This is a genomic window from Aminobacter sp. HY435 (genome assembly GCF_027568395.1).
Taxonomy (GTDB): Bacteria; Pseudomonadota; Alphaproteobacteria; order Rhizobiales; family Rhizobiaceae; genus Aminobacter.
In genome coordinates this window covers 1-112041 of record NZ_JANKZL010000014.1, presented here as the reverse complement: position 1 = coordinate 112041, position 112041 = coordinate 1, and the positions used below count along the sequence as shown (strand labels likewise).

112 protein-coding genes, 1 tRNA gene and 1 pseudogene (1 of these 114 only partly in view) are annotated in these 112041 nt (G+C 64.1%); 45 read left to right on the top strand and 69 right to left on the bottom strand.

What is annotated here, in order from left to right:
* The 8 genes from mepA to PCJ21_RS20260 all read left to right on the top strand — a co-directional run.
* A protein-coding gene (gene mepA, locus PCJ21_RS20295) for a penicillin-insensitive murein endopeptidase (protein WP_269933254.1) crosses the window boundary here: on the top strand, positions 1-315 show its final stretch. 780 nt of this gene lie to the left of the window's left edge; 315 of the gene's 1095 nt are visible here — the last part of the coding sequence; the start codon falls outside the window, past its left edge; the stop codon is at positions 313-315.
* 96 nt (positions 316-411) lie between these two features.
* On the top strand, positions 412-795 hold the full coding sequence (locus PCJ21_RS20290; RefSeq protein ID WP_269933253.1) for a methylglyoxal synthase: 384 nt from the start codon (positions 412-414) through the stop codon (positions 793-795).
* A 24-nt stretch (positions 796-819) separates the two neighbouring features.
* Positions 820-1842, top strand: a complete 1023-nt coding sequence (locus PCJ21_RS20285) for a glucokinase (RefSeq protein ID WP_269933252.1) — start codon at positions 820-822, stop codon at positions 1840-1842.
* A gap of 94 nt (positions 1843-1936) precedes the next feature.
* Positions 1937-3757 (top strand): ABC transporter ATP-binding protein, encoded by a 1821-nt coding sequence (locus tag PCJ21_RS20280; protein WP_269933251.1) that lies wholly within the window; start codon positions 1937-1939, stop codon positions 3755-3757.
* 20 nt (positions 3758-3777) lie between these two features.
* Positions 3778-4587: a 4-hydroxy-tetrahydrodipicolinate reductase gene (gene dapB / locus PCJ21_RS20275; protein WP_269933250.1), complete on the top strand. Its 810-nt coding sequence runs from the start codon at positions 3778-3780 to the stop codon at positions 4585-4587.
* A gap of 41 nt (positions 4588-4628) precedes the next feature.
* Positions 4629-5246 (top strand): 2,3-bisphosphoglycerate-dependent phosphoglycerate mutase, encoded by a 618-nt coding sequence (locus PCJ21_RS20270; RefSeq protein ID WP_269933249.1) that lies wholly within the window; start codon positions 4629-4631, stop codon positions 5244-5246.
* 249 nt (positions 5247-5495) lie between these two features.
* A tRNA-Leu gene (locus PCJ21_RS20265) sits at positions 5496-5580 on the top strand.
* A gap of 198 nt (positions 5581-5778) precedes the next feature.
* A complete protein-coding gene (locus PCJ21_RS20260) occupies positions 5779-6288 on the top strand; it encodes a YbjN domain-containing protein (RefSeq protein WP_269933248.1) in 510 nt (169 codons plus the stop codon).
* 238 nt (positions 6289-6526) lie between these two features.
* Here PCJ21_RS20260 and PCJ21_RS20255 read toward each other — a convergent pair whose 3' ends face one another.
* Complete coding sequence (locus tag PCJ21_RS20255; RefSeq protein ID WP_269933247.1) at positions 6527-6901, bottom strand: SPW repeat domain-containing protein; 375 nt, start codon at positions 6899-6901, stop codon at positions 6527-6529.
* Between the two features lie 209 nt (positions 6902-7110).
* Here PCJ21_RS20255 and PCJ21_RS20250 point away from each other — a divergent pair, with 209 nt between their 5' ends.
* On the top strand, positions 7111-8700 hold the full coding sequence (locus tag PCJ21_RS20250) for a hypothetical protein (RefSeq protein ID WP_269933246.1): 1590 nt from the start codon (positions 7111-7113) through the stop codon (positions 8698-8700).
* Here the strand turns inward: PCJ21_RS20250 and PCJ21_RS20245 are convergent.
* Complete coding sequence (locus PCJ21_RS20245; protein ID WP_269933245.1) at positions 8684-9580, bottom strand: glycosyltransferase family 2 protein; 897 nt, start codon at positions 9578-9580, stop codon at positions 8684-8686. The two genes, PCJ21_RS20250 and PCJ21_RS20245, sit on opposite strands and share 17 nt — an antisense overlap.
* A 77-nt stretch (positions 9581-9657) precedes the next feature.
* Positions 9658-9846, bottom strand: a complete 189-nt coding sequence (locus PCJ21_RS20240) for a hypothetical protein (RefSeq protein WP_269933244.1) — start codon at positions 9844-9846, stop codon at positions 9658-9660.
* Between the two features lie 305 nt (positions 9847-10151).
* Between PCJ21_RS20240 and PCJ21_RS20235 the strand changes: the two genes are divergently transcribed.
* Positions 10152-10511, top strand: a complete 360-nt coding sequence (locus PCJ21_RS20235) for a septal ring lytic transglycosylase RlpA family protein (RefSeq protein WP_269933243.1) — start codon at positions 10152-10154, stop codon at positions 10509-10511.
* A 40-nt stretch (positions 10512-10551) separates the two neighbouring features.
* On the opposite strand, the gene PCJ21_RS20230 is transcribed toward PCJ21_RS20235, so the two are convergent.
* From PCJ21_RS20230 to PCJ21_RS20205, 6 genes are all read right to left on the bottom strand, one after another.
* Positions 10552-11610 (bottom strand): D-alanine:D-lactate ligase-like protein, encoded by a 1059-nt coding sequence (locus tag PCJ21_RS20230; protein ID WP_269933242.1) that lies wholly within the window; start codon positions 11608-11610, stop codon positions 10552-10554.
* Between the two features lie 106 nt (positions 11611-11716).
* Entirely contained in the window at positions 11717-12586 is an 870-nt protein-coding gene (locus PCJ21_RS20225; RefSeq protein ID WP_269933241.1) for an SMP-30/gluconolactonase/LRE family protein, read from the bottom strand.
* Between the two features lies 1 nt (position 12587).
* Entirely contained in the window at positions 12588-13220 is a 633-nt protein-coding gene (locus tag PCJ21_RS20220; RefSeq protein ID WP_269933240.1) for a 2-dehydro-3-deoxy-6-phosphogalactonate aldolase, read from the bottom strand.
* Positions 13221-13231: 11 nt separating this feature from the next.
* Positions 13232-14164 (bottom strand): 2-dehydro-3-deoxygalactonokinase, encoded by a 933-nt coding sequence (locus PCJ21_RS20215; RefSeq protein WP_269933239.1) that lies wholly within the window; start codon positions 14162-14164, stop codon positions 13232-13234.
* Entirely contained in the window at positions 14161-14928 is a 768-nt protein-coding gene (locus tag PCJ21_RS20210) for an SDR family NAD(P)-dependent oxidoreductase (protein WP_269933238.1), read from the bottom strand. Before PCJ21_RS20210 ends, PCJ21_RS20215 begins: the two co-directional genes overlap by 4 nt.
* A gap of 158 nt (positions 14929-15086) precedes the next feature.
* Positions 15087-16430, bottom strand: coding sequence for a putative bifunctional diguanylate cyclase/phosphodiesterase (locus tag PCJ21_RS20205; RefSeq protein WP_269933237.1), 1344 nt, complete (start codon positions 16428-16430; stop codon positions 15087-15089).
* 300 nt (positions 16431-16730) lie between these two features.
* Here PCJ21_RS20205 and gshB point away from each other — a divergent pair, with 300 nt between their 5' ends.
* Positions 16731-17672: a glutathione synthase gene (gene gshB / locus PCJ21_RS20200; protein ID WP_269933236.1), complete on the top strand. Its 942-nt coding sequence runs from the start codon at positions 16731-16733 to the stop codon at positions 17670-17672.
* Positions 17673-17693: 21 nt separating this feature from the next.
* On the opposite strand, the gene cml is transcribed toward gshB, so the two are convergent.
* Positions 17694-18878, bottom strand: coding sequence for a CmlA/FloR family chloramphenicol efflux MFS transporter (gene cml, locus PCJ21_RS20195; protein WP_269933235.1), 1185 nt, complete (start codon positions 18876-18878; stop codon positions 17694-17696).
* A gap of 472 nt (positions 18879-19350) precedes the next feature.
* Here cml and PCJ21_RS20190 point away from each other — a divergent pair, with 472 nt between their 5' ends.
* Entirely contained in the window at positions 19351-20883 is a 1533-nt protein-coding gene (locus tag PCJ21_RS20190; RefSeq protein WP_269933234.1) for a YifB family Mg chelatase-like AAA ATPase, read from the top strand.
* A gap of 129 nt (positions 20884-21012) precedes the next feature.
* Here the strand turns inward: PCJ21_RS20190 and PCJ21_RS20185 are convergent, their stop codons facing one another.
* From PCJ21_RS20185 to dnaK, 8 genes are all read right to left on the bottom strand, one after another.
* A complete protein-coding gene (locus tag PCJ21_RS20185) occupies positions 21013-21642 on the bottom strand; it encodes a transglutaminase-like cysteine peptidase (protein WP_442866053.1) in 630 nt (209 codons plus the stop codon).
* 296 nt (positions 21643-21938) lie between these two features.
* On the bottom strand, positions 21939-23210 hold the full coding sequence (locus tag PCJ21_RS20180) for a polyhydroxyalkanoate depolymerase (protein WP_269933233.1): 1272 nt from the start codon (positions 23208-23210) through the stop codon (positions 21939-21941).
* A 289-nt stretch (positions 23211-23499) separates the two neighbouring features.
* Entirely contained in the window at positions 23500-23787 is a 288-nt protein-coding gene (locus tag PCJ21_RS20175) for a DUF1330 domain-containing protein (protein ID WP_269933232.1), read from the bottom strand.
* A gap of 30 nt (positions 23788-23817) precedes the next feature.
* The gene (gene pyrF / locus PCJ21_RS20170) at positions 23818-24516 is read right to left on the bottom strand and encodes an orotidine-5'-phosphate decarboxylase (protein ID WP_269933231.1); all 699 of its coding nucleotides are present in this window, start codon (positions 24514-24516) and stop codon (positions 23818-23820) included.
* Positions 24513-25109, bottom strand: coding sequence for an NADPH-dependent FMN reductase (locus tag PCJ21_RS20165; protein ID WP_269933230.1), 597 nt, complete (start codon positions 25107-25109; stop codon positions 24513-24515). Before PCJ21_RS20165 ends, pyrF begins: the two co-directional genes overlap by 4 nt.
* 87 nt (positions 25110-25196) lie before the next feature.
* Entirely contained in the window at positions 25197-25802 is a 606-nt protein-coding gene (gene pmtA, locus PCJ21_RS20160; protein ID WP_269933229.1) for a phospholipid N-methyltransferase PmtA, read from the bottom strand.
* 101 nt (positions 25803-25903) lie between these two features.
* On the bottom strand, positions 25904-27034 hold the full coding sequence (gene dnaJ, locus PCJ21_RS20155; protein ID WP_269933228.1) for a molecular chaperone DnaJ: 1131 nt from the start codon (positions 27032-27034) through the stop codon (positions 25904-25906).
* A gap of 196 nt (positions 27035-27230) precedes the next feature.
* On the bottom strand, positions 27231-29147 hold the full coding sequence (dnaK, locus tag PCJ21_RS20150; protein ID WP_269933227.1) for a molecular chaperone DnaK: 1917 nt from the start codon (positions 29145-29147) through the stop codon (positions 27231-27233).
* Between the two features lie 272 nt (positions 29148-29419).
* On the opposite strand from dnaK, the gene PCJ21_RS20145 reads away from it, so the two are divergent.
* The gene (locus PCJ21_RS20145; RefSeq protein WP_269933226.1) at positions 29420-30451 is read left to right on the top strand and encodes a zinc metalloprotease HtpX; all 1032 of its coding nucleotides are present in this window, start codon (positions 29420-29422) and stop codon (positions 30449-30451) included.
* Here PCJ21_RS20145 and PCJ21_RS20140 read toward each other — a convergent pair.
* The 11 genes from PCJ21_RS20140 to infC all read right to left on the bottom strand — a co-directional run bounded on the left by PCJ21_RS20140 (position 30426) and on the right by infC (position 39909).
* Positions 30426-31163, bottom strand: a complete 738-nt coding sequence (locus PCJ21_RS20140; protein WP_269933225.1) for a spermidine synthase — start codon at positions 31161-31163, stop codon at positions 30426-30428. The two genes, PCJ21_RS20145 and PCJ21_RS20140, sit on opposite strands and share 26 nt — an antisense overlap.
* A gap of 133 nt (positions 31164-31296) precedes the next feature.
* On the bottom strand, positions 31297-32286 hold the full coding sequence (locus PCJ21_RS20135) for a Gfo/Idh/MocA family protein (protein WP_269933224.1): 990 nt from the start codon (positions 32284-32286) through the stop codon (positions 31297-31299).
* A 90-nt stretch (positions 32287-32376) separates the two neighbouring features.
* Positions 32377-32955, bottom strand: a complete 579-nt coding sequence (locus PCJ21_RS20130) for a YceI family protein (protein ID WP_269933223.1) — start codon at positions 32953-32955, stop codon at positions 32377-32379.
* A gap of 69 nt (positions 32956-33024) precedes the next feature.
* Positions 33025-33603, bottom strand: coding sequence for a cytochrome b (locus PCJ21_RS20125; protein WP_269933222.1), 579 nt, complete (start codon positions 33601-33603; stop codon positions 33025-33027).
* A gap of 96 nt (positions 33604-33699) precedes the next feature.
* Complete coding sequence (pheT, locus tag PCJ21_RS20120) at positions 33700-36105, bottom strand: phenylalanine--tRNA ligase subunit beta (protein WP_269933221.1); 2406 nt, start codon at positions 36103-36105, stop codon at positions 33700-33702.
* On the bottom strand, positions 36102-36533 hold the full coding sequence (locus PCJ21_RS20115) for an ASCH domain-containing protein (RefSeq protein WP_269933220.1): 432 nt from the start codon (positions 36531-36533) through the stop codon (positions 36102-36104). Before PCJ21_RS20115 ends, pheT begins: the two co-directional genes overlap by 4 nt.
* Entirely contained in the window at positions 36530-37615 is a 1086-nt protein-coding gene (pheS, locus tag PCJ21_RS20110) for a phenylalanine--tRNA ligase subunit alpha (RefSeq protein WP_269933219.1), read from the bottom strand. Before pheS ends, PCJ21_RS20115 begins: the two co-directional genes overlap by 4 nt.
* A gap of 114 nt (positions 37616-37729) precedes the next feature.
* The gene (gene rplT / locus PCJ21_RS20105) at positions 37730-38131 is read right to left on the bottom strand and encodes a 50S ribosomal protein L20 (protein ID WP_109578360.1); all 402 of its coding nucleotides are present in this window, start codon (positions 38129-38131) and stop codon (positions 37730-37732) included.
* 37 nt (positions 38132-38168) lie between these two features.
* A complete protein-coding gene (rpmI, locus tag PCJ21_RS20100) occupies positions 38169-38372 on the bottom strand; it encodes a 50S ribosomal protein L35 (RefSeq protein ID WP_055981974.1) in 204 nt (67 codons plus the stop codon).
* 207 nt (positions 38373-38579) lie between these two features.
* Positions 38580-39206, bottom strand: a complete 627-nt coding sequence (locus tag PCJ21_RS20095) for a methyltransferase family protein (protein WP_269933218.1) — start codon at positions 39204-39206, stop codon at positions 38580-38582.
* Between the two features lie 166 nt (positions 39207-39372).
* Positions 39373-39909, bottom strand: a complete 537-nt coding sequence (gene infC / locus PCJ21_RS20090; protein WP_040457142.1) for a translation initiation factor IF-3 — start codon at positions 39907-39909, stop codon at positions 39373-39375.
* Positions 39910-40109: 200 nt separating this feature from the next.
* Here infC and PCJ21_RS20085 point away from each other — a divergent pair, with 200 nt between their 5' ends.
* The 9 genes from PCJ21_RS20085 to PCJ21_RS20045 all read left to right on the top strand — a co-directional run bounded on the left by PCJ21_RS20085 (position 40110) and on the right by PCJ21_RS20045 (position 48697).
* Positions 40110-40883 carry an alpha/beta hydrolase gene (locus PCJ21_RS20085; protein ID WP_269933217.1) on the top strand — a complete coding sequence of 258 codons (774 nt, stop codon included), beginning with the start codon at positions 40110-40112 and terminating at the stop codon, positions 40881-40883.
* Between the two features lie 4 nt (positions 40884-40887).
* On the top strand, positions 40888-42030 hold the full coding sequence (locus PCJ21_RS20080) for a benzoate/H(+) symporter BenE family transporter (protein WP_269933216.1): 1143 nt from the start codon (positions 40888-40890) through the stop codon (positions 42028-42030).
* Positions 42031-42148: 118 nt separating this feature from the next.
* A complete protein-coding gene (locus PCJ21_RS20075) occupies positions 42149-42586 on the top strand; it encodes a DUF2852 domain-containing protein (protein WP_269933215.1) in 438 nt (145 codons plus the stop codon).
* Positions 42587-42678: 92 nt separating this feature from the next.
* On the top strand, positions 42679-43437 hold the full coding sequence (locus tag PCJ21_RS20070) for a M48 family metallopeptidase (protein WP_269933214.1): 759 nt from the start codon (positions 42679-42681) through the stop codon (positions 43435-43437).
* A gap of 172 nt (positions 43438-43609) precedes the next feature.
* A complete protein-coding gene (locus PCJ21_RS20065) occupies positions 43610-44269 on the top strand; it encodes a phosphoribosylanthranilate isomerase (protein ID WP_269933213.1) in 660 nt (219 codons plus the stop codon).
* A 29-nt stretch (positions 44270-44298) separates the two neighbouring features.
* On the top strand, positions 44299-45519 hold the full coding sequence (gene trpB / locus PCJ21_RS20060; protein ID WP_269933212.1) for a tryptophan synthase subunit beta: 1221 nt from the start codon (positions 44299-44301) through the stop codon (positions 45517-45519).
* A gap of 2 nt (positions 45520-45521) precedes the next feature.
* Positions 45522-46361 carry a tryptophan synthase subunit alpha gene (gene trpA / locus PCJ21_RS20055; RefSeq protein ID WP_269933211.1) on the top strand — a complete coding sequence of 280 codons (840 nt, stop codon included), beginning with the start codon at positions 45522-45524 and terminating at the stop codon, positions 46359-46361.
* 39 nt (positions 46362-46400) lie between these two features.
* Complete coding sequence (gene accD, locus PCJ21_RS20050) at positions 46401-47324, top strand: acetyl-CoA carboxylase, carboxyltransferase subunit beta (protein WP_269933210.1); 924 nt, start codon at positions 46401-46403, stop codon at positions 47322-47324.
* A 41-nt stretch (positions 47325-47365) separates the two neighbouring features.
* Positions 47366-48697 carry a bifunctional folylpolyglutamate synthase/dihydrofolate synthase gene (locus PCJ21_RS20045; RefSeq protein WP_269933209.1) on the top strand — a complete coding sequence of 444 codons (1332 nt, stop codon included), beginning with the start codon at positions 47366-47368 and terminating at the stop codon, positions 48695-48697.
* Between the two features lie 76 nt (positions 48698-48773).
* Here PCJ21_RS20045 and trxA read toward each other — a convergent pair whose 3' ends face one another.
* The 12 genes from trxA to PCJ21_RS19985 all read right to left on the bottom strand — a co-directional run bounded on the left by trxA (position 48774) and on the right by PCJ21_RS19985 (position 66194).
* The gene (gene trxA / locus PCJ21_RS20040; RefSeq protein WP_269933208.1) at positions 48774-49097 is read right to left on the bottom strand and encodes a thioredoxin; all 324 of its coding nucleotides are present in this window, start codon (positions 49095-49097) and stop codon (positions 48774-48776) included.
* A gap of 75 nt (positions 49098-49172) precedes the next feature.
* Positions 49173-52709, bottom strand: a complete 3537-nt coding sequence (gene addA / locus PCJ21_RS20035) for a double-strand break repair helicase AddA (RefSeq protein WP_269933207.1) — start codon at positions 52707-52709, stop codon at positions 49173-49175.
* A complete protein-coding gene (gene addB / locus PCJ21_RS20030) occupies positions 52706-55828 on the bottom strand; it encodes a double-strand break repair protein AddB (protein ID WP_269933206.1) in 3123 nt (1040 codons plus the stop codon). Before addB ends, addA begins: the two co-directional genes overlap by 4 nt.
* A complete protein-coding gene (locus tag PCJ21_RS20025) occupies positions 55825-56529 on the bottom strand; it encodes a nucleotidyltransferase family protein (protein ID WP_269933300.1) in 705 nt (234 codons plus the stop codon). Before PCJ21_RS20025 ends, addB begins: the two co-directional genes overlap by 4 nt.
* 29 nt (positions 56530-56558) lie before the next feature.
* Positions 56559-58073: a tRNA (adenosine(37)-N6)-threonylcarbamoyltransferase complex ATPase subunit type 1 TsaE gene (gene tsaE, locus PCJ21_RS20020; RefSeq protein WP_269933205.1), complete on the bottom strand. Its 1515-nt coding sequence runs from the start codon at positions 58071-58073 to the stop codon at positions 56559-56561.
* A gap of 5 nt (positions 58074-58078) precedes the next feature.
* Positions 58079-60628, bottom strand: coding sequence for a PAS domain-containing sensor histidine kinase (locus tag PCJ21_RS20015; protein WP_269933204.1), 2550 nt, complete (start codon positions 60626-60628; stop codon positions 58079-58081).
* Positions 60629-60825: 197 nt separating this feature from the next.
* Entirely contained in the window at positions 60826-62226 is a 1401-nt protein-coding gene (gene ahcY / locus PCJ21_RS20010) for an adenosylhomocysteinase (protein WP_269933203.1), read from the bottom strand.
* A gap of 148 nt (positions 62227-62374) precedes the next feature.
* Positions 62375-62677: an HPr family phosphocarrier protein gene (locus PCJ21_RS20005; protein ID WP_269933202.1), complete on the bottom strand. Its 303-nt coding sequence runs from the start codon at positions 62675-62677 to the stop codon at positions 62375-62377.
* Complete coding sequence (locus PCJ21_RS20000) at positions 62674-63075, bottom strand: PTS sugar transporter subunit IIA (RefSeq protein WP_269933201.1); 402 nt, start codon at positions 63073-63075, stop codon at positions 62674-62676. The genes PCJ21_RS20005 and PCJ21_RS20000 overlap by 4 nt, the downstream gene beginning before the upstream one ends.
* A gap of 163 nt (positions 63076-63238) precedes the next feature.
* Complete coding sequence (locus PCJ21_RS19995) at positions 63239-63682, bottom strand: HPr kinase/phosphorylase (RefSeq protein ID WP_269933200.1); 444 nt, start codon at positions 63680-63682, stop codon at positions 63239-63241.
* Positions 63683-63685: 3 nt separating this feature from the next.
* Positions 63686-65470, bottom strand: a complete 1785-nt coding sequence (locus PCJ21_RS19990; protein ID WP_269933199.1) for a sensor histidine kinase — start codon at positions 65468-65470, stop codon at positions 63686-63688.
* Positions 65471-65492: 22 nt separating this feature from the next.
* Positions 65493-66194 (bottom strand): response regulator transcription factor, encoded by a 702-nt coding sequence (locus PCJ21_RS19985; RefSeq protein WP_269933198.1) that lies wholly within the window; start codon positions 66192-66194, stop codon positions 65493-65495.
* A gap of 360 nt (positions 66195-66554) precedes the next feature.
* On the opposite strand from PCJ21_RS19985, the gene PCJ21_RS19980 reads away from it, so the two are divergent.
* The 4 genes from PCJ21_RS19980 (at position 66555) to PCJ21_RS19965 (ending at position 70005) form a co-directional block, all read left to right on the top strand.
* A complete protein-coding gene (locus PCJ21_RS19980; RefSeq protein WP_269933197.1) occupies positions 66555-68165 on the top strand; it encodes a phosphoenolpyruvate carboxykinase in 1611 nt (536 codons plus the stop codon).
* 83 nt (positions 68166-68248) lie between these two features.
* Positions 68249-68686: an alternative ribosome rescue aminoacyl-tRNA hydrolase ArfB gene (gene arfB / locus PCJ21_RS19975; protein WP_269933196.1), complete on the top strand. Its 438-nt coding sequence runs from the start codon at positions 68249-68251 to the stop codon at positions 68684-68686.
* Positions 68687-68766: 80 nt separating this feature from the next.
* Positions 68767-69282, top strand: a complete 516-nt coding sequence (lysM, locus tag PCJ21_RS19970; RefSeq protein ID WP_269933195.1) for a peptidoglycan-binding protein LysM — start codon at positions 68767-68769, stop codon at positions 69280-69282.
* Positions 69283-69381: 99 nt separating this feature from the next.
* Positions 69382-70005, top strand: a complete 624-nt coding sequence (locus PCJ21_RS19965) for an alpha-ketoglutarate-dependent dioxygenase AlkB family protein (RefSeq protein WP_269933194.1) — start codon at positions 69382-69384, stop codon at positions 70003-70005.
* 21 nt (positions 70006-70026) lie between these two features.
* Here the strand turns inward: PCJ21_RS19965 and coaA are convergent, their stop codons facing one another.
* From coaA to hisB, 8 genes are read right to left on the bottom strand one after another with little or no spacing between them, the layout of a single operon-like run.
* Entirely contained in the window at positions 70027-70989 is a 963-nt protein-coding gene (gene coaA, locus PCJ21_RS19960; protein ID WP_269933193.1) for a type I pantothenate kinase, read from the bottom strand.
* A gap of 30 nt (positions 70990-71019) precedes the next feature.
* A complete protein-coding gene (locus PCJ21_RS19955) occupies positions 71020-71346 on the bottom strand; it encodes a phosphoribosyl-ATP diphosphatase (protein ID WP_269933192.1) in 327 nt (108 codons plus the stop codon).
* Positions 71347-71361: 15 nt separating this feature from the next.
* The gene (gene hisF, locus PCJ21_RS19950) at positions 71362-72147 is read right to left on the bottom strand and encodes an imidazole glycerol phosphate synthase subunit HisF (RefSeq protein WP_269933191.1); all 786 of its coding nucleotides are present in this window, start codon (positions 72145-72147) and stop codon (positions 71362-71364) included.
* On the bottom strand, positions 72144-72908 hold the full coding sequence (gene hisA / locus PCJ21_RS19945; RefSeq protein ID WP_269933190.1) for a 1-(5-phosphoribosyl)-5-[(5-phosphoribosylamino)methylideneamino]imidazole-4-carboxamide isomerase: 765 nt from the start codon (positions 72906-72908) through the stop codon (positions 72144-72146). The genes hisF and hisA overlap by 4 nt, the downstream gene beginning before the upstream one ends.
* Before the next feature lie 2 nt (positions 72909-72910).
* Entirely contained in the window at positions 72911-73204 is a 294-nt protein-coding gene (locus PCJ21_RS19940) for a DUF1330 domain-containing protein (protein ID WP_269933189.1), read from the bottom strand.
* Entirely contained in the window at positions 73201-73851 is a 651-nt protein-coding gene (gene hisH, locus PCJ21_RS19935; protein WP_269933188.1) for an imidazole glycerol phosphate synthase subunit HisH, read from the bottom strand. Before hisH ends, PCJ21_RS19940 begins: the two co-directional genes overlap by 4 nt.
* A 1-nt stretch (position 73852) precedes the next feature.
* A complete protein-coding gene (locus PCJ21_RS19930) occupies positions 73853-74332 on the bottom strand; it encodes a DUF2628 domain-containing protein (protein WP_269933187.1) in 480 nt (159 codons plus the stop codon).
* A gap of 2 nt (positions 74333-74334) precedes the next feature.
* The gene (hisB, locus tag PCJ21_RS19925; RefSeq protein ID WP_269933186.1) at positions 74335-74934 is read right to left on the bottom strand and encodes an imidazoleglycerol-phosphate dehydratase HisB; all 600 of its coding nucleotides are present in this window, start codon (positions 74932-74934) and stop codon (positions 74335-74337) included.
* Between the two features lie 191 nt (positions 74935-75125).
* Between hisB and hslV the strand changes: the two genes are divergently transcribed.
* The 6 genes from hslV (at position 75126) to PCJ21_RS19895 (ending at position 80317) form a co-directional block, all read left to right on the top strand.
* Positions 75126-75674 carry an ATP-dependent protease subunit HslV gene (gene hslV, locus PCJ21_RS19920; RefSeq protein WP_184768408.1) on the top strand — a complete coding sequence of 183 codons (549 nt, stop codon included), beginning with the start codon at positions 75126-75128 and terminating at the stop codon, positions 75672-75674.
* The gene (locus PCJ21_RS19915; RefSeq protein ID WP_269933185.1) at positions 75664-76179 is read left to right on the top strand and encodes a GNAT family N-acetyltransferase; all 516 of its coding nucleotides are present in this window, start codon (positions 75664-75666) and stop codon (positions 76177-76179) included. Before hslV ends, PCJ21_RS19915 begins: the two co-directional genes overlap by 11 nt.
* A gap of 1 nt (position 76180) precedes the next feature.
* Entirely contained in the window at positions 76181-76777 is a 597-nt protein-coding gene (locus PCJ21_RS19910) for a DUF2585 domain-containing protein (protein WP_269933184.1), read from the top strand.
* Entirely contained in the window at positions 76777-77847 is a 1071-nt protein-coding gene (locus PCJ21_RS19905; protein WP_269933183.1) for a hypothetical protein, read from the top strand. Before PCJ21_RS19910 ends, PCJ21_RS19905 begins: the two co-directional genes overlap by 1 nt.
* Positions 77848-77876: 29 nt before the next feature.
* On the top strand, positions 77877-79184 hold the full coding sequence (gene hslU, locus PCJ21_RS19900; protein WP_269933182.1) for an ATP-dependent protease ATPase subunit HslU: 1308 nt from the start codon (positions 77877-77879) through the stop codon (positions 79182-79184).
* A 173-nt stretch (positions 79185-79357) separates the two neighbouring features.
* Positions 79358-80317, top strand: a complete 960-nt coding sequence (locus tag PCJ21_RS19895) for a DUF1402 family protein (protein WP_269933181.1) — start codon at positions 79358-79360, stop codon at positions 80315-80317.
* Positions 80318-80379: 62 nt separating this feature from the next.
* Here PCJ21_RS19895 and PCJ21_RS19890 read toward each other — a convergent pair whose 3' ends face one another.
* From PCJ21_RS19890 to PCJ21_RS19875, 4 genes are read right to left on the bottom strand one after another with little or no spacing between them, the layout of a single operon-like run.
* Positions 80380-80754, bottom strand: coding sequence for a helix-turn-helix domain-containing protein (locus PCJ21_RS19890; RefSeq protein ID WP_269933180.1), 375 nt, complete (start codon positions 80752-80754; stop codon positions 80380-80382).
* Positions 80751-81299 carry a Smr/MutS family protein gene (locus PCJ21_RS19885; protein ID WP_269933179.1) on the bottom strand — a complete coding sequence of 183 codons (549 nt, stop codon included), beginning with the start codon at positions 81297-81299 and terminating at the stop codon, positions 80751-80753. The genes PCJ21_RS19890 and PCJ21_RS19885 overlap by 4 nt, the downstream gene beginning before the upstream one ends.
* The gene (mltA, locus tag PCJ21_RS19880) at positions 81296-82402 is read right to left on the bottom strand and encodes a murein transglycosylase A (protein WP_269933178.1); all 1107 of its coding nucleotides are present in this window, start codon (positions 82400-82402) and stop codon (positions 81296-81298) included. Before mltA ends, PCJ21_RS19885 begins: the two co-directional genes overlap by 4 nt.
* 22 nt (positions 82403-82424) lie before the next feature.
* Positions 82425-83132, bottom strand: coding sequence for a Tim44/TimA family putative adaptor protein (locus PCJ21_RS19875; protein ID WP_269933177.1), 708 nt, complete (start codon positions 83130-83132; stop codon positions 82425-82427).
* Positions 83133-83339: 207 nt separating this feature from the next.
* On the opposite strand from PCJ21_RS19875, the gene PCJ21_RS19870 reads away from it, so the two are divergent.
* On the top strand, positions 83340-83831 hold the full coding sequence (locus tag PCJ21_RS19870) for an FxsA family protein (RefSeq protein ID WP_269933176.1): 492 nt from the start codon (positions 83340-83342) through the stop codon (positions 83829-83831).
* Positions 83832-83925: 94 nt separating this feature from the next.
* Positions 83926-84420 carry a protein-export chaperone SecB gene (gene secB / locus PCJ21_RS19865; protein ID WP_109578258.1) on the top strand — a complete coding sequence of 165 codons (495 nt, stop codon included), beginning with the start codon at positions 83926-83928 and terminating at the stop codon, positions 84418-84420.
* A gap of 63 nt (positions 84421-84483) precedes the next feature.
* On the opposite strand, the gene dnaQ is transcribed toward secB, so the two are convergent.
* The 5 genes from dnaQ to PCJ21_RS19840 form a co-directional block, all read right to left on the bottom strand.
* Complete coding sequence (gene dnaQ / locus PCJ21_RS19860) at positions 84484-85209, bottom strand: DNA polymerase III subunit epsilon (RefSeq protein ID WP_269933175.1); 726 nt, start codon at positions 85207-85209, stop codon at positions 84484-84486.
* Between the two features lie 53 nt (positions 85210-85262).
* Complete coding sequence (coaE, locus tag PCJ21_RS19855; protein ID WP_269933174.1) at positions 85263-85868, bottom strand: dephospho-CoA kinase; 606 nt, start codon at positions 85866-85868, stop codon at positions 85263-85265.
* Positions 85865-86710 carry a shikimate dehydrogenase gene (locus tag PCJ21_RS19850; protein WP_269933173.1) on the bottom strand — a complete coding sequence of 282 codons (846 nt, stop codon included), beginning with the start codon at positions 86708-86710 and terminating at the stop codon, positions 85865-85867. Before PCJ21_RS19850 ends, coaE begins: the two co-directional genes overlap by 4 nt.
* Entirely contained in the window at positions 86703-87302 is a 600-nt protein-coding gene (locus PCJ21_RS19845) for a Maf-like protein (protein ID WP_269933172.1), read from the bottom strand. Before PCJ21_RS19845 ends, PCJ21_RS19850 begins: the two co-directional genes overlap by 8 nt.
* 135 nt (positions 87303-87437) lie before the next feature.
* Entirely contained in the window at positions 87438-88259 is an 822-nt protein-coding gene (locus PCJ21_RS19840; RefSeq protein WP_269933171.1) for a pyruvate, water dikinase regulatory protein, read from the bottom strand.
* Positions 88260-88660: 401 nt separating this feature from the next.
* Between PCJ21_RS19840 and hemE the strand changes: the two genes are divergently transcribed.
* From hemE to rho, 3 genes are all read left to right on the top strand, one after another.
* Positions 88661-89695, top strand: a complete 1035-nt coding sequence (gene hemE / locus PCJ21_RS19835) for a uroporphyrinogen decarboxylase (protein ID WP_269933170.1) — start codon at positions 88661-88663, stop codon at positions 89693-89695.
* On the top strand, positions 89692-90225 hold the full coding sequence (gene hemJ / locus PCJ21_RS19830; RefSeq protein ID WP_269933169.1) for a protoporphyrinogen oxidase HemJ: 534 nt from the start codon (positions 89692-89694) through the stop codon (positions 90223-90225). Before hemE ends, hemJ begins: the two co-directional genes overlap by 4 nt.
* 164 nt (positions 90226-90389) lie before the next feature.
* Entirely contained in the window at positions 90390-91655 is a 1266-nt protein-coding gene (gene rho / locus PCJ21_RS19825; protein ID WP_269933168.1) for a transcription termination factor Rho, read from the top strand.
* Between the two features lie 10 nt (positions 91656-91665).
* On the opposite strand, the gene PCJ21_RS19820 is transcribed toward rho, so the two are convergent.
* Positions 91666-93684: a thioredoxin domain-containing protein gene (locus tag PCJ21_RS19820; protein ID WP_269933167.1), complete on the bottom strand. Its 2019-nt coding sequence runs from the start codon at positions 93682-93684 to the stop codon at positions 91666-91668.
* Positions 93685-93748: 64 nt separating this feature from the next.
* Between PCJ21_RS19820 and mnmE the strand changes: the two genes are divergently transcribed.
* The 5 genes from mnmE to PCJ21_RS19795 all read left to right on the top strand — a co-directional run bounded on the left by mnmE (position 93749) and on the right by PCJ21_RS19795 (position 99497).
* On the top strand, positions 93749-95065 hold the full coding sequence (gene mnmE, locus PCJ21_RS19815; RefSeq protein WP_269933166.1) for a tRNA uridine-5-carboxymethylaminomethyl(34) synthesis GTPase MnmE: 1317 nt from the start codon (positions 93749-93751) through the stop codon (positions 95063-95065).
* Positions 95066-95243: 178 nt separating this feature from the next.
* Complete coding sequence (mnmG, locus tag PCJ21_RS19810) at positions 95244-97112, top strand: tRNA uridine-5-carboxymethylaminomethyl(34) synthesis enzyme MnmG (RefSeq protein WP_269933165.1); 1869 nt, start codon at positions 95244-95246, stop codon at positions 97110-97112.
* Entirely contained in the window at positions 97109-97741 is a 633-nt protein-coding gene (rsmG, locus tag PCJ21_RS19805) for a 16S rRNA (guanine(527)-N(7))-methyltransferase RsmG (protein ID WP_269933164.1), read from the top strand. Before mnmG ends, rsmG begins: the two co-directional genes overlap by 4 nt.
* A 40-nt stretch (positions 97742-97781) precedes the next feature.
* Positions 97782-98579 carry a ParA family protein gene (locus PCJ21_RS19800; RefSeq protein WP_269933299.1) on the top strand — a complete coding sequence of 266 codons (798 nt, stop codon included), beginning with the start codon at positions 97782-97784 and terminating at the stop codon, positions 98577-98579.
* Between the two features lie 33 nt (positions 98580-98612).
* Positions 98613-99497, top strand: coding sequence for a ParB/RepB/Spo0J family partition protein (locus PCJ21_RS19795; protein ID WP_269933163.1), 885 nt, complete (start codon positions 98613-98615; stop codon positions 99495-99497).
* Between the two features lie 55 nt (positions 99498-99552).
* Here the strand turns inward: PCJ21_RS19795 and holA are convergent, their stop codons facing one another.
* The 9 genes from holA to ccoN form a co-directional block, all read right to left on the bottom strand.
* Complete coding sequence (gene holA / locus PCJ21_RS19790) at positions 99553-100599, bottom strand: DNA polymerase III subunit delta (protein WP_269933162.1); 1047 nt, start codon at positions 100597-100599, stop codon at positions 99553-99555.
* 55 nt (positions 100600-100654) lie between these two features.
* Positions 100655-100795 (bottom strand): cbb3-type cytochrome oxidase assembly protein CcoS, encoded by a 141-nt coding sequence (ccoS, locus tag PCJ21_RS19785; protein ID WP_269933161.1) that lies wholly within the window; start codon positions 100793-100795, stop codon positions 100655-100657.
* Positions 100792-103077, bottom strand: a complete 2286-nt coding sequence (locus PCJ21_RS19780) for a cation-translocating P-type ATPase (protein ID WP_269933160.1) — start codon at positions 103075-103077, stop codon at positions 100792-100794. Before PCJ21_RS19780 ends, ccoS begins: the two co-directional genes overlap by 4 nt.
* Complete coding sequence (locus PCJ21_RS19775; protein ID WP_269933159.1) at positions 103074-103562, bottom strand: FixH family protein; 489 nt, start codon at positions 103560-103562, stop codon at positions 103074-103076. Before PCJ21_RS19775 ends, PCJ21_RS19780 begins: the two co-directional genes overlap by 4 nt.
* Positions 103559-105112 carry a cytochrome c oxidase accessory protein CcoG gene (gene ccoG, locus PCJ21_RS19770; protein ID WP_269933158.1) on the bottom strand — a complete coding sequence of 518 codons (1554 nt, stop codon included), beginning with the start codon at positions 105110-105112 and terminating at the stop codon, positions 103559-103561. The genes PCJ21_RS19775 and ccoG overlap by 4 nt, the downstream gene beginning before the upstream one ends.
* A 172-nt stretch (positions 105113-105284) precedes the next feature.
* Entirely contained in the window at positions 105285-106148 is an 864-nt protein-coding gene (ccoP, locus tag PCJ21_RS19765; RefSeq protein WP_269933157.1) for a cytochrome-c oxidase, cbb3-type subunit III, read from the bottom strand.
* Between the two features lie 3 nt (positions 106149-106151).
* Positions 106152-106301, bottom strand: coding sequence for a cbb3-type cytochrome oxidase subunit 3 (locus PCJ21_RS19760; RefSeq protein ID WP_269933156.1), 150 nt, complete (start codon positions 106299-106301; stop codon positions 106152-106154).
* A gap of 10 nt (positions 106302-106311) precedes the next feature.
* On the bottom strand, positions 106312-107043 hold the full coding sequence (gene ccoO, locus PCJ21_RS19755; protein WP_269933155.1) for a cytochrome-c oxidase, cbb3-type subunit II: 732 nt from the start codon (positions 107041-107043) through the stop codon (positions 106312-106314).
* A gap of 10 nt (positions 107044-107053) precedes the next feature.
* Positions 107054-108670, bottom strand: a complete 1617-nt coding sequence (ccoN, locus tag PCJ21_RS19750) for a cytochrome-c oxidase, cbb3-type subunit I (RefSeq protein WP_269933154.1) — start codon at positions 108668-108670, stop codon at positions 107054-107056.
* 150 nt (positions 108671-108820) lie between these two features.
* On the opposite strand from ccoN, the gene PCJ21_RS19745 reads away from it, so the two are divergent.
* A complete protein-coding gene (locus tag PCJ21_RS19745) occupies positions 108821-109300 on the top strand; it encodes a hemerythrin domain-containing protein (protein WP_269933153.1) in 480 nt (159 codons plus the stop codon).
* Here the strand turns inward: PCJ21_RS19745 and PCJ21_RS19740 are convergent.
* On the bottom strand, positions 109297-110022 hold the full coding sequence (locus PCJ21_RS19740; RefSeq protein WP_269933152.1) for a Crp/Fnr family transcriptional regulator: 726 nt from the start codon (positions 110020-110022) through the stop codon (positions 109297-109299). The genes PCJ21_RS19745 and PCJ21_RS19740 overlap by 4 nt on opposite strands.
* A gap of 148 nt (positions 110023-110170) precedes the next feature.
* Between PCJ21_RS19740 and hemN the strand changes: the two genes are divergently transcribed.
* Complete coding sequence (gene hemN / locus PCJ21_RS19735; RefSeq protein ID WP_269933151.1) at positions 110171-111523, top strand: oxygen-independent coproporphyrinogen III oxidase; 1353 nt, start codon at positions 110171-110173, stop codon at positions 111521-111523.
* A 77-nt stretch (positions 111524-111600) separates the two neighbouring features.
* A pseudogene (locus PCJ21_RS19730) lies at positions 111601-112041 on the top strand (UDP-glucose 6-dehydrogenase); the annotation flags it as partial.

Below are 112041 nucleotides of genomic sequence, written 5' to 3'. Positions count from 1 at the left end.
TGGTGGTTCACCGAAGAACCATGGCGACCGGCGACCGGCCCGGCCAAACCCAAGGCGCGCGACATCATGACGATGGCCAGCCTGCCCAAGGAATGCCGCGCCGTCCTCGACGCACCCTCACCGGTCAACGAGGCCGCCGTGACCTACCACGGCCCCGGCGGCAGCGACTATGCGGCAACGCCTGCGCCGGCAGCGCCAGCGGTCGCCGAAACGCCAGTCATCACCGACCCGGGCGTTCCTGCGACGGCAAACGCCTTTGTTCCCAGGCCATCGGTCGACATTCCGCTGCCGCGGCCGCGCCCGACGAACAAATAGGGCCGAGCCGATGAGGCGTTTGACCTGGCGCTTCCAAAGCTGCACAAATCGGTCTATTGAATTCAACCGATTTAGCCTGCCCTGGATGCGCCGATAGTGACACCCGCCTTGCGCCTCGCCCTGATTGCCCACGACGAGAAGAAGGCTGACCTCGTCGCCTTCGTCGGCGACCACGCCGAGTTCCTCAAGACGTGCCACATCGTCGCCACCGGCACGACCGGCCAGCGCATCATGGCGGCATGCCCCGGGCTGAACCTGACGCCGCTCAAGAGCGGGCCTCTCGGCGGCGACCAGCAGATCGGCGCGCTGATCAGCGAAGGCAAGATCGACCTGCTGATCTTCTTCGTTGATCCGCTGACGCCGATGCCGCATGACGTCGATGTGAAGGCGCTGATGCGGCTTGCCATCGTTTACGACATTCCCATGGCGTTGAATCGGGCGACAGCCGAGATCATGCTGGAAAACCAAGAAAACGGCTGAAGGCCTCCGGGGACGAATTCGGGAATGTCACATTCTGCAGAACAGGCGCAGGCGCTTCCCTTCCCGATCCTGATCGGCGACATAGGCGGCACCAATGCCCGCTTCGCCATTGTCGAGAGCGCCGACAAGGAAGCTGGCGAACCGCGCATCGTCCAGACCGCGAGTTACGCCACCATCGACGACGCTATCCTCGCCGTGCTCGAGGGATCTTCGGTGCGGCCGCGATCGGCGGTGCTCGCTGTTGCCGGCCCGGTCGAGGGCGAGGAGATCGCGCTGACCAACTGCCCGTGGGTGGTCAGGCCACGGCAGATGTTTTCGACCATCGGCCTTTCCGACATCCTGGTGCTCAACGACTTCGAGGCGCAGGCGCTGGCCGTTGTCGCACTCGGCGACGAACACATGGAAAAGATCGGCGGCGGCGAGCCTGAAGCGGGCGCTGCCCGCGTCGTGCTCGGGCCCGGCACCGGGCTTGGCGTTGCGGGCCTCATCCATGCGCTCGGCCGCTGGATCCCGGTTCCAGGCGAAGGCGGTCACATGGACATCGGGCCGCGTTCTCCGCGCGATTTCGAAGTGTTCCCGCATATCGACAAGCTCGATGGCCGGATTTCAGGCGAGCAGATCCTGTGCGGCCGCGGGCTGGTCAACACCTACCGCGCCGTGGCCAAGGCCGATGGCAATGCGCCTGTCCTCAATCAGCCTGCACAGGTCACTGCCGCCGCGCTCGATGGCAGCGACCCGATCGCCGTCGAGGCGCTGGAGTTGTTCGTCACCTGCCTCGGCCGCACCGCCGGCGACCTCGCTCTGGTGTTCAAGAGCAAGGGCGGGGTGTTCCTCACCGGAGGCATCGCCCAGAAGATCGTGCCGGCATTGACAAAGGGCAGTTTCCGCGAAGCCTTCGAGGACAAGGCGCCGCATCAGGAGCTGATGGCCTCGATGCCCGTCTATGTCATCACTCATCCGCTCGGGGCTCTGGCGGGGCTCGCCGCCTACGCGCGCAATCCCCTGCTGTTCGGCATAGAGACCGGAGACCGGCGCTGGACAGCCTGAAAGGGCGGCAGGTCTGCGGCCAAAAGGCGGTTTCACAGCCGAACGTCATGCTTTATGAGGGACGCAGTTTCCGCGTTCCCACAGGATCACCTGTTTGTCCAATGACCAGAATCTGACGGCCAAGGCCGCACCTAGCGATATCGTTGCCGTCATCCGGCGCGTCGCAAAGGAAAATGGCCGCGACTACATCTGGCACTATGGCCTGGCCGCCGCTTTCCTGCTCACCATCGCAGGAACCACCGCGTTCACGGCCTGGGTCATGCGCGACGTCGTCAACCAGATCTTCTACGAGCGGCGCGCCGACCTGATCGCCCCGATCTGCCTGTCGATCGTTGTGGCTTTCGGCATTCGCGGCGCCGCCACCTATGGCCAGGCCGTCGTGCTCGCCAAGGTCGGCAACAACCTGATCGCCCGCTACCAACGCCGCATGTTCGATCACCTGATGAACCTCGGCATGGACTTCTACTCGTCGCAGCGATCGGCGCAGCTCGTGGCCCAGGTCAGCTCGAATGTCGGCGGTGTGCGCGACCTGCTCAACATCCTGGTCACTTCGATCGCCCGCGATGCCGTGACCTTGCTCTCGCTGATCGGGGTCATGATCTACCAGGACCCGATGCTGTCGCTGATCGCCTTTTTGATCGGGCCGCCGCTGGTGTTTGCGGTCAACTATCTGGTGCGCCGGCTGCGCCGCCTGAACCGCGAAGCCATTCTGGTCAATTCGCGGCTGTTCGGCTCGATGCAGGAGGCTGTGCAGGGGATCGCCATCGTCAAGGCCTTCACCATGGAGGGCCAGCTGTCCAAGCGCATGGGCGACCTGGTCACCGATGTCGAAGCGCGCTCCAACAAGATTGCCCGCGTTTCCGAGCGCCTGTCCCCTATCTCGGATATGCTTGCCGGTTTCGTCATCGCCGCCGTCATCGGCTATGCAGGCTATCGCGCGACGGTGAGCGCGGTACCACCAGGCGCGGTCATTTCCTTCATCACCGCGCTAATCCTCGCGTATGATCCGGCCCGCCGCCTGGCGCGCACCCAGGTGGGCCTCGAAGGCGCTCTCGTCAACACCCGCATGCTCTATGAAATTCTCGACACGCCGCCGCGCCAGGAAGACCGCACCAGCGCGGCGAAGATTCGGGTTGATAGAGGTGACATCCGCTTCGAACGCGTTTCGTTTGCCTACGGCCCGGATGTTCCGGTTCTGCGCCAGCTCAGCTTCACCGCCGCCGGCGGCAAGACCACGGCCATCGTCGGCGCCTCAGGTGCGGGCAAGTCGACGCTTGTTGCCCTGCTGCAGCGCTTCTACGATGTCGACGACGGTCGCATCACCATCGACGGCCAGGACATCAGGGGCGTGACCAAGCATTCGCTGCGCCAGTCGATCGCCTATGTTTCGCAGCATCCGTATCTGTTTGAAGGCAGCATCGCCGATAACATCCGCTACGGTCGTCCCGACGCCACCGACCCGGAAATATATGATGCGGCGGCCAAGGCCTTCGCCGACGATTTCATCCGCGAGCAGCCCAGGGGCTACGACACCCCGGTTGGAGAAAGCGGATCGACCCTTTCAGGCGGACAGCGCCAGCGCGTCTCCATCGCACGGGCTCTCGTGCGCAACGCACCGATCCTGCTGCTCGACGAAGCTACCTCCGCACTCGACAACGAGTCCGAGGCGCGCGTTCAGGCCGCACTTTCCACAGCCACCAGGGGACGCACCACCATCGTCATCGCCCACCGCCTGTCGACTGTGATCAACGCCGACCATATCGTGGTGCTTGACGAGGGCTGCTTGATCGAAGAAGGCACGCATGCCGCGCTGATGGCCGATCCCAACAGCGTCTATGCTCGCTTCCACAATCTGCATGACGAAGCGGGCCTTGGCCTGGTCGACGATACGATGGAAACTGAACGACTGCCGTAAACTGCCGCGGGGAGCGAACGATGAGCGAGATGGGTCTTGTTGTGGTCGGCGCCGCCGGCCGGATGGGCCAGGTGCTGCTGCGCACCGTGCATGCCATGAACGGGGTCCGCGTCGTTGGCGCGATCGAACGCGAAGGCTCGCCGCATCTCGGCAAAGACGCCGGCGAGCTTGCCGGCATCGGCATCATCAACGTCGCCATGACAGACGACCCGCTGGCGGCCTTCGCCAAGGCTGACGGCGTGCTCGACTTCACCGTGCCGGCCGCCACTGTCGAATTCGCCGGCTATGCAGCCCAGGCACGCATCGCGCATGTCATCGGCACCACCGGCTGCTCGGCCGAGGACGACGCCAAGATCGCCGCTGCGGCGCGCCACGCAACGATCGTCAAGTCGGGCAACATGAGCCTCGGCGTGAACCTTCTGTCGGTGCTGGTCGAAAAGGCGGCACAGGCACTTGGGCCGGACGATTTCGACATCGAAATCCTCGAGATGCACCACCGCCACAAGGTCGACGCCCCTTCCGGCACCGCGCTTCTGCTCGGCGAAGCAGCCGCGCACGGCCGCCAGATCGCACTGGCCGAGACCAGCGTGCGCGTGCGCGACGGCCATACCGGTGTGCGCGAGGCCGGCACCATAGGTTTCGCCACGCTGCGCGGCGGCTCGGTGGTCGGCGAGCATTCGGTCATCCTCGCCGGTTCGGGCGAACGCATCGTCATGTCGCACCTGGCCGAAGACCGCTCGATCTTCGCCCGCGGCGCCGTCAAGGCGGCACTCTGGGCGCATGGCCGCAAGCCCGGCCTCTATTCGATGCGCGACGTGCTCGGCCTGTAGTTGACCCCATTTCTCATCCCAACACATCCAAGGGAGCAAACATGTCCGGAACACTCGTGCTCGTGCGCCACGGCCAGAGCGAATGGAACCTCAAGAACCTGTTCACCGGCTGGCGCGATCCCGGCCTGACCGAGCAGGGCCACGCCGAGGCAAAGGCCGCCGGTGAGAAGCTCAAGGCGCGCGGGCTGAAGTTCGACATCGCCTTCACCTCGGCGCTGTCGCGCGCCCAGACCACCTGCCAGCACATCCTCGACGTGCTCGGACAGAGCGATCTCAGGACCATCCGCAACGCGGCCCTCAACGAGCGCGACTATGGCGACCTCAACGGCCTCAACAAGGATGACGCCCGCGCCAAGTGGGGCGAGGAGCAGGTCCATATCTGGCGTCGTTCCTACGACACCCCGCCCCCCGGCGGCGAAAGCCTGAAGGACACCGGCGCACGCGTCTGGCCCTACTACATGCACGACATGCAGAAGCACGTGCTGTCGGGCGGCACCGTGCTGGTCGCGGCGCACGGCAATTCGCTGCGCGCGCTGATCATGGCGCTCGAGGGCATTTCGGGACCCGACATCGTCAAGCTCGAACTCGGGACCGGCGTGCCGATCGTCTACAAACTCAACGCCGATTCGACCGTCGCGTCGAAGGACGTGCTGGGCTGACCGAGCTCGCTCCGGCTTGTTGATTCTGCGCATCGTGCTTTCCGAAAGCCGATTCCGCTATTCGCGCCGATGCGATGGAGCCGCCCGGTTCGCCAGCGGCCCAAGCCTCTTCGGACGCAGGGCCTTTGTGCCCCTGCGTCATGCAGCAGGCCGCGCTGCGACAAATCCGGCCCGTTGCAACATTCGTCGGCAAAAGCAGAAAAAGCGCGTTGACACAGTCGCTTCGCCCGCTTACATCAGCGCCCACCAGCCCAGATGGCGGAATTGGTAGACGCGCACGGTTCAGGTCCGTGTGCCGCGAGGCGTGGAGGTTCGAGTCCTCTTCTGGGCACCAGTTTCCAAGGTCAAGCCAAAGCTTGACTTCTTGTTTGGACAAGACTTCAAAGCCCGGCTCGTCAGAGCCGGGCTTTTTGGTTTCCGGCGCCCCGGCAACGCGATCCACCAAACAGACGACTTTGTGGCCTCCTGCCGTCAGTGCTAATATGAGGTTACTCTAATATTAGATCGTCCAACCTTTCGAGGAGGCACGATGATGCTGCGCTGTGCACTCGCGGCTGGTACGCTGACCGTTCTGCTGGCCTCCAATGCAGCCGCCGAGACCATCGTCCGCGTGCAGGACCGACCAGCCGTTCCGGACGCCACCTTGCTCGACGGCATAACCATCGCCGAAATGGAGGCGATCATGACCAAGGCCGGCTACCAGGCCAAGGTCGGCGTCGATGGCGACAACCTACCGGTTATCGATTCCAAGGCGTCGGGCATGAAGTTCTGGGTCTACTTCTACAATTGCGACGGAGAACCGCAAAAATGTCGTCGCGTTCAGTTCCAGAGCAGCTTCAAGACCGATGAGGCGATGCAAAAGAAGGCGCTCGACTGGAACAACAAGAAGGTTGCCGGTCGCGCCTCAAACGACAGGGACAACACCTATTTCGATTATCTCATTGATGCCGGCGGCGGCGTGTCGCCCGATAACCTGTCGCAGAATCTCGAACGCTTCGATACGCTGATGAGCGAGTTCACTGGGTACATCGGCTGGCGCTGACCTGCCTGCCGCGGACACGCCTTTGCGCGGCGTCCGGCCGTAGACCATGCGCCATCATGGTCGACCCAGTCGGCTGTTCCGAACGACATCCGGCGAGCCCTGACGCGTCATGCGCTTGCGACCGACAAACTTCGCGCGGCTCAAAGGCTTGGCAATTGCCCAGCGTAGAATGTTCTGGAGCGGTGCATCGGCCCGAGATCGACTGCGCTTCGGACCGATGCGCCGACGTCCCGATGATCTAGCCGTCCAGGCTACGGTTGCGGTCCTGCCAAAGCTCCAGGATGGCAAGAGCGGCCACGCCGGCGCCGAACGCGACGTGCCAGCCGCGCAGCGGTGCTCCGTACTGGAACACGAATGGCTGCACCATCATCCAGATACCCAAGAACAGCGACAGGATTTCTTCCCAGCGCCTCAGGAATATCTGTTCGAGACCGGACAGCACGACGATCGCGGCGCCAACCAGCGCAGTGACGGCCATCATCGTCGGCATGCTGGTTTCCTTGAACCACAGAGGTGACACGATAATCGCCGCACCGAGGATCATCGAGAGCACATCCTCCCAACGCCGGTGCTTCAAGAGTCCCAGGGACTCCATTCTATCAAGGGTTGCCATGACGAAAAATCCTCTCAGGCTACGTTCGAGTTACGCTCGAGCGCCCGTGAGGACTACGTGCCTGCGAACTCCTCGACGGGCGTTCTTCGCACTGGGAATATTATCTCATGCAACGGCATGAATGACAACAAAGCGCTCCCCCGCCGGTCTCCGTTGCTTCCACCTGCGTGTTCGGGAATACTGAGACAGGCTGGAGCCGGGAGGAAAGCATGCCGCGCGTACTCGCCATCGGCCTCGACGGCATGGATCTGGCGCTTGTCGAAAAGCTCATCGGACAGGGAAGACTACCGCATCTTTCCCGTTTGCGGGAACGCGGCATCGGCATCCGGCTCGACCATGGTCGCGACAAGCTCTCGGGCCTGGCCTGGGAACAGGTGGCCACGGGGCTTGCGCCTTCGGACGGTGGACGGTGGTCGGCGGTGCGCTACGATCCCTGCACCTATGAGGTAATCCAGGAAGACGCGACGACCGAGACCTATCTCGACAAGATCGCAGGCAAGGTCGTGGCTTTCGATCTGCCCTATTGCCGGCTGAGCGACAACGGGATTCAAGGCCTGGCGGCATGGGGCGCGCATGACCCGGGCGTCGAGGCGCACTCGAACCCGCCAGGGCTCGCCGCGGAGATAGAACAGCGGTTCGGCCCCTACCCGGCTCCCGAATGGATATACGGCTCCTGCTGGCCATCGCCGGAACGTACCGAAGCGGCCTCGAAAGCTTTGATCGCCGCCGTCGACAAACGCTGCGAGATCGCGCTGTGGCTGCTGCGCGAGCGCATTCCGGATTGGGACCTCGCCATCGTCGTCCCCTCCGAGGCCCACTCCGGCAGCGAGCCGCTGTGGCATGGCGTCGATGCCAGTCATCCCCTGAACGCCGTCGCCTCGGCCAAGGCCGCCGGCGAAGGCCTCGTCGGCATCTACGATGCGCTCGACAGGCTTGTCGGCCAACTCGCCGAAGCCTTTCCCGACGCGACCGTGCTCGCCTTTTCCATGCATGGCATGGGCAAGAACGAGGGTGACGTGCCGGCCATGGCGCTGTTGCCGGAATTGCTCTACCGCCGCAGCTTCGGCAAGCCCTACATGCGCCAGCTTGAAGCGACTTCCTATCTAGCCGACGGAACGCCGCTCTTTTCCGAGCAGGGCAACTGGGACGCAACGCTGCGCAAGCTCGTGCGCTGGCCCGATGCGCCGGGCCGCCTTGGCAAACTGCTGATCAAGGCGGGGCTGGGGCGGACACGGGATCTCGACGCCTTGCGCCGGCACCGCGAGCCGCGTGGTATCGGCTGGATGCCGGCGACACGCTACCGCAGTTTCTGGCCCCGCATGGATGCGTTCGCCCTGCCAGCCTTCTACGACGGCCAGATACGCATCAATCTGCGTGGCAGGGAGGCTTCGGGGACGGTCGAGCCCGAGCGTTACGACGCGCTGCTTGGCGAGCTGGAACAAATGCTGGCGGAATGCCGCGATCCATTGAGCGGCGAGCCCGCGGTGAGCGAAACCTTCCGGGCAAGCAAGCCGCCGGCAAAGATTGGCCCGTACGAAGCCGATCTCTATGTGCTGTTCAGGTCCGGGCTGCTCGGCATTGAACATCGCAGCACCGGCGCCATTGGCCCGTTGCCATGGCGCAGGACGGGCGGCCACACCGGCGACTGGGGTTTTCTGTTCGGCACGGGCCCCGGCCTCAAGTATGTAACCACCGACAGCGCAAGTTCTTTCGATGTCGTGCCGACGATGCTCGATTTGCTTGGCGACAACCCGGCGCTGGCGCGCAGCGGCAGGTCCCTGGTCAAAGCCGCGGGCTAACGCCTGCCCGACCTGCCAGGATCGCTGCCCGCACCAGCAATGCCAGCCATTGCTCAGCCGGGAGTCTGGTGCGGCCATGTCGGTAACGCCGGACGGCCCTTGCGGCCTTGAGCCGAAGCCATAGGTTTGGCGGCTCGCCGCCGGCGACACGTACGCCCTCGGCATGGAAGTAGCACCACAACCAGGCTTCCGACTGGCGCTCCGGCCCGATCAGGTGATCCACCGCCGCCTCCGGCACCCAGCGGCCGACATATCCCGCAGCAAGGGCCTGCCTGATCATCGCCACTTCCTCGCCGCCGGACAGCGGGTTATCCGGGCGGCGCCCAAGCTTCAGGTCGAAGCTGAAGCGACGCTGGACCTCGGTTTTCACCGCATAGTTTGCGCCGAAGGGGAGGTTCGAGTTTACGCGGTCGAACCTTTCGGCGGCGCCTGGGCGCCGGGCGGCATAGGCGCTTTCGACCGCCGAGAGGCCGGCGACCAGCCAATCCGGCGGCTCGCCCTCGAAGCACGGATATATGGCGCCGCCGAAGATCGCGCATTCCGGCGAGGCAAGCATGGCCGCCTCGTAGGCGCGCAATAACGCCTTGTGGGCGAGCGCGTCGTCGTCGAGCCAGACGATCAGCCGGCCGCGGGCCTCGGCAACGGCGCGATTGCGGGCGCTCGACAGCCCGGCCACCGGTTCCTCGACGACGACGATCGGCAGGCGCGATCGAAACCCGCCGGCGACGGCGAGCGTGTCATCGCTGCAATCGTTTGCGACAACCAAGATCTCAAACGGGGCATCGGGCGGACCGGCAGCTTCCAGCGCTGACAGACAGCGGGCGAGCAGCGGAGCGCGGTTGCGGGTGCAGATCGCGACGGTCAGGCCTGCTTCCCGCAATTTCCCTCCTTGGCAGTCGCCTGCGCCGGCGACTGGCGCCCCTCAGCACCCTAGCGCTCCGGACGATGGCTGCAACACTAACGTGCCGGACGCGACAGACCAAATAGCCCAAGCACCCCTGCAGCTGCGACGACCAGCCCGATCCAGAACCAGTCCATGTCGTCGGTCATGAAGCTGCCTTCAGCCACGCCGAGGCCCTGCAGCATCCATACCGCCCCGACCGCAATCGCGATCACCGCCAATATCTTTCCGGCTTTTCGCATCATGACGACCCTCGTCGGCTTGGGTGCGGGACATTTTCTTGACGCAACTTGGAACAGTTTGGTGACGCCAAGTATTCATCGGCACGATTTTGTCCGCACAGATTCTGCTGACCTCCGGATCACCTCCCTGGCAGCGCCGGAAGTATGAAAATATTCCTTACAGCAGGCACTTCGACTCTGACAAACTGTTACCCACAGACTCCAAACGTGTGCCGCCGGCCACGGAACCGCCCGAAGCTTGCCCCATTCGTCGCCACATTTCATCCCAAACCACTCCGTGTATCTGTCAACGGAGCATTAACCAGAAGATGAAGAGCGCCAAGCCCGCCATGGTAGCGGCCACCCTCGCCGCAAGCATGATGTTTCTCGGCTCCACCGGAACCGCCTCGGCTCAATGCGGCAAGGCATCCTGGTATGCGCTGACCTCGAAGACGGCTTCGGGCGAACGCATGAATCCATCTGCCATGACCGCAGCGCACCGCTCGCTTCCTTTCGGCACCAAGCTCAGGGTCACCAACCAGAAGAACGGCAAGAGCGTGATCGTGCGTGTCAACGACCGCGGCCCGTTCATCAAGGGACGCGTGCTTGACCTGTCCAAGGGGGCAGCCCAGCAGATCGGCTTCATCCGGTCTGGCCACACCTCGGTGTGCATGGAACGCCAGAGCTGACAGCCAAGAGCGCCCGCTGCGCAACAACGGGCACAGAGGGTCACCTCAAAAGACGGCGCGCCGCCGTCTCGGCCATCGCCTCGGCGAGGCCAAGCCGCCACTCTCTCCGGCAATAGGCGCGGAAGTCGAAGCACGGCAGGCCCGGGCAGACCTCGAATTCGATCAGATGAACCGTATCGTCCGGCTCGACGCGAAAATCGAGCGAGTAGACATCGCGCAGACCCAGCGCCGACATCAGCCGGGCCGCGACTTGCCTGATCCTTTGAGCCGCGACCGGCTGGATCGAATCGACCGACACCAGGGCAGGTTCGGCGTAGCGCCCGCCTGCCTTCGCCGCAGCTCCAGTGTCGCCATACAGCGCCAAGCTGTCGGCCATGGTCTGGAAATCGCCGCCTGAATCGACAAAGAAGATGCCCAGCGCCCCCGGCCCGGCTTCGGGATCGAGCGCCAGAAAGCTGGCACGGACGTTTCGTCCGGGGACATAGGGCTGCACCACGACATCATCGCGATAGGCTTCGAACACCCGTTCGGCGAGGGCAAGCGCGTCCGAGGCCTGACGGCAGTGCGAATCTTCCCAAATGCCAATCTTGGCGCCGAGTCGGTTGGGCTTGACGAAATAGCCCGACGCCGACGCCGGCGGCTCTGCCAGCCAGGTTCCGCCACGCGCCAGCCCTGAAACTGGCACCGGCAATCCAAGCGCGGCCAGCACCGCGCCGGCGCGAAACTTGTCCTGGCAAAGGGCGAAAAGACTGTCGTCGGCGCCGATGGTGGCAAGCCCGTTGAGCCGGGCCAAAGCCGGCGATACGCCGCCGCGGAAATAGGCGATGCCGTCGGTCAGCGTCCAGACCAGGCTGTTGTTGCGATTGGCCGCGCCGAGCACAGCTGCAGCTTCGTCGAGTTCGACAGCCTGGAAAGCGATGCCGCGCTGCGCACTGGCGCCGGCGATCAGCTCGAACTCCGGGGCGAGGTCGGTCGACTGTGCCAGATATGACGACACTTCCGCCGCCGCACGCGCTGAAAACCCCTCCGACACCAGGCGGTCGAAACAGGCGCCTTCGGGCTCATAGACGAGATAAAGCGTCGGTCCGGTTGCGGCCATCGGGCAAAATCTTCCTGCTGCGTCGGACCGACAATGGCATTTCGGCGGCGCGACGCTTGCCGGAAAACCGACCCGTCACCGCCGCCCCCGCGACAGGCGCACGAGCTCAGATCAGAACGTTGGGCTCGTGGCGGCCGTTGACCTTGATGTCGAGCAGGAAGGTGTTGCCGGCATGCGGATCGGCCTTCAGCGCAGCCGCGTCCATTCCTTCGTGCGCCGAGGTGACGGCAAGCCGCTCGGCGCGCGCGCCGACGAAGGCCGGGCAGGATGGCTGGGTCGCCGGCACGGCGACGCTGCGCAGCAGGGTGCCGTCGGGCGCGTAGGCATCGACGCGGCCACCACCCCAGCAGGCATTCCACAGGACGCCATCGCGGTCCACCACCGAGCCGTCGATGCCACCGGTGCGCAAGCGGCCGTCGGTGAAAAGCCTGGGCTCGCCATGCGGCAAGCCGGTGTCGCCATCGCAATCGACGCGAAAAAGCAGGTTGGTCGCCGTATCGGCGTAATATGCCACCGTACCGTCGGCGCTGAAGCAGATCGAATTCGGTATGGTGATCGCCGGATAGAGCAAGCGCAGCTCGCCGCGGAAATACCAGTAGATCGCCCCTGCCCCGGTCTCGGCCTTCTTGCCCATGGTGCCGAACCAAAGCGCGCCGCAAGGATGCACGCGCGCGTCGTTGGAGCGGGTCGTCGCGTTGGATGCTTCGACGGCATGGTGCAGCGACAGGCTGCCGGTCGCCGCATCGCGAACATAGAGGCCGGTCTCGGTGAGCAGCAGCTGCCGCTCGGCATCGATGGTGGCGATGGCGCTGGCCATCTCGGAGAGCTGGTGAATGCGCGTCGCGCCGCCCGAGAGCTGCTTTTCGAGCATCCGGCTCGCAAGGATGTCGAACCAATACAGCGTGTCGGTGGCCGGATCGTAGGTCGGCCCCTCGCCCAGTTCGCAGACCTCGCCGGAAAGGATTTCTGCCGTCATGTCACGCTCCCTTGGCGATGGCGTCCCAGCCGGCAACTGCCGCCCTGGCGCGGGCACCAACGTCGGCGGCGCTCATGCCAGGCTTGTAAAGGCTCGACCCCAATCCGAAGAGCCGCACCCCAACCTTGGCATAGGCGGCGAAATCGGCCTCCGAGACGCCGCCGACGACGCCGATCTGTATCTCCTTGGGCAGCACGGCGCGAATGGCCGAGATGCCGCCCGGGCCGAGCACGCTGGCCGGGAAGAACTTGAGCGCCGAAGCACCGAGGCGAAGCGCCAGGAACGCATCCGTCGGCGTGAACACGCCAGGCATCGTCACCATCTTGTGGGCAGTGGCGCGCGCCATCACCTCGGGATCGATGTTCGGGCTGACCAGCAGGCGTCCGCCGGCGTCGTTGAGCCGGTCGACGTCCTTGCCCCAGACGACGGTCCCGCCCCCGACAAGCGCGCTCGGCAGCGCCCCGGCCAAGGTTTCAATCGAGCGGAACGGATCGGGAGAGTTGAGCGGAACCTCGATCGCCTCGATGCCGGCGTCGAAGACGGCCTGACCGACGTCGAGCGCCTCTTCCGGTTTCAGACCGCGCAGGATGGCGACCAGGCCGCGTCGGAGCTCCGGGAATGGTGCAGTGGTCATCAGCGTGTCCTTCAGGCTAGCATCTTGTTGCGACGCGCCGCGGCCACCAGCCCGGCGAGCACCGCCTGGTCGGCGTCGGCGATCCGCACCTCAAGGCCGCCGAGCTTCAGCGCCTCGGCATAGAGCGCGCCGAGCGGACCGGAGCCCACCAGCACCACGGGCGTTTCTCGCCGCCCGAAGCGGCGCGTCGCCGAGGCGATCTCGGCGCCGATCAGCAGGCCCGAAAGCGCTGCCGCCGCATCGGCCTGGCCGAGGCCGGACAAAAGGCCAGCGGCGCGGATGCCGAACAGGCGCGCGCCGATATCACCGTCAGTCAGGGCCTGGCTGCACCACGCGCGGAACACCTCGCTGTCAGGCGCAACCGGCGCAGGCTTTTCGCCGAGCGAATGCCTGAGAATCGAATGACCGGCAAAAACCGCAAACATCTCGCCGGTCGGCCAGGTGCCGAAGCCGGCGACCGTACCGTCGTCGACGCCTACCCATTTGCAGTGGGTGCCGGGCATGCAGACGAGATGGCTGCCTGAGCCGATCCCGGCGGCGACGCCGGCCAGCTGGGTTTCCTCGCCGCGCATCACGTCGGGCGCATCCGCCTTGCGCTGGGCGAGGCCGGGCACGATGCGGACGTCGCGCGATATGCCGGGAACGGGAACCGCCGCGCCAAGAATATCGGCCAGGGAGGCCGGCACGTCGACATAAGGCGCCTCGATCCAGCCCTGTCGCGCGCCCGCCATGCCGCAAACGATGGCCGGCAGGTCGGCCGGCGCGCCCATGCTGGCAAGATGCGAATCGAGGATCGGGGCAAACCCCTTGTGTTGCGCCGTCAGCAGGCCCTCGTCGCCGCGGCGCTCGTCGATGACGCCGCCGGCCGCATCGAGCAGCCAGACGCGCAGCCGTGTGGTGCCCCAGTCGACGGCGGCGATTGCAGGGGTGTTTCGCGCGCTCACAGCAGGCCTCCATCGACGATCAGCGTCTGCGCCGTCAGCATCTTCGAGGTATCGGAAGCCAGGAATAGCACCGGCCCGACCATGTCCTCGGGCAGCATCATGTCGGGTATGCATTGCCTGGAGATGTGATTGTTCAGCGAGGCTTCGGTCACCCACAGCTCGCGCTGGCGTTCGGTGATGACCCAGCCGGGCGCCACCGCGTTGACCCTGATCCTGTCCGGCCCATAGCGGCCGGCCATGCCCTTGGTCAGCCCGACGATGGCGGCCTTGGCCGTGGTGTAGGCCGGCATGGTGCCGATATTGAGCATGTAGGAGGTCGAGGTGAAATTGATGATCGAGCCGCCGCCTGCGGCCGCCATGCCGGGCGCCACCGCCTGGATGGTGAAGAAGTGCGGCCTGATGTTGACCGCCTGGTTGTCGTCCCAGCTTTCGGGGGTGACGTCTGCGACCTCGTGACGGCTGTCGTTGGCAGCGTTGTTGACCAGCACCGTCACCGGGCCGTGCGCCTCGACTGCCGCGACCACCGCACAGCGCAGTTCGTCGATGTCGCGCAGGTCGGCGCGCAGGTAGAGCGGCCGGTTGCCTGTGGCCGCCTCGACACGTTCGCACAGCGCCGTGCTCGCCGCTTCGGCAACGTCGACAAAGGCGACCTTGGCGCCCTGCATTGCGAATGCCTCGGTCAGCGACGCGCCGATGCCGGAACCGCCACCGGTGATAAGCACCGAGCGTCCAACGAGGTCAGGAAATCGCGCCGATGGCATCATGATCTCTTCCCGTATCGCCTGCTTTCCGACAAGTCGGAGAGCCACTTTCTTAGAGTGCGCGCAGGAAAAGGGGAACCTGATTTTGCGGCTGGCTCAGTTGCCGACGGCAGCCAGGTTCCATCCCATGATCGGGTGCCCCGCAAGGAGATTATTCAAGCTCAGATGGCGCGTGCGTAGGCCGCGCCGCGATGGGCCTCGCGCAGGTAGCCGAGCGTTGCTTCCGCATCGGCCGGGCGGCCGAACAGGTAGCCCTGGCCGCCGGCGCAGCCGAACTGCACCAGCCGCTCGGCCTGTGCCTCCTGTTCGATGCCTTCCGCCACAACGTCCATGCCGAGGCCTTCGCACATCGCCAGGATGGCGCGGATGATATGCTCCGAGGGACGATCCTCGAGGATCGAGGCGACAAAGGCGCGATCGATCTTGAGCTTGTCGAAACGGAATTCGCGCAGGCGGCCGAGTGACGACTGGCCGGTGCCGAAATCATCGAGCGAGACCCGGATGCCGACCCGGCGCAGGTCTTCGACGATCTTCTCGGCCGAGGCCGGATCGGTCATCAGGCCGGTTTCGGTGATCTCGATCTCGAGGCGGCGCGGATCGAAGCCGGTGCGTTCGAGGATCGACAGGATGTGCAGGCCGGTGTTCTGGTCGACCAGTTGCGACGGCGACAGGTTGAACGACAGGAACATGTCGCGCGGCCAGTTGCGCGCCGCTTCAGCCGCCTTGCGCAAGACCAGCTGCGACAGCGGGCCGATGATGCCGCGCTCTTCGGCGATCGGGATGAACACCGCCGGCGAGACGAAGCCGAGGTCGCGGTCGGTCCAGCGCGCCAGCGCCTCGAAACCGATGGTGCGGCGGGTGTTGAGGTCGACGATGGGCTGGAAATGCGGTGCGACCTCACCGGCGGCAACAGCGCGGCGCAGCGCCTGCTCGATGCGGGTGACGCGCTTGGCTGCCTCCTCCATCTCGCGGGTGTAGACGACGACGCGGCCACGCCCCGAGCGCTTGGCGTGATAGAGCGCGGTCTCGGCCTTGCGCATCAGCGTTTCGGTGCTGTCGTCCGTCGACTGGAACAGAGAGCAGCCGACCGAAGCCGACAGGCGCGCGGTGCGCTCGCCGACGTCATAGGGCGCGGACAGGATTTCGATCAGCATGCGCGACTTCTCGGCCGCAGCCTCCTCGGAGAACACCAGCGGATATAGGAAGGCGAACTCGTCGGCGCCGATGCGCGCAACCGCCGAATCGCCGTCGGCGGCGGCCTTCAGGCGCATCGCCACCTGGATCAGGATGTCGTCGCCGGCGCGGTGGCCGAACAGGTCGTTGATCGGCTTGAAGCCGTCCAGATCGAGAATGCCGACGGTAAAGGGCGCTGGGTCCTCGGCGCGGTCGGCGATCAGGCGCTCGACCTTGTCGTTGAAGCGGCGCTGGTTGCCGAGCCCGGTCAGGGCATCAGTGAAGGCCAGGTCACCAGTATCCCGGTCCAAATGGCTGACGCCCAATGCCATGCTTGGTCTCTGTTCCGTTCTGATTGCAATCGCCAGCGGACACTGCCAGCAAAGCGTTTAGGAATTGTATTCAAGGCCGGCCTCTGTCTGAATTTCGACACCGGTGTCGAAACTGGTTTCTTGGGGAATACTCGGCGCCTCGGCGAGCCATGCTTGAGCCAGAGAGCGCCCGCCCACCCGGCCAACCGACCGCACTGCCATTGCATAAGGCCGGCAAATTGCTACATCCTCGTCACCGCAGCGTGCGACCGGAGCCCGGCCCGCGCGACAAGACCACCGCCAGCCGCGCCGGAGACCTCCATGGCCCTCAAGATCGCCGTCCAGATGGACCACATCGCCACCATCAACATTGCCGGCGACACGTCATTTGCGCTGTCGCTGGAGGCGCAGCGCCGCGGCCACGAGCTCTACCACTACACGCCCGACCGGTTGTCGCTGCGCGACGGCAAGGTTTTCGCCCGCATCGAGAAGCTCGAAGTTCGCGACGTCAAGGGCGACCACTTCACCCTTGGCGAGCCCGTCCGCACCGACCTGTCGGAAATGGACGTGATCCTCTTGCGCCAGGATCCGCCCTTCGACATGAACTACATCACCACCACCCACATCCTCGAGCGCATCCACCCGAAGACGTTGGTCGTCAACGACCCGGCCTGGGTGCGCAACAGCCCGGAAAAGATCTTCGTCACCGAATTCGCCGACCTGATGCCGGAGACGCTGATCACCAAGGACCCGCAGGAAGTGGCCGCCTTCCGCAAGGAATTCGGCGACATCATCGTCAAGCCGCTCTACGGCAATGGCGGCGCCGGCATCTTCCATCTGCACGAGGCTGACCGGAACCTGTCTTCGCTGCTGGAAATGTTCGGCCAGATGTTCCGCGAGCCCTACATCGTCCAGCGCTACCTCAAGGACGTGCGCAAGGGCGACAAACGCATCATCCTGATCGACGGCGAACCGGCAGGCGCCATCAACCGCGTGCCGGCCGAGCACGACGCCCGCTCCAACATGCATGCCGGCGGCCGCGCCGAGAAGACCGAACTGACCGAGCGCGAGCGCGAGATCTGCGCCCGCATCGGCCCGTCGCTGCGCGAGCGAGGCTTCATCCTCGTCGGCATCGACGTCATCGGCGACTACATGACCGAGATCAACGTCACCTCGCCGACCGGCATCCGCGAGGTCAAGAAATTCGGCGGCGCCGACATCGCCGCCCTGTTCTGGGACGCGGTGGAGAAGAAGCGGGCCTGAGCGGCCCGCCTCCATCTTGCGTTACCGCTTCCCGAGCCACCTCAGACCGCCGAGGGTCGCGAGCGCCATGACAGCGCAGTAGGCGGCGAGCGGCCAGGCCGTGTCGCCGCCGAGCGCGAGCACGACAAGCGTGCCGGCAACGCCGACGATCAGGCTCTGGACGCAGAAGTAGAGCGCCACGGCGGTGCCCGCGGCATCGCCGAAGGCCTCGAGCGCGCCGTTCGCCGTCACCGAGGCGGCGAAGACGATGCCTATGGAGATCACCCACATCGGCACGACGAAGCTCGCAAACGACGGCGCGGCAAACAGCTGCCCGACGGCCAGCAATGCCGCGCCGAGCAGGAGCAGGGCCATCCCCCGCGCGAGGCTGCCTGATATCCCCCAGCGCGCCACGAACGCCTTGGCGAAGCGCGTGGTGACGATCATCGCCACCGCCGCGGTGGCAAAGGCCAGGCTGAAGCCGAGTTGCGAGTAGCCGGCCCGGGCGATGAGCAGGCGCGGCGCTGTCGAGAAGAAGACGAAAAACGCCCCCATCGCCGCGCTGAAGCCCAGCGTGTAGACCCAGAAGGCCGGGCTTTTCAGGATCGTCAGGAAGGCCGGTCGCGACTGGACGACGTCGGGCCGCGTCTCGTGCCAGCGCGGCACGGCATTCACCACGGCTGCCACGGCGAGCAGGCCGAGCACGACGAAGATCGCCTGCCAGCCGAGGCTTGCGGCGATCAGCGCGCCGGCGATCGGGCCGAGCGCCGGCACGAAGGCCAGCATGGCCCCAAAAAGGCCGTAGATAACGGCGCCCTCCGGCCGTTCGGCATAGACGTCCCGCACGGTGGCAAAGGTGGCGACCAGCGCCGCCGACGCGCCCAGCGCCTGAACGACGCGCAGGGCGACGAACAGGGGCGCCAAGGTCGTGGCGGCCAGCAGGAAGGAGGCAGCCGCAAACAGCACCGCGCCGCCCAGCAGCACAGGCCGGCGGCCGATGCGGTCGGACAGCGGGCCGAACGCCACCTGGCCCAGGCCGAGCACGATCATGTACAGGCTCAGCGTCAGCTGGACGATTTCGGGCGTGGTGCCGAGGATATTCGGCATTGCCGGTACGACCGGCAGGTAGACGTCCATCGCCAACGAGGCGAGCAGGTCGAAAGGAGCCATCAGCAGCAGCGCCGAGGGCAGGGCACAGGCCCAGGAAGAGGAGTTTCGATTTGGCATGGCAAGGCATCCGCTCAAACAGAATGATCTGGCGGCGACCTGCCTGGTCTTGATCGAATGGACGGATCGGACAGACGCCGCAACAACGCTTGAAGTGTCGTTGCGGCCTAGTTGTCTGCGGACTTTGCTGTAGCCATCCCGGTCCCATCGATATGCGCGCAAGCGCTTGAATTCGTCTGCTGAATAGCAGCCGTGACCTGCATGAACAAGAGCGGTCGTTTTCCACGATTGCTGCCATTCCCCTAGCTGTCGAGCTTCGCGGGCGAAGACGACAGCAGGCAACGATTTGCAACCGTGCGATTGTTCTCTAAATGTTCTTGCGCAATCCTGCAATTCATGCTTGTATCCACAAGACCGCTTCGCTCGGGGCGAGGGGATGCCGCCCAGCCTGAGGCTATCGAAAACAGCAGTAACGGTTGATCCATTGTCTGGTGCGCTGCCTGCGGGCGTGCGCAAGCGGAGCGGGGGCAGCATGGTTTCGCGTGTGCGCACTATCGCGTTTCAGGGCATCGAGGCGGTTCCCGTCGACGTGCAGGTGATGGTGGCGCCCGGCAAAGTCGGCATGCAGATCGTCGGCCTGCCCGACAAGGCGGTGGCCGAGAGCCGCGAACGGGTGCAGGCGGCGCTGCACGCGTCGGGCCTGTCGATGCCGGCCAAGAAGGTCACGGTGAACCTGGCGCCGGCCGACCTGCCCAAGGAAGGCAGCCACTACGATCTTCCCATCGCGCTCGGCCTGATGGCCGCGCTCGGGGCGGTTCCCGGCGATGCGCTGTCGGCCTATGTCGTGCTCGGCGAATTGTCGCTCGACGGCACCATCGCCCATGTCGCCGGGGCGCTGCCGGCGGCGATCGGCGCCAACGCCGACGGCAAGGGCCTGATCTGCCCGGCGGCCAGCGGAGCGGAAGCGGCTTGGGCCGGCGCGGACATCGATATCCTTGCGCCACGCAGCCTGATTGCCATCGCCAATCATTTTCGCGGCACCCAGGTGCTGTCGCGCCCCGCCCCGGGCGTCCGCGCGTCACCCGCCGATCTGCCCGACCTGGCCGAAATCAAGGGCCAGGAAAGCGCAAGACGGGCGCTGGAAGTGGCCGCCGCCGGTGGCCACAACCTGCTTTTCGTCGGTCCACCCGGTGCGGGCAAGTCGATGCTGGCGGCCCGCCTCCCGTCGATCCTGCCGCCATTGTCGCCGAAGGAGTTGCTCGAAGTGTCGATGATCGCTTCCGTCGCCGGCGAACTGGCCGAGGGCAAGCTCACGGACAGACGGCCATTTCGCGCGCCGCATCATTCGGCGTCGATGGCGGCGATGGTGGGCGGCGGCTTGCGCGCGCGGCCGGGCGAGGTCTCTCTGGCGCACCACGGCGTGCTGTTCCTCGACGAATTTCCCGAGTTTTCGCCGCAGACGCTCGATGCGCTGCGCCAACCGCTGGAAACCGGCGAGTGCATGATCGCGCGAGCCAATCACCGTGTCACCTATCCGGCGCGCATCCAGCTGATCGCGGCGATGAACCCGTGCCGCTGCGGCATGGCTGGCGAGCCCGGCTATCGCTGCCTGCGCGGGGCCCGGTGCCAGGCCGATTACCAGGCCCGCATTTCCGGTCCGCTGCTCGACCGGATCGATCTGCGCATCGACGTGCCTGCGGTCCCCGCAACAGACATGATCCGCATCGGCAAGTCGGAGGCCAGCGCCGATGTCGCCGCCCGCGTCGCCCGCGCCCGCACGATCCAGCGCGACCGCCTGGAGCGGCGTGGCATCGCGTTGGCCACGACCAATGCGCAATGCGGCGCCAGCCTGATCGAGGACATCGCACAGCCTGATGCGGGTGGATTGGCGCTGCTCAGGGACGCCAGCGAGAAGCTCGGCTTCTCGGCCCGCGCCTATCATCGCGTGCTGAAGGTCGCGCGAACGCTTGCCGATCTCGACGCTTCCGAAAGCGTCGGCCGCATTCATCTCGCCGAAGCCATATCGTATCGCATGAGGACGGAACGCGTCGCGCAGGCGGCGTAGAGTTTGGCGGCTGGGTAGCCAGGAACGATTGCCGTTCCGGCGGTCCGGAACGGTGCACGGCCGCGCAGCGCGGGCCTCGCGCACCGAAGCGCACGGTCCGATCTGGCAGGGCATCCTTGATGGGCGGAGCTACTTGACCGAGCCGACGAGGGTTGCCTGGCCTTCGCGGATCGAAACCCAGCGGCCGGTGTTTTCGGCGGACTGACGCTTGAGGTAGCGATAGCCGGTCTCGTCCCACTGACGCACCGCGTCGGTCAGGTTGTCGAGAATGAAATCGCCCTTCGAGGTGCGCACCGTCAGCACCGCATGGCCTTCGCCGTCGGGCTTGCGCACGACGGTAATCAGCAAGTTGGACAGCGCAACGCCTTCACGGCTGAGGGTGCGGCGCTTCTCCAGGACGTAGTCCTCGCAGTCGCCTTCGCCATTGTCGGGGTAGGTCCAGACTTCGTCGCGGCCATAGATGTCGATATCGTTCATCGGCTTGACCGCCGCGTTGACGGCGACATTGACGGCGACGATCTTGCGCCACAAGCCACCCGTCAACTGCTCTGGGCCCTTGTCGCGCTGCTTGATCGAGCACTCTGCCGGGTTGAGCCGGCAGAAATCATAATGGCCGATTGGCTGCGAGGTCAGCCCGCCCGTGGCCATCGGCTGTGAAGCCGCAAAAGCCGAGCCGGCAGCAAGGACCACGCCCGCCATCAGCCCCAGAACCACTCCGGCGCGCCCCGCCGCGCACCGTACGCCTGCTGCGGAAATCATGTGCCCCGCTCGCCCCTTTACATCGTTAACAAAACGTTAAGGGCGCAAGGTGGGGCAAGTCAATCAAAGCCGGAGACTGATTGCAGACATGGTTACCGCGCGGGCATGGCCGCGACTATTGTGCAACAGACAGCACGCCTCGCGACGGCAGGGTGTCGAGCGCTTGTTCGCGGGCATTGCTCATGGAATCAACAAGTTATCCGTGCTGCCAACGACCAAGTGAGGGCCGGACACGCAAAGGCCCCGCGGGTTGCGCCGGGCCTTGCTGTGGATAATGGAGATGGAACCGGAAAACCTCAGGCTTCGCGCACGAGGCGGGGCTTGCCTGCCTTGCGCTTTGGAGCCCCATGACTTGCCATGAAGTCGACGATGCGCGGCACGATCTCGGCACGAAAGCGCGAGCCGTTGAAGACGCCGTAATGGCCAACAGCCGGCTGCATGTAATGCGCCTTCATGTCGTCGGGGATGTTGACGCACAGATCATGCGCTGCCCTTGTCTGGCCAAGGCCTGAGATGTCGTCGTTCTCGCCTTCGACGGTGAACAGCGCGACGTTGCGGATCGCTGTCAGGTCGACAGGCTGGCCGCGATGGGTCATCTCGCCCTTGGGCAGGGCGTGGCGGATGAACACCGTCTCCACCGTCTGCAGGTAGAATTCGGCCGTCAGGTCCATGACGGCCAGGTATTCGTCATAGAAGTCGCGGTGCTTTTCGGCGCTGTCGCCATCGTTCTTCACCAGATGCATGAAGAAGTCCTTGTGGGCGATGATGTGCCGGTCAAGGTTCATGCTCATGAAGCCCGAAAGCTGCAGGAAGCCGGGATAGACCTCGCGCGCGAAGCCAGGCGCCGGCCACGGCACCGGCATGATGACGTTGTCGCGGAACCAGTCGATGCTCTTCTGCTCGGCCAGCTGGTTGACAGCCGTCGGATTGCGGCGCGTGTCGATCGGCCCGCCCATCAAGGTCATGCTTGCGGGGGCGAAACGGTCGCCGCGCGCCTCCATCACCGCCACTGCAGCGAGGACCGGTACCGACGGCTGGCACACACCCATCACATGGGTGTCCGGACCCAGCGCGTGGAACATGTCGATGACGTAGTCGATATAGTCGTCGAGATCGAACTTGCCCTCGGCCAACGGCACCATTCGGGCGTCGGTCCAGTCGGTGATGTAGACGTCGGCATGCGGCAGCATCGCCTCCACCGTACCGCGCAGCAGCGTCGCATAGTGCCCCGACATCGGCGCCACGATCAGAAGCTTGGGGTCGGCGCGTCGGCCTTCGGGAAGGGCGCGCTGGAAATTGATCAGGTTGCAGAAGGGACGCGACCAGACCACCTTTTCGGTCACCGCAGCCGGTTGAAAGTCGACGGTCGTCTTGTCGAGCCCGAAGTCCGGCTTGCCATAGCGGCGCGTGGTGCGTTCGAACAGCTCGGCCATCGCCGCGACAGAGCGGCCCAGCGGCATGTGCGAGAATGGGTTCAGCGGATTGGAATAGAACAGCTTGACGGCGTCCGCGTAGGCGCGCGCCGGCTGCAGCGCAGCATGGGTCGATTCGTAAAGCTGATAGAACATGATGTCCTCATGCGGCCATTCGGGGAGGCGAGCCGGCCGGAGGCCCGTCATGCAGTGCAGCGAAGTTAACAAACATCTGCTGCGATGCAATATCTCATGCACCGCGAAACATGCTCATCCTTTGGTCCAAGCTGTTGAAAAACCGTTTCCACCGGCAGCGCCGGCTCAGCATCCGCCGGCCTTGACGTTGTGCGGCGCGGCAACAATCGAATCCATCTTTCGGCACGGCGCACAGAAGCCCCTCGGGCCGGGCGGCCCGGAGGCACCAACATCCAGGGTGATGGAAGCGCTAGATGCCTTCGACCAGCACGATTTCACCATCGGCGAATTGCTGGCGGATCGATTTGGCATGCTGGTATTCTGGCGAGACATAGCAGTTGCGGGCGTCTTCCATCGAGGCGAACTCGATAATGACGTTGCGGGCGCGCCCAGGGCCCTCGACCGCCTCATGCGCGCCGCCGCGGGCGATGAACTTCGCGCCGAAGCGTTCGAATGCCGGCTTCGCCGCCGCCACATATCCCTTGTAGCCCTCGGGGTCACGTACATCGACGCGAGCGATCCAGTAAGCCTTGGTCATGAATTCCTCCCCGAATTGAAACGTGCAGTCCTAAGCCGTCGCCATTTCCTCCAGGATAGCCTGCGCGGCGGCACGCCTGTCAACCGCGCCGACGATCGGCCTGGCGACAACGAGATGGCTCGAGCCGTTGCGGATGGCGTCTGCCGGGGTGACGACACGCTTCTGGTCGCCGTGGTCGGCGCCAGCGGGGCGGATGCCCGGGGTCACCACCGCCATGTCGTGACCGACGATGCCGCGCACCGCGGACGCTTCGCTGGCCGAACAGACGATGCCGCCCATGCCGGCATTGAACGCCTGCTCGGCGCGGCGCAGCACCAGCGTGCGCGGGTCGAACCCATAACCCGCATCGATCATGTCCTGTTCGTCCATCGACGTCAGGACTGTGACGGCCAGCAGGCAAAGATCGCTGCCAGCGGCGGCTTCGACCGCCGCCTTCATCGCCTTGGGATAGGCATGCAGCGTCAACATGGTCATGCCCATCCTGGCGATGTTTTCGACGCCCTTTGCCACGGTGTTGTCGATGTCCAGGAGCTTCATGTCGAGAAACACCTTGTTGCCGCCGCTCGCCAGTTCGCGGGCGAAGTCGAGGCCGCCGGCAAAGGCCAGCTGATAGCCGATCTTGTAGAAACTGGCGGTGCCCTCAAGGTCGCGCACGACCTTTTCGGCGTCCTTGACGCTGGGCACATCGAGCCCGACGATAAGCCTGTCGCGCATGGCTTGGATGGTCATGGTTCGTGCCTCCTCGACATCAGTGACGCTCGTTCGATCAGGGCATGGCACAGGCGCTGCATGCCCTTGCGCAGGCGCTCCTCGCGGAAGTCGCCGTCTTCGCCGAAGGCGTCGGCTCCATGTGGCACCGAAACCTGCGGCGAAATCACTTCCATCTGGATGTGCGAGAGTACTGCGCGCAGATGGTTGGCGCTGCGGATGCCGGCGAAATGCCCGTCCGACGACGAGCAGATCGCCACCAGCTTGCCGGCGTAGGGCTGCAGGCGCTTGCCGCCGTCGCTGTGGACACGGCTGACCCAGTCGATGGCGTTCTTGAGCAGCGGCGGCATCGAACCGTTGTATTCCGGCGTGGCAATCAAGACGGCATCGTGCGCATCGAACAGCCGGGCAAGCCGCAGCGCATTTTCAGGCACGCCTTCCTGTTCTTCCAGGTCCTCGTTCATGATCGGCATCGGGTAGTCGGCGAGCGAAATGCGCGTCACCTCGGCGCCCTGCAACGCCAATTCCTTTTGCGCGCAATCGGCAGTCCGGCCGCTGTAGGCGCCGGATCTGGTCGATCCGGCGAAGACGAGGATCTTGGGAATTGTCGGCATGACCCATCCTGCATTGCGGCCCGATCGGCACGCCGGACCAGTCGGGACGGGTATAGGCGATCAGGCCGTCAAATCAAGCGCGGCCGCTCAATGCTTGCGGCGGCGATAGACCCACAGCTGCGCCGGGGGAATGTTGCGGAAAACGAAATCGAGATGCTCGACGACGTAGTCGCCATGGCCGGCCGGCACGGGCGATTTCGGGCCATAGGTGATCTGCACGATCGGCCGGCCCTCCGGAAGGCGATCGAGCAGGTCGTTGACGTACTGGATACGTTGCTTGACCGGGAAGTTAAGCAGCGGCACGCCCGAAACGACTGAATCGAACTTCTGGTCCTTCAGCGCACCAAGCGTGTCGTCGAGATTAAAGGCATCGCCCTGGATGATGTTCACGTCGGGATAGAGCTGACGCAGATGGCGAACGAAATCCGGAGAATACTCAATCGCATAGAGATTTTCCGGCTTCACGCCACGCCCCAGGATCGCCTTGGTGATGACGCCGGTGCCGGGCCCGAGCTCGAGAACCGGAAGGCCGGAATGAACGTCGACCACCGCGGCCATGCGCCGAGCGGTGATGGAACTTGTCGGCACGATCGAACCGACAGCCTTGGGCTTGTCGATCCAGCCCTTAAAGAATTTCAGCTCGTCGTCAAACTTGGCCGCAAGGGTTTTGCGCAATCCGGAACCGCGTGGCATCAAATCGATCTCCTCACCCCTGCTGCCCGGATCAATACCAAGAATGTGGTCCAAGGCAAGGCGAAAGCTGGATCAACTTTCCCCTACGATATGCCGTGGGGTCATTTTTCTCCAAAGGACTCGAAAAAGTCCTTCATGCGCGAGAAGAAGCCGCTCGATTGCGGCGAGTTCTCGGTCGAGGACAGCTTCTCGAATTCCTCCAGCAGCTCGCGCTGGCGTCGCGTCAGGTTCTGCGGCGTCTCGACCGCCGTCTGGATATAGAGGTCGCCGACCTGCGGCTGGCGCAGGATCGGCATGCCCTTGCCCTTGAGGCGGAACTGGCGACCATTCTGCGTGCCCTCCGGCACCTTGACGCGCGTCTGGGTGCCGTCGAGCGTCGTCACCTCGAACTGCCCGCCCAAGGCGGCCGTGGTCATCGAGATCGGCGCCTTGCAGTAGAGATCGGCGCCATCGCGCTGGAAGAACTCGTGCGGCTTGACCGACAGGAAGATGTAGAGGTCGCCGGAAGGGCCGCCACGCAAGCCGGCTTCGCCTTCATTGGCGAGACGGATGCGGGTGCCGTCCTCGATGCCCGAGGGGATGTTGACCGAAAGCGAACGCTCCTCGGTGGTGCGGCCCTGGCCGGCACATTTGCCGCATGGGTCCTTGATCGTCTGGCCCCGGCCCTGGCACTGCGGGCAGGTGCGCTCGATCGAGAAGAAGCCCTGGCTGGCGCGCACCTTGCCGTGGCCCTGGCACATCGAGCAGGTCACCGGCTGCGTGCCAGGCTTGGCGCCCGAGCCGGCACATTCCGTGCACATGATCGAGGTCGGCACGCGGATCTGCGCGGTCTTGCCGGCAAAGGCCTCCTCGAGGCTGATTTCCATGTTGTAGCGCAGGTCGGCGCCGCGCTCACGGCCGTTCGACGAACGGCGCTGGCGGCCGCCCATCATGTCGCCGAAAATATCTTCGAAGATATCGGCAAAACCGCCGCCGCCGAAGCCGCCGCCGCCATTGCCCATGCCACCGTTCTCAAAGGCTGCGTGGCCGAAACGGTCGTAGGCCGCGCGCTTCTGCGGGTCCTTCAGCGTTTCATAGGCCTCGTTGATTTCCTTGAACTTGTGCTCGCAAGCGTCATCGCCCGGATTGCGGTCGGGATGGAACTGCATGGCAAGCTTGCGGAAAGCCGACTTCAGCTCTTTTTCGTCCGCGCCCTTCTGCACACCCAAAGTTTCGTAGAAATCGGCCTTCATCTTTTCCTACTGCCCGGTTGCTCAATGTCTTGCGGCATTGTTTGCCGGTTCTGTTCTCGGCGACAGGCCTTCGATTTAGTAAGTCGAAGGCCGCGACGCCAGAGTTTGCGCGGCCTGGGCCGCATTTTTTCGGTTCGGGTTGCAAAAAAGCCCGGCCAAACGCCGGGCTTTCTCGACTTAGCCGAAGAAGGGCTTGTTAGGCCGACTTCTTCTTGTCGTCGTTGTCGTCGATCTCTTCGAAATCGGCGTCGACCACGTCGCTGTCCTTGGCCGCGTCGGCTGCGGCATCGGATTCGGCCGCTTCCTTCTGCGAAGCCTCGTACATCGCCTGGCCAAGCTTCATCGAAGCCTCGGCGAGTTCCTGCGCCTTGGCGTTGATCGCCTCGGCGTCGTCACCTTCGGTCGCGGCCTTGAGCGCGGCGATCGCGTCGGAGATCGCGGTGCGGTCGGCTTCCGTGACCTTGTCGCCATATTCCTTCAGCGACTTCTCCGACGAGTTGAGCAGGCTTTCGGCCTGGTTGCGCGCCTCGACCAGAGCCTTGCGCTTCTTGTCGGCCTCGGCATTCACCTCGGCGTCCTTGACCATCTTCTCGATGTCGGCGTCGGAGAGACCGCCAGATGCCTGGATGCGTATCTGATGCTCCTTGCCGGTGCCCTTGTCCTTGGCCGAGACGTTGACGATGCCGTTGGCGTCGATGTCGAAGGTCACTTCGATCTGCGGCACGCCGCGCGGTGCCGGCGGAATGCCGACGAGGTCGAACTGGCCGAGGATCTTGTTGTCGGCAGCCATTTCACGTTCGCCCTGGAAGACGCGGATGGTCACCGCCGACTGGCTGTCTTCAGCCGTCGAGAAGACCTGGCTCTTCTTGGTCGGGATCGTGGTGTTGCGCTCGATCAGGCGGGTGAACACGCCGCCCAGCGTCTCGATGCCGAGGCTCAGCGGGGTCACGTCGAGCAGCAGCACGTCCTTGACGTCGCCCTGCAGAACACCAGCCTGGATCGCGGCACCGAGGGCAACCACCTCATCGGGGTTGACGCCCTTATGCGGCTCCTTGCCGAAGAACTGCTTCACGATCTCCTGGATCTTGGGCATGCGGGTCATGCCGCCGACCAGAACCACTTCGTCGATCTCGCCAGCCTTGAGGCCGGCATCCTTGAGCGCTGCCTTGCACGGCTCGATCGTGCGCTGGACGAGGTCGTCGACCAGCTGCTCGAACTTGGCGCGCGACAACTTCAGCGTCAGGTGCTTCGGACCGGTCGCGTCGGCGGTGATGAAGGGCAGGTTGATTTCGGTCTGGGTCGTCGACGACAGCTCGATCTTGGCCTTTTCCGCAGCTTCCTTGAGGCGCTGCAGGGCCAGCTTGTCGTTCTTCAGGTCGATGCCCTGTTCCTTCTTGAACTCGGCCGCCAGGTATTCGACCAGGCGCATGTCGAAGTCTTCGCCGCCGAGGAAGGTGTCGCCGTTGGTCGACTTCACCTCGAACACGCCGTCGCCGATTTCGAGCACGGAGATATCGAAGGTACCGCCACCAAGGTCATAGACGGCAATGGTCTTGCCTTCTGTCTTGTCCAGGCCATAGGCGAGGGCCGCAGCAGTCGGCTCGTTGATGATGCGCAGGACTTCGAGACCGGCGATCTTGCCGGCATCCTTGGTCGCCTGACGCTGGGCATCATTGAAGTAGGCAGGAACGGTGATAACGGCCTTCTCGACCTTCTCGCCGAGATAGGCTTCCGCCGTTTCCTTCATCTTCTGGAGAATCATCGCCGAGATCTGGCTGGGCGACTGCTTCTTGCCGCCGGCCTGAACCCATGCGTCGCCATTGTCGCCGTTGACGATCTCGTAGGGGACAAGCTTCTTGTCCTTCGCGGTGACCGGATCGTCATAGCGGCGGCCGATAAGGCGCTTGACCGCAAAAACCGTATTTTCCGGATTGGTAACCGCCTGGCGCTTGGCCGGCTGTCCGACGAGACGCTCGCCGTCAGCGGTGAAGGCGACGATCGAAGGCGTGGTGCGCGCACCTTCCGCATTCTCGATAACCTTGGCGTCCTTGCCGTCCATGACGGCGACGCAGGAATTGGTCGTTCCCAGGTCGATACCGATAACTTTTGCCATTTTAAGGTTTCTCTCCTCTTAGCAGGCTCTCTGGACCCATACAGGCGTTCCGGCGAGAGCCCCTGATCACAAGAAATTCCGCTCCAGACACCGGTTTTCCGGGCCGAAGCGGTGTTGCGGCGTATATAAGAACAGGCTTCTGGCAGCGCAAGCGCCCTGAAACTTTCATTGCGCGAGGTCTCGGCAAAAGCCCGTTTCAGGCACATATCTTGTGCATGAGCGCCCCGCATTCAATCAATCCGTTCGAACATCGCCGCAATCGGGCACTGAACATGCTGCAGACGTGGCTGCTCGGAGCCGGCAGCCTGCTTCTGCTCGGCGTGACGGCATGGGCCTTCAGCGGCGCGTCGGGCATCGTCTATGCCCTGATCTTCGGCACCATCTCGATGTGGGCTGCGCGGCGGATCAGCCCGCAGATGGTGCTTTCCATGTATAAGGCGAAGCAGGTTGCGCCGGCCGATTTTCCCACCGGCTTCCGCATCGTCGAGGAACTGGCGCGCCGCGCAGCATTGCCGGCCACGCCCAGGCTCTATGTCATTCCCTCCAAGATGATGAACGCGTTTGCCGTCGGGCGTCGCGACGACGCAGCCATCGCCGTCACCGATGCCCTGGCGCGCACGCTGACGCCGCGCGAGCTGGCCGGCGTGCTTGCCCATGAAATCAGCCATATCGCCCACGAGGACGTGAAGGTGATGGCCTTTGCCGACATGGTGTCGCGCTTCACCTCGTTCATGTCGACCGTCGGCCTGGTATCGCTTTTCTTCAACCTGTTCGGCTTTGCCGGCGGCTTCGGCACGCAGGTGCCGTGGCTTGCGGTGCTGGTGCTCCTGGCGGCGCCCACCGTCGGCGGGCTCTTGCAGATGGCGCTGTCGCGCACCCGCGAATTCGACGCCGACCTCGGGGCAGCGATGCTGACCGGCGATCCCGATGGCCTTGCCTCGGCGCTGAGCAAGCTCGAACGCGCCCAGGGCAAGCTTTGGGAAAACATCCTGCTGCCCAGCGGGCGCATTCCCGATCCGTCGATCCTGCGCAGCCATCCGCTGACGGCGACCCGGCTCGCCAGATTGCGGGCGCTCCAGGCGGGAAACGCTGCGCCGCTTGGCCCGTCGGTGCCTCACGTGGCGCGGCCATCGATGATCCCGAAGATCCGTGCCCATCCCGAGACGCTGCATGGCGCGCGCGGCTTCATCAACGCCGCCAACAGCGATTTCGCCAACAACGCGCAGCCGGCCAGCGATGTTTCGATCAACCCGCCGGCCAGCTCGCCGCGAATCCGGATCACCCGCGGCGGGGTCTGGTGGTAGCCTGGGCCTTGCCCATTTGCGCGGGCTTCGCCTTTGGCGCACCGCCGTGGGCCGCGACCCAGACAACATGGCGGGCACCGCTGCCCTTGGTACTGGCACGAACCTTGACTTCGTCGGTAACGAAGCCGCTTTCGTGCAGGCGCCGCGAGAACGACTTGTCCGGCCCCTGCGACCAGACAGCCAGCACGCCGCCGGGCTTCAGCGCAGTCTTCGCCGCGTACAGGCCGGTGTAATTGTAGAGGCTGTCATTGGCGTCGCGCGACAGGCCTTCGGGGCCGTTGTCGACATCGAGCAGGATGGCGTCATAGGCGCCCGCCCCCTCGCGAATGAGCTTGCCGACATCGCCAACCACGATCTCGACGCGCGGGTCGTCAAGGCCGCTGGCCGACAGTTCGGCCATCGGCCCGCGCGCCCACTCGACCACCTCGGGCACCAGTTCGGCCACCACGATGCGGGCATCCTTGCCGAACAGGCCAAGGGCTGCGCGCAAGGTAAAACCCATGCCAAGGCCGCCGATCAGGATTTTCGGCTTCGACCGGCCACCGATACGCTCATGGGCAAGCCGCGCCAGCGCCTCTTCCGAACCGCTCAGCCGGCTGTTCATGAGCTCGTTCGAGCCAAGCATGATCGAGAACTCGGCGCCGCGCTGCTTGAGGCGCAGTTCGCCGCCGCCGGGGATTTTCGCGGTGTCGAGCACTATCCAGGGAATCATCGCCGGGCGCCTTCGATATCGAACGTCATACGGCGCTCCCTAGCGCATCGGCCTCAAAATCGGAATCGATTTCGGAAAGCACGATGCATGCTCACCGCCCTTGGCCGCTCATGCGACGGCAACTCTCGCGTCTTCAGACCTTCTCCCAGCCGTCGTGGTCGCCGGCGCGGAAGATGGCGTCGATGACCTTCTGGTTGAGCACCGACTGCTCGAGCGAGAAGACATGATCCTTGCCGCTGCCCTGGGTCGCGCGGACAAAAGTCTCGACCTGCAGCCGGTACTGCTGGGCGCCGGGGAAGCGGAACACCGTCGCCTCGTTGTGGCCGGCATTGTGCAGTTCGACGCGGTGATGGTCGTAGAGCCCGGCATTGAACGGCGAATGGATCTCGATGAAACCCTTGTCGCCGTGGAAGACCATCAGCTGGCGATTGGCGAGCTGGGTCGAGAGATAGAAGGACAGCTCGAAATCGCCGAAGTCGGCGCGGACGCTGGAATAGATGTCGGTGCCGAATTTCGGATCGCGCTCGATACTGGCCTGCACCCGCACCGGCTCCTTGCCCGTCGAAAACCGTGTCGTCACAGTCGGATAGACGCCGATGTCGGGCAATGCGCCGCCGCCGAGATCGAGCTGGTTGCGCATGTTGTTGGGGTCGACGTTGTAGTAGGAAAACGCGCCCTGGACATGCCTGAGCTTGCCGATGGCGCCCGAGGCGATCAGCTCGCGCACCTTCAGCCATTGCGGGTGGTAGGTGACCATGAAGGCTTCGGCGACGACGACCTTGTTGCGGTCGCGGATTTCGATCAGCGGCGCAATGTCCTCGGCTTTCAGCGCCAGCGGCTTTTCGACCAGCACATGCTTGCCGGCTTCGGCCGCCTTGGCCGCCCATTCGAGATGCTGCGAGGTCGGCAGGGGGATGTAGACGCCGTCGACCGTGTCGGAGGCGAGCAGTTCCTCATAGGAACCGAAGGCATGCGGCGCGGAAAAGCGGTCGGCCAACGCACGCGCCTTGGCGGCGTCGCGGCTGGCGATCGCCGTAATCACGCCGTTGCTGCTGTCGGCGATGGCCGGCAGCACATGATCGCGGCCGATCTTGGCTGTCGAAAGAATACCCCAACGAAACATCTGGCCTCCGAGCACAAGGAAAAAGCTGGCCCACCCGGCCGCTTCAGGAGATTGGCGGAAGCGGCCGTCAAATGCCAGAGGCTATCTGGTTCAGCCGCGGCGGCCGCTGAACTCCATGTCGAAGGCGACGATATTGGAATAGATCGGCGTGCCGACATCCATCTGGTAACGCGAACGGAACACCTGGCCGCTGACCCGGAAGCGGATCTGCCCGCCTTTCAGGCCCTGCAGCTCGGCGGTGAATTTTTCGGTGTTGGTGTGGCCGCGCGCCGTCAGTTGGCCGGTGATCACAGCAGAATTGTCGCCGGTGCGCTGCACAGACGTCGAGCGGAAGGTGATCTGGCGCGAATTGGCGACGTCGAAGACGGCGTCCGACTTCAGGAACGCATCGATGCGGCCCTGGCCGGTGCCGACGCTGTCGGGGAAGATGGTGAGGTCGACGCGCGAACGGCCGATGTCACCGCCATCGATGCGGATCGTGCCCTTGAACTGGCCAAAGGCGCCGTTCAGCCCGCCGCCGCCGATCTTGCCGATGGCAAAGCGGATGCTCGAACCGTTGTTGGAAATGGCATACCGGCCGGCGGCATCCGACAGCGCCACCGCCGAGGCGGTGCTGTCGACCAGGCCGAAGGCAACGAGAGCTGCTACGCCAAGAACACGCAAAGACATGTCACCATACTCCCTGAGGGCACGGCCCATATGAGCCGCGCACCGAGACCAACGAATCAGCCTCGGCGGCTATTCCGGCCTTCGCGTGGACCTCACGAAAAAGGGCGAGATCATCCTGACCAGAACGACGTCGCGCAGCCAGAAATGATGCCTGAGCGCCGCCAGAACATGCAGCGTCACCAGCGCGATACCTGCATAGGCAAGCCAGCGATGGCCGAAGATCCAGAAATTTTCGGCCTGCTCGGAAACCCCGAGCGGCAGATGCGGCATGACGAAGAGGTTGAACGGCACCGACGGGATTTCGAGCACCGAGACCGACACCAGCACCCAGCCCGACAGCGGCACGGCCAGCTGCGCGGCATAAAGCGCCAGATGCACCGACGGGGCCGCCCGGCGTTCCATCGACCCGACCTCTTCGGGCAGTTCGGGGCTCTTGTTGCCGAGCCGCCAGCCGATGCGGATCAGCACCAGACCGAGCAGCAGGAAGCCCAGGGATTTGTGCAGCTGGATCAGTTCGAAGGAGGTGCGCTGGCTGGCGACGCGGATCATCACCAGCCCAAGCGCGAACTGGCCGACGAACAGCAGCGCGATCAGCCAGTGCAGGATGATGGCGGCCCAGCCGTAGCGGGTATTGGTGTTGCGCAGCATCGCTGGCTTCAACGAACGGGAAGGGCGAATGTTTCCCGAAAACGCAAAGGCCGGGCACATGGCCCGGCCTTGCTCAAGAATGAAACCCGAGGGCGATCAGCTCCGGAGCGCGCCGCCGGTCTGCTTCTTGACGTTCTCGACGATCTTGGCGGCGAGCGCCTCGAAGTCCTGGTCGGTCAGCGTCTTTTCAACTGGCTGGATGGTGACCTCGATGGCAACCGACTTCTTGCCCTCGCCGAGCGAGGCGCCCTCGAAGATGTCGAACACCGAAACAGCAGTGATCAGCTTCTTGTCGGCGCCGAGTGCGGCACGGGTCAGCGTGCCGGCCTCGACGGCCTTGTCGACGACGAAGGCGAAGTCGCGCTTGACCGCCTGGAACGGCGACAATTCGAGCTTCGGCTTGGTCTTGGTCGGCTTGGCCTTGGGCTCGGGGATGGCGTCGACAAAGACCTCGAAGCCGCAGAGCGGACCGGACACGTCGAGGCCTTCGAGCGTCTTCGGGTGGAACTCGCCGAAGGTGCCGAGCACGACCTTCGGGCCAAGCTTGATCACGCCCGAACGGCCGGGGTGATACCAGGCCGAAGCGCCGGTCTCGATCTGCAGCCGGTCGACGGGTGCGCCGCAGGCTTCGAGTGCGGCGATGGCATCGGCCTTGGCGTCGAACACGCCGACATTGCCTGCATTGCCCGACCAGTTGCGGCCCGAGCCCTCGAGCTTCGCGGTGCCACGGCGGACGCCAGCGGCGACGCGACGCTGGCCTTCGCCCGTGTCGTTTTCATAGGTGCCGGAAACCTCGAACAGCGCGACATCGCCCAAGCCGCGGTCGGCATTGCGCTGGGCAGCCGCGATCAGGCCGGGCAGCAGCGAGGGCCGCATGTCCGACATGTCTGATGCAATCGGGTTCGACAGCTTGAGATTGGGCTGGCCGCCGCCGAACAGCTCGGCGTGCCTGGCCGGGATGAATGACCAGGTGACGGCCTCCATCATGCCGCGCACGGCAAGCGCGCGCCGCGCCGAGCGGGTGCGGATCTGCAGCGTGGTCAGGATCTTGCCGTTGACCGCGTCATGCGCGCTGAGCGGCTGCGGCGCGATGTTGTCGACGCCGTGGATGCGCATGACTTCCTCGACCAGGTCGGCCTTGCCGTCGACATCGGGACGCCAGGATGGCACCGTGACCTCGACGACATCGCCATTGCCGGCCACACCGAAACCAAGGCGGGTGAGGATATCGAGGCTCTCGGCCTTCGCGACCTCGATGCCGGTCAGGCGCTTGACCTCGGACAGCGGCAGGGAAACGACCTTTGGCTGATGGCCGGCATAACCTGTCACATCGGTCCTGGTCGGCTGGCCGCCGCAGAGCTCCAGCACCAGCCTGGTCGCCAGCTCGACGCCCGGAACCATGAATTCGGGATCGACGCCGCGCTCGAAGCGGTAGCGTGCATCGGTGATGATGCCGAGCGTGCGGCCGGTACGGGCAACGTTGAGCGGCGCCCAGAGTGCCGACTCGATCAGCACGTCTGTCGTGTTCTCGTCGCAGCCCGAATGCTCGCCGCCCATGACGCCAGCGATGGACTCGACGCCGTTGTCATCAGCAATGACGCACATCTCAGGCGTCAGCTCGTACTCGCGCCCGTCGAGCGCCAGCACCTTGTCGCCCTCGCGGCCGCGGCGGACGACGAGGTTGCCGGCGACCTTCCTCGCATCGAAGACGTGCAGCGGGCGGCCGCGGTCGAAGGTGACGTAGTTGGTGATGTCGACAAGCGCATTGATGGGTCTGAGGCCGATGGCCAGCAGGCGCTGCTGCATCCACTTGGGCGAGGGGCCGTTCTTGACGCCGCGCACGAGCCGCAGAGCGAAGCCGGGGCAGAGCTCCGGCGCCTCGATCGAGACCTTGACCGGGCAGTCGCCTTCACCGGCGACCGGTGCGACCGTGCCGCCCTTCAGCGTGCCGAGACCGGAGGCCGCGAGGTCCCGGGCGATGCCGTGGACGCTGGTGGCGTCGGGACGGTTCGGCGTCAGGTTGATCTCGATCATGGGGTCGTCGAGATGGGCGTAGGTGGCAAACGAGGTGCCGACGGGCGCATCGGCCGGCAGGTCGATGATGCCGTTGTGCTCATCCGACAGCTGCAGCTCGCGCTCCGAGCACATCATGCCGTGGCTTTCGACGCCGCGGATCTTGCCGACCGACAGCGTGACGTCGATGCCGGGCACGTAGGCGCCGGGCGCGGCGAAGGCGCCGATCAGGCCGGCACGCGCATTGGGCGCGCCGCAGACAACCTGGACAGGCGTACCCGTGCCGGTGTCGACGGTCAGCACCTGCAGCTTGTCGGCGTCGGGGTGACGGCTCGCCGTCAGCACCTTGGCGATGACGAACGGCTTGAGTGCCACCTTGTCGTCGACGGATTCGACTTCGAGGCCGATCGAAGTCAGCCGCTCGACGATCTGGTCGAGCGTGGCGTCGGTTTCGAGATGATCCTTGAGCCAGGAGAGGGTGAATTTCATGGGTTCACTCGTTTCGTGTCGTTGCGGTCGAGCACTTCCACCAGGCGGAACCGCTCACAAACCAAAATCATGTCAGGCGAAAAGCCGCCGTTGCGGGCGAAATAGGCCTCGTGAGCCTCGCGCCAGTATTCGTAGGACAGGTCGCCCTCGCCTTCCGCGGCAGCAAATTCGGCATCGACCTCGTCGAAGCGGCGCTGGATCGCCTCGACGGTCTCGATAACCGCGGCCCGGCGGCCCTGGCCATCAAGCACGACATCGCGGCGGCCGACCTCAGGCACCGGCTCGCCGCCGCCGTAGTCGCGCAAGGCACCGCAGGTCGCGGTCTTCTCGCCCGACAGCACCAGCGCCAGAAGCTCGTCGGCGAGCTCCGGGCTGTCGCCGAAGGCGAAGGTCACCGCACCGGCATATCGGTCGGCAGCGTCGATCATGCGCTCAAGCCGCCAAACAGCGTCGGCATGTCGAGCGGCCTGAAGCCATAGTGCTGGAGCCAGCGGACGTCGGCGTCGAAGAAGGCGCGCAGGTCGGGCATGCCGTATTTCAGCATGGCGATGCGATCGATGCCCATGCCCCAGGCGAAGCCCTGGTACTCGTCCGGATCGAGGCCGCCATGGCGCAGCACGTTGGGGTGAACCATGCCGCAGCCGAGGATCTCCATCCAGTCGCTGCCCTCGCCGAAGCGCACTTCGCCGGGACGCGAGCGGTCGCACTGGATGTCGACCTCAAGGCTCGGCTCGGTGAACGGGAAGAAGGACGGGCGGAAGCGCATCTTGACGCTGGGAACCTCGAAGAACGCCTTGCAGAACTCCTCCAGCACCCACTTCATGTTGGCGATGTTGGCGGTCTTGTCGATCACCAGGCCCTCGACCTGATGGAACATCGGCGAGTGCGTGGCATCCGAATCCTGGCGATAGGTTTTGCCAGGAATGACGATGCGGATCGGCGGCTTTTGCGTCTCCATGGTGCGGATCTGCACCGGCGAGGTGTGGGTGCGCAAAAGCTTGCGCTCGCCATTTTCGCCGGGCGGGAAGAAGAAGGTGTCGTGCATCTCGCGCGCCGGATGCCCCTCGGGGAAGTTCAGCGCGGTGAAATTGTAGTGATCGGTCTCGACATCGGGACCTTCGGCGATGGTGAAGCCGAGATCGCCGAAGATCGCCGCGATCTCGTCGATGACCTGGCTGATCGGATGGATGCGACCGCGCTCGGCCGGCGACTGTCGCACCGGCAGGGTGACGTCGACTTTCTCCGAGATCAGGCGGGCGGTGATGGCGACGTCGCGCAGCTCGCTCTTGCGAGCCGTCAGCGCATCGGTGACTCGATTCTTGAGGCCGTTGATGGCCGGCCCCTTGGCCTGGCGCTCTTCGGCGCTCATCGCGCCTAGGGTCTTCAAGAGCTCGGAGACCGAGCCCTTCTTGCCCAGCGCCGCAACGCGCACGGCCTCGATCGCCTGCTCGTCGGAGGCGGAAGCGATGTCGCTCAGCAGCGATTGTTCGAGAGTTTCAAGATCGCTCATGGTCCAGTTCCGTTGCGGCCCTAGCGGCCCTTCGTTGCTGCAAAGAAAAACCCGCGCCAGCCGTGCCAGCGCGGGTTTCCCAAATCAAGTCAGTGATGCTTGGGAAGGCGCTGGTTAAGCAACAGCGCTTTCAAAAGCATTCGGGGTGGTGTTCTTGAGGTATTCAAGAGCAACCTTGGCCTTGGCAACGAGCACGGCGAAAGCCTGCGGCTCGTGGATGGCCATGTCGGAGAGGATCTTGCGATCGATCTCGATGTTGGCCTTGTTCAGGCCGTCGATGAAGCGGCCATACGTCAAGCCGTGCTCGCGAACCGCGGCGTTGATGCGCTGGACCCACAGGGCGCGGAAGTTGCGCTTGCGGTTCTTGCGGTCGCGGTAAGCGTACTGCTTCGACTTCTCAACCGCCTGCTTGGCAATGCGGATGGTGTTCTTGCGGCGGCCGTAGAAACCCTTGGCCTGCTCGAGAACCTTCTTGTGCTTGGCGTGGGCGGTAACGCCCCTCTTTACACGTGCCATGTCATGATCTCCTTAAAACGCTGTCCAGACCGAGTGCTCAGAGGCCGTTCGGCAGAAAATTCTTGATGACCTTCTTGCCGTCCGGTTCAGCCAGAACCATCGTGCCACGGGCATCGCGAATGAACTTGTTGGAACGCTTGATCATGCCATGGCGCTTGCCAGCGGCAGCTGCCAGGACCTTGCCGGTCGCGGTGATCTTGAACCGCTTCTTGGCAGCAGATTTGGTCTTCATCTTGGGCATTTTGCTACTCCGTTCTTGGGAATTCCTCAGCACCGAGGCGCTTCGAAATCCCTTCATGTTGTTGTTTTCAGGCCGACCAAAGCCTGAAAAGCAAATGAAACCGCCACGGCATGCCCTGCCGGGCGGTTCTTGGACGCGGCTATATACGCGGAAGCGCGGTAATGCGCAACACCTGCAACTGCGGCAATTGCAGCGAATTTGCACCCCTCAGGGGATGCGGAACAGCACCGGCAGCATGCCCGTAACCTGGGCATGGTCGATCAACTCGAACACCGGCATGGCGACCAGGAAGACAAGGCCGTCGAGCAGCGTGTTGAGCAGGATCTTAGGCTTGAAGCTGCCGGTATTGCCTTCCTGATAGAGCGAGATGTTCGGGAAGAAGCGCGGAACGCGCGCGACATAGTCCTGATATTCGGGGCCGAACAGCGACGACAGGTGCCGCTCCTCGCGCCGGATGACGACGTGGAACGACAGGGCGCACAGCGCGGCAAAACCGACGGTCGCAACGATGGAGCCCATCTGGGCGCCGACGCCGGCCGCCGCCAGCGTCGAAAACACATAGAGCGGGTTGCGGGTCATCGAATAAGGCCCGCCGGTCACGATCTCGCCCGACTTGCGGCCGCCGATGTAGAGCGTACACCACAGCCGGCCGACGATGCCGAGGAAGATCAGCAGGATGCCGACCATCTCGACGACTTCATGGACTGTGGTGTCGGGCGGGAAGGTCGACTGGCCGAACAGAAGCGCGGCGAACATGACCAGGATCATCACGGCCAGCATCAGGCGGCGCATGCTCTGGTATCGGCCCAGATCGCCCTCTTTGCGTTCGCTCATGGCACTTCGACCGCCAGCGCAACCAGCCCGGGTGGCAAGTTCGTCCGCTCGGCGCCTTTCCGGATGAAATTGCCCGGACCCGATGCCTGGGCATGAAAGCACCGCGCGCCCGCAGAGGGCGCGCAAGAGACGTCCAGGTGTTCGGTCGACGCGGCGTGTCAGCCGGTCAGCGGGGCGCCAGCACCATCATCATCTGACGGCCTTCGAGCTTGGGCTCGGCTTCGACCTTGGCGATGGTGGCGACTTCCTCACGAACCTTGTTCAGGAGTTGCATGCCCAGTTCCATATGCGCCATCTCGCGCCCGCGGAACCTCAGCGTCAGCTTGACCTTGTCGCCTTCCTCGAAGAAGCGGCGGACCGCCTTCATCTTGGTCTCGTAGTCGTGGCTGTCGATGTTCGGGCGCATCTTGATCTCCTTGATCTCGATGACCTTCTGGTTCTTGCGTGCCTCGGCCGCCTTCTTCTGGTTGGCGTATTTCAGCTTGCCGAGGTCAAGGATCTTGACGACGGGCGGCGTGGCGTTGGGGGAAATTTCGACGAGATCGAGGCCTGCCTCTTCGGCGGCCAGGAGTGCGTCGTTGATGGAAACGTCGCCGCGGTTGGAACCGTCGACGTCGATCAGCTGGACCCGGGGAACCCGGATGTCGCGGTTGGAGCGCGGGCCGTCCTTGGTGGGAGCGGCTGCTTTAAAAGGTCTGCGAATGGTCGTGGTCTCCTCGAGCCATTGACGTTGTTGAATGTCTGACGCGCCAATGTGGGTAGCGCGCGGGCGATGTCAATAACACAGCAATCGCAACAAATCACCTGCTTGTGCGCGTGCGAACTGCCCCAAAAGAAGGTTTTTGTCGGGTACTTTCCGTGTCGTTGCGGCTGTGCCACAAGTCCGGACCGAGGGGATCAGCCATGGCCGCAAGCGCACCGGAGTTCATCGACGTCGCCAGCAATCGCATCGCATTGCGCCACCAGGACGGCGCTGCGCCCGGCGTCGTCTGGCTCGGCGGCTACAAGTCGGACATGCTCGGCACCAAGGCCGAAACGCTGGCCGGCTGGTGCGACGAAATGGGTCGCAGTTTCCTGCGCCATGACTACTCCGGCCATGGCGAAAGCGGCGGCGTCTTTGCCGACGGCACGATCTCGAAATGGCTGGCGGAGAGCCTGGCCGTTTTCCGCCAGTTCACGCGCGGACCGCAGGTGCTGGTCGGCTCGTCGATGGGCGCATGGATCGCGCTGCGCATGAAGGCGGAGCTCGACAAGGCAGGCGAGGGCGACCGCGTCGCCGGCCTGGTGCTGCTCGCCCCGGCACCCGACTTCACCGCCGAGCTCGTCGAGCCGCATCTTAGCGACGCGCAGCGCCGCGACCTGGTCGAGAAAGGTTATTTCGAGGAGCCGTCGGAATATTCGTCCGAACCCTATGTCTACACGCGCGCGCTGATCGAGGACGGGCGCGACAACCTGGTGATGGGCGCGCCGATCCACACGCATTGCCCCGTCCACATCATCCAGGGCCTGGCCGACCCGGACGTGCCGCACAGCCATGCACTGAAGCTGATGAGCCTTCTGCCTGCCGACGACGCGACGCTGTCTCTGGTGCCGAACGGCGACCACCGGCTGTCGCGGCCCGAGGATCTCGAGCTGATGACGCGCGCGGTCGGCGAAATGATCCAACGGGCAGGCTGAGCGCATGCGCATCTCGATCCCGATCTCGGCCTTCGTCGCGGCAATCGTCGGCTTTGGCGGCACGCTTGCCATCATCATCGCCGCAGCCGACGCTGTCGGCGCGACGCAGATCCAGACGGCAAGCTGGGTCACCGCCATCTGCCTTGCCATGGCGTTCGAGACCGCCTGGCTGTCGTGGCGGACGAAGATGCCCATCATCTCCGCCTGGTCAACGCCGGGAGCCGCGCTGATCGCCGCCAGCAGCGGCTTCACCATCGGCGAAGCGGTCGGCGCCTTCCTGGTTGCCGGCCTGCTGCTGGTGCTGACAGGACTCATCAAGCCGCTGACCCAGCTGATCGCGCGCATACCGCCGTCGGTGGCGTCCGGCATGCTCGCCGGCATTGTCGTCACCTTCGCCATCAATGCGGTGAAGGCCATTCCCGGCGATCCCTGGCTGATCCTGCCACTGATCGTCGCGTTCTTCGTCATCCGGCTGTTCAATCCCGCGCTTTCGGTGCTGGTGGTGCTGGTCGGCGGCGGGCTGGCCGCGTTCCTCACCGGTCGTGTCGGCGGACTGCCGACACCGGAACTGTCGACACTGACCCTGATCGCGCCGCAGTTTTCGCTCACCGCGATCATGGGGCTGGCGCTGCCACTCTATCTTGTCACCATGGCGTCGCAAAACCTGTCCGGCCTCGCCGTGCTGCGCGCCGCCGGCTACCATCCCGAACCCGGGCCGCTGATCGGCGTGACCGGGCTGTTCTCGATCCTGTCCGCCCCGTTCGGCGCCTCGACGACCAATCTGGCAGCGATCTCGGCCGCCATCTGCACCGGGCCGGACGTCCATCCCGACCCGGCCGAGCGCTGGAAGACCGGGCCGTTCTACGCGCTTGCCTATGTCATCTTCGCCGCCTTCGGGGCGTCGCTGGTGGCGATCTTCGCCGTGCTGCCGCCGAGCCTGATCGTGCTGGTCGCCGGTCTCGCCCTGATGCCGTCGCTGGCCAACGCGCTGGCGATCGCGCTGAAGGACGAACACCACCGCATGGCCGCCACCACCGCCTTTGCCGTCACCGCCTCCGGGCTCACACTGTTCGGCGTGGGGTCGGCGTTTTGGGGACTGGTCGGCGGGCTGGCCGTGCTGATGCTCGAAAATATCAAAAAGAAATAGCGTTTTCCGACCGTTATCCGGATTTACCGGGCACCATCTTGAATCGCCATTTTTGTCTTCCCATTTCGATTCCAGGCAGCCGACCCGGCTGCGCTCCTAGAGAAGGAACGGGAGACAGATGAACACGACTGCACTGATCCGTCCGGCCTGGACGCCGGCGACCATCGCATTGATGGTGATCGGCTTCATGGTGTTCTGGCCACTCGGCCTCGCCATGCTTGCCTACATCATCTGGGGCGACCGGCTTGACGGCTTCAAGCGCGACGTAAACCGCGCGACCGACGGCATCTTCGCCGGCTGCCGCAAGGCGTCGTACAGCGCCAGCGCCCGCACCGGCAACGTTGCATTCGACGACTGGCGCGAGAAGGAACTCGAGCGCCTGAACGAAGAGCGCCGCAAGCTCGACGAAATGCGCGACGAGTTCGACGACTACGCCCGCGAACTGCGCCGGGCCAAGGACCAGGACGACTTCGACCGCTTCATGGCCAACCGCAACAAGCCGACGGCGCCGGCTGTCACGCCCAAGAAGGGCAAGTCCGGCCTGCTCGACGACTGAGATTGCGCCCGACACTCGAATGCCAGCGGCGCCGTGCTTGCGGCGCCGTTTTCTTTTGCGCCCAAATCCCTCGAATCATTTAGTCTCGGCCCATGTCCCTTGGCTTTTTCCGCAAGCTCACGAAGCCGGCGCCCGCCCCTGTCCAGGAGCGGGATCACGTCGTTGCCGGACGGACGCTGCCGCTCAGGATCGTCGAGAACGACCGCGCCAGGCGACTGACCCTGCGCATCGATGCGGGGGGGCGGGGGCTGCGCGTCACCGTGCCGCCCGGCCTGCGCCAGGGCGAGGTCGACCGCTTTCTCGACCGCCACCAGGGCTGGCTGGAACAGCGGCTGGCCAGGCTGCCCGACCGGCCGCAGGTGCGCCCGGGCATCAAGATCCCGATCCGCGGCGTGGCTCATCTCATCGTCCACGAAGGCGGAACGCGCGGAACCGTGCGCCCGACGCAGGATGAGGACGGACCGACACTGGTTGTCCATGGCGACCGCACGCATCTGCCGCGCCGCATCGCCGACTTCCTCAAGCGCGAGGCCAAGCGCGAGATCGAGACACTGGTGGCGAAGCACTGCGAGGCCGCCGGCCGCCGCGCCAAGGCGATCCGCTTCCGCGACACCTCGAGCCGCTGGGGGTCCTGCACCTCCGATGGCGTGTTGTCGTTCTCCTGGCGGATCATGATGGCGCCGACGCCAGTCATCAACTACCTCGTCGCCCACGAAGTGGCGCATCTGCGCGAAATGAACCACGGCCCGAAATTCTGGAAGCTGTGCGAGGAGCTGTGCCCCGACACCGAGCGCTGCAAGGCCTGGCTCAAGCGCAACGGCGGGGCGTTGCAGGCGATCGTGTTTGAATGAGCGAGTTACCCTCCCCCTTGTGGGGAGGGTCGCCGCACAGCGGCGGGGTGGGGGTACGATAACCCGCTTTCGACCCCCACCCGGTCCTTCGGACCACCCTCCCCACAAGGGGGAGGGTAAGGCTTGCGCTGTTTTCCTCGACTTCGCCGCCTTTTCGTGCCAATCCCGGCCCATGGCACTGGACATCAAAATCTGCGGCCTCAGCACCGCTGAAACACTCGACGCTGCGCTTGGCAACGGCGCGAGCCATGTCGGCTTCATCTTCTTCGCCAAGAGCCCGCGCAACGTGTCGCCGGAACGCGCAGGCCAGCTGCGCCAGGCAGTGCGCGGCAGAGCCAAGGTGGTCGCCGTCACTGTCGACGCCACCGACGCTTTCCTCGACGAGATCGTGACAACGGTTGCGCCCGACATGCTGCAGCTGCACGGCAAGGAAACGCCCGAGCGGGTGGCCGAGGTGAAGGCGCGCTACGGCCTGCCTGTCATGAAGGCCTTTTCCATCCGCGAGGCCAAGGATCTCGACGCGATCGCGCCTTATGCCGGCACGGCCGATCGCCTGCTGTTCGACGCCAAGCCGCCGGCAGGTTCCGAATTGCCCGGCGGCAATGGCGTTTCCTTCGACTGGCGGTTGCTGGCGGGCCTTGACGCCTCCGTCGATTACATGCTTTCCGGTGGCCTGAACGCCGCCAATATCGGCGACGCCCTCAGCTGCGCTGCCCCGCCCGGTATCGACATTTCCTCGGGCGTGGAAAGCGCGCCCGGCGTCAAGGACACGGTGCTCATCGAAAATTTCTTCAAGGCCGTCCGGGCCGCGCGCGAACGCAGCGCCGCCTGATCAAGCCTCCAGCCGCAAGGAGATCGGCCATGAACAAGCCGACTGAGCCCAATTCCTTCCGCACCGGTCCCGACGAGCAGGGCATGTTCGGCATTTTTGGCGGCCGCTTCGTCGCCGAGACGCTGATGCCGCTGATCCTTGAGCTGCAGCGCCACTGGGACGAGGCCAAGAACGATCCGGCCTTCAAGGCGGAACTCAACGAGCTGTCGACCTTTTATGCCGGCCGCCCGTCCAAGCTCTATTACGCAGAAGGCCTGACTCGCCATCTCGGCGGCGCGAAGATCTATTTCAAGCGTGAAGACCTCAACCACACCGGCTCGCACAAGATCAACAACTGCCTCGGCCAGATCCTGCTCGCCAAGCGCATGGGCAAGACCCGCATCATCGCCGAGACGGGCGCTGGCCAGCACGGCGTCGCTTCGGCCACCGTCGCCGCGCGCTTCGGCTTCCCTTGCTTCGTCTACATGGGCGCCACCGACGTCGAGCGGCAGAAGCCCAACGTCTTCCGCATGAAGCTTTTGGGTGCCGAAGTGCGTCCGGTCAGCGCCGGCCACGGCACGCTGAAGGACGCGATGAACGAGGCGCTGCGCGACTGGGTCACCAACGTGCACGACACCTATTACCTGATCGGCACGGCTGCCGGCCCGCACCCCTATCCCGAACTGGTCCGCGATTTCCAGTCGGTGATCGGCACCGAGGCGCGCGCCCAGATCCTCGAGCAGGAAGGCCGCTTGCCCGACATGATCGTGGCCGCCGTCGGCGGCGGCTCGAATGCGATTGGCCTGTTCCACCCGTTCCTCGACGACCGCAGCGTCAAGATCGTCGGCATCGAAGCCGGCGGCCGTGGCCTTGATGGCATCGAGCATTGCGCCTCGATGAACGCCGGCCGTCCCGGCGTGCTGCATGGTAACCGCACCTACCTCTTGCAGAACGATGACGGCCAGATCCTCGACGGCCACTCGATCTCGGCCGGCCTCGACTATCCCGGCGTCGGACCCGAGCATTCGTGGCTTCGCGACACGGGCCGTGTCGACTACCAGCCGATCCTCGACGACGAGGCGCTCGATGCGTTCCAGCTGACCACCAAGGTCGAAGGCATCATCCCGGCGCTCGAATCCGCCCACGCCATTGCCTATGCGGTGAAGACCGCGCCGACGATGGGCAAGGACAAGGTGATGATCGTCAACCTGTCGGGCCGTGGCGACAAGGACGTGCATACGGTGGCCAAGATGCTGGGCATGGAGATCTGAACATGACGACCACCCGCATCGACCGCCGCATGGCGAAGCTGAAGGCCGAGGGACGCCCGGCGCTGGTGACCTACTTCATGGGCGGCGACCCCGATTATGAGACGTCGCTGTCGATCATGAAGGCGCTGCCCAAGGCCGGCAGCGACGTCATCGAGCTCGGCATGCCGTTTTCCGACCCGATGGCCGACGGTCCGGCGATCCAGGCTGCTGGCCTGCGCGCGCTGAAGGCCGGCCAGACGCTGGCCAAGACGCTTGAGATGGCGCGCGAGTTCCGCAAGGACGACAACGACACGCCGATCGTGATGATGGGCTACTACAACCCGATCTACATCCATGGCGTCGACCGCTTCCTGGCGGATGCTGTCGCCTCGGGCATCGACGGCCTGATCGTCGTCGACCTGCCGCCGGAAATGGACAACGAGCTGTGCATCCCGGCGCTCAAGGCCGGCATCAACTTCATCCGGCTGGCGACGCCGACGACCGACGACAAGCGCCTGCCCAAGGTGCTCGAGAACACCTCGGGCTTCGTCTATTATGTCTCGATGACCGGCATCACCGGCTCGGCCCTGGCCGACACGTCGAAGGTCGCCGAGGCAGTCCAGCGCATCAAGGCGCATACAGACCTTCCGGTCTGCGTCGGCTTCGGCGTCAAGACCGCCGAGCAGGCGCGCACGATCGGCGCTTCAGCCGACGGCGTGGTTGTCGGCACGGCCATCGTCAACGCGGTGGCCAATGTCATCGGACCGAACGGCGCAAAGACCGCCGATCCGGCCGAAGCCGTGGCAACGCTGGTCACCGGATTGTCCCAGGGCATTCGCGCCGCACGCCTTGCTACCGCCTAATAAATACCCCATGTCCGCGGGACGAAGAGGACCACTGATATGAACTGGATAACCAACTACGTTCGCCCCAAGATCAATTCGATGCTGGGACGTCGCGAAATGCCCGAGAATCTCTGGATCAAGGATCCCGAGAGCGGCGAGATGGTGTTCCACAAGGACCTCGAGGAAAACCAGTATGTGATCCCGTCTTCGGGCCATCACATGAAGATTTCGGCCAAGGAGCGCCTGCGCTTCTTTTTCGACGACGGCCGCTATGAGGCCATCGACAACCCGAAGGTCGTCACCGACCCGCTGAAGTTCCGTGACGAGAAGCGCTATGTCGACCGGCTGAAGGACGCCAAGGCCAAGACCGGCATGGAAGACGCGATCCTGTCGGGCACCGGCAAGATCGACGGCCTGCCCGTCGTCGTCACCGTGCAGGACTTCGCCTTCATGGGCGGTTCGCTCGGCATGGCCGCCGGCGACGCGATCATCCGCGCCTTCGGGGTCGCGCTGGAGATGAAGCGTCCGCTGATCCTGTTCGCCGCCTCCGGCGGCGCCCGCATGCAGGAAGGCATTTTGTCCCTGATGCAGCTGCCGCGCACGACGGTGGCGGTCGACCGGCTCAAGGAAGCCGGCCTGCCCTACATCGTGGTGCTGACCAACCCGACGACCGGCGGCGTGACCGCGTCCTATGCGATGCTGGGCGACGTCCACATTGCAGAACCGGGTGCCCTGATCGGCTTTGCCGGCCCGCGCGTCATCGAGCAGACGATCCGTGAAAAGCTTCCCGAGGGCTTCCAGCGCTCCGAGTACCTGATGGACCACGGCATGGTCGACATGGTGGTGTCGCGGCTTGAGCTCAAGTCAACGATATCCAGCCTGCTCAAGATCCTGACCAAGACACCGGTCGCCGCCAAGGCTGCCGCTGGCGATGTCCTGCCTCCGGCAGTTCCGGCACAGGAACGCCGCCCGCAGGCCTGAGGCCGCGCGGGCAGGACGACGCACAAGCCGGGGGGAAACAGATGGTCACGCTCGAAGCCGATCGCGAAATCGAGAGCCTATTGGCGCTGCATCCGAAAGGCTTCGACCTTTCGCTCGACCGCATAACGCGGCTGCTGGAACGGCTGGGCAATCCGCAGGACCACATGCCGCCGGTGATCCACATCGCCGGCACCAACGGCAAGGGCTCGTGCGCGGCGTTCTCGCGCGCCCTGCTTGAGGCCCAGGGGCTTCTGGTCCATGTCCACACCTCGCCGCATCTGGTGAACTGGCACGAACGCTACCGCCTGGCAGCGCCCGGCGGCGGCAAGCTTGTCGCCGACGATGTGCTGGCCGATGCCGTCCGGCGTGTCGGCGAGGCCAATCGCGGCGAAAAGATCACCGTCTTCGAGATCCTGACCGCCGTCACCTTCGTGCTGTTTTCCGAACACCCGGCGGACGCCTGCATCCTTGAGGTCGGGCTCGGCGGGCGCTTCGACGCCACCAACGTCATCAAGCGGCCGGCTGTGTCGGTTATCATGCCGGTGTCGATGGACCACGAGGCCTATCTCGGCGACAAGGTCGAGCTGATCGCCGCCGAAAAGGCCGGCATCATCAAGCGCGGCTGCCCGGTGGTGGTCGGCGCGCAGGAAACCGAAGCGGCACAGCAGGTGCTGATCGACACCGCCGAGCGGCTGAACTGCCCGCTCGAGGTCTACGGCCAGGACTTTGTCGCCTTCGAGGAAAACGGCCGCATGGTGTACCAAGACCAGAGCGGGCTGATGGACCTGTCGCCGCCGCGCCTGCCTGGACGGCACCAGTTCGCCAACGCCGCCGCGGCGATCGCCGCGGTCAGGGCCGCGGGCTTCCCGATCAGCGAGCGCACCGCCGACAAGGCGATGACGTCGGTCACCTGGCCCGGACGGATGCAGCGCATGCCGCTGGGCAAGTTGAGCGAGCTCGGCCCCAAGGGCGCCGAAATCTGGATCGACGGCGGCCACAATCCCGGCGCCGGCACGGTGATCGCGGAGGCGCTGGCCGAGCAGGAAGAGAAGTTCCAGCGGCCACTGTTTTTGATCTCCGGCATGATCAACACCAAGGACCAGACCGGCTATTTCCGCCCGTTCCACGGCATGGCGCGCCACGTCTACACGGTGCCGGTGACGATGAGCGAAAGCGGCGTCCCGAACGAGGAACTGGCGGTGCGCGCCACCGAGGCCGGCCTGTCGGCAGAACCGGTCAGCTCCGTCGCCAACGCGCTGATGCTGCTGCGCGATACCTGGGACGAGGACGAGACGGCGCCGCGCATCCTTATCGGCGGCTCGCTCTATCTTGTCGGCGAGGTTCTGGCCGAAAACGGAACGCCGCCGAGCTGAGCCACAAAAAACCGATCACAGGTCACAAAAAAGCCCGGTCGAAGCCGGGCTTTTTTCATTTCGGCAATTCAGTGCCTCAGGCGACGTTGCCGCTGATCCAGCTCGACAGAGCGGTCTTCGGAGCGGCGCCAACCTTGATGTCGGCCACTTCGCCATCCTTGAAGATCATCAGCGTCGGAATCGAACGCACGCCAAACTGCGCGGCGATCTCGGGGTTCTCGTCGATATTGACCTTGGTGATCTTGACCTTGCCGGCCAGCTCGTTGGAAATCTCTTCGAGCGATGGGCCGATCATCTTGCAGGGACCGCACCATTCGGCCCAGAAATCGACGACGACGGGCTCCTTGGCCTCAAGCACGCCGGACTTGAAATTGCTGTTGTCGATCTTGACGGTGGCCATGATGCCCATCCTCTTGCGGTTAGCTGTCGCGCCATATGTGGTAGTGCGCGGACCCGTGGTCAAGCACCCGTTGTGTCACGCTTGGGTGAGTCGAACAAGGGCGGCGTCCATCGCCTCGGCCGGGACGGGGATCAGCCTTGGCGCTTCAGTGAACAGAAGCGCGGCCGCAACGGTCTTGCCTGGATAGAGCGGCTGAAGCAGCGCGCGATACAGCGCAAGCTGCACGACATAAGATTGCGGCACCTCGGCGAAGGAAGCAGGCGGGGGGCGGTTGGTCTTGTAGTCGACGATCAGAACCTCCTGGTCGGTCACCGCGAGGCGGTCGATCTTGCCCGACACCGAACGCGGCTTACCGCGCACGTCGAGGCTGCCCATCACAGAAACCTCGGCGCGCGACGAGGGCGAAAACAACGCCGCAAAACGCGGGTCGTCGAGAATCGACAAGACAGAGACTACAGCGGCAGCGCGCTCGTGCGGCTGCCAGGCCTGCCCGACGCGCGCGAGATAGCGCTCGGCCGCCGGCTCGCGGTCCTGGACGGCCAAGCGCGGCAGCATCTGCAACAGGCGATGCAATGCCGAGCCGCGCGCAATGGCAAAGCCCGGTTCGTCCTCTGCATCGAGCACAGGCGAACGTCCGGATATCAGCTGCTCGCGCGCCTCGTCGATCAGCGCCGAAGCCCCCGATGGCGACAGCGGCGGCGGCAATTCCTCGAAGAGAGGCGGGGTGAGATAGAGGCTTTCCGGCAAGGGCGCGGGGCGCGCGCGCTCGACTGCTTCAACCTCGACGGCGGAAGCCGGTGCCTGCGCCAGGGGCGTGACGCGGAAACGATGGACCTTGCGCTCGGCGATGACGGGATGGTCGCGCTCTGCGCTCTCTGGCGCCGCCGACAGCGCGCGCGTGACGATGGAATGCCAGGTGTCCAGGCCTGGCGTGCGCTTGCCATGGTAGCCGCAGACGATGAGGCGGTCTTCGGCGCGGGTCATGCCGACATAGAGCAGGCGGCGATACTCGTCGTCGGCCAGGTCCTTGGCGGTCGCGCTGGCGTTCTTGGAAAAGGCATTGGCGACATCGGCGCCGGCGCGCCAGAGATAGCCCTTGCCCTGCCAATGCCTGGCGCGCGGTACAAACGGCATCAGGCGCGGCAAATGCTGGTCGCTGAACGGCGCAGACCCGCTGTCGACAAGAAACACGACCGGCGCCTCAAGCCCCTTGGCGGCGTGCACCGTCATGATGCGGACCTCGTCGCGCGTCTGGTCCATCTCGCGCTTGATCTCGGGTCCGGCGTTTTCCAGCATCGAAAGGAAGGCTTCGAGCCCCGGCAGGCCGGTGCGCTCTTCCGCCAGGCAGAAATTCAGGAACTCGTCGAGAATGTCGCCGGCCTCCTGGCCGAGACGCGAGATCATCTTCCGGCGCACGCCGTCGCGATGCGGGCCGCCCGACAGCACCGAGGAATAGAACTCGAAGATCGGGCGGAAGGCCGCTTCGCTGGCCCAGGCATCGAGCTGGCCGGCGATATCCCTGAAACCGGCGTCGGTCTCGGCACGGTGGCGCAACGAGGCAATCAGCGAGCGCCCCTTGTCGCGCCCGGCAGCCACCGCAAACAGCGCATCTTCCGACAGGCCGAAGATCGGGCTGCGCAGCACAGCGGCCAGCGACAGGTCATCCTCGGGCTGGATCAGGAAACGGCCGAGCGCGATCAGGTCCTTGACCGCGATGTGGCCGGGCAGGCTGAGGCGGTCGGCGCCGGCTACCGGAATGTCGCGACGCTTCAGCGCGCGCGACAGCGCATGGACGAAGCGGTCGCGCTTGCGCACCAGCACCATCACGTCACCGGCGCGCAGGCGCTTTCCCGTGCCCTCGATGATCTCGCCTTCATCGAGCCATTTGCGGATCGTCGCCGCGACCTGCTCGGCGACGACGACGGCAGGCGCGTGGGCATGATCGATGGGCTTGCGCCAGTCATCGGGCTCGTCGACCGCATCGGCGCCGACCGATGGCCAGACCTCGGCATAACCGGGTGCGCCGGCGCGGATCGCCTTGTGGCTTGGCGGCTCGGGTGCGCGGGTGACGCCGCGACGGACGCTCGTGTCCTCGAAGACGCGGTCGACGGCCGAAAGCACGTCGTCTGTCGAGCGGAACGACCAGGTCAGCGTGACATCCTCGAAGCGGGCGTCTGCGTCGCGGATGCGGACGGCGAATTCATGCTTGGAGTTGTCGAAGGATTCAGGCGCCGCACCCTGGAACGAATAGATCGACTGTTTTTCGTCGCCGACGGCGAACACCGTGCGATGGACATTGTCGCGGGCGCTGAAACCGGAGAAGAACTCCTCGGCCAGTCGCTTTACCACCTCCCACTGGTCGGGGCTGGTGTCCTGTGCCTCGTCGAGCAGGATGTGGTCGATGCCCTTGTCGAGCTTGTACTGCACCCAAGGCCCGGCATCCGGCCGCGCCAACAGGTTGACCGTGCGGGTGATCAGGTCGTTGAAATCGAGGAAGCCGCGCCCGGTCTTCAACCGCTCATAACGGGCAATCAGCCAGTCTGCGATGGTGAGCGCGGCGCGCGTCGCCTCCAGCATGCGAAAATGGGCGAGACGGTCGGCGGCATCGATGATGGCCGAAGCGGTCGCCGCATAGCGCTCGGGAAGATCGGGCAGACGGTCGAGCAGCGCCTTCTTGAAGGCGCTCGACGGATTGTAGGGATCGCCATCGGCTTTGAGGAAGGCGTCCGTCAGAAGCGACAGGCGGCGGATCGGATCCGCTTCGGCATAGGCGAGGCGGGCATAGGGCAGGATATTGTTGAGCACGCTGCGCGCGTCGGTCGCGTCCGCAGCGGCGGCGAAGGCGTTGAAGAAGGCAGGCTCAAAGCCTGATAGCGGCCAGATCGAGGCGGCGATGTTTTCCGCCGTGTCCTCACGAGAAAAGCCGAACTCTTCATAGAGCGCGCCGAACGGCCAGGAAAAGTCCTGGATCTGGGCGATGAAGGCGCGCAGACCGTCGCGCTTGCGCACGATCTCGGCCAGCAGCGCGTCGAGGCCGGCTTCGCCGCCGCGCTCCAGCACCATGGCGAAGGCTTCGGCGAGTTCCGGATTGTGTTCGCCGGCGCCGGTGACCATGTCGCGCCGCGCGGTGGCGAACAGCGTCGCCTCCATCTGGCTGTCGAGCATCTCGAAATGGGCAGCGATGTTGGCCTCGAGCGGGAACTGATGCAGCACCGATTCGCAGAAGGCGTGGATGGTCTGGATCTTGAGGCCGCCCGGCGTCTCCAGTGCCTCGGCGAATAGCCGCCGCGCCCGGCGCAGCTTCTGCGCCTCCGGGCGCGCGCCGTCGAGGAGCGTTATGCGCTCGGCCAACTCGGCGTCGGGCAGCATGGTCCATTCCGAAAGATTGGCGAAGACCCGGTTCGACATGTTGGCGGCGGCGGCGCGCGTATAGGTCAAGCACAGGATCTTCGACGGATCAGTTCCCCGCAGCAGAAGCCGCATGACGCGCTGCGACAGCACATGCGTCTTGCCTGAGCCGGCATTGGCCGACACCCAGACCGAATTGGCGGGATCGGAGGCGCGCGCCTGACGTTCGGCGGTTTCAGCCGGTACGAAGAACGTCTTCTTCATTCCTCGCCCTCCGCACCGCCGTCGCCGCCGGCAGACCATTCGAGCACGCGGGCAAGATGATCGTAGTCGCCGTCGGTCTCGCCTTCGCGGAAGGGCAGGGCGCGCGACAGGTAACCCGTCGATGGGTCCTCATAATGCAGCAACAACTGTTCCAGCCGCTCCCAGGCTTCCTCGGACAGCTCCAGCGCCGATTTCGGTTTCCTGTTGTGCTCGAGGATCGATTCCTCGAACACCTCGCCATTCGGCTTCAGCCGGACGAAGGCCAGTTGCGACGGCTCGCGCTGGCCAAGCTCGCGGAAGGCGCCACGTCGCAGCAGCGCGCCTTCGAGCGCCAGCTGCGGCGAAAGCAGCGTGTGGGCCTGCGCCTTGGAAGGCGAGGAACCGGTCTTGTAGTCGAGAATGTCGGCCATGCCGCCGGCCAGGATGTCGATGCGGTCGGCGCGGCCCGACAGGGTTATGCCTGTCCTGCCGACCTCGATCGCCGAGGCACCTTCCTCGGCGTGACGGCTTTCGACCGATGCGGCGCGGCTGCGTTCCCATTCAACGACATTGACCGCCAGGCGCTCGAAACGCGGCCACCAGACAGCCTCGACGTCGGCAGGCAGCGCCGCTTCGGCGAAGCAATGGCGGCCGGCGGCGATCAGGGCGTCAAGCGCGTTGGGCGCCAGAGGGTCCATGATGGTCGCGGAGAACAGGTGCAGGATGTCGTGAAACAACGTGCCGCGTTCGGCCGCACCGGGATCACGCACCAGCGGATCGATCGCCGACAAAGCGAGGATGCGCCTGGCATAGACTGCATAGGGGTCACGGCGCAGCGTCTCGATCTCGGTGATGCTGAAGCGGCGCGGCCGCACGGCGACCGGGGGCTTGGGTTCGGGCCGGGCGGCGAAATCGCTCTTCGGGCCGGCGTCGAGCGCACGTGCCCAGTCGAGCAGCCTGGCACCACGCTGGCGCAGCGCCGCTGCATGGGCGGGGCCGGCATAGGTCAACAGCCTTTGCAGCCAGCGCGACGGCACCGCGGGCGCATCGCCGGACCGCGCCGAACGCGACAGCACGACGTTCTTCGCCCCCATCGCCATCTGGAAATCGTGCGCGGCAAGGCCTATGCGGCGTTCCGGCGGCTCCAGATCAATGCCCGATTTCATGACGCGCGACATGAAGCGGTCGGCTTCGGCCTTGCGTGGCCAGCTGCCTTCGTTGAGCCCGCCGATGACCAGCGTGTCGACAGTCTGCAACCGTGCCTCGAGCGCACCCCAGATGGCCACGGCGCGGTCGGCACCCTGCGCCGGCTTGACTGCTTCGGGAGCAACCAGTGCATCCATCACGTCGGGCCACTCGTCGGCGGCGAAGGTAAACGAGGCTTGCGCGGCAACGAGCGAGCGCAGGGCTTCGGCGAGCTTCGCGCCGGCATCGCCGTCATAGAGCGCGCCGAGGCCACCATGCTCGTCGCGGCCGAGGTTTTCGAGCGCCTCGACGGTGGCGCGGACAATCTGAGCGAGGTCGACCTGTGCATCGGAGCGGAAGGCAAACAGCGGCGCGAGGCCCACGACGAGCCTTGCAGCGATGTCGCGCGCCTCCTCGATGCGGCGGACGGTGATGCGATCGAACCAGAACGGCTTGCGCGCGGCGCCGGCGACGCTGGTCATGCGCCGCTCGAAGTCTTCGACGAGCGTTGCGATATCCGGACGGCCGACGCCGCCGCGCAGCACAACGAGCTCCAGTGTCTCGGCGGCGCGCCGGACCACCGGCCGCTCGGCGCCGAGACGCAACAGCGGATGCTTCAGCAGCGACAGCACGGCCACCGGATCGCCGGGCCGGAAAGCCACATCGAGCATCGTCCGCAGCAGGGCCGTGGGTGGCGTGTTGGCGAGCGGCACCCCGCCGGAATCGTCGGCCTGGATACCGAAGCGCTTCAGTTCCGTGGCGACGCGGCGCGCCAGGTTCCGGTCGCTGGTGACCAGTGCCGCGCGATGGCCCGGTTCGGCGACCGCCTGGCGCAGGGCGATGGCAATGGCGGCGGCCTCGTCGCGCTCATGCGCCGCCTCGAGCAGGACGATGCCTGAGAGGGCGTCGGCAATCTCCCGATCGCCGACGTCGGCACGCTTGTCGGCCCAGGCGTCGGTGGTTTCGGCCGGGCGCAGCGCCTCGCCGACGATGGTCGCGCGGCGCACCATCGCCTCGGATGGCGCGCCGAGCTCCTCGATATCGCGTCGCAGGATGCCGATCTTGCCGATCAGCTTGGCGAGGCCGTATTGCGGATGGCCCAGCACCGAGGCGCGCGCACCGATTTCGGTGATCGTCTCGAAGGCGCGCTCGTCCAGCGTCGCGTCGAAGCCGGGCAGCACGACCGCGCCCCGCGGCAGCCGCGCAATCGCCGCCAGCAGCTCCGCGGTTGCGGGAATCGAGCCGGTGGAGCCTGCGGCAATGACCGGACCCGCGGGCGGATTGGCTTTCAGGCGTTCGGCCTCGAGCCGGATCAGGGCGCTGCGGTGAGCCGCTGGATTGGAAAGACCGCGCTCCTTGAGCATCTGCGGCCAGGCGCCGGTGACGATCGACAGAAAATCGAGCGTCACCTGCCACCAGCCCGACAGTTCGCCCGACACCAGGCCGGCAAGCTTGCTCCAGTCGGAACCCTCGGTTTCGATTTCATCCATCAGCCCGGCAAGGTCGCGAGCCAGCCAGATCGCATCCGCCGAGGAGGCCGGCACGACGATCTCTTCCTCGAACATGGCGGCGACATGGGCCGGCAACCGGCGCTTCCAGGCGCGCACCAGCGGCGCGAGCAAAAGCAGCCTGTCGGTGGCGGAGACCGGCGGGGCAAGGTCGAGCGCGCCGGCGTCGTCGGCGCCAAAGGCGACATCGTCCTCGTCGAACTCGCCAAGCGGCTTGATGACCGGCAGGATCGCCGAGTTGCCACCCGTGGCCTCGACAAAGACCGTGCGCAGGGCACGCGCGGCGCGACGCGTCGGCACGTAGATGGTGACGTCGGCAAGCGCCAGCGGATCGCCGCCATAGCGGAACTCGGGGATCAGCCGTCCTTCGATCAGGGCCTGCGCCAGTGTCGGCAGGAAGGGAGAGCCGGGCGGGATGGAGCAGACGCGGGGGACGCGGGCGCTCATGACGCGTCCGCCAGTGCCCTTTTGACCGCCACTTCGGCCTGCGGGATGGCATCGGGTGTGCCGACGGTGATCCAGCTGCCCTGCATCTTCATGCCGAACAGCCGGCCAAAAGAGATTGCCTGATCGAAATAGCGGTTGAGCGACAGCGGCCCTTCGGGTGCGTCGACAAAGATGCGCGGATGGACGATCGCTGCACCCGCATAGATCAATCCCTCGGGTGCGCCCTTCGCGCGGCTCAGAGTGGCGTCGGGTGCGACAAGAAAATCGGTGCTGCCGGAATGGCCGGTCGCCTGGCCGAGATCGGCCAGCATCAGCAGGATATCCATCCTGGCATCGTCCCAGGCAGCGGCGAGGCGAGCGAGGTTCGGAGCACCCTGGTCGATCCAGAAGGTGTCGGCATTGACGATGTAGAAGGGCTCCGCGCCAAGCTCGCCACGCGCCTTGACGATGCCACCGGCGGAATCGAGCAGGCCATCGCGCTCGTCGGAAATGACCGCCTGCGGCTTGATGCGGTCGGCGACGTGCGCGATGATCTGGTCGGGCAGATAGTGCACGTTGACCACGGCCCGTTTGACGCCGACTTCGGCGAGGCTGTCGAGCCCCCAGTCGAGCAAGGTCTTGCCCGATATGCTGACCAGCGGCTTCGGAATGGTATCGGTGATCGGCCGCATGCGCTTGCCGAGGCCGGCTGCGAGGACCATGGCGACCGAAGGAATGGCGGTCTCAACGGTCACGCGTCGAACTCCTCGAGCAGCCGGTTGTCACGATAGAAATCGCGCAGGCCGGCCAGGGTCGGATGCGCCAGCGCACGGTGCAGATAGTCGCGGATGCGCGGCAGGTGCTTCAGATACTGCGGCTTGCCGTCGCGGCGGTCGAGACGAACGAAGATGCCAAGGATCTTCGAGTTCCGCTGCGCCGCCATGATGGCATAAGCCTCGCGAAAGGCGGTCTCGTCGAAGTCGCCTGCGGCATGGCGGGCGGCGACATAGGCGGCGACTGTGCTGTTTTCGAGCCCAGGCGAAACGGTCACTCGCGCGTCCATGGCGAGCGATGCGACGTCATAAGCGACCGGGCCGATCAAGGCATCCTGGAAATCGACGATGCCGAGCCTGTCGAAACCGTTCTTCCCGGCGCGCCAGATGATGTTGGGCGAGTGATAGTCGCGCAGCACCAGTCCGTATTGCTTGTCGGCGAGGCGGTCGAAGACGGCGTTCCAGGCAGCTCGGTAGCCGTTGCGCAGCTCGGCCGAGGCGGGCGCGCCTGACACGGCGGGCACATACCAGTCGACCAGCAGGTCGACCTCGATCATCAGCGCCTCGCGGTCAAAGGGCGGAACCTGGTGGACGACGCCTATCGCGGCCTCCAGCCGGTCGTCCCAGTGTTTGCAGTGAACCATCGCCAGCAGCTCGGCGGCGGCGGCATAACGTTCGGCAACCGGCCGGCCTTCGGCGTCGAGGAAGGCGCCCGAACCGAGATGTTCAAGCAGGAGGAAACCCTGGTCGAGGTCCTGGGCGACGATGCCGGGCACGGTGACGCCGCCGGCCGCCAGCGCGCGGTCGATGGCGACGAAGGCTGCGACAGATTGCGCCGTATGGGCGATCTCGGCATAAGGCTTGCCGTCACGGACGGGCGGGCCGAGCACAAGGCGCGGCGAATTCATCAGTACCAGCGTGTCGTGACCGGCACGCGCCACCGTTTCGTAGGCGCGGGCTGACGCGTCGCCGGGGAAGCGGGCGCGGCGGGCCTCGCCGCAACCGGCGGTAAAGAGAAAATCGCGCATGGCCAGCGAACGGGCAACGCGGTCGAAGGCGTCCCCCTGGCCGGAAAGGGTCACGCGGCGGCCTTCACCCTCATGTTCGAGCCCGAGCCGCAGGCTGGTGGCGGGCATGGCGTCGGCGGCACGCTCGGGCCATTCGACCAGCGCAATGCCGGAAGCAACCGCCTCGTCGAAGCCAAGCTCCTCCAGCTCGTCGGACGAGGACAGGCGGTAAAGATCGAAATGATGGACCGGGACCGGCGTTTCGTAGCTTTGAACCAGCGTGAATGTGGGGCTTGGCACCTCATGCAGCGGATCGCTGGCGAGTGCCCGGATCAGGCCGCGTGCCAAGGTCGTCTTGCCCGCGCCAAGATCGCCATCGAGCAACAGCACGTCGCCGGCCTTGAGCGCCATGGCGAGATCCTCGCCCAGCCGGAAGGTAGCGGCATCGTCGGGAAGGAAGCGCTGCAGCGAACGGACGCCGGTCAATACGCCTACTCCGCCGCCACCTGGACGCCGGCAGGCGCGTCGGGGAACAGGCAGATGACCGTCGTGCCGCGATCCTTGCCGCTGTCGATGCGGACCGAACCGCCATGCAGTTCGACGAAGCTCTTGACGATCGACAGGCCGAGACCCGCGCCGCGGCGACGGCCGCCATTGACCCGCGACTCGAAGCGCTGGAACACCGTGTCCAACACCTCCGGCGGCATGCCGGGACCGTCGTCATGGACGGAGAACTCGACGCCCTCCGCGCGCTGGCGACAGGCAAGGGTGATCGTGCTTGAGGCAGGCGCGTAGTTCACCGCGTTGCTGAGCAGATTGTAGAGGATCTGGCGCACCCGGGTCTCGTCGCCGCTGAAGCTCCTGGGAGCGGCGGAGGCTTCGACCGCCAGGCTGATCGAATGCTCTTCAAGCCGGTCGGCAACCAGTTCCGCCGCCGCCTCGATGGCCCGGTCGACGCGCACCTCGGCGATTTCGAGCTGCATGATGCCGGCATCGACGGTGGCGAGGTCGAGGATGTCGTTGACGATGGTCAGCAGCACGCCCGAAGACGAGCCGATATGCTCGACATATTCGCGCTGGCGCGGAGACAGCGGCCCGGTGCCGGGCAAGGACAGCAGTTCGGTGAAACCGATGATGTTGGTCAGCGGCGAGCGCAGCTCATAGGAAACGTGCTGGACGAACTCGTTCTTGATCTGGTCGGCGCGCAGCAGGGCTTCGTTCTTGTCCTTCAGCGCACGCTCGACATTGACGCTGTCGGTCACGTCGACAAAGGTCAACATCACCTGGCCGTTGGGCAGGTGGATGACGGCGTGCTGGAGCACGGTGCCGTTGCGCAGCTCGGTCTGGCCGTGGCGGTCGCTGCGCTCGTCAAACCCGGTGACGGCGGCGACGAAATCGCCCCACGGGCTGTTTTCAGCCCGAGCGTCGCATTCGGCGCGGATCGCCGAAATGTGCGTGGACTGGCGCAAGGCCTCGGCGGAAATGCCCCAGAGCTGGCTGAAGGCCGGGTTGAACAGGCGGATACGCCCGTCGGGCCCGAACACGACGACACCCTCGGCGAGATTGTCAAGTGTTTCGCCCTGCACGCGAACGGCCGTCGTGTAGCGGCTCTCGAGATCGATCTTCTCGGTCAGGTTCTCGAAGACCCAGGTGACCCCGCCCTTGGGCTGCGGGTTGGCGACGACGCGAATGGTGCGGCCGTCGGGCAGGTGCCAGAGATGCTCCTGCGGTTCGACGGCGCGATAGGCGGAGAGCAGGTTTTCCTTCCAGCGCCGCCATTCGGGCTGCTCGGGCAGTTTGCGCTCGCTGCGCAGCCGATCGAGCAGCAGCGCATTGTCGGGGGCCGATGAAATGTAGCCGGCGTCGAGGTCCCAGAGCTTGTGGAAAGCCTGGTTGTAGAAGCGCAGCTTCTGGCCGGCGTCGAAGGTGGCAACAGCTGTCGCCACCTGGTCGAGCGTGTCGGCGTGGCTGCGCACGACCAGGCTGTATTCCTCGCGGATGGCGTCGGCGACGCTCATGTCGACCGCGAGCCCGACCGAACCGTCGCGGCCGGTCACATCGGTGACCGAAAACATCTTGCGGTCGCCGTCGATGACGGTCGAGACGGCCTGCTGGAAAACGGGTCGCGACTGGTGCTGCTGGGCAATCGCCTCGCGCGCCTGGGTGCCGAGAAATTCCTTGCCGTCGCGAATGACGACCGAAGCGTCCTGCGCCTCGACCGCGCGGGCAAAGGCCTTGTTGACCCATTTCAGCCGGCCTTCGCCATCACGCATCCAGAACGGCATGTCGATGGCGTCGATCAGGCCCATCAGGGTTTCGTATTCGGAGCCGATGCGCTGGTTTTCCAGCTTCAGCCGGGCCTGAAGGCGCTGCGCCTCGGAAATCGAGATGAAGCGCACGATGGCGTGGGCGCCGCTCTTGCGGCCCTGCACCTCGAGTGCTGCTCCGGCGTGCGTCTCGGCGACAAGTTCAAAGGCCACGCCCTTGTCGCGCAGGGCTGCGATGGCATTTTCGAGCGCCGCCGCCGAGCGCGGCATCAGCCAGCGGCCGAAACCCAGGAACGCCGCGCGCTCTTCGGGCGCACCGGTGTCCACCGGCAGCGAGCCGATCAGTTCCGGCTTCTTGCTGTCGTTTGCCCAAACGATGACCCGCTGGTCGCGCAGGTTGAGCAGCGCTTCGGAGCGCTGCAGCGAGGCATTGAGATCGGCGACACGGCCGCGCAGCTCGGTGTTTTCGGCACTCAGGCGGCTTCTTTCGCGGATCAGGGCGATGGCACAGATCAATGCGGCGCCGACGACGCCGACCAGCACCGCAAGCTGAATGACCTCGGCGGTGTTCACCGGCAGGCCGGCAACCGCCGCCTGCTGGGCATGGGCAAAGCGCAAGGGCGTGCACAGCGCAGTGGTGGCGAGAGCCGCACCCGCGACCCAACCGCCCAACCGCCGCACGGCTTGCCAGGACCGGCCTGCGACGACCTGCTGCGAATCCTCGTGGCCGCCGGAGACGGCCTTTCCCGCTGAAAGCGGGTATTCCCCCGGCATGTCTTGTTTTCCTCTGTGCCGCCCGACTGCAAGACCGCCCCGTAGCGCCCGAAATTTCCGCCAAGAATGGGCGCGTGACGAATCATGCCACCATACCCCCTCGGCGAATCGACGTGAAGCAGGCGCGCGCCCAAAAAAAGAAACCGGACGAAAGTCAATCGCCCGGTTTCAATATCTAGTGGGTATTTATGCTATGGTTAATAGCGGTAGTGTTCCGGCTTGAACGGACCCTGCGGCGTCACGCCGATATAGGCAGCCTGTTCATTGCTCAGCGTGGTGAGCCTGGCACCCAGCTTGTCGAGATGCAGGCGCGCCACCTTCTCGTCGAGGTGCTTCGGCAGGACGTAGACCTCGTTCTTATAGTGGCCGGGCTTGGTCCAGAGCTCGATCTGGGCCAGCGTCTGGTTGGTGAAGGACGCCGACATGACGAAGCTCGGGTGACCGGTGGCATTGCCGAGGTTGAGCAGGCGGCCTTCCGACAAGAGCAGCATGCGCTTGCCGTCCGGGAAGGAGATCATGTCGACCTGCGGCTTGACATTGGTCCACTTGAGATTGCGCAGGGCAGCAACCTGGATCTCGTTGTCGAAATGGCCGATGTTGCCGACGATCACCATGTCCTTCATCAGGCGCATGTGGTCGAGGGTGATGACGTCCTTGTTGCCGGTCGTCGTGATGACGATGTCGGCGGTCGGAGCGGCATCCTCGAGGGTGACGACCTCGTAGCCGTCCATTGCAGCCTGCAACGCGCAGATCGGGTCGACCTCGGTGACCTTGACGCGGGCGCCGGCGCCCTGGAGCGAGGCAGCCGAGCCCTTGCCGACGTCGCCGTAACCGCAGACGACGGCGACCTTGCCGGCCATCATGACGTCGGTGCCGCGGCGGATGCCGTCGACCAGCGATTCCTTGCAGCCGTACTTGTTGTCGAACTTCGACTTGGTGACGCTGTCGTTGACATTGATCGCCGGGAAGGGCAGCAGGCCCTTCTTCTGCAGCTGGTAGAGACGGTTGACGCCGGTCGTGGTCTCTTCGGTGACGCCGCGAATGGCAGCCTTGTGCTTGGCAAAGAAGCCCGGCGTTTCGGCCATGCGCTTCTTGATCTGGGCGAACAGGATTTCTTCCTCTTCGCTGCCCGGATTGGACAGGACGTCCTCGCCGGCTTCGGCGCGCGCGCCGATCAGGATGTACATGGTGGCGTCGCCGCCATCATCGAGGATCATGTTGGTGGGGCCGCCATCGGTCCACTGGAAGATCTTGTCGGTGTACTGCCAGTATTCCTCAAGCGTCTCGCCCTTGACGGCGAAGACCGGAATGCCGGCCTCGGCGATTGCCGCCGCGGCGTGGTCCTGGGTCGAGAAGATATTGCACGAGGCCCAGCGGATATCGGCGCCGAGCGCCTTCAGCGTCTCGATCAGCACCGCCGTCTGGATGGTCATGTGCAGCGAGCCGGAAATGCGCGCGCCCTTGAGCGGTTTTGCTTCCCCGAATTCCTCGCGGCAGGCCATCAGGCCCGGCATTTCGGTTTCGGCGATCTCGATTTCCTTGCGACCCCAGCCGGCGAGCGAAATGTCGGCGACCAGATAATCCTTGCTACCCGTCATGGCTTGCTCCGATTCCTGTTTGTTGCGCGCTGGCGCAGAGGCCTCAATGGGGCGCGCGAAAGAGCGGCCTGACTACCAGATCAGGCCGCAATCGTAAATGGGACATAAAGAAATCTTTATTCGTGCATGTCGTCAAAAGCGGTGACGATCAGCATTCCTCGCCGAAGCGGGCGGCGACCAGCGTGGCCAGCGCTTCCATCGCCTCGCCGGCCTCAGGGCCGGTGGCGGTGACCTTGATGGTACAGCCCGGGCTCGCGGCCAGCATCATCAGCCCCATGATCGAAGTACCGCCGACCGAGATGCCGTCCTTTTCGACGGTCACGCAGGCCTGGAACTCATTGGCGATCTGGACGAATTTCGCCGAAGCGCGTGCGTGCAGGCCGCGCTGGTTGACGATGGCAAGGTCGCGGACGACGTGGCCCTGCTCGGGCGAAAAGGGAATGGCGCTCATTTGCCGCTCAACACCTGGCTCGCGACGTTGATGTATTTGCGGCCGGCGGCCTGCGCCTCGTCGATCGCCATCGACATATTGTCGGCCTTGCGCACGCTTGTCAGCTTGATCAGCATCGGCAGGTTCATGCCGGCGATGACCTCGACCTTGCCCGCCTCCATCACCGAGATGGCCAGGTTCGACGGCGTGCCGCCGAACATGTCGGTCAAGACAACGACGCCAGTGCCGGTGTCGGCCTTGGCGACGGCGCCGATGATATCGCTGCGGCGCTGTGCCATGTCGTCATCGGCACCGATTGAGACGGTCTCGAAATTCTCCTGCGGTCCGACGACGTGTTCCACTGCATGGCGGAACTCCTCAGCCAGTTGACCGTGCGTCACAAGCACGAGTCCGATCATTCTGTCATGGCTCCCGTCATGGCCCTTTCACAGCCGCGCAGTATTTTTGCCGCCTTCGCGGAGGGCGGGAGCGCTATCTTGTCGACGGCGAGGCCGTTTACAAGCCCCAATTTACGGCAGCACCTGCCATTTTGACGCAATGCAGCAAAAATATTGGGCAGTCTCAAGCGAACGGCTGCATACCGAGCGAGGCAAGCACCACTGGTATCGCCGCTGCGATTTCGCGCTCCGCGAGCATGACGCAGGGGACGGCACAACCCGCGACCGTCTCGCTTTTCCGCAGCGGCAAGCGCTCGACCGCCTTGGCCGGAACCAGCCGGACAAGCAGATCGACGGCCGCCGCTCCCTCATGCGCCATTGGCGCCAGTCCGTAGCCGCGCAGTTCGGCAAGTCCGGCGATTGTCGACGGCGTCCGGCAAATCAGGCGCCCCCCATGCCGCTCCAGGAACACCTGGTCGTCGGACACCAGGCGGGCGAACTGACCGAGGCCGCGAACCCGCTCGACCAGCGCCAGCGCCAGAAGCGTCTTGCCCGAACCGGAAGGTCCCGCGATCAGGACGCCGCGATCTGCAAGCACGATTGCGGTGGCGTGCAGGTTGGAAGGCACGGATCAGCTTTCAGCCGGGAAGGTGACGATGAAGCGCGCGCCCTTGATGTCGCCCGGCTTGGTGCCGGAGACGTTTTCGGCGGTCAGCGTGCCGCCATGGGCCTCGACGATCTGGCGGCTGATCGAAAGCCCAAGACCCGAATTCTGGCCGAACGCCTCGCTCGACGGACGGTCGGTGTAGAAGCGCTCGAAGATGCGGTCGATGTTTTCGGCGCGAATGCCCGGGCCGTTGTCCTCGACCGTGATGACGTTGAACTTGCCCATGCGCGCCAGCGAAATGGCGATGTGGCCGTGCTCGTCGGGGACAAAGGAGCGGGCGTTCTCGATCAGGTTGGTGATGACCTGGCCGATGCGCAGATCGTGGCCGACGACATTGTAGTTCTTGACACCCGCGGGCAGCTTGGCGACCGCGAAGTCGATCTCGACGGGCTTCTTGTGGCGGCTGGTCTCGCGCGACACCGAAACGATGTCGCCGATGAACTTCCTGAGGTCGACGCGGCCGGCATCCTCGCGCGCCAGCTCGGCATCGAGGCGCGAGGCATCGGAAATGTCGGTTATCAGGCGGTCGAGCCGCCTGACATCGTGCTGAATGATTTCCATCAGCCTTTCGCGCGAGCTTTCGCTCTTGGCCAATGGCAGGGTCTCGACGGCGCTGCGCAGTGACGTCAGCGGGTTCTTGAGCTCGTGGGAAACATCGGCAGCGAAGCTTTCGATCGCCTCGATGCGGGCGTAAAGCGCATTGGTCATGTCGCGCACGGCGACCGAAAGATTGCCGATCTCGTCCTGGCGGTCGGAGAAGTCGGGGATCTCCTCGCGGTTCTTGCCGCCACGGCGGACGCGGTTGGCGGCGGCCGACAGCCGGCGCAGCGGATTGGCGATCGTCGAGGCCAGCAGCATCGACAGCAACGCGGTGACGAGGGCGGCAACGCCAAAGACGCGCAGGATCGCCTTGCGTTCGGCTGCGACGATCTTGTCGATGTCGCCGCCTTCGGTCGACAGCATCAGCACGCCAAGCACCGCCCGGAAGCGCTGGATCGGGACCGCAACCGAGACGATCTGCTCGCCCTTTTCGCTGACGCGGACGATGGTGGCCGGGCTGCCGGTCAGGGCTTGCATGACTTCGGGGAACGCCGCGCCATTGCCGCCGGGCTGCTCCTTGTAGACCGGCAGGGTACTGTCGCGGAACATGTCGAAGACGAACTTCTGCGCCCGCTCCAGCATCGTCGGTTCTTCTTCCTCGACAGGCGGCAGATCGTAGCGGAGGATCTGGCCGCGCGAATAGAGATGCCGGGAATCGAGCAGCATGTTGGCGTCGCGGTCGAAGATGCGGGCGCGCGTCCGGGTCGGTGAAATCAGGCGGCGCAGCACCGGCGCAACGCGTTCCGGATTGATGGGGAAATCGAGGCTGTCGAGCTGGTCCGAGCCCGGCCCAAGCGTTTCGCCGGCCTGCAGCTCGAGCAGCTTTTCGGGGTCGATGCTGATCGAATCCGTCTCGACGGTGGCGGAGGCGGCGATCGCGCCGGCGATGATCTCGCCCTGCGTCATCAAGCTTTCGACGCGGGCGTCGATCAGGCCGTCGCGGAAGGTGTTGAGATAGAGGATGCCGGCAACCAGCACGCCGAGACCGGCGAGGTTGAGGAACAGGATGCGGCGGGTCAGGCTGGAGAAGAAATGATGGCCGAGGAAGCGGCTGAGGCGCAGGCGCAGGCGCTCAAGGAAGGTCGACAAGCGTCCGCGCGGCCGCTTCGAAGCGGCCGCCGGCTTGCTTATCTCTGCTTCCATCGCCATGCGGTTCCAGTCCCCGCCGACGTTACGCTTCGCGGAATCTGTAGCCGACACCGTAGAGCGTTTCGATCATCTCGAAATCGTCGTCGACGGCCTTGAACTTCTTGCGCAGCCGCTTGATGTGGCTGTCGATGGTGCGGTCGTCGACGTAAACCTGCTCATCATAGGCCGAATCCATCAGCGCGTCGCGGCTCTTGACCACGCCGGGGCGCTGGGCCAGCGAATGCAGGATCAGGAACTCGGTGACGGTCAGCACGACCGGCTCACCCTTCCAGGTGCAAGTGTGGCGTTCCTGGTCCATCACCAGTTGGCCGCGCTCCAGCGACCTCGCCTGCTGGGTAGGCGCCTTGACCGCGGCCTCGCGGGCGCTGGCGCGGCGCAGCACGGCACGCACGCGTTCGACCAGCAGACGCTGCGAAAACGGCTTGCGGATGAAATCGTCGGCGCCCATCTTCAGACCGAACAGCTCGTCGATCTCATCGTCCTTGGAGGTCAGGAAGATCACCGGGAGGTCGGTCTTCTGGCGCAGGCGGCGGAGCAACTCCATGCCATCCATGCGCGGCATCTTGATGTCGAGGATGGCCAGATTCGGCGGCCGGGCCGCGAGGCCTTCGAGCGCCGACGCTCCATCCGTGTAGGTCTCGACGCGATAGCCTTCGGATTCAAGCGCGATCGAAACCGATGTCAGAATGTTGCGGTCGTCGTCGACAAGCGCGATCGTTGCCATTTCTAACGGCTCCCTCATGAGCGGGTGTCCCTTCCTGCTTGGAGCAGGGCTTTTGCAGGACAAATTAGGTACAAAATGTGGCATACCCCCCGATGAAGGGGAGCGCAACCACAACGCCCGATGCTTTGCCTATATGGGGTGCCGCTTTGCTGGCACGAACAAAAAATGTGCCCACGTATTGGGCGATGTCGCCGCGGCCCCCACGATTTAAACGATTTAGATATATTTCAAAATATTTAAATCGATTAATGATTTGATATCGCTAATCTTTTCTGTTTCAGCCTGCCTTAGTCCCGCGGGACAACGGCGTCCGGCCCGATGACCGGACATTGGCGTCATAGCGAAACGAGGCTTCACCAGATGTCAGAAATCGGAAAGCGCAATCCCGCATGCGGGATCGAAACGGCAGGGCTCAAAACGTCGGGCACCGTCCGTTACAATTTTGGCGCGCCCCTGCTGGCAGAAGAAGCGATCCGTCGCGGCGAAGCCAGGCTGACGGCTCAAGGCGCGCTCGTCGCCGAGACCGGCCAGCACACCGGCCGCTCGCCCAAGGACAAGTTCGTCGTCCGCGACGAAAACACCGAAGCGCATGTCTGGTGGGACAACAACAAGGCGATCAGTCGCGAACAGTTCGACGCGCTGCACGCCGACTTCCTGGCGCACGCCGCCGACAAGGATCTCTACGTCCAGGACCTGATCGGCGGCGCCGACCGTTCGCTGTGCCTGCCGACGCGCGTCGTCACCGAATTCGCCTGGCACTCGATGTTCATCCGGAACCTGCTGATCCGTCCGGAAGAGGGCGAGCTCGCGGGCTTCGTGCCTGAGATGACGATCATCGACCTGCCGTCGTTCCGCGCCGACCCGGCGCGCCACGGAGCCCGCACCGAGACGATCATCGCCGTCGACCTGACCCGCATGATCGTTCTGATCGGCGGCACCGCCTATGCCGGCGAGATGAAGAAGTCGGTGTTCACGGCCCTCAACTACCTGCTGCCCGCCAAGGGCGTGATGCCGATGCACTGCTCGGCCAATGAAGGTCCGGACGGTGACGCGGCGGTGTTCTTCGGCCTGTCGGGCACCGGCAAGACGACGCTGTCGGCCGATCCCAAGCGCACGCTGATCGGCGACGACGAGCACGGCTGGGGCCCGGACGGCATCTTCAACTTCGAAGGCGGCTGCTATGCCAAGACCATCCGCCTGTCGGCCGAGGCCGAGCCGGAAATCTATGCCACGACACAGCGTTTCGGCACCGTGCTCGAGAACGTGCCGCTCGACGCCAACCGCATGCCCGACTTCAACGATGGTTCGCTGACCGAAAACACCCGTTGCGCCTATCCGCTGGATTTCATCCCCAACGCCAGCGCCACCGGCCAGGCCAGCCACCCGAAGAACATCATCATGCTGACGGCCGACGCCTTTGGCGTGATGCCGCCCATCGCCAAGCTGACGCCGGCCCAGGCGATGTACCACTTCCTGTCGGGCTATACCGCGAAGGTCGCCGGCACGGAACGCGGCGTGACCGAGCCGGAAGCGACGTTCTCGACCTGCTTCGGCGCACCTTTCATGCCGCGCCACCCGAGCGAATACGGCAACCTGCTGCGCGAACTGATCGCCGAGCACGGCGTCGACTGCTGGCTGGTCAACACCGGCTGGACCGGCGGCGCCCATGGCGTGGGCTCGCGGATGCCAATCAAGGCGACGCGCGCGCTCCTGTCGGCAGCGCTCGACGGCTCGCTGAATTCGGTCGAGTTCCGCACCGACGCCAATTTCGGCTTCGCCGTGCCAGTCTCGGTTCCGGGTGTCGACAGCAAGATCCTCGACCCGCGCTCGACCTGGGCCGATGGCGCTGCCTATGACCGCCAGGCCAAGAAGCTGGTGTCGATGTTCATCGACAACTTCGGCAAGTTCGAAAGCCATGTCGACGCCGCCGTTCGCGGCGCCGCCCCGCATGCACAGGAGGCCGCCGAGTAATCCGGCGCGTTGCAGGACAGTAGAAGGGCCCGGCCAAACGCCGGGCCTTTTCTTTTTGGGCGCATCGCGGCATGACTTGACGCATGAGCGCCGACGACAACATTACCATCGCCAACAACGTGATCATCTATCCAGATGACCTCGAGGAGAACTTCATCCGTTCCTCGGGACCGGGCGGCCAGAACGTCAACAAGGTGGCTACCGCCGTACAGCTGCGCTTCGACGCCGCGAACGCGTCGGGACTGCCCGAGCGGGTGCGCGAGCGCACGATCAAGCTCGCCGGCCAGCGCGCCACCAAGGACGGCGTCATCGTCATCGAGGCCGGACGCTACCGGACGCAGGAACAGAACCGCGCCGACGCCAGGGCCAGGCTCGCGGCACTCGTCGCCAAGGCAGCGGAGCCACCGCCGCCGCCACGCAAGAAGACCAAACCGACAAAGGGTTCGGTCGAGCGACGCCTCAAGACCAAGTCCGGGCGCTCGACAGTCAAGAAGCTGCGCGGGCGGGTCGACGGCGATTAACCTCCAAGTACTGATCCTGCTTCCAATTTGATTTTGCAGGTGCCAATCTCCGGCTACTGCCATAGCAAGGGAGACCACGAATGGGCATGTTCGATTTCGTCAAGAACGTCGGCAAGAAGCTTGGTTTCGGCGACGACGAGGCGCCGAGCGCCGACACGTTGAAGAAGGAACTCGATTCGCACAAGCTCGGCACCGACAACGTGCAGGTCGTGGTCAAGGGCGACACCGCGGTGCTGACCGGCGTGGTCAAGGACCAGTCCATCTTCGAGAAGGCCGTCATCGCCGTCGGCAACACGCTCGGCGTCTCAAAGGTGCAGGCCGACGAGCTGAAAGTCGTGGCGCCTGACTCCGGACTCAAGCTCGACGGCAAGGTCGACATGACGGAACTGGTCAAGGCGGCGACGCCGGCCAAGGCCCCGGTGTTCTACACCGTCAAGAAGGGCGACAACCTGTCGAAGATCGCCGAGGCCCAGTACGGCAAGGGCAAGGCGTCGAAATACACCGTCATCTTCGAGGCCAACAAGCCGATGCTGACGCACCCCGACAAGATCTATCCCGGGCAGGTGCTGCGCATTCCCGACATCGCGACGGCCTGATCCCGGCACAGTCAGTTCATGCGAACGGCGGCTTTCGGGTCGCCGTTTTGCGTTTCAGGTGGCATTCTGGGCGGCCAGATCGAACAAGGCAGCTCAAACGTGCTCGTATTGCCCAAAGGCGTCCGCCACATGCCCGGCTTTCTCACCCGCGAAGTGCAGGAAGGCCTAGTCGAGAACATCCGCGAGGTGGTCAGGGCAGCACCCCTCTACACGCCGGCCATGCCGAAGACCGGCAAGGAAATGAGCGTGCGCATGACCAATTGCGGCGCGCTGGGCTGGGTCACGGACAAGGAACTCGGTTATCGCTACCAGCCGACACATCCGGTGACCGGCGCACCATGGCCGCCGATCCCCAAGGCGCTTTTGGCGCTGTGGCGCGAGGTTGCGGGCTACCCGCACCCACCCGAAGCGTGCCTCGTCAATTTCTACACCGACACCGCCAAGATGGGCCTGCACCAGGACCGCGACGAGCGCGAGTTCGCAGCCCCCGTGGTATCGGTGTCGCTGGGCAACGCCTGCCTGTTCCGCGTCGGCGGTATAAGGCGCGATGATCGCACCGTTTCGTTCCGGCTGGAGAGTGGCGATGTGGTGGTGCTGGGCGGGGAGGGACGGCTCGCTTTCCATGGCGTCGACCGTATCTATCCGATGACGTCGGCGCTGCTGAAGCAGGGTGGGCGGATCAATCTGACGCTGAGGCGGGTGACGATACCAGCTGCGGCGTGAGCGCCTGATAGGGTCGAACCCTCAGAGCTTGCGGATCGCCACCTCCTCGACGAGATGGCCGGCACCCTTCTTGAGGATCAGGTCGGCGCGCGGGCGCGTCGGCAGGATGTTCTCGCGCAGGTTCTTCAGGTTGATGTTGGCCCACAGCCCTTCGGCGATGGCGCGGGCGGCGTCCTCCGACAGTTGCGAGTAGCGATGGAAAAACGACTGCGGATTGCGGAAGGCGGTTTCGCGCAGCCTCATGAAGCGCTCGATGTACCACTCGTGGATCAGCTGTTCCTCCGCATCGATGTAGATCGAGAAGTCGAAGAAGTCGGAGACGAAGGGCACGAACTTGCCGTCCTTGGGCAGTTCGCGCGGCTGCAACACGTTGATGCCCTCGAAGATCAGGATGTCGGGGCGGTCGACAGTGACGAACTCGCCAGGCATCACGTCATAGGTCAGGTGCGAATAGACGGGCGCACGCACGTTGGGCTGGCCCGACTTGATGCCCGAGAGGAAACGTAGCAGCGCGCCGACGTCGTAGCTGTCGGGGAAGCCCTTGCGTTCCATCAGGCTGTCACGGCGCAAAACGTCGTTGGGATAAAGAAAGCCGTCTGTCGTGACCAGGTCGACCTTCGGGCTCGACGGCCAGCGGGTCAGCAGCTCCTTGAGGATGCGCGCGGTGGTCGACTTGCCGACGGCGACCGACCCCGCCATGCCGATGATGAACGGCGTCTTGGTACCCTTCTTCTCCGAATTGAAAAAGCGCTGGCGCTGGCGAAACAGCTGCTGGCTGGTCTCGACATGGGCAGACAGCAGACGCGACAGCGAAAGGTAGATACGCCTGACCTCTTCCAGGTCGATGGGCTCGTACATCGAGCTCAAGCGCGCGACCTCGTCCTGGGTCAGCGTCATCGACATGTCGGCGCCGAAGCCGGCCCAATGCTCGGCGGTGAAAAACCAATACGGCGAGTATTTATCCGTCGGCGCGAGCTGATCCATCGAACCTCCCCTGCGGGACCTGACCAATGGTCAGCCCTCGTTTTTGCGCGAGGCCTTTTCGGCAATTCCGGACTGCGAGGTGCGGCGCTCAAGCTCGGCCATCACGTCGGCAAGCGGAATCCCGGCGACAGCCAGCACGACGAGCCAATGATAAAGGAGATCGGCACTTTCCGAAACGAGGGCGGTGTCGTCGCCCTTGACGGCGGCGATGACGGTTTCGACGGCTTCTTCGCCGAGCTTCTTGGCCGCGCGCTCCATCCCGGACTGGTACAGCTTGGCAGTCCAGGAATTGGCGTCGCCGGAACGGGCGCGCCCGGCGACGATCTGTTCGAGATCGGAAAGGGAAAATGCAGTCATCATTGCCTCGGCAGGTCAGCCAATGGGATCGAGCCGCATGGGCAAGCCCGCTTTTGCCATGTGGGCCTTGGCCTCGGCAATGGTGTAGGTGCCGAAATGGAAGATCGACGCGGCAAGAACCGCCGTGGCATGGCCTTCGCGGATGCCTGATACCATGTGGTCGAGATTGCCGACGCCGCCCGAAGCGATGACCGGGGCACGCACCGCGTCCGCGACAGCACGGGTGAGCTCGATGTCGTAGCCGACCTTGGTGCCGTCGCGATCCATCGAGGTGAGCAGTATCTCTCCCGCGCCGAGGTCGACAACCTTGCGGGCGAACTCGACGGCGTCGATGCCGGTGCGCTCGCGGCCGCCATGGGTGAAGATTTCCCAGCGGTCGGCCTCGTTTGCCTGCGACACCTTTTTGGCGTCGATGGCAACGACGATACACTGGTTGCCGAACTTGTCGGCAGCCTCTGCGACGAAGGACGGGTTCTTCACTGCCGCCGTGTTGATCGACACCTTGTCGGCGCCAGCAAGCAGGAGCTTGCGGATATCGGCGACCTGGCGCACCCCGCCGCCGACGGTCAGCGGCATGAAGCACTGCTCGGCGGTGCGGGCGATGACGTCGAAGATGGTCTCGCGATTGTCCGACGAGGCGGTGATGTCGAGGAAGCAGAGCTCGTCTGCGCCGGCAGCGTCATAAGCCTTGGCGGCCTCGACCGGATCGCCGGCGTCGATCAGGTCGACGAACTGGACACCCTTGACGACGCGGCCGTCCTTTACATCCAGGCAGGGGATTACACGGGCCTTGAGAGTCATGGGCGGCCCTCGAACAGGCCTGCCGCGGGCTTCAGCTCGCCGCGCAGGATTGCCAGCGCCTCGGCCGGATCGATGCGGCCGTCATAGAGCGCGCGGCCGGAGATGGCGCCTTCGAGCTTCTTCGCATCCGGCATGGTCATGCGCACGATGTCGGCGATCGAGGCGAGGCCGCCGGAGGCGATGACCGGGATCGATAGCGCCTCGGCGAGGTCGATGGTCGAATCCCAGTTGATGCCGGCCAAGACGCCGTCGCGATCGATGTCGGTGTAGATGATGGCGGCGACGCCCGCGCCCTCGAACTTCTTGGCCAGCTCGACAACGCCGAGGCTCGACGCTTCGGCCCAGCCCTCGACGGCAACCTTGCCGCCCTTGGCGTCGATGCCGACGGCAACCTTGCTGGGGAATTTCCGGCAGGCTTCCTTGACCAAATCAGGATCACGCACGGCGACCGTGCCGAGGATGACGCGGGCGAGACCCTTCTCCAGCCAGCTCTCGATATGGGCAAGCGTGCGGATGCCGCCGCCGAGCTGGACCGGGTTCCTGGTCGCCTTGAGGATCGCCTCGACGGCCGCGCCATTGACACTCTCGCCGGCGAAGGCGCCGTTGAGGTCGACGACGTGCAGCCAGTCAAACCCCTGGTCCTCGAAAGCTTTCGCCTGCGCGCCGGGATCGTTGCTGTAAACGGTCGCCTGGTCCATGTCGCCAAGCTTCAGGCGCACGCACTGGCCATCCTTGAGGTCGATGGCGGGGAAAAGAATCATGCTCAAGCGCCTTCGACGATAACGAACTTGCCGATGGAGGCGGCGTGGCGAAGCTTCACCACCTCCTGGTATTCGGGGGAGTGGTAGCAGGCGACCGCCTGCTCGTAGGACTCGAATTCGACCACGACGTGGCGGTTGCCGGTCGCGCCTTCGGGAGCGTCATGGCGGCCGCCGCGCACAAGCAGCTTGGCGCCGTACGGAGCGATTGCCGCGCCATTGCTCGCGACATAGGCCGGGTAGGCCTCCGGGTCGGTGATCTCGACCATTGCGATCCAGTAGCCCTTTTTCGTCGTCATGGCTTCCACCTCAGGAAATTGGCAATGAGGGCGAGGCCCAGGGCCTGGCTCTTTTCAGGATGAAACTGCGTGCCGACAAGATTGTCGCGCGCAACCGTCGCGGTGACCCGGCCGCCATAGTCGGCGGTCGCCAGGACCTGTTTCTCATCGGTCGCGTCGAGATGATAGGAATGCACGAAATAGGCGTGCAAGCCATCCGGGCCAGTCGGAATTCCGTGAAACACAGGATGCGGATGTTTCACGTGAATCGTGTTCCAGCCGATCTGCGGAATCTTCAGCGTCGGGTCTGTCGGCGTGATCTCCTTCACGTCGCCTGATATCCAGCCAAAGCCGTCGGTGACGGTCTTTTCGAGGCCGCGCTCCGACATCAGCTGCATGCCGACGCAGATGCCGAGGAAGGGATGCGCCTTGCGGATGGCAACCTCCTCGACGGCATCCCACATACCGTCGACGGCGCGCAGGCCGCGGGCGCAATCGGCATAGGCGCCGACGCCAGGCAGCACGATACGATCGGCGGTGAGCACGCGCCCGGCATCCGCGGTGAGGTCGATCTCGGCGCTGATGCCGGCTTCGCGGGCGGCGCGCTCGAAGGCCTTGGTCGCCGAGCGGAGGTTGCCCGAACCGTAATCGATGATGGCGACGCGCATGTCAGTTTCTTCCGGGATATTGCAGGAGGCCAAGCGCTGCCCCAGGGGACTGGGCGCGCGCGGCGACAGGGGATGCGGCGATCGTCGTTGCTTCGGGTTGCGCCTCGACATGGCCGTCGGCGAAGAAATAGCGCGCCTCGGCGTCTTCAGTCGAATCCGCCTCGATGACGCCCCATTCGCGCCAGCCGGCGCGCCGCAGCGCGGCAATGCGCAGCGTACCGCCTTCGAGCCCGACATAGAGCGAGATCAGCAGCGGCAAAAGCGGCGCGGCCAGGGTGAGCCCGGCCCATTCGCTGAGCCCGGCAAGCGCCAGCGTCGCCGCAAGGGTGACTATCGCCTCCAGCCACAGCCGGTGCCAAAGCAACCACAGGACCGGCATGATGAAGCCGAAGAAATAGAAGCCGTCACGAACAAAAACGGCACCTTCGGAAGCGCTTCTTCCCGCCGAGGCCGGCGGCTCCATGACAACATGGATGGCCATGGCTATCCCTTCAGGCTGCCCTTGGTGGAGGGTACTGCGTCAGGCTGGCGCGGATCGCTTTCAAGCGCCATGCGCAATGCGCGCGCGACAGCCTTGAAGCAAGTTTCGGCGATATGATGGTTATTGGCACCATAGTGATTGGTGACGTGCAGGGTGATGCCGGCGTTCTGGGCCAGCGCCTGGAAGAACTCGCGCACCAGCTCGGTGTCGAAGGTGCCGATCTTGGGGGCAGAGAAGTTGACGTTCCAGACCAGGAACGGGCGGCCCGAGACGTCGATGGCCGCGCGCGTCAGGGTCTCGTCCATGGCGAGATCGATCGAGGCGTAACGCATGATGCCACGGCGATCGCCGAGCGCCCTGGACAGCGCCTGCCCGAGCGCGATGCCGCAATCCTCGACAGTGTGGTGGTCGTCGATGTGCAGGTCGCCCTTGGCCGTGACCTTCATGTCGATCAGCGAATGCCGCGACAGCTGGTCGAGCATGTGGTCGAAGAAGCCGACGCCGGTGGCCATTTCCGAACGGCCGGCGCCATCGACATGGACCGATACGGAAATCTCGGTTTCCTTGGTCTTGCGGCTGACTTCGGCGGAACGGGGGGCCATTGGCGGATCCTTGTCCTTAAAAACGTCAGCCTAATAACAGCATGAACGGCCCATTGCCAATCGCCGCGAAAGGCCAATTCGTCATTGCTTTGGCCGATTTGCATTCCTTGCGCGGCGGCATACATAAGATCGAACTTCCACTCGTAACGCGCACGCCGCCAAAGAGGGGCAGCGCGCCATCGGAGCAACATATGTCCAACGAACAGAGCATGCACGCCACAACCATCGTGACCGTGCGCAAGGGCAACAAGGTGGTGATCGCCGGCGACGGCCAGGTCAGCCTTGGCCAGACCATCATGAAGGGCAATGCCCGCAAGGTTCGCCGCCTCGGCAAGGGCAACGTGATCGCCGGATTTGCGGGCGCCACCGCAGATGCCTTCACCTTGCTTGAGCGGCTCGAAGCCAAGCTAGAGCAGTATCCGGATCAACTGACGCGCGCCTGCGTCGAGCTCGCCAAGGACTGGCGCACCGACCGCTATCTGCGCCGGCTCGAGGCGATGATGCTGGTGGCCGACAAGAACGTGTCGCTGGCCCTGACCGGCACCGGCGACGTGCTGGAGCCGGAATTCGGCGTCATGGCCATCGGCTCGGGCGGAAACTACGCGCTGGCTGCCGCGCGCGCCTTGATGGACACCGACAAGGACGCCGAAGAGATCGCCCGCAAGGCGATGCAGATCGCCGCCGACATCTGCGTCTACACCAACCACAGCTTCGTGATCGAAACGCTCGATGCCGAGTGAGGCAGCCGCGCACTACGACTTCCGTCCGGTGACACGGGCCGACCTGCCTGTCATCAAGGCATGGTTGGCCCAGCCGCATGTCGCCGAATGGTGGGATGATCCGGAAACCGAGATCGTCGCGATCGCGGACCATCTCGACAGCATCTCCGTCGAGCCGCTGATCGTCGAGCTCAACGGCAAGCCGATCGCCTACCTGCAAAGCTACGATCCGCACATGGAAGACGACCATCCCTACCACGACCAGCCATTCGGCACGCTCGGCATCGACCTGTCGATCGGCCCGCCCGAGCTGCTCGGCAAGGGCCATGGCTCGGCCATCCTGATGCAGTTCGTCGCGGAGTTGTTCGAAGAGGGCGTGCCACGCGTCATCATCGACCCGGATCCGTCCAACAAGCGGGCGATCCGGGCCTATGAAAAGGCGGGCTTCGAGGCGTTCGATACACGAACATCGGTTTACGGGCCCGCGCTGATGATGGCGCGGGATGCAGATGAGGGGGAGTTCTAGCTTGGGTGTTTCGGGGGGAACGGAGGCCGGCGAGCGCGAGCGGCTCGGCTGGTGGCTGCTGGTCGCAGCGCTGATAATCGCAGGCCAGGCGGTTGTGCTCTACTGGATGGGGCGCATCCCGATCTGCGAATGCGGTTACGTCAAGCTCTGGCACGGGGTGGTGAAAAGCTCTGGCAACTCCCAGCACATCGCCGACTGGTACACCTTCTCGCACATCATCCACGGCTTCCTGTTCTATGCGCTGCTCAAATGGCTGGCGCCGAAAAGCTCGTTCGGCTTGCGGCTGGCGGTTGCCATCGGCATCGAAGTGGCTTGGGAACTGGCCGAAAACAGCGACGCCATCATCAATCGCTACCGCGAAGGCACGATTTCCTTCGACTACTATGGCGACAGCATCATCAATTCGGTCGCCGACACGCTCGCCATGGTGCTGGGCTTTGTCATGGCGGCGCGACTTCCGGTGTGGAGCGTTATTGCGCTGGCGCTCATCTTCGAGATCGGCGTCGGTTATCTGATCCGGGATAACCTGACGCTCAACGTCATCATGCTGGTCTATCCGCTCGAGGCGATCAAGCAATGGCAAGCGGGGATCATGTGATGGCCAATCCTTCGACACCTTCGGACGAGCTTGCCATTTCGCCTGGCGCCTTGCGCGCCGCCGTCGACAGCGGCCTTGTGACCGCCGATCAGGCGCAAGGGCTGCGCAACCTGGAAATCGCCAGGACATCAACCTTGGATGCCGAACCGCACGACGACGAGAAGTTCCGTTTCATTTCGGGCTTCAGCGACATCTTCGTCACCATAGGGCTGGGGCTGTTCCTGGGCGCCTTGTCCTACTTCTGCGCCGAACTGGTCGGCGACGCCGGCATGTACGGCATAATCGCGCTGGCCAGTTGGCTGCTGGCCGAATATTTCACGGGCAAACAGCGCATGGCCTTGCCCAGCATCGTGCTCCTGCTGGTCTTTGCCGTTGCGGTTTTCATGGCGGTGGCCGCAGAGATCAATCCGGCAGCAAGCGTCGGCATGGATTTCAGCAACCAGTCGGGATGGCCGCTCGTCGCTGCCGGCCTAGTTACTGCCGGCGCAACTGCGCTGCACTACCGGCGCTTCCATGTGCCGGTGACCATCGCCGCAGGCGCTGCATCGCTGGTTGCGGCCGCCATCGGCATCCTGTTCATGGTCGCGCCGGATTTCGCCACCCAGGCGGCCAAGCCTTTGTTGCTCGCCTGCGGGCTCGCGGTGTTTTCGCTGGCGATGCGGTTCGACCTGAGCGACCCGCTGCGCCAGACCCGGCGCACCGACATCGCCTTCTGGCTGCATATGCTGGCCGCGCCGCTGATCGTCCACCCGCTGGTCAGCGGGCTGGTCGGAGAGGGCGGTTCCGAAGCGGCATCGGCGTGGAGCATCCTGGCGATCTTCACCGCGCTGGCCTTCGTCGCGCTTGTCGTCGACCGCCGCGCCATTCTGGTGTCGGGCCTGTCCTATGCCGGCTTCGCCTTCGGCTCTCTGGTCGTCAAGGCCGGGCTTGCCGACGGTGTCGTACCGCTCACCATGCTGGTGCTGGGCGCCTTGGTGCTGCTGCTCAGCGCCGGCTGGCATGCGCTGCGCAGGGCCTTCCTGCCGCTGCTGCCTGCCGCCCTTGCACGCCGACTTCCAGCCCATACATAAGCCCCAACCGAGTATTCGAGAGTATCGCCATGTCCACATTCTCCCCCCGTGAGATCGTTTCCGAACTCGACCGCTTCATCATCGGCCAGAAGGACGCCAAGCGCGCCGTGGCGATTGCGCTGCGCAACCGCTGGCGCCGGCAGCAGCTGGAAGGCCAGATGCGCGAAGAGGTCATGCCCAAGAATATCCTGATGATCGGACCCACCGGCGTCGGCAAGACCGAGATTTCGCGCCGCCTCGCCAAGCTGGCGGGGGCGCCGTTCGTCAAGGTCGAGGCAACCAAGTTCACCGAGGTCGGCTATGTTGGCCGCGATGTCGAGCAGATCGTCCGCGATCTTGTCGAGGTGGCCATCGGCCTGGTGCGCGAAAAGATGCGCGAAGACGTCAAGGCGCGCGCCCACGTCAACGCCGAGGAGCGCGTGCTCGAGGCGCTGGTCGGCAAGACCGCCAGCCCCGCAACGCGTGACTCGTTCCGCAAGAAGCTGCGCGACGGCGAACTCGACGACAAGGAAATCGAGGTCCAGGTCGCCGACACCGGCACCGGCGGAATGCCGAGCTTCGACATTCCCGGCATGCCGGGCGGCAATGTCGGCGTGCTCAACATCAACGACATGCTGCAAAAGGCGATGGGCGGCCAGCGCACCAAGACGCGCAAGACCACTGTCAAGGAATCCTATGCCCTGCTGATCTCGGACGAGTCCGACAAGCTGCTCGACCAGGAAGAGGTGGTGCGGCGCGCGCTTGAAGTGACCGAGAACGAAGGCATCGTGTTCCTCGACGAGATCGACAAGATCGCGCGCGGCGACGTTCAGGGCGGACCTTCGCGCGAAGGCGTGCAGCGGGACCTCTTGCCGCTCGTCGAAGGCACGACTGTTGCCACCAAGTACGGGCCTGTGAAGACCGACCATATCCTGTTCATCGCCTCGGGTGCATTCCACGTCTCCAAGCCGTCGGACCTGCTGCCCGAGCTTCAGGGCCGCCTGCCGATCCGCGTCGAGCTGCGCGCACTCGAAAAAGATGATTTCCGCCGCATCCTGACCGAAACCGAAGCCAGCCTGATCAAGCAGTACATCGCCTTGATGAACACCGAAGGCGTGGCGCTCGATTTCACCGATGACGCCATCGACGCGCTTGCCGGCATTGCCGTCGATCTCAATGCCAGTGTCGAGAACATCGGTGCCCGGCGTTTGCAGACGGTGATGGAGCGCGTGCTCGACGAAATCTCCTATGACGCGCCCGATCGCAATGGATCGTCGGTGAAGATCGACGCGGCCTATGTCCAAAAACATGTCGGCGATCTGTCCAGGAACACAGATTTGTCGCGTTTCATCCTCTAAAAGCACCGTGGCGGTCCCGTCCCGGCGGGGCCGCCAACATCTGCGGGATACGGCCGTTCTGTGGCCGAATGGAAGCATCGGGCCACCTTTCGCTCCACCCGCTTGACAACGCTCTCGACTAAGCCGGGGGCATTTTCTAGTTTGCCCCGATAGAGCTTGGGCAGCGGCGGCGTATGAAAAGAGCAATTCTCACGGCATTCCTTCTCGCGGTGGCGCTTGGCGCGCCGCAAGCGTGGGCGACGACCGTGGTCGCCCCTGGCAACGTTCATGCCGAACAGCCGCAGGTTCCCGGCGCCTCGTCCAAGCGTACCAAGGCCGGCAAGACGACGTTCGACGCCAAGTACCGCAAGGTTTATGCCCTGCTCAAGAACGACAGCGAGCTGCGCGGCAAGATCCAGAAGGTGGCGCGGGCCTATGGCATCGACCCGATGCACATCGTCGGCGCCATCGTCGGCGAGCATACCTACAATGTCGACGCCTACGACCGGCTGCAGACCTACTATGTCAAGGCTGTGTCCTACCTGACCAGCAACCTTACCTTCGCCTATGACGGCGAGGACATTTCCGACTTCATCAAGCGTCCGCAATTTGCCGAATGCGCTGCAAAGTCTGGCAGCTACGACATCTGGGAATGCCGCGAGGCGGTGTGGAACCAGCAGTTCCGCGGCAGGTCCGTCGGCGGCAAGAGCTTCCCCAACGACCGTTTCAGCGCCACTTTCTTCCAGCCCTTCTATGCCGGGCAAACCTTCGGCATCGGCCAGCTCAACCCGCTTACCGCGCTGCAGATGAGCGACGAGGTGCATAAGGTCTCCGGCCTGCCCAAGCTGGACGAGCGCGACCCGAACGCCGTCTACAAGACGATCATGGACCCCGACCTGACGCTGCCCTATGTGGCGGCGACGCTGAAGACGTCGATCGACGCCTACCGGCGCATTGCCGGCTTCGACATCTCCGGCAACCCGGGCATCACCTCGACGCTCTACAACATCGGAAATCCCGAGGCGCGCGCCTACGCGCTGAAGGTCGAAAACGAGCGCCGTCGTGCCGCGGGCGAAGCCGACAAGGTACCGGAAGAGAACTATTACGGTTGGCTGGTCAACGACAAGCTGGCCGAGCTGCAGGCGCTGTTCTAGGAATGCGGCGTTCTTTCGTGGGCAAACGCCTTGCAGAGCCGCCCATATCCCCGCGTTCGTCCCTAGACTTTCTTCTTCCCGGCCAGCGCCTTGCGCAGCTGGAGATTGAGCACGACCAGTTCGGCCTCTTCCAGTTCGCCGATGGCAGCGGCCAGCGTGTTAGCCAATTCCGTGGCTGCCGGCGACAGACCCGACGTGTCGACGACGACGCGCGGATGGGAACCCTCGGCCAGCTTCTGCAACTCCTCGGCGTCATCCCAGATGACGTTGAAGTAGCCGATGATCTTCTGGATCATTGGCCAGCTCGGCACGCCGCGATGGCCGTGTTCGAGCGCCGACAGATAGGCGGCGCTGACGCCAATGCTCGCCGCCATGTCCTTTTGCCTGACGCCGCGCTCCAGACGAAGCTCGCGGATGCGTTCGCCAAACGGCGTCATGATCCAACCCTTCGCCGAAGCCTGATGTAGATCGCGCCGGAACCGCCATGGTGCCGTGCCGCATGGTCGTGGCTCGAAACCAGCATGCGAAACGGCGCCGTGTCCAGCCATGCCGGCACCATGCGCTTCAGGACACCATCACCACCCTTGGAATTGCCCTTGCCGGTGATGACCAGCACATAGCGCACGCCGCCGGCATGGGCGCGCGACAGGAACATCAGCAGCAGCGAATAGGCTTCGTCCTGCGTCATGCCATGAAGATCGACTCGGCCTTCGATCGGCAGGCGGCCCTTGGAAAGCTTGTCGCGGGTCGGCTCGTCGAGCGAATGGGCGACATACAGGCGCTTGGGCGCGGCGGCCGGGGCCGGGGCCGGCGCGGCAGCGACCCTGGCCGGAGTGGCATCGGGCTTCGGCGCATCCATCAAGGCGGGAATGTCGGGAATTTCGATCGCGCGCTTGCCCTTCAAGGGCATGGCCGTGCGCGCGATGACGTTCCACAGCACGCGCTCTTCTTCGCTCAGCTTGCGCTCGCGCCTGGTGGTCATGACGGCATCTCAGCGAACAGGGCCTTTGGCAGCAGCGCGAAGAAATCGGCCTCGGCGCGGACGACGCCGGCAATTTCACCCGCCGCATCGCCCGAACCGGCGAACAGATCGCCGCGGGCCGGACCGGTGATCGCGGAACCCGTGTCCTGGGCGATCATCAGCCGGGCAAACGGCATTTGGTCGAAAGCCGTCAGTTGCGGCGCGGAGATGAAAAATGGCGTTCCGAAGGTGTGAAGCAGCCGGTCGACGGCCACCGAGCGGCCGGGCGTCAGCGGCACCTTGGCCGCGGCGATCGGGCCCAGCGCCGGATCGTCCACCACCGCATTCCTGAAGAAAATGTAGGAGCGGTTGCGCCACAGGATCTCGTCGATGCGCTGCGGCTTGGCCTTGAACCAAGCGCGGATCGACTGCATCGTCACCTTTTCAAGCGGAATCTCGTCGATTTCGACCAAAATTCCGCCGGGACCGGTGAAACGCTGGCCGGATTTTGCCGAAAAAGTCACCCGCCGCAGTGAGCCATCAGTCATCTTGAGCCGAGCCGCGCCCTGCACGTGAATGAAAAAGGCATCGACCGGATCGGCGACCCAGGCGATTTCCAGTCCCTGGTCCGCAAGCGCGCCCTGCTCGATTGCCGGACGGTCGAAATACTCGACCAGCCCCTCTGGCGTCTGCCGGGCAAAGGCAAGATACGGGTCCATGCCGGCGGGGCGATTGGCGTCGTCCACATCGGCCAGGTCGGCCGGCCGCGACAGCAACGGTACTCGAAAGACTTCGGTTTCGGTCTCCGATGCCGCGACCTCAGGCTCATAGAAGCCGGTGACAAACCCGGCCGGCCTCTCCTCGGGCGTAACAAAAGCCGGCACGAAATGGCGCTCGAAGAATGCCCGGGCCTGAGCCGGAGAAAGCATGCCGAGTTCGCGGGCTTCAGCGTAGGATTGAGCAAAAGCGGTGAAATCGACGCCGAGCGCGCCAGTTCGGTAGGGTTTGGTCAGCACATGATGCGCCGAACGGCGAAACGCCTCGAAGGCGGCCGACTGGTCGTCGTCCGCCCAGCCGGGCAGGTCAGCGAAACCTACCTGCCGAAATGTGGGAGAAACCGGCACGGGCTTGGCCCGTCACGCGAGATCAGTCTTCTTCCTCGGTCGCGACCAGCTTCCAGTTCGGGTCGCGCGAACGGGTGTCGCGGGCGAAGGTCCAGACATCCTTGACCTCGGCCACGGTCTCCGGATCGCCGTCGATGACATCGCCGGCCTTGTCACGCGTTGCCGATATCAACTCGGAAATGATGCGCAAGGTGACATGGGCCTCGCTGCCCTTCATCTCTGCCGACACGATGTCGGCCTTGTTGATGCCGACGAAGGACGACTGGATCTTTTCAGAACGGCTCTCGCGATCGTTGATCGCGGCGACGAAACCGTCGAACACTTCACGCGACAGCAGGTTCTTCAGCGTCTTACGGTCACCGTCGGCATAGGCCATGACGATCATTTCGTAAGCCATCTTGGCGCCTTCGACGAAGCCCTTGGGTTCGAACGAGGCATCCTGGTCCTTGATGGCGCGCAGTCCCTTGTTGAGGTCGGTGCCGGGCTTGGCGAACGCGTCGATGGCCACATAGGCCTCGTCGTTGTTCGGTCCGGCAGTGCGCTTTCCGGGCAGCGACACGACATTGTCGGTCTTGCCGTTGGCGTCCTGCGGCTTGCTGCGCGCCGCAGTATAGGGGTCGAATGGCGGCCGCTCATTGCCGGTCCGGCGTCCAAGCACGTTGCGCAGTTGGAAAAAGATCACCACCGCTGCAATCAGAAAGAAAATCGTGCCGAAATCGAAGAATTGCATATCTTCCGCCGATCCGTCCCTTGTTCGCGGACGAAGCCCGCTTATCTGCCAGTTTCCGGCCGTATGCCGTCTTAGCTACTGCATATAGAACGCATGCGCCGATCATTCAAATCAAAGGCACAATGCACTATCTAAAGATGTATGCACATTGCCTGTGGCAGGCATTTGGCCTGCACGTCAACCGAACCAATTGGATAGACACCGCTGATGCTCCCGCTGCTGCTTCTTGCCCTGCCATTGCTCGAGATTGCCGGTTTCGTGGTGGTCGGCAGCGAAATCGGCGTGCTGGCGACGATCGGACTGGTGCTGCTCAGCGCCGTCGCCGGCTCCATATTGCTGCGGGTGCAGGGATTTGGCGCCATGAACCGCGCCCGCGCCGAAATTGACGCGGGGCGCGACCCGAGCCGGGAACTTGCCAATGGAGCGATGATCGCTGTCGCCGGCATCCTGCTGGTGATCCCGGGATTCATCAGCGACATCGTCGGCATCCTTCTGTTCCTGCCGCCGGTGCGCGCGCTTGCCTGGCGCTATCTCAGCAAGCGCATCACCTTCGCAACCGACTTCCGCGGCTTCAGTCGCCATGGCGGACCCGGACCCGGCGGCAAGACAATCGACCTCGACGAAGACGACTTTTCGCGTCAGCCCGACCCGAATTCGCCCTGGCGCTCATTGCCGGACGACCAGCGCAGCCGCGACTGACGCCGGCAAAACCTTGTCTTGAAGGGCCGAGCATGGTAGCCAACGCGCCACTTCCAATAGGCCGCGTGCGGCCGAGCCAAGAGGACATGGGCTTATGGCCACTAATGAAGCGCCGGAAGGCGCCAACGGCAACGGTAACGCAACTCAGCCGACGCTCAACGTGCTGGCCCAGTATGTGAAGGATCTTTCCTTCGAGAGCCCCGGCGCACCGAACTCGCTGCGCGGCCGTGACAAGGCTCCTGGCATCAACATCAACGTCAACGTCAACGCCAATCCGATGACGGACAAGCAATTCGACGTCAATCTGACACTGAGCGCAAAGGCAGCCTTCGACAAGGACGTGCTGTTCAACGTCGAGCTGGTCTATGGCGGCGTGTTCCGCATCGACGGCTTCCCGCAGGAACACATGCTGCCGCTGCTCTTCATCGAGTGCCCGCGCCTGCTGTTCCCGTTCGCTCGCCAGATCATCGCCGAAGCGACGCGCAACGGCGGCTTCCCGCCGCTGATGCTCGACCCGATCGATTTCGCCCAGATGTTCCAGCAGAAGATCGCCGAGGAACAGGCAGCTTCCAAGGTCAAGGTCAGCTAAGACCGAACCCGGAAACACCGAATTCGAAAGCCCGGCCCAGCGCCGGGCTTTTTTCGTTGCCGGCTATTGGATGTCGGCTGGTTCGGCGGGCGCCAGATGCTTGGCCCAGATCGCCTTTTCGCCGAGCGAGCTGACCAGCTTGTCGTGCGCGGCACGCTCGGCCTCACTGAGGCGCGCGGGCAGCGGTTCGGGGCGCGCCGCAACGACAATCTCGATCTGGCGGTCGTTGCCGGCATTGCCGTTGGACGACGAAAAGCTGTCCAGGACAAGCGCCGACTGCTTGCCGCCGATCAGTTCGATGTAGACTTCAGCGAGCAGTTCGGAATCGAGCAACGCGCCGTGCTTGGTGCGGCGGCTGTTGTCGATGCCATAACGACGGCACAGCGCATCGAGCGAATTCGGCCCCATCGGGTGCTTGCGACGGGCTAGGGCAAGGGTGTCGACCAGGCGGCCCGAGTCGATGGCCGGCTGGTCGAGCCGCGCAAATTCCGCATTGATGAAGCCAAGGTCGAAGCCGCCATTGTGGGCGACCAGCTTGGCACCGTCGATGAACGCCATGAACTCTTCGATGATCTCAGGGAAAGCGGGCTTGCCCTCGAGATCGGCATTGGAGATGCCGTGCACTTCCTGCGCGTCGGGATGGACCTGCCGTCCCTGCGGATTGATGTATTTGTGGAATGTGTTGCCGGTCGGAAAGCGGTTGATCATCTCGATCGCGCCGATTTCGATCACGCGGTCCTCGCGATTGTCGAGCCCGGTGGTTTCGGTGTCGAAAATGATCTCGCGCAACTGATGATTCTCCTTGCCGCGAGCATGCGCCCGCGGCCTGCGGCCGGACAAGCCTAGTGGGTTTTGGGCAACGGCTTTCCCACCGTCAAATCGTCGACGATGGCCTGAACCTGGTCGCGCGCATGCTCCAGGCCGTGGCCGGTATCGACGATGTAGTCGGCAAGCTTGCGCTTTTCGGCGTCCGGCACCTGCTTGGCGAGGATGGCTTCGAACTTCCCGACGCTCATGCCCGGACGGGCAAGCACACGTTCGCGCTGCATCTCGGCCGGGGCGGTGACGACGACCACCTTGTCGACCCGTCCACGACCGCCGGTTTCAAACAGCAGCGGAATGTCGAGGGCGACGACCGGCACGCCGGCGGCGCGGTTGCGCTCGAGGAATGCGTGTGCATCGGCACGCACCAGCGGATGGATGATGCCTTCGAGCCGCTTCAGCGCCGCCGCATCGCCCAGCACATGACGGGAAAGCTCGGCACGGTCGACCACGCCGTCCTTTACAGTTCCCGGGAAGGCGGCCTCGATCAACGGTGCGGCCTCTCCGGCATAGAGGCGGTGCACGGCCTCATCGGAATCATGCACCGGCACCCCGGCCTCGACGAGCATCTTGGCGGTGGTCGATTTGCCCATGCCAATGGAGCCGGTCAGTCCGAGGACGATCATTTCTTGCGATCCAGGTCAGCGACAATGAGTGCGCGGAGTTCCGGGGTGACCTCCGGCCTGACGCCGAACCAGCGCTCGAAACCGGGAACGGCCTGATGCAGAAGCATGCCCAGCCCGTCGACAGTCCTCAGGCCACGCGCCTTTGCGGCAGCCAGCAGCGGCGTTTCGAGCGGTACATAGACGATATCGGTGACAATCGCGCTGTCGGGCAGGGTGGATGGGTCGGCGGGCAAGCCTTCGTTACCATGCATTCCCAGCGCCGTGGTGTTGACCAAAAGCCCGGCATCAGTGAGCAATTCCGTGGTTGCAGCCTGGGCATGGCCGGTCACACCGCTGCCGAACTGATGCGCCAGCTCGATTGCCCGGCCAACCGTGCGATTGACGATCCTGATGTCGTCGAAGCCACGCTGCTTGAGAGCATGGACGATCGCGCGCGACGCGCCACCTGCGCCCAGCACGACGGCGGTGCCCCCCTTGTCCGCCCAACCGGGCGCAAGGTGGTCGAGATTGGCGGCAAATCCATAGGCGTCGGTGTTACCGCCCCAAAGCGCGCCATCCTCGAGCCATAGCGTATTAACGGCCCCGATCTGCTCGGCTGCCTGATCGCGGCGCTGCACCGAGGCGAACGCCATCTCCTTGTGCGGAATGGTGACGTTGCCGCCGCGATAGCCGGCAGCGGCAAGACCACTGAGGAAGCGCACGAAATCAGCGGGCGCAACGTCAATCGGCGCATAGCTGCCGTCGATGCCGTGGCTCCTCAGCCAGTGGCCATGAATGATGGGAGAACGGGAATGCGCGATCGGGTGGCCACAAACAAATGCCTTCAAGTCCGTTTCAGCCATCAATCGCGCCCAGTTTTCTCAGTTCCGCCAGCACCGGCAACAGCGGCAATCCGACGATGGTAAAATAGTCGCCTTCGATCCTGTCGAAGAGTTGGATGCCTTCGCCCTCGATCTGGTAGGCGCCAACGCTCGACAGCGCCTTGTTGCCGACACGGGCAAGATGGCGGCCGATGAAAGCGGGCTCCAGATGCCGCATCGTCATGGACGCGACCGCAACATGGCGCCAGAGCGGCTCGCCGTCGCGGACCAGCACCACGGCGCTGTTGAGGTGATGCGTCTTGCCGGAGAGCTTGAGCAGGTGGCGGCGCGCGGCCTCCATGTCAGCAGGTTTGTGAAAGACCTCGTCGCCGAGGGAAAGCGTCTGGTCGCAGCCGAGCACGAGCCGGCCCGGATGCTCCTCGCTCACCGCGACCGCCTTGGCCTCGGCCAGCACCATCGCCACATCCTCGGGCGAGGCCCCGCTCTCCGCCAGCGGCGCCTCGAGCGCACGCTCGTCGAGATCTGCCGGAATGGCCTCGACCTCGACACCTGCGTTTTCAAGCATCTTCTTCCGGAACGGACTTCCAGAGGCCAGGATGAGCTTTTCGGTCACGGCTTTTCTCCCGAATGCGTTGCAGGAAAGCTTATCAACTCACTGCCACAGGATTGGTCCTAACGCATCGGCCCGTAAAGCGGAATCGCTTTTCGAAGGGCATGGCAGCGTCTTTCTGCCACGAGCGTGCCGGACCTAGCGGTTCTTGTTGCGCAGCGCGACGATGGCCGCAGCCGTCTCTTCGATAGAACGGCGGCTGACATCGATCATCGGCCAATTGTGGCGCGTGCAGATCTGGCGCGCATAGGCCAGTTCCTCGGTGATCGAGGCGCGGTCGACATAATCCTGCGCGTCGAAGGCCATCGTCGTTCCGAGTATCCGGTTCTGCCGAACATGGGAAATGCGTTCGGCCGTCGCGATCAGCCCGACAACCAGCGGCGTCTTGGCCTGGACGAGGCTTTCCGGCACGGGCACGCCGAGCACGATCGGGATGTTGGCCGTCTTGATGCCGCGGTTGGCGAGATAGATGCTGGTCGGCGTCTTCGACGTCCTGGATATGCCGATCAGCACGACATCGGCCTGCTCCATGTCCGAAGGGAGCTGGCCGTCGTCATGTTCCATGGTGAAATTGAGCGCGTCGATCCGCCGGAAATATTCGGCGTCGAGCACGTGCTGGGCGCCGACGCGGCGGCCGGCCGGCGCGCCGAGATAGGACTGGAAGACCGACAGCACCGGCTCCAGAACTGACACGCAAGGCAAACCCATCGTGGCGCAGCGGCTGTCGATGATGCCGGCGAGATGCTGGTCGACGACAGTGTAGAGCACGATGCCCGGCTCCTCCTCGATATCGTCGAACACCTTCATCAGCTGCTTCTCGGTCCGGATCAGCGGGTAGATGTGCTCGATCGCGCGGGCATCCTTGTATTGTGCCGAAGCCGCGCGCCCCGCCGCCAGAAGCGTTTCGCCCGTGGCGTCGGAAATCAGGTGCAGATGGAAGAAGCTTTGGGGTTTGTTCACAGTGGGAGCCTGGGTCTGTGGTCAAATGTGGATAAACGGCCGTGTCGGCCGGAAGCGAACGTGTGGACTGTATCAGATGGCCAGTTGTCCACAATTCGCCCTGCTGTCAGTTCGCCCGAAGCGATGGGGAGGATTGTGGGGATTGTTTTTTCGTCCCTCGTCGCCCACAGAATCAGCACCATATGGGCTGCGTCGTAGAACTTTGATTCAAATCGTTGAATCCTCGTCGCACACGAAGTTTTCCCCAGTGGCGAATTCGGCCGCGCGTCACTATGACAAGTGGATATCTCAGGCCGCCTATGGACAGTTCGCAATTCTCGATTCCAACAGACTCTAAGAATTAGAAGAATCCCTTCGGTAAAAATTTTTGTTTATAGAAGGCACAAGGAAAGGCAGACCTGATGCCCGTAAAACGCGCTCTGCTCGACGTCCTCAAAGGCACAAGCCTCGAGGTTCCTCCGCTCTGGATGATGCGCCAGGCAGGCCGCTATCTCCCTGAATATCGGGAGAGCCGGAAGCAGGCCGGCAGCTTCCTCGATCTTTGCTACAATCCCGATCTCGCGGTCGAAGTGACGCTGCAGCCGATCCGGCGCTTCGACTTCGACGCTTCGATCCTGTTTTCCGATATTCTCGTCGTGCCGCATGCGCTTGGCCGCGACCTTCGCTTCGAAGAAGGGCGGGGCCCGATGATGACGCCGATAACGCCTGCCGAGATTGCAGCGCTCGACGGTTCAAAGTTTCACGTGAATCTCGAACCCGTCTACGAAACGGTTCGGCGGCTCCGCCGCGAACTGCCCGAGACGACGACGCTGATCGGGTTCTGCGGCGCGCCATGGACTGTGGCTACCTATATGATCGCTGGTCATGGCACGCCGGACCAGGCGCCGGCGCGGCTGTTTGCCTATCGCGAACCGGTAGCGATGGCGCAACTGCTTTCGACCCTTGCCGACCATTCGGCCGCCTATCTCATCCGTCAGATCGAGGCTGGTGCCGATGTGGTGCAGATCTTCGATTCTTGGTCGGGAGTTCTCGACGAAGCCACTTTTGAAGCATGCTGTGTCAAGCCGGTGGCCGAGATCGTGCGCAAGGTTCGCGCGGTCCATCCGGATGTTCCGATCATCGGCTTCCCGAAAGGTGCTGGCGCACAACTCGACAGCTACAGGCAAAGGACCGGCGTGACCGGTCTGGGTCTCGACTGGACGGTTCCGGTGTCGCAGGCCAGGCGCTTGCAGGCGGGCGGCGCGGTGCAGGGCAATCTCGATCCGTTGCGGCTGGTTGCCGGCGGCCGGGCGCTGGAAGAGGGCGTCGACGCTATCCTCGAGGGGCTTGGTTCCGGACCCCTGATCTTCAATCTGGGACACGGGATCACGCCGGAGACGCCGATCGCTCATGTCGAGGCGATGGTGAACCGCGTTCGCAAGGCAAAAGGCCAATGAGCGCTGCCCAGGTTTCGAACGGCCGCGCCGCGGCCAAACGCGCCGTCATCGCCATCTTGACGTTGATCGTTCTGACAGCCTTGCTGTTTGTTGTGGCTCCGGACGGGTTCTACCCGTGGGCCAAGGCGGTCCATGTCATCGCGGTGATCTCCTGGATGGCCGGCATGCTTTATCTGCCGCGTCTGTTCGTCTACCACGCCGAGGCCGAGAAGGGGTCGGTCCAGTCCGAGACCTTCAAGGTCATGGAGCGGAGGCTTCTGGTCGCCATCATCAATCCGGCGATGATCGTCACCTGGGTGTTCGGGCTGTGGCTGGCCTGGAAGGGCTTTGGCTTCGCCGGCGGCTGGCTGCATGCCAAGCTGGCCGCGGTGCTGCTGCTTTCAGGCGTGCATGGCTATCTCTCGGCGTCGGTTCGGCGTTTTGCCGAGGACCGCAACGAAAAGCCGTCGCGGCACTGGCGCATTGTCAACGAGATTCCGACGGTGCTGATGATCGTCATCGTCATACTGGTGGTTGTAAAGCCGTTCTGACGACCTTAAATTTGCTGGACTGCGCCTTGCTCTTTCATTTCGGGAGAGCTAAAAGGCTCTTCTTCCTTCCCGCCATGCGCCGCCCCATTCTCATTCCCTGGCCGCGCCCGGCGCTTATCGCAAAATGCCGATAGCCAATCCTTCCCCACGCTCAGAGTCCGTCTATGCAGGAAACTAAACTCGCCGAATTCAAGAACAAGAAGCCGCCGGAGCTGATCGCTTACGCCGAATCGCTCGAGGTCGAGAACGCCAGCGTCATGCGCAAGCAGGAGCTGATGTTCGCCATCCTCAAGAAGCTGGCGGCCCAGGATATCGAGATCATCGGCGATGGCGTCGTCGAAGTGCTGCAGGATGGTTTCGGCTTCCTGCGCTCGGCCAACGCCAACTACCTGCCGGGTCCGGACGATATCTACATCTCACCGTCGCAGATCAGGCGTTTTTCGCTGAAGACCGGCGACACGGTGGAAGGCCCGATCCGCAGCCCGAAGGAAGGCGAACGCTACTTCGCGCTGCTGAAGGTCAACACGATCAATTTCGACGATCCGGAAAAGATCCGTCACAAGATCCACTTCGATAACCTGACCCCGCTCTATCCGACCTCGCGGCTCAAGATGGAGGTCGACAACCCGACCACCAAGGATATCTCGCCGCGTGTCATCGATCTCGTGGCGCCGCTGGGCAAGGGCCAGCGCGCGCTGATCGTGGCGCAGCCGCGCACCGGTAAGACCGTGCTGTTGCAGAACATCGCGCACTCGATCACGACCAATCACCCGGAATGCTACCTGATCGTGCTTCTGATCGACGAGCGGCCGGAGGAAGTCACCGACATGCAGCGTTCGGTCAAGGGCGAGGTCGTATCCTCGACCTTCGACGAGCCGGCGGTGCGTCACGTGCAAGTCGCCGAAATGGTCATCGAGAAAGCCAAGCGCCTGGTCGAACATGGCCGCGACGTCGTCATCCTGCTCGATTCGATCACCCGCCTCGGCCGCGCCTACAACACCGTCGTGCCGTCATCCGGCAAGGTGCTGACCGGCGGTGTCGACGCCAATGCGCTGCAGCGCCCGAAGCGCTTCTTCGGCGCCGCGCGTAACATCGAGGAAGGCGGTTCGCTGACAATCATCGCAACTGCGCTGATCGACACCGGTAGCCGCATGGACGAAGTCATCTTCGAAGAGTTCAAGGGCACCGGCAACTCGGAGATCGTGCTCGATCGCAAGGTTGCCGACAAGCGCATCTATCCGGCGATGGACATTCTCAAGTCGGGTACGCGCAAGGAAGACCTGCTCGTCGCGCGCCAGGACCTGCAGAAGATCTTCGTGCTGCGCCGCATCCTGGCGCCGATGGGAACGACCGATGCGATCGAGTTCCTCATCGACAAGCTCAAGCAGACCAAGACCAATGCCGATTTCTTCGATTCGATGAATACCTGACCGCAACAGATCAGCGACGCCTGAGAGCTTTTTCGAGTTCGAGCGGTTCGCGGATCATCGGCAGACAAATGAGGCCGGTGCACAGGTATGCACCGGCCTTTCTTGTGTCCGGAAGGATCTCATCGGGTAGTTTCGCAAGTTGCGCGTCGGAATTCAGGGCGACGACGATGTCGACGCGGCGTGGGTCCGGATTTCGATTCGCAACCGAAACAAGCCCAGGTAGAGCGGGGTCTTCGACAATGATGAGTTTAGAAGGCTCCAGCGCCAGCATGGTTGCGTTGATGATGCCCGCTTGGCCGTATTTCTGGCTCTCGATGCGGCCTACTGCGTGTTCGGCAATGGTCCAGGCTCGCTGCTGCAGGGCGATATCGCCCGTGACGTTGGCGAGGCGAACGACTGCCTCGATGATTTGACTGGTGGCGGACGGAATTGCCTCGTCGACATCGCCGCGAATCCGCATCGGCACATCGCGGCTGTCGGAGGCGGTCAGATAGTGAGCGGTCTTGCCGGCGTCGGAATGCCAGTCGTCGAGCATCTTCAGAAAATGCGCGCCATGTTCGAGATATCGGGCCTCGCCTGTCGCTTCGAAGAGCGCGACTGACGCATTGATCATGGCGGCGTAGTCGCTGGAGAGGGCAGGGTAGAGCTGCCTATCGCCGAGAGCCGAGTGCGCCAGCCGTCCATCCGGCGTCGAGCCGGCCAAGATGGCCGCAAATGCGGCCGCGGCGGCTTCGATCCAGTCCTGATGTTGCAGGCTGCGACCCGCTTCGGCGAGCGCGACGATCGCCAAGCCATTCCAATCCGTCAATGCCTTGTCGTCGCGCCCGGGCCGGACGCGGCTTTCTCGGGCGGCCAGCAGTAGCGAGGTTAGGCCGGCGATCATTTCGGGCTGCCCGGCGGCCAATTCCGCCTGGGCAACTGTTTGATGGACCACCGGATCGCCTTCCCAGTTGTCCGGCTTGGTCAAGCTGAAGTACTTGAAGAACAATTCTGAATCGTTGCCGAGCGCACTGCGGATGGCCTCGTCGGTCCAGGTGTAGAACCGGCCTTCCTCACCCTCGCTGTCGGCATCCAGGCTGGAGGCAAAGGTACCTTCGGGAAGACGCATTTCCCGAAGCAGCCAGGCAACGGTGTCTTCGATTCGTATCCGAAACAAATCGTTGGCTGTTGATGCGTAGGCCCAGTTTGCGTGCCGGACGAGTTGTGCGTTGTCGTAAAGCATCTTCTCGAAATGCGGGACCAGCCACTGGGCATCTGTCGAATATCGGGCCAGGCCGCCTCCGACATGGTCGTAAATGCCGCCAGACAGCATGTGTTGCAGGCTAGCGGTGACAGCGTCGTGGTGATTTGTGTTGCCGGAGCGAAGCCAGGAAAGCCAAAGCGCCTGCATGAAGGGTGCGTTGGGGAACTTCGGTGCGCCCCTGAGTCCGCCCAGTTGCTGGTCGATCATGTCGTCGATGCCGGACGCCAGCATCCGCCCGGCTTCGGTCGACAGCATCCCGGGCAAGCTGGTCGCGCCGAGGCGCTGGCTGACATGCTCAGCCAGTTCGCCGGCGCTCTGCAGGATGCTGGCGCGTTTTCCGCGCCAGGCAGCATCGACAGCCTTGAGAACCTGGACGAAACCGGGCCGTCCGTAACGCGCGTCGGGCGGAAAATATGTCCCGCCCCAGAAGGGCCTGGCGTCAGGCGTCAGAAACATGGTCAGCGGCCAGCCGCCTTGCTCGCCCATGCTGGCCAAGGCCGCCATGTAAATCTGGTCGATGTCGGGGCGTTCTTCGCGGTCCACCTTGATATTGACGAACAGCTCGTTCATCACCCCGGCAATCTCCGGGTTTTCGAAGCTCTCATGAGCCATGACATGGCACCAGTGGCAGGCGGCGTAGCCGACGGACAGCAATATGGGGCGGTCCAGTCGGCGAGCTTCGGCCAGAGCTTCGGGCGACCAGGGGCGCCAGTGAACCGGGTTGTCGCCGTGCTGGCGGAGATATGGGCTGCCTTCGTCGCGAAGCAGGTTTTCTTGCGGAAGCATGCGCGGTCAGCCTGAATGAGTGATACTTGGCCCGTACGTTAGGGCGCTTCCGAGAGACCGGCAAATGCTATTCACCGATTCCATCGTCGCACTGTCCAGCGGACACCTGCCGTCAGGGGTGGCGATCATCCGCATTTCGGGGCCGCATGTTCGATTCGCTATCGAAACAATCCTGGGAAAGTTACCGAAAGCACGGCTCGCGCATTACGGAGCGTTGCATCGCCAGTCAGGCGAGCTGCTCGATCACGGGCTGACTCTGTTTTTTCCCGGGCCGAGCAGTTTCACAGGCGAAGACTGTGGCGAGTTCCACGTTCATGGCGGTCGTGCGGTGGTCGCCGCGCTTCTTGCGGAACTCACCCGCATACCTGGCCTGCGCCACGCCGAGCCGGGTGAATTCACGCGACGGGCCTTTCTCAATGGCAAGATGGACCTCCTCGCGGCGGAGGCCCTGGCCGACCTGATCAATGCTGAAACCGAAGCGCAGCGTCAATTTGCGGTGCTCAACTCAAGCGGCGCGCAGAGTGAACTCTACAGCGCCTGGCGGCGCAGGCTCATTCATGCGCGAGCAATGATCGAAGCCGAAATGGACTTCGCTGACGAGGCCGATGTTCCGAGCTCCGTTTCAGGGCAGGTTTGGCGCGACATATCGCTTCTGGTTGGCGAGATGAAGCAACACCTAGGTGGCTATCACAAGGCAGAGATGATCCGCGACGGCTATGACGTGGTCATACTGGGTGCGCCAAATGCGGGAAAGTCCAGTCTGCTGAACGCATTGCTGCAGCGGGAAGCAGCCATTGTGACCGACGAGCCCGGTACAACCCGTGACCTGGTCGAAGCCGTATTGGAGCTCGACGGCTTGAAGGTGAGAATTACCGACACGGCCGGCCTGCGGGAACCTTCGGGCAAGGTCGAAGCGATCGGCGTCGATCGCGCGAAGCAGAGAGCTCAGCGGGCGGACCTCGTCCTGCACTTGGAAGACATGTCCACTTCTGCTGCCGACATCGAACTGCCGACTTCTGTTCATGCCATCCACATCGGAAACAAGCTCGATCGAGCCGCTGCGCAACAAGCACCCAAAAGATACGATCTCTGTATATCGACGGCCACCGGCGAGAACATCGGCAGCTTGCTTCAGATGATCGGTGCAGCCGCATTTCAAGCCGCCGGGACAAAAGGCGAGATATTGCCTTCGCGGCTCAGGCATGTCGAACTGTTGGCCGAGGGATTGCGACATCTTGAAGGCTCGCTTGCCAATCAACCCTTGGAGTTGAGGTCCGAAGAACTTCGTCTGGCGACAGACCGAATCGGCCGGTTGTCAGGGGCAGTGGACGTAGAAGACCTTTTGGACGTCATCTTTTCCCAATTCTGCATCGGCAAATGATTCACGTGAAACACAAGGGGCTGCGACGTCTGCAGCGCGCAATGATTCACGTGAAACACTGAAAATTTCGCTTGCGCTACGTACAAGTTGTTTCACGTGAAACCACCACCTGGGCGATTCCCTTGACATCGGCTGATGATAGGGACATCTGTCCCGGCATCTGTTCCTGGAGAGAGTCATGAGCGAAAGCTACGACGTTGTCGTGGTCGGCGGAGGGCATGCCGGCTGTGAAGCCGCATCTGCCGCTGCCCGCGCTGGCGCCAAGACGGCGCTGGTAACGCTTCATCGCGACACAATAGGCACGATGTCGTGCAACCCGGCGATTGGCGGTCTGGGAAAAGGCCACCTGGTGCGCGAGATCGACGCCATGGATGGCCTGATGGGGCGCGTTGCCGACGCTGCCGGCATCCAGTTCCGCTTGCTCAATCGCCGCAAGGGTCCGGCTGTGCGCGGTCCAAGAACCCAGGCGGACCGCAAGCTCTATCGGTACGCCATGCAGCAGGCGATAGCGGAGCAGCAAGATCTCGACGTCGTCGAAGGCGAAGCCTTTGATTTCGTTCTCAGAGAGGGCCGGGTCAACGCGGTTGTACTGGCCGACGGCAGGCAGCTCGGCTGCCGCGCGGTCGTGCTTACGACAGGAACATTTCTGCGCGGCCTGATCCACATCGGCGAGCGCAAATTCCCGGCCGGGCGGATGAATGAGCAGGCTTCTCTCGGTCTCTCCGGGACACTGGACAGGGCAGGGTTTGTTCTCGGTCGGCTCAAGACGGGCACGCCGGCCCGGCTTGATGGGCAGACCATCGATTGGGCGTCGCTGGAAAGCCAGGCGGCCGACGATGAACCGACGCCGTTTTCGCTTCTGACGGACAAGATCCGCAATCCCCAGATAGAATGCGGCATTACCCGCACGACCGAGACGACGCATCGGATCATCAGGGACAATCTCCACCGTTCGGCGATGTATTCCGGGTCTATCGAGGGAATCGGGCCCCGCTATTGCCCGTCGATCGAAGACAAGATCGTCAAGTTCGGTGATCGCGAAGGCCACCAGATATTCCTCGAGCCGGAGGGGCTGGATGATCCAACTGTCTACCCCAACGGGATATCGACTTCGCTGCCGGAAGACGTGCAGCTCGACATTCTCAAGTCTATTCCGGGTCTGGAAAAGGCGGTGATGCTGCAGCCGGGCTATGCCATCGAATATGACCACATCGATCCGCGTGAGCTCGAACCGACGCTTGAAACCAAGCGCGTCCGCGGCCTTTTCCTCGCCGGCCAGATCAATGGCACGACCGGTTATGAGGAGGCCGGCGCGCAAGGGCTCCTCGCCGGCATCAATGCGGCACGCCTGGCGGGTGGGCTCGATGCGTTCATCCTCAGCCGCAGCCAGGCCTATATAGGCGTGATGGTCGACGACCTGACCAGCCGCGGTATCACTGAGCCTTACCGGATGTTCACGTCGCGGGCGGAGTTCAGGCTGTCGCTCCGCGCCGACAATGCCGACGAACGCCTGACCCCGGTCGCCGGCTCCTTGGGACTCATTTCGGCTGAGCGGCAGCGGCGGTTTGGAGATATGCAGTCGAAGATAGATGCGGCCCGCGAGATGACTAAGGGACAGAGCCTTTCGCCAAATGAGGCGCGTCGCCATGGCATCGAAGTCAATCTCGATGGCATCAAGCGTTCGCTCTATGAATTGCTGGCTTATCCCGACGTTACCCTTGCAGATCTTGCCAAAGTTGAGCCGCGGCTGCAGTTCATTGACAGAAAAACCGCCGAAGCACTTGAAACAGAATCAAAATATGCTGTCTATCTCGATCGGCAGAAGTCAGACGCCGCGTTGATGCTCAAGGAAGAAGAGAGAGTCATTCCAGAAACTCTTGATTTTGAATCGGTTCCAGGATTGTCAAACGAATTGCGACAGAAGATGCGGCAGCGCAGGCCGCGGTCCTTGGCCGAAGCGCAGCGTATTGACGGCATGACACCAGCTGCGCTGGCGATCATTCTTGCGCATGTACGCAACGCCGAAGTACGAAAGGGCGCCGCTTGAAACGAGATGCCTATGCCCGGTTGCAAGAAGTTGCAGGTCCCGTTTCACGTGAAACATACGAAAAGCTGATCGCCTTCGAAACCGTGTTCCGCAGATGGGCGCAGCGTATCAATCTGGTCGCTCCTTCGACGTTGGTTGACGCCTGGGAGCGCCACATCCTGGATAGCGCACAGGTCACAAAGCTAGGTGGAGCAGCCCAAAAATGGCTCGACATCGGTTCGGGCGGCGGTTTTCCGGGACTTGTCATTGCCTCGATGATCGCCGAACGGTCCGGCGCGACCATCGATCTGGTCGAGAGCAATCGCAAGAAGGCCGGGTTTTTGCAGGCTGTGGTTGGTGAACTCAAGCTGCCGGCGAGGGTGCATGCAAAGCGGATCGAGGATGTGCAAAAGGCAATCTCCGGACCGGATATCCTGAGTGCGCGCGCCTTGGCGCCGTTGCCGCTGCTGCTCGAACTGTCGGCACCCTGGCTTGCGTCCGGGACAGTTGCGCTTTTCCACAAAGGCCGGGATTACCGGCAGGAAATCGAAGATAGCGCTCATCAGTGGCGATTCGATCTGGTAGAACATCCCAGCCTGACCGACGCGCAGGGAGTCATCCTCGAGATTCGAAACCTGCGCCGCATCTGACCGCGGCGTTTGTTACGAGACGGAAATGAGCAGTCGATCCATGAAGACCACGCCAAGAATCATCACTGTTGCCAATCAAAAGGGCGGCGTCGGCAAGACGACCACCGCGATCAACCTGGCAACCGCGCTCGCGGCAATCGGCGAACGCGTCCTGATCATCGATCTCGACCCCCAGGGCAACGCCAGTACCGGCCTGGGCATCGACCGCAAGGATCGCAGTGTCTCGTCCTATGACGTGCTGACCGGTGAGCTCGAGATCGAGCAAGCCGCCATGGAAACGGCGGTGCCGGGCCTCTGGCTCATTCCATCGACGCTCGATCTGCTTGGAATCGAAATGGAAATCGCTTCGGCCCCGGATCGGGTGCTGAAGCTGCGCAATGCGCTGCGCGCGGCCAGCCAGAGGTCGGCAGCGTACAGCTATGTGCTCATCGATTGCCCTCCGTCGCTCAATCTCCTGACGCTGAACTCGATGGCAGCCGCGGACTCGGTTCTCGTGCCGCTGCAATGCGAGTTCTTTGCTCTCGAGGGGTTAAGCCAGCTTCTTGAGACGGTGGATCAGGTGCGCAGGTCGATCAATTCCGACCTGACCATCCAGGGCATCGTTCTGACGATGTTCGACGGCCGCAACAATCTGGCGAACCAGGTGGTCGAGGATGTACGCGCCCACATGGGCGAAAAGGTCTACGATACAGTGATCCCGCGCAATGTGCGCATTTCCGAGGCGCCGTCCTATGGCAAACCGGCGATCCTCTATGATCTCAAGTGTTCGGGCAGCCAGGCCTATTTGCAGCTCGCGTCGGAGGTCATCCGTCGCGAACGTAAACTTCGTGCCGCCTGAATCGATTCGGACTCGTAACAACCTGGAAGAAACATGAACGAAGACCTCTCCAGAAAGCGCCTCGGGCGAGGCCTCGCAGCCCTCATCGGCGAAATGGACAAGCCGGCGGAATCGGAAAAGCCCGCCGTTCTGGCCGACGGTCGGGTGCCGATCGAGTTTGTCACCCCCAATCCACGCAACCCGCGCAGGAACTTCGCCGAGGCAGACCTTGCCGACCTTGCCCAGTCGATCCGCGAGCACGGGCTGGTCCAGCCCGTTGTCGTGCGCCCCGCGCTGCAGGCCGGCCGCTATGAGATCATCGCCGGCGAACGTCGCTGGCGTGCGGCGCAGCGCGCCGGCGTCAACGAGATTCCTGTCATCGTACGCGACGTCAACGACCGCACCGCGCTCGAACTTGCGATCATCGAAAACGTCCAGCGCGCCGATCTCAACGCCATCGAAGAGGCGCTGGGCTATCAGCAACTGATCGACGACCATAGCTACACGCAGGCCGATCTCGGCCAGGTCATCGGCAAGAGCCGCAGCCATGTGGCCAACACGCTGCGCCTTCTGAAGCTGCCCGACGTCGTGCGCGACATGCTTATCAATGGCGATCTGTCGGCGGGCCATGCGCGTGCGCTGATCACCGCCGCGGATCCGGCCGGGCTTGCCAAGCGGATCGTCGAGGAAGGTCTGTCCGTGCGCCAGGCCGAGGCGTTGGCGCAGATGCCTGCCGATGCTGTGGCTGAGTCGAATTCGTCACGCCCGCTCGAGAAGGATCCTGACACGATCGCGCTGGAGAAGCTCCTGACGGATGTGATCGGCATGAAGATCTCCATCGCCCACAAGGAAAAGGGCGGCGGCGAACTGCGTGTCGCCTATCGCTCGCTGGAGCAGCTCGACGATCTGTGCCGTCGCCTGAAAAGCGAAGGTATCTGATTGATTCGTAAAGGACTTTAGAGAAGCCCCGGTTCATCGCCGGGGCTTCTTGCGTTCAGCGACGGGCGTTGACCCGGGCGCCTTCGACGGCGATGCCGAGCAATGCCTGGCGTGCCAGGGCGACTGCGAGGTCGGGGCGACGGCGCGTCTGCAGCGTTGTCGACTGCAGGCGTGCCAGGGCGCGCATCAGCGCGTCGGCGGACCAGCCGGAAAGGGCGCGCTCGACTGCCCGCTTGCGTGAAAAGAATACCGGAGGCCGCGCGCTGGCAATCACGGCAGAGGCGTTCCTGTTGCCGCTTTCCATGTCGCCGCGCATCAGGTGCAAATTGTGCAGGTGTCTGGTCGCCGCTGCGAGCAACTGGGCAGCCTGGCTACCATTCTGGCATTGCTTGGTGAATGCCGTGTCGAATTCGGCGATATTGCCGCCCATTGCCGCATCTATGGCGTCGTCGAGCGACAGTGCCGAAACGTCGCCGATCATTGCCTTGACGTCTTCGAGCGAGATCTCGCCGCCGCCCATGGCATAGAGCGTCAGTTTCTGAATTTCACCGCGCGTCGCCAGGCGGTCGCCACCAAGGCTGCGACGCAGCGCGTTGCGGGCGTCCATGGCCATCGTCAGGTTGGCCGCGCGGAGTTCGTCGTCGATGATGCTCTCGAGATCGCGGGCCTCGTCGGCGTAACAGGGCAAGGCCATGCCCGAAAACGCCGCCTCCACCGTCGAACGCAGCGGCGATCCCTTCTTGAGGTCCTGGGCCTCTATCAGGATGATCGCATCGCGCGGCGGGTCGGCTGCCAGCGCCTTGACGTCGTCGGCCAGGCTCTTCTGGGCGGCGGCGTTGCGCACCCAGATCAGCCGGCGGGCGGCAAACATCGGCACCGTTCGGGCTTCGTCGACGAGACGGCCGCTGTCGCGCTCGATGTCGCCGGCATCGAGCTTGACCACCGAAAATGGGTCGTCGAGCGGCAGTCCGGTCTTTGTGGCGAAGGCTGCGGCGCGCTCGGAAACCAGACCACGGTCAGGGCCATAGATCAGCACGATCACTGCCTCGCTTGCGGGGCGGGTGAGCCAGGAGTCGACTTCGTGAGCTTTCTTTTGCGCCATGCCGCCCTGTTAGCATACAGGCCCGGGCCGATGCAGCGATTTTTGCCGCCTCAGCTTAGCCGTCGTCGTTGAGGATGCGTTCGGCGGCGCCGTCCATGTCCTCGTATTGGCCGCTTTTCAGCGACCACAGGAACGCCGCTAGCCCGAGCCCGCCAAGGAAGAGCGCGATGGGCAGAAGAAGCAGAAGGCCGGTCATGACGCCATCGCCTCCTTGGTCGGGAACACCTTGGTGGTCGGCTTGGCTGCCTCGGATTCGCATGCCGAACGGCGTGATTTGCCGGTGCCGAGCCGCAGACCGTTGGCGATCACGATAACCGAAGACAGCGACATGGCCAAAGCGGCGACAAGCGGGGTCACGAAACCGAGCAGGGCGATGGGCACCGCGATGGCATTGTAGACCACTGCCAGGACCAGGTTCTGCCTGATGAGGCGGTTGGCCTCGCGGGAGGTGTCGAGGGTCAGCGGAATGGCGGCCAGGCTTTCGCGCAGGAAGACGAAATCAGCGGCGCTGCGGCCGATGTCGGCGGCGCTTGCCGGCGCCATGGAAACATGTGCCGCTGCGAGCGCGGGGGCGTCGTTGAGGCCGTCGCCGACCATCAGAACCCTGCGCCCCTCGGCCTTCAGGGCGTCAAGGCGCTCGACCTTGCCGCTGGGCAGGACGCCCGCCGAGATTCGTGAAATTCCGAGCGCCGAAGCGACGGCAGCGACGGCGTCGGACCGGTCGCCGGACACGATCTCGACGGCTATCTGCCTGTCGTGCAACTCGGCAATCGCCGCCGCAGCGCCGGCGCGCAGCCGGTCCTCGAACGAGAATGCCGCCAGCTTTTCGCCGTTGCAGGAGAGAACCGTGCCGACAATGGAACCGGCCTCCGCCAAGGCCCAGGCGGCGCGGCCCAGGCGGTAGACGTTGTCGCCGATCGCCGCCTCGAGTCCGAAACCCGGAACCTCCTGCACCGCGTCGAACGACCATTCGGCGGCAGATTTGCCGTCCTGCGTCTCGGCAAGGGCACGCGAGATCGGATGTCGCGAATGAAGCGCAATCGCGGCCGCGAGCGCCAGGTCCCTTGCGGATATCTCGTTGGAATTGACGAGCCTGGGCATTCCGAGTGTCAGGGTGCCTGTCTTGTCGAAAACCACGGTGTCGATCTCGGCCAGCCGCTCCATGGCGGAGCCGTCCTTGACCATGATGCCGTTTTCGAAAAGTCGCCGCGCAGCCGCGACCTGGACGATCGGGACGGCCAGCCCCAGCGCGCAGGGACAGGTGATGATCAGCACCGCAACGGCGATGGTGAGGGCGCGATGAAAATCGCCGGCGGCGATCATCCAGCCAATGAAGGCAAGAAACGCTGTCAGGTGAACCACCGGGGCATATAGCGCCGAAGCGCGGTCGGCGATGCGACGGTAGCCGCCGCGGCCGCTCTCAGCGGCCTCCATCAGGCGCATCATTTCGGCCAGGAACGAGTCCTGGGCCTTGGCGGTGGCCTCGATGGTCAGCGGGCCGGTCAGGTTGAGGGTGCCGGCGCGCAATTCGGCGCCGGGTTCGACTGCGACCGGGTCGCTTTCGCCCGAGACGATGGCGCAGTCGAGATCGGAGCGGCCTTTCAGCACCCTGGCGTCGACCGGAACGCGCTCGCCTGCTGAAAGCATGATGTTCATGCCCGGTTCGATGTCGCCGACCGGCAGGTAGGTGCTGGTGCCGTCACCGTGGAGGATCGTTGCGCCGCGCGCGGCAAACCGGGCGAGGCCCTTCACCGCAACGCGGGCGCGTTCGCGCATGATATGGTCGAGCGTGCGGCCGATCAGCAGGAAGAACAACAAGGAGGCGGAGGCGTCGAAATAGGCGTGCGGGCCGTGCGTCGCCGTCTCATAGAGGCTCATGCCGTAGGCGAGCAGCACGCCGATCGAGATCGGCACGTCCATGTTGGTGCGGCCGTTGCGCAGGGCGCCCCATGCGGACCGGAAGAAGATGCGGCCGGAATAGGCGAGGGCAGGCAGCGCGATCAAGGCCGAGAGCCAGTGAAACAGGTCGCGTGTCGCAGCCTCCGCACCGGACCAGACCGACACCGAAAGCAACATGATGTTGCCGGCGGCAAAGCCGGCTATGCCGAGGCCACGAATAAGCTCGGCAAGGGTCTCGTCCTTCTCGTCGGCACCCTGTTCGAACAGGTGGCTTTCATAGCCAAGCTGCCCCAACGCCTCGGTGATGGGCGGCGCGCCGGCGTTCTCGCGCCAGCGAACGGAGACCCGCTTGGTCGAGAGGTTGACGCGGGCGTATTCGACGCCGTCGAGATTGCCGAGCGTGGATTCGATGTTGGCGATGCATGCACCGCAATGAACGCCGGGAACCGCCAGATCCGTCTGCCTGACGCCATTGGGGAGCACGCGGCTGGACAGCGTGAGCTCCTCCCGCGAAGGCCCCTTGGCGAGAGATGCCGGCAGGTTCGAGACTGCGTCGACGTCGGGCAGGCAGCAGCTCATTTCAGCGTTCCGTTGCTCACGACGATGCGCCGCGCCTGATGATAGACCTGGCCGCTGTCGAGCCTGGCTTCCGTGTTGACGATCCAGATGCCGTCGCGAATGGCGGCCTTGGTGGCGAAGGCGCCGTCCGCGGTGCGCTCGAGCGTTGCTTGCCAGTCCTCGGCCTCATAGGCCGGGCGGCGGAACGAGGCGCTGACATTGGCGACGGGAATGGCCGCCCCCGAGGCATCGACGAGAGTGTAGCGGATCTCGCCATTGGCGATGGCCAGCTCGTCCTTCCAGCCCAGCGCCGCCTGCGCCCGGGATTCGGCGATGCGTTCGTTGCTGGCGACGTAGGTGTTTTGCACCACAAGCCCGGTCCAGCTGGTGTTGGCGTAGGTGGCCATGATCAGGTTGACGGTGATGATCGTGCCGAAGAAGGCGCAGACGATAGCCAGCATGTGCCAGCCGGTGAATTGCCTGGGCCGCATAGAGCGAGCGTTCATTTGCCTGCCTCCGGAGCGTTGAAGTTTGCCACATAGGTGCCGGTTTCTGAACCACCCATGTCCTTGATGACGAATTCGAAGGTCCCGCCCTCCTTGATCTGGTCCAGCGGCTGGCTGACATAGACCCTGATCGTCTTGAGCTTGTCCGGTTCAACTTCGACAGACATGACTCGGCCTGGAGCCTCGTCGACGCCAACGATCGTCATGGTGGCGCCTGGCAGCCCTGCGATGCTGAGCTGGATGTTGCGCGGTTCGGGAACCATGTTGAGCAGCTTGACCGTGTAGCCATTGCGGATCGAACCGTCAGCCAGGCGAACGTACTGCGGGTTGCGGTCGTGCAGGACGTTGATGTCGAGCCGGTCACGGCTGAGCAGGGCGACCAGCAGGGCAACGCCGATCAGGCTCCAGGCACCAGCATAGATGAAAGTACGAAGGCGGAAGATCCGGCTGAGGCGGAAATGCGCGATGCCGGGGTTCAGCTTGCCGTTCTCGCGCGCTCGCTTCGGCTCGATCTTGCCGGTCGCCGGGTCGGTGGCGATCGCCATGTTCGACTGGTAGTCGGCCAAGGTGGCATAGGAGATCAGGCCGCGTTCCTTGCCGATCTTGTCCATCACGCTGTCGCAGGCATCGATGCAGAGCGCGCAGGTGATGCATTCGAGTTGCTGCCCATCGCGGATGTCGATACCCATGGGGCAAACGGCGACGCAGGCGTTGCAGTCGACGCAATCGCCAACCGACAAGCCTTCGGCGGCGGCCTTCTTGGCGTGGCGCGAACGCGGCTCACCGCGCCAGTCGTTGTAGGTGACGGTCAGCGAGTTTTCGTCGAGCATCGCAGCCTGGATGCGCGGCCACGGGCACATGTAGGTGCAGACCTGCTCGCGCATCAATCCGCCGAAGACATAGGTCGTGGCGGCGAGGACGGCGACGGTGATGTAGGCCACGGCGGCGGCCTGTCCGGTGACGAAGTCAACGAGCAGGGTCGGCGCGTCGGCGAAATAGAAGATCCAGGCGCCGCCGGTGGCGACAGCTATGGCGACCCAGATCGCGTGCTTGCAGATGTGTTTGGCGAGCTTGCTTGCCGACCACGGCGCGGTTTCGAGCTTGATGCGGGCGTTGCGGTCGCCTTCAATGGCGCGCTCGACGACCAGGAACAGGTCGACCCACACCGTCTGCGGGCAGGTGTAGCCGCACCAGGCGCGGCCGACAGTCGAGGTAACAAGAAACAGGCCGATGCCGGCCATGACGAGCAGGCCGGCGACATAGAAGAATTCCTGCGGCCAGATCTCGATCGGGAAGAAGTAGAACCGCCGGTTGGCGATATCGAGCAGCACGGCCTGGTCGGGTGCGTAGGGGCCGCGGTCCCAGCGAATCCACGGCGTCAGGTAGTAGATACCGAGCGTGACCGCCATGATCAGCCACTTGAACTGGCGGAAGCGGCCGGAAGCGCGCTTGGGAAAGATCTTCTTGCGTGCGGCATACAGCGGCTGCCGGGTCTTGGCAGAATTGACCGCCTCGACGTCGAGCCTCTCCACTTCTCTTTCGTCAAGCATTGGTCGTCTCCTGCTGAAAGCTGCCGGATGAGCTCGGCACTGCTTCCTCCCTTGTGCCTTCCGCAGCGCATTCCGGCCTTGACTCAAGTCAAAGCCGGTAACGCACAAGGAGGCCCGGCATGGTTGCCGAGCCTCTCTTCGCCATCAGCCGTCGCCTTGCGGCGAAGGATGGCTACTCGCCGCCGCCGAGCGAATGGACGAAGATGGCAAGTTCCTTGACCTGTACGTCGCCAAGGCGGGCGCCCCAGGCGGGCATGACGCCGTGCTTCGGTTGCCTGATCTGACGGGCGATCGCGGCCTGTCCTTCACCGTAGAGCGTGATGGCGTCGGTCAGATCAGGCGCGCCCAGTTCCTTGTTGCCCTTGGCGTCGTCTCCGTGACAGGCAACGCAATTGTCGGCAAACACCTTGGCGCCAGCGCCAACAAGGTCGGGCGTATCGGGCGTGCCGGACAGGCTGACGACATAGGCGGCAACCTCGTTGATCTGCTGCGGCTCGAGGATATCGGCGAAAGCCGGCATTTCCGAGATGTGGGTTTCCTCGTCGCCGGGGAAGCGAATACCATGCGCGATGGTCTTGTAGATCTGGGCGATGTTGCCACCCCACAGCCATTCGTCGTCGTTCAGGTTCGGAAAGCCTGGCGATCCCTGCGCGCCCGAGCCGTGGCACTGCACGCAGTTGACCTTGAACGCCGCTGAACCGGCAGCAGTCGCAAACTGGCGCAGGTATGGGTCGGCCATGATCTGGTCGAGGCTGTCGGACCGGATCGCCTCGAGATAGGCGCTCTTGTTGCCATGGGCGAGGGCGAGCTCGGAGCTGACGTCGGCGCGGCTGGAAAAGCCCAGCACACCCGACGTCGCGCTGGTAATCATTGGCCATGCCGGGTAGGCGATGGTGTATGCCGCGGACCAAACGATGGTCGCGTAGAACGTCCAGAGCCACCAGCGCGGCATCGGATTGTTGAGCTCGCGGATGCCATCCCATTCATGTCCGGTGGTTTCGACGCCAGACAATTCGTCGATATGTTTTTCGCTCACAGATCAATCCTCCTTGAGCGGAATTTGGGCTGCCCGTTCGGCCGCCTCGCGGCTGCCGGGGCGGAGCGCGAACAGCACCGCGCCAATGAAGAAGATCATCATCGCCAGCAGACCCCAGCTGTCGGCGAAATGCCTCAAGGTGTTGTAGTCCATGGCTATTCTCCTAGCGGTATCCGGCGGCGGCGTCGTAGGTCGAGAAGTCGACCAGCGTACCGAGCATCTGCAGATAGGCGACCAGCGCGTCCATTTCGGAAATGACTGCCGGGTTGCCGTCGAAATCGCCGATCTTGGCCTTGGGATAACGGGCGAGCACGCCCGACGCGTCGGCGTTCGGGTCGGCCTGCGCCTTGAGGTCGGCGACCGCGTTTTCGACCATCTCGTCGGAGTAGGGCACCCCGACGCGCCGGTTGGCGATCAGGTCGTAGCTGATGTCCTTCACCGCAAGCGGCGTCTCCATCAGGAAGGAGTAGCTGGGCATGATCGATTCCGGCACGACCGAGCGCGGCTCGATGAGATGCTGGACGTGCCATTCGTTGGAATAGCGGTCGCCGACGCGGGCGAGGTCGGGGCCCGTCCGCTTCGATCCCCACTGGAACGAGTGGTCGTACATCGATTCCGCGGCCAGGCTGTAGTGCCCATAGCGCTCCACCTCGTCGCGGAACGGGCGGATCATCTGGCTGTGGCAGGTGTAACAGCCTTCGCGGACGTAGATGTTGCGTCCCGCCAGTTCGAGCGGCGAGTAGGGTCGCATGCCTTCGACCTTCTCGATGGTGTTCTCGAGATAGAACAGCGGCGCGATCTCGACGATGCCGCCGATGCTGACCACGACAAGCGAGCCAACCAGAAGGAGCGTCGCGTTCTTCTCGATAATCTTGTGTTTGTCGAGCAATGCCATGTCTGGCTCCTTACTGCGCGGGCTGGAGTGCCGGGGCGGCGCCTGGCATAGGCACCTCCTCGCGCACCTTGCCGCGAATGGTCATGTAGACGTTCCAGGCCATGACCAGAGCACCGGCGAGGTACATCAGGCCGCCCACCGTGCGCAGCACGTAATAGGGCATCATGGCCGCGACGCTTTCGACGAACGAATAGACCAGGAAGCCCTGTTCGTCGTATTCGCGCCACATCAGGCCCTGGGTGATGCCGGCGACCCACATGACCGCCGCGTAGACGACGATGCCAAGCGTGGCGAGCCAGAAGTGCCAGGTCACGAGACGCAGCGAGTAGAGGCGCTCACGGCCCCACAGGCGCGGCACCAGGAAGTAGATGGCGCCGAAGGTGATCATGCCGTTCCAGCCCAGCGCACCGGAATGCACGTGGCCGATGGTCCACTCGGTGTAGTGGCTGAGCGAGTTGACCGCCTTGATCGACATCATCGGGCCTTCGAAGGTCGACATGCCGTAGAAGGCGATGGCGACGACCATCATGCGGATGATCGGATCGGTGCGGATCTTGTCCCATGCGCCTGATAGCGTCATCAGGCCGTTGATCATGCCGCCCCAGCTGGGCATCCACAGCATGATCGAGAACACCATGCCGAGCGTTTGCGCCCAGTCGGGCAGGGCGGTGTAGTGCAGGTGGTGCGGACCGGCCCAGATATAGAGGAAGATCAGCGACCAGAAATGGATGATCGACAGGCGATAGGAATAGACCGGTCGGTTCGCCTGCTTGGGCACGAAGTAATACATCATGCCGAGGAAGCCGGCGGTCAGGAAGAAGCCAACGGCGTTGTGGCCGTACCACCATTGCGTCAGCGCATCCTGAACGCCCGCGAAGAGCGAGTAGCTCTTAGCGCCGAGGAACGACGCCGGCACGGCCAGGTTGTTGACCACGTGCAACATCGCGATGGTTATGATGAAGGCGAGATAGAACCAGTTCGCCACATAGATATGCGGCTCCTTGCGCTTCAGGATCGTGCCCATGAAGACGACAAGATAGGCGACCCAGACAACCGTCAGGAACAGGTCGACATACCATTCGGGCTCGGCATATTCGCGGCTCTGGGTGCTGCCGAGCAGATAGCCGGTGGCCGCCATGATGATGAAGAGCTGGTAGCCCCAGAACACGTACCAGGCGAGATTGCCGCCGAAGAGGCGCGCCCGCGACGTGCGCTGCACCACGTACAACGAAGTGGCGATCAGGGCGTTGCCGCCGAAAGCGAAGATCACCGCCGAGGTGTGAAGCGGCCGGACGCGGCCGAAGTTGAACCATGGCTCGATGTTGAGGTCGGGGAAGGCTAGCTGCGCCGCAATGACCACGCCGACAAGAAAGCCGACGACCCCCCAAAAGACAGTGGCGACGACGCCGTAGCGTATCGGTCCGTCCATGTATGCGTTCTTGTCCTCGGCGAGGATGTCGACCGGCGCATAGCTGGATGTGCGCATCAAGGTGATTGCGCCTGCGATCAGCGCGAAGAACAGCACCCACATATGGGCGCCGAACAGATTGTCCTGCGCGAAGGCCGCGCCCAGCAAGGCGACAAATGCCGCCGCTGCCAGCAGGATGATTTCGAATCCGTATTTCATGAATTATCCCCGACGATAACGGAACGCCAAAGCTTCGCATCGACGTCAGTTGGCACACATCAAATACAATTACATTGCGCGCCTTGATCTGGATCAAGGTCACGGGGGGCAGGACGCCCCAGCCTTGGTCGAAATCACAACAGGGCGAGAATGACCGCGTTTTTCGACAATCGGGCTGAACAGGACGCCACCGCAATTCCTGTCATGCGGCGCTTGCACGCGGTCAGGCTTGCTCTTTGCGACAGGCTGGAGGCGATAGCCGATTCATTGCCGAACGACCTGGACCGGCGCGAATGTCTGGTGTCGGCGCGGGCCCTCGGGCCACGGTTCTTCAGTATCCACCGCTTCGAGGAGCAGCGCATCTTTCCGCTGTTTTGCGCTCGACTGGGCCATTCCGAGGAAGCCCAGGCGATTGTCGAGCGGCTGAAGAACGAACACGTCGAGGACGAAGGCTATGCCACCGAGCTGCGTGAAGCGCTGCGAACTGTTGCGCGCGCCGGGCGCGCCGAAAATTCGGAGACGCTGGGCTTCATGCTGCGCGGCTTTTTCGGGGCTGTCCGCCGGCACGTCGCATTCGAGCAGGACCATATGCTGGCAGTGCTTGGCAACGAGACCGAGCTGGAAGCCTAGACGTTGGCGCGTCGTTCGAGCTTGGCGATATCGAAGACGGTGACGTGACGGTTGCTCTCGACCGAGATCAGCCCGTCCTTGCGCAGCTTGGTCAGCTGGCGGCTGACGGTCTCGATGGTCAGGCCGAGGAAATCGGCGATGTCTGCCCGCGTCAACGGAAGGTCGAAGCTGATCTCGCCTTCGGTTTCGGCCTCCGGGTCGCCATGGCGGGCAATCAGGTGGAGAAACGACGCGACACGTTCGGCGGCGGTCTTGCGGCCCAGTGTCAGCATCCAGTCGCGGGCCTCGTCCAGCTCGTTGAGCGCCTGGACGTGCAGGCGATGGCCGAGTTCCGGCGCCTGTTCGATCATGCGATCGAGCGACTTCTTTGGGAAGGCGCAGACATGGACAGGGGTCGCGGCCTCGGCGGTGATCGAGCTCTCATGCTTGAACGGGCGGCCGAGGAAGTCGGGCGCGAATTGCAGGCCGACGATCTGCTGGCGGCCGTCGGCCATGGTCTTGGTCAGCTTGACCACGCCGGCGAGCACATTGGCGTAGCTGTCGACGGTGTCGGCGTCGGACACCAGTACCGTGCTCGGGTCGACCTTGCGCTTGGTGGTGTGCCGGCTGAGTTCGACCAGCTGGCCGGGCGTCAAGGCGCCACAGACCCCGCGATGACGCGCTTCGCAGGAGCGGCACAGCACCGGTATTTCAGAGTTGTGAATGTCCTGGCGGGAGCTCATCGCATGATCCGTCGTGTCTTTTGCCCAATCTAGGGGCCAAGCCTCTGAATAGATACGTGTCATTGTGTCCGCGTCGGCCGCTGTTGATCCAGGTCAAGGCGGAGGCGCGCCGTTGCCTCCACCTTTGTCCCGACCGATGGAGACGATGATGGACGCCAAACTAGTCGCGAAATACGCCGCACCGGTGCCTCGCTACACCAGCTATCCCACCGCGCCGCACTTCAACGGCGATGTTTCGGCTGCGACCTACAGCGACTGGCTTGGCGCCTTGCACAAGGGAGCGAGCGTGTCGCTCTACGTCCACATTCCCTATTGCGACCGGCTGTGCTGGTTCTGCGCCTGCCATACCAAGCAGACCCGCCAGTACGATCCGGTGGCGCGGTACCTGAGCGCGCTCAATGTCGAGATCGACACGGTCGCAGAGCTGACCGGCAAACGGCTGAACGTCACAGCACTGCATTTCGGCGGCGGCTCGCCGACCCTCTTGAGTGCCGGGCACATCCGTGAGCTGGGGCAAAGGCTGCGCGACCGGTTCAACTTCGCCGCTGCCGCCGAGATCAGCGTCGAGATGGACCCCAACGACATGGATGAAGCGCGCTTCGACGCGTTGGCGGCCATTGGCATGACCAGGGCAAGCCTCGGCGTGCAGGACTTCGACGCTAGGGTGCAGCAGACCATCAACCGCGAGCAGACCTTCGAGCAGACCAGGGCGGTGGTCGACGGCGTGCGCTTGCGCGGGGTCGGTTCGGTCAATCTCGACATGCTCTACGGGCTGCCGCACCAGACGGAGGACAGCATCGCGGCGACGACGGAGCAGGTGCTGTCACTCAGGCCCGACCGCATCGCGCTGTTCGGCTATGCCCATGTGCCGTGGATGAAGAAGCATCAGACGATGATCGACGACGCGCTTCTGCCCAACGCCGAAGCGCGGCTGGTACAGGCCGAGCTGGCGTCGCGGCTGATCCTGAAGGCCGGCTACCAGTCCATCGGCATGGACCACTTTGCCTTGCCGACGGACAGCCTGGCGGTTGCGGCGCGGTCGGGCAGGCTGCGCCGCAATTTCCAAGGCTACACCACGGATCAGGCCGATGCATTGATCGGCCTTGGCGCTTCGTCGATCGGGCTGCTGCCGCAGGGATTTGTCCAGAACATGCCGGCGACCGGCGAATACGAGCGCCGGGTGCTTTCAGGCGGCCTGGCCACCGTGCGCGGCATCGTGCTTGCCGACGCCGACCGCATGCGCTCTTGGGTGATCGAGCGGCTGATGTGCGAGTTCGCCTTTTCGCGCAGCGAGCTGCTGGCGCTGTTCGGCGAGGCCGCCGCGCGCCAGGTCATCGCCGAAGCCGAGATGTTCGTCGCCCAGGACCGCGACGGCATCTTCGTGCGCGCCGGCAACCGCTTTGTCGTCACCCAGCGCGGCAAGCCGTTCGTGCGCTCCATCGCCGCCGTCTTCGACGCCTATCTGGGGCAGGGCGCGGCGCGTCACTCCATCGCCGTATGAGACCGCCAGCATTGGTGTGCGCGAAAAATTCCTGTATCTAGCCGCACAATGCGTCGTGGCAATCGGGAATAGACCGGATGAAGCTTACGGTATTTGGGATTGGCTATGTCGGCCTTGTGCAGGCGGCGGTGCTGGCGGAGGTCGGGCATGACGTTGTCTGCGTCGATGTCGACGCGGCCAAGGTGGAGCGGCTGAACCAGGGCTTCATCCCGATCTTCGAGCCGGGGCTGGAGGCCTTGGTGCGCGACAACCACGGCGCCGGCCGCATCGTCTTCACGACGGACGCCTCGCTGGCCGTGGCGCATGGCGAGATCCAGATGATCGCCGTCGGCACGCCGCAGGGCGAGGACGGCTCGGCCGACCTCAAATATGTGCTGTCGGTGGCCTCGGCCATCGGCCGCGAGATGGCCGGGCCGAAGATCGTCGTCACCAAGTCGACCGTGCCGGTCGGCACCGCCGACAAGGTCAAGGCGGCGATAGCGGCCGAGCTGGCGCGGAGGGAGCGCGAGGACCTTGCC

What these genes read in the sequence shown, in the direction of transcription:
- PCJ21_RS20015 (WP_269933204.1), bottom strand. Translation starts at nt 60,628, where the DNA reads ATGCCGGGGGAATACCCGCTTTCAGCGGGAAAGGCCGTCTCCGGCGGC.
- holA (WP_269933162.1), bottom strand. Translation starts at nt 100,599, where the DNA reads ATGGCGCAAAAGAAAGCTCACGAAGTCGACTCCTGGCTCACCCGCCCC.
- PCJ21_RS19980 (WP_269933197.1), top strand. Translation starts at nt 66,555, where the DNA reads ATGTCAGAAATCGGAAAGCGCAATCCCGCATGCGGGATCGAAACGGCA.
- PCJ21_RS20070 (WP_269933214.1), top strand. Translation starts at nt 42,679, where the DNA reads ATGTCCCTTGGCTTTTTCCGCAAGCTCACGAAGCCGGCGCCCGCCCCT.
- PCJ21_RS20270 (WP_269933249.1), top strand. Translation starts at nt 4,629, where the DNA reads ATGTCCGGAACACTCGTGCTCGTGCGCCACGGCCAGAGCGAATGGAAC.
- ahcY (WP_269933203.1), bottom strand. Translation starts at nt 62,226, where the DNA reads ATGACGGGTAGCAAGGATTATCTGGTCGCCGACATTTCGCTCGCCGGC.
- PCJ21_RS19795 (WP_269933163.1), top strand. Translation starts at nt 98,613, where the DNA reads ATGAACGAAGACCTCTCCAGAAAGCGCCTCGGGCGAGGCCTCGCAGCC.
- PCJ21_RS20240 (WP_269933244.1), bottom strand. Translation starts at nt 9,846, where the DNA reads ATGATGCGAAAAGCCGGAAAGATATTGGCGGTGATCGCGATTGCGGTC.
- PCJ21_RS20190 (WP_269933234.1), top strand. Translation starts at nt 19,351, where the DNA reads ATGGTTTCGCGTGTGCGCACTATCGCGTTTCAGGGCATCGAGGCGGTT.
- PCJ21_RS20140 (WP_269933225.1), bottom strand. Translation starts at nt 31,163, where the DNA reads ATGATTCCCTGGATAGTGCTCGACACCGCGAAAATCCCCGGCGGCGGC.
- PCJ21_RS20250 (WP_269933246.1), top strand. Translation starts at nt 7,111, where the DNA reads ATGCCGCGCGTACTCGCCATCGGCCTCGACGGCATGGATCTGGCGCTT.
- PCJ21_RS19990 (WP_269933199.1), bottom strand. Translation starts at nt 65,470, where the DNA reads ATGGCGATGGAAGCAGAGATAAGCAAGCCGGCGGCCGCTTCGAAGCGG.
- cml (WP_269933235.1), bottom strand. Translation starts at nt 18,878, where the DNA reads ATGCCAAATCGAAACTCCTCTTCCTGGGCCTGTGCCCTGCCCTCGGCG.
- secB (WP_109578258.1), top strand. Translation starts at nt 83,926, where the DNA reads ATGGCCACTAATGAAGCGCCGGAAGGCGCCAACGGCAACGGTAACGCA.
- pmtA (WP_269933229.1), bottom strand. Translation starts at nt 25,802, where the DNA reads ATGCCACGCGGTTCCGGATTGCGCAAAACCCTTGCGGCCAAGTTTGAC.
- hisF (WP_269933191.1), bottom strand. Translation starts at nt 72,147, where the DNA reads ATGACTCTCAAGGCCCGTGTAATCCCCTGCCTGGATGTAAAGGACGGC.
- PCJ21_RS20145 (WP_269933226.1), top strand. Translation starts at nt 29,420, where the DNA reads ATGCTGCAGACGTGGCTGCTCGGAGCCGGCAGCCTGCTTCTGCTCGGC.
- PCJ21_RS20130 (WP_269933223.1), bottom strand. Translation starts at nt 32,955, where the DNA reads ATGTCTTTGCGTGTTCTTGGCGTAGCAGCTCTCGTTGCCTTCGGCCTG.
- trpA (WP_269933211.1), top strand. Translation starts at nt 45,522, where the DNA reads ATGACGACCACCCGCATCGACCGCCGCATGGCGAAGCTGAAGGCCGAG.
- PCJ21_RS20180 (WP_269933233.1), bottom strand. Translation starts at nt 23,210, where the DNA reads ATGTTCTATCAGCTTTACGAATCGACCCATGCTGCGCTGCAGCCGGCG.
- hisA (WP_269933190.1), bottom strand. Translation starts at nt 72,908, where the DNA reads ATGATTCTTTTCCCCGCCATCGACCTCAAGGATGGCCAGTGCGTGCGC.
- PCJ21_RS20225 (WP_269933241.1), bottom strand. Translation starts at nt 12,586, where the DNA reads ATGACGGCAGAAATCCTTTCCGGCGAGGTCTGCGAACTGGGCGAGGGG.
- PCJ21_RS19780 (WP_269933160.1), bottom strand. Translation starts at nt 103,077, where the DNA reads ATGAGCTGCTGCCTGCCCGACGTCGACGCAGTCTCGAACCTGCCGGCA.
- PCJ21_RS19895 (WP_269933181.1), top strand. Translation starts at nt 79,358, where the DNA reads ATGAAAAGAGCAATTCTCACGGCATTCCTTCTCGCGGTGGCGCTTGGC.
- ccoO (WP_269933155.1), bottom strand. Translation starts at nt 107,043, where the DNA reads ATGGCATTGCTCGACAAACACAAGATTATCGAGAAGAACGCGACGCTC.
- PCJ21_RS20005 (WP_269933202.1), bottom strand. Translation starts at nt 62,677, where the DNA reads ATGAGCGCCATTCCCTTTTCGCCCGAGCAGGGCCACGTCGTCCGCGAC.
- PCJ21_RS20230 (WP_269933242.1), bottom strand. Translation starts at nt 11,610, where the DNA reads ATGGCCGCAACCGGACCGACGCTTTATCTCGTCTATGAGCCCGAAGGC.
- addA (WP_269933207.1), bottom strand. Translation starts at nt 52,709, where the DNA reads ATGAAGAAGACGTTCTTCGTACCGGCTGAAACCGCCGAACGTCAGGCG.
- coaE (WP_269933174.1), bottom strand. Translation starts at nt 85,868, where the DNA reads ATGATCGTCCTCGGACTGACCGGCTCCATTGGCATGGGCAAATCGACC.
- dapB (WP_269933250.1), top strand. Translation starts at nt 3,778, where the DNA reads ATGAGCGAGATGGGTCTTGTTGTGGTCGGCGCCGCCGGCCGGATGGGC.
- PCJ21_RS19985 (WP_269933198.1), bottom strand. Translation starts at nt 66,194, where the DNA reads ATGGCAACGATCGCGCTTGTCGACGACGACCGCAACATTCTGACATCG.
- PCJ21_RS20210 (WP_269933238.1), bottom strand. Translation starts at nt 14,928, where the DNA reads ATGATGCCATCGGCGCGATTTCCTGACCTCGTTGGACGCTCGGTGCTT.
- PCJ21_RS20135 (WP_269933224.1), bottom strand. Translation starts at nt 32,286, where the DNA reads ATGTTTCGTTGGGGTATTCTTTCGACAGCCAAGATCGGCCGCGATCAT.
- mnmE (WP_269933166.1), top strand. Translation starts at nt 93,749, where the DNA reads ATGCTATTCACCGATTCCATCGTCGCACTGTCCAGCGGACACCTGCCG.
- PCJ21_RS19775 (WP_269933159.1), bottom strand. Translation starts at nt 103,562, where the DNA reads ATGAACGCTCGCTCTATGCGGCCCAGGCAATTCACCGGCTGGCACATG.
- PCJ21_RS20115 (WP_269933220.1), bottom strand. Translation starts at nt 36,533, where the DNA reads ATGATCGACGCTGCCGACCGATATGCCGGTGCGGTGACCTTCGCCTTC.
- PCJ21_RS20125 (WP_269933222.1), bottom strand. Translation starts at nt 33,603, where the DNA reads ATGCTGCGCAACACCAATACCCGCTACGGCTGGGCCGCCATCATCCTG.
- gshB (WP_269933236.1), top strand. Translation starts at nt 16,731, where the DNA reads ATGGCCCTCAAGATCGCCGTCCAGATGGACCACATCGCCACCATCAAC.
- hisB (WP_269933186.1), bottom strand. Translation starts at nt 74,934, where the DNA reads ATGGCCCCCCGTTCCGCCGAAGTCAGCCGCAAGACCAAGGAAACCGAG.
- PCJ21_RS19820 (WP_269933167.1), bottom strand. Translation starts at nt 93,684, where the DNA reads ATGCTTCCGCAAGAAAACCTGCTTCGCGACGAAGGCAGCCCATATCTC.
- rho (WP_269933168.1), top strand. Translation starts at nt 90,390, where the DNA reads ATGCAGGAAACTAAACTCGCCGAATTCAAGAACAAGAAGCCGCCGGAG.
- ccoN (WP_269933154.1), bottom strand. Translation starts at nt 108,670, where the DNA reads ATGAAATACGGATTCGAAATCATCCTGCTGGCAGCGGCGGCATTTGTC.
- PCJ21_RS19875 (WP_269933177.1), bottom strand. Translation starts at nt 83,132, where the DNA reads ATGCAATTCTTCGATTTCGGCACGATTTTCTTTCTGATTGCAGCGGTG.
- PCJ21_RS19870 (WP_269933176.1), top strand. Translation starts at nt 83,340, where the DNA reads ATGCTCCCGCTGCTGCTTCTTGCCCTGCCATTGCTCGAGATTGCCGGT.
- PCJ21_RS20235 (WP_269933243.1), top strand. Translation starts at nt 10,152, where the DNA reads ATGAAGAGCGCCAAGCCCGCCATGGTAGCGGCCACCCTCGCCGCAAGC.
- PCJ21_RS19760 (WP_269933156.1), bottom strand. Translation starts at nt 106,301, where the DNA reads ATGGACTACAACACCTTGAGGCATTTCGCCGACAGCTGGGGTCTGCTG.
- PCJ21_RS19745 (WP_269933153.1), top strand. Translation starts at nt 108,821, where the DNA reads ATGACCGCGTTTTTCGACAATCGGGCTGAACAGGACGCCACCGCAATT.
- PCJ21_RS19940 (WP_269933189.1), bottom strand. Translation starts at nt 73,204, where the DNA reads ATGACGACGAAAAAGGGCTACTGGATCGCAATGGTCGAGATCACCGAC.
- PCJ21_RS19890 (WP_269933180.1), bottom strand. Translation starts at nt 80,754, where the DNA reads ATGACGCCGTTTGGCGAACGCATCCGCGAGCTTCGTCTGGAGCGCGGC.
- PCJ21_RS19800 (WP_269933299.1), top strand. Translation starts at nt 97,782, where the DNA reads ATGAAGACCACGCCAAGAATCATCACTGTTGCCAATCAAAAGGGCGGC.
- PCJ21_RS20255 (WP_269933247.1), bottom strand. Translation starts at nt 6,901, where the DNA reads ATGGCAACCCTTGATAGAATGGAGTCCCTGGGACTCTTGAAGCACCGG.
- PCJ21_RS20025 (WP_269933300.1), bottom strand. Translation starts at nt 56,529, where the DNA reads ATGGTCCTCGCAGCCGGCCTCGGCAAGCGCATGCGGCCGATCACCGAT.
- pyrF (WP_269933231.1), bottom strand. Translation starts at nt 24,516, where the DNA reads ATGACCATCCAAGCCATGCGCGACAGGCTTATCGTCGGGCTCGATGTG.
- arfB (WP_269933196.1), top strand. Translation starts at nt 68,249, where the DNA reads ATGAGCGCCGACGACAACATTACCATCGCCAACAACGTGATCATCTAT.
- hemN (WP_269933151.1), top strand. Translation starts at nt 110,171, where the DNA reads ATGGACGCCAAACTAGTCGCGAAATACGCCGCACCGGTGCCTCGCTAC.
- hemE (WP_269933170.1), top strand. Translation starts at nt 88,661, where the DNA reads ATGCCCGTAAAACGCGCTCTGCTCGACGTCCTCAAAGGCACAAGCCTC.
- PCJ21_RS20185 (WP_442866053.1), bottom strand. Translation starts at nt 21,642, where the DNA reads ATGATTTCCGCAGCAGGCGTACGGTGCGCGGCGGGGCGCGCCGGAGTG.
- trxA (WP_269933208.1), bottom strand. Translation starts at nt 49,097, where the DNA reads ATGGCCACCGTCAAGATCGACAACAGCAATTTCAAGTCCGGCGTGCTT.
- PCJ21_RS20080 (WP_269933216.1), top strand. Translation starts at nt 40,888, where the DNA reads ATGCGCATCTCGATCCCGATCTCGGCCTTCGTCGCGGCAATCGTCGGC.
- PCJ21_RS20285 (WP_269933252.1), top strand. Translation starts at nt 820, where the DNA reads ATGTCACATTCTGCAGAACAGGCGCAGGCGCTTCCCTTCCCGATCCTG.
- PCJ21_RS19850 (WP_269933173.1), bottom strand. Translation starts at nt 86,710, where the DNA reads ATGGCTGAAACGGACTTGAAGGCATTTGTTTGTGGCCACCCGATCGCG.
- hslV (WP_184768408.1), top strand. Translation starts at nt 75,126, where the DNA reads ATGTCCAACGAACAGAGCATGCACGCCACAACCATCGTGACCGTGCGC.
- hisH (WP_269933188.1), bottom strand. Translation starts at nt 73,851, where the DNA reads ATGCGCGTCGCCATCATCGATTACGGTTCGGGCAACCTCCGCTCGGCG.
- PCJ21_RS20205 (WP_269933237.1), bottom strand. Translation starts at nt 16,430, where the DNA reads ATGGCATTGGGCGTCAGCCATTTGGACCGGGATACTGGTGACCTGGCC.
- PCJ21_RS19930 (WP_269933187.1), bottom strand. Translation starts at nt 74,332, where the DNA reads ATGGCCATCCATGTTGTCATGGAGCCGCCGGCCTCGGCGGGAAGAAGC.
- PCJ21_RS19955 (WP_269933192.1), bottom strand. Translation starts at nt 71,346, where the DNA reads ATGACTGCATTTTCCCTTTCCGATCTCGAACAGATCGTCGCCGGGCGC.
- pheS (WP_269933219.1), bottom strand. Translation starts at nt 37,615, where the DNA reads ATGAGCGATCTTGAAACTCTCGAACAATCGCTGCTGAGCGACATCGCT.
- pheT (WP_269933221.1), bottom strand. Translation starts at nt 36,105, where the DNA reads ATGAAATTCACCCTCTCCTGGCTCAAGGATCATCTCGAAACCGACGCC.
- coaA (WP_269933193.1), bottom strand. Translation starts at nt 70,989, where the DNA reads ATGGATCAGCTCGCGCCGACGGATAAATACTCGCCGTATTGGTTTTTC.
- PCJ21_RS19905 (WP_269933183.1), top strand. Translation starts at nt 76,777, where the DNA reads ATGGCCAATCCTTCGACACCTTCGGACGAGCTTGCCATTTCGCCTGGC.
- dnaJ (WP_269933228.1), bottom strand. Translation starts at nt 27,034, where the DNA reads ATGAAGGCCGATTTCTACGAAACTTTGGGTGTGCAGAAGGGCGCGGAC.
- PCJ21_RS19740 (WP_269933152.1), bottom strand. Translation starts at nt 110,022, where the DNA reads ATGAGCTCCCGCCAGGACATTCACAACTCTGAAATACCGGTGCTGTGC.
- mnmG (WP_269933165.1), top strand. Translation starts at nt 95,244, where the DNA reads ATGAGCGAAAGCTACGACGTTGTCGTGGTCGGCGGAGGGCATGCCGGC.
- ccoG (WP_269933158.1), bottom strand. Translation starts at nt 105,112, where the DNA reads ATGCTTGACGAAAGAGAAGTGGAGAGGCTCGACGTCGAGGCGGTCAAT.
- PCJ21_RS19915 (WP_269933185.1), top strand. Translation starts at nt 75,664, where the DNA reads ATGCCGAGTGAGGCAGCCGCGCACTACGACTTCCGTCCGGTGACACGG.
- PCJ21_RS20095 (WP_269933218.1), bottom strand. Translation starts at nt 39,206, where the DNA reads ATGAGCGAACGCAAAGAGGGCGATCTGGGCCGATACCAGAGCATGCGC.
- lysM (WP_269933195.1), top strand. Translation starts at nt 68,767, where the DNA reads ATGGGCATGTTCGATTTCGTCAAGAACGTCGGCAAGAAGCTTGGTTTC.
- PCJ21_RS20045 (WP_269933209.1), top strand. Translation starts at nt 47,366, where the DNA reads ATGGTCACGCTCGAAGCCGATCGCGAAATCGAGAGCCTATTGGCGCTG.
- PCJ21_RS20000 (WP_269933201.1), bottom strand. Translation starts at nt 63,075, where the DNA reads ATGATCGGACTCGTGCTTGTGACGCACGGTCAACTGGCTGAGGAGTTC.
- PCJ21_RS19885 (WP_269933179.1), bottom strand. Translation starts at nt 81,299, where the DNA reads ATGACCACCAGGCGCGAGCGCAAGCTGAGCGAAGAAGAGCGCGTGCTG.
- dnaK (WP_269933227.1), bottom strand. Translation starts at nt 29,147, where the DNA reads ATGGCAAAAGTTATCGGTATCGACCTGGGAACGACCAATTCCTGCGTC.
- rpmI (WP_055981974.1), bottom strand. Translation starts at nt 38,372, where the DNA reads ATGCCCAAGATGAAGACCAAATCTGCTGCCAAGAAGCGGTTCAAGATC.
- trpB (WP_269933212.1), top strand. Translation starts at nt 44,299, where the DNA reads ATGAACAAGCCGACTGAGCCCAATTCCTTCCGCACCGGTCCCGACGAG.
- PCJ21_RS20220 (WP_269933240.1), bottom strand. Translation starts at nt 13,220, where the DNA reads ATGACCACTGCACCATTCCCGGAGCTCCGACGCGGCCTGGTCGCCATC.
- addB (WP_269933206.1), bottom strand. Translation starts at nt 55,828, where the DNA reads ATGAGCGCCCGCGTCCCCCGCGTCTGCTCCATCCCGCCCGGCTCTCCC.
- PCJ21_RS20165 (WP_269933230.1), bottom strand. Translation starts at nt 25,109, where the DNA reads ATGCCGACAATTCCCAAGATCCTCGTCTTCGCCGGATCGACCAGATCC.
- ccoS (WP_269933161.1), bottom strand. Translation starts at nt 100,795, where the DNA reads ATGACCGGCCTTCTGCTTCTTCTGCCCATCGCGCTCTTCCTTGGCGGG.
- PCJ21_RS20085 (WP_269933217.1), top strand. Translation starts at nt 40,110, where the DNA reads ATGGCCGCAAGCGCACCGGAGTTCATCGACGTCGCCAGCAATCGCATC.
- PCJ21_RS20260 (WP_269933248.1), top strand. Translation starts at nt 5,779, where the DNA reads ATGCTGCGCTGTGCACTCGCGGCTGGTACGCTGACCGTTCTGCTGGCC.
- PCJ21_RS20075 (WP_269933215.1), top strand. Translation starts at nt 42,149, where the DNA reads ATGAACACGACTGCACTGATCCGTCCGGCCTGGACGCCGGCGACCATC.
- rplT (WP_109578360.1), bottom strand. Translation starts at nt 38,131, where the DNA reads ATGGCACGTGTAAAGAGGGGCGTTACCGCCCACGCCAAGCACAAGAAG.
- PCJ21_RS20065 (WP_269933213.1), top strand. Translation starts at nt 43,610, where the DNA reads ATGGCACTGGACATCAAAATCTGCGGCCTCAGCACCGCTGAAACACTC.
- hslU (WP_269933182.1), top strand. Translation starts at nt 77,877, where the DNA reads ATGTCCACATTCTCCCCCCGTGAGATCGTTTCCGAACTCGACCGCTTC.
- PCJ21_RS20175 (WP_269933232.1), bottom strand. Translation starts at nt 23,787, where the DNA reads ATGACCAAGGCTTACTGGATCGCTCGCGTCGATGTACGTGACCCCGAG.
- hemJ (WP_269933169.1), top strand. Translation starts at nt 89,692, where the DNA reads ATGAGCGCTGCCCAGGTTTCGAACGGCCGCGCCGCGGCCAAACGCGCC.
- accD (WP_269933210.1), top strand. Translation starts at nt 46,401, where the DNA reads ATGAACTGGATAACCAACTACGTTCGCCCCAAGATCAATTCGATGCTG.